The sequence below is a fragment of the Paraburkholderia sp. BL21I4N1 genome, assembly GCF_002973525.1.
GTDB lineage: Bacteria > Pseudomonadota > Gammaproteobacteria > Burkholderiales > Burkholderiaceae > Paraburkholderia.
Genome location: NZ_PVEN01000019.1, coordinates 1 through 115,343 on the forward strand (window position 1 = coordinate 1; position 115,343 = coordinate 115,343).

At 62.9% G+C, this 115,343-nt stretch carries 93 protein-coding genes and 1 riboswitch (1 of these 94 running past the window's edge); of the genes, 66 read left to right on the forward strand and 27 right to left on the reverse strand.

The features are described from left to right. Positions 1-561 precede the first annotated feature (561 nt). From B0G83_RS32010 to cqsA, 5 genes are all read left to right on the forward strand, one after another. Entirely contained in the window at positions 562-2,628 is a 2,067-nt protein-coding gene (locus B0G83_RS32010) for an AAA family ATPase (RefSeq protein WP_105511345.1), read from the forward strand. Then, positions 2,625-3,920: an McrC family protein gene (locus tag B0G83_RS32015; RefSeq protein ID WP_105511346.1), complete on the forward strand. Its 1,296-nt coding sequence runs from the start codon at positions 2,625-2,627 to the stop codon at positions 3,918-3,920. The genes B0G83_RS32010 and B0G83_RS32015 overlap by 4 nt, the downstream gene beginning before the upstream one ends. Positions 3,921-4,267: 347 nt before the next feature. Next, the gene (locus B0G83_RS38330) at positions 4,268-4,615 is read left to right on the forward strand and encodes a hypothetical protein (RefSeq protein ID WP_146120326.1); all 348 of its coding nucleotides are present in this window, start codon (positions 4,268-4,270) and stop codon (positions 4,613-4,615) included. A 13-nt stretch (positions 4,616-4,628) separates the two neighbouring features. Then, positions 4,629-4,892, forward strand: coding sequence for a PAAR domain-containing protein (locus B0G83_RS32020; protein ID WP_105511347.1), 264 nt, complete (start codon positions 4,629-4,631; stop codon positions 4,890-4,892). 274 nt (positions 4,893-5,166) lie between these two features. After that, a complete protein-coding gene (cqsA, locus tag B0G83_RS32025) occupies positions 5,167-6,462 on the forward strand; it encodes an alpha-hydroxyketone-type quorum-sensing autoinducer synthase (RefSeq protein WP_105511348.1) in 1,296 nt (431 codons plus the stop codon). Between the two features lie 19 nt (positions 6,463-6,481). Here cqsA and B0G83_RS32030 read toward each other — a convergent pair whose 3' ends face one another. The 3 genes from B0G83_RS32030 to B0G83_RS32040 form a co-directional block, all read right to left on the reverse strand. Further along, on the reverse strand, positions 6,482-7,507 hold the full coding sequence (locus B0G83_RS32030; RefSeq protein ID WP_105511349.1) for a response regulator: 1,026 nt from the start codon (positions 7,505-7,507) through the stop codon (positions 6,482-6,484). Beyond that, entirely contained in the window at positions 7,504-8,859 is a 1,356-nt protein-coding gene (locus B0G83_RS32035) for a HAMP domain-containing sensor histidine kinase (RefSeq protein WP_258168409.1), read from the reverse strand. The genes B0G83_RS32030 and B0G83_RS32035 overlap by 4 nt, the downstream gene beginning before the upstream one ends. Before the next feature lie 293 nt (positions 8,860-9,152). Next, positions 9,153-9,956, reverse strand: coding sequence for a LuxR C-terminal-related transcriptional regulator (locus B0G83_RS32040; RefSeq protein WP_105511350.1), 804 nt, complete (start codon positions 9,954-9,956; stop codon positions 9,153-9,155). Positions 9,957-10,079: 123 nt separating this feature from the next. Between B0G83_RS32040 and B0G83_RS32045 the strand changes: the two genes are divergently transcribed. The 6 genes from B0G83_RS32045 (at position 10,080) to B0G83_RS32070 (ending at position 17,843) form a co-directional block, all read left to right on the forward strand. Beyond that, complete coding sequence (locus tag B0G83_RS32045; RefSeq protein WP_105511351.1) at positions 10,080-11,492, forward strand: APC family permease; 1,413 nt, start codon at positions 10,080-10,082, stop codon at positions 11,490-11,492. An 18-nt stretch (positions 11,493-11,510) separates the two neighbouring features. Further along, positions 11,511-12,635: a P1 family peptidase gene (locus B0G83_RS32050; protein WP_105511352.1), complete on the forward strand. Its 1,125-nt coding sequence runs from the start codon at positions 11,511-11,513 to the stop codon at positions 12,633-12,635. Between the two features lie 149 nt (positions 12,636-12,784). Continuing rightward, positions 12,785-14,038: an MFS transporter gene (locus B0G83_RS32055; protein WP_105511353.1), complete on the forward strand. Its 1,254-nt coding sequence runs from the start codon at positions 12,785-12,787 to the stop codon at positions 14,036-14,038. Positions 14,039-14,095: 57 nt separating this feature from the next. Continuing rightward, positions 14,096-15,013 (forward strand): LysR substrate-binding domain-containing protein, encoded by a 918-nt coding sequence (locus B0G83_RS32060; RefSeq protein WP_105511354.1) that lies wholly within the window; start codon positions 14,096-14,098, stop codon positions 15,011-15,013. Between the two features lie 194 nt (positions 15,014-15,207). Further along, positions 15,208-16,515 carry an MFS transporter gene (locus B0G83_RS32065; RefSeq protein WP_105511355.1) on the forward strand — a complete coding sequence of 436 codons (1,308 nt, stop codon included), beginning with the start codon at positions 15,208-15,210 and terminating at the stop codon, positions 16,513-16,515. An 80-nt stretch (positions 16,516-16,595) separates the two neighbouring features. Beyond that, positions 16,596-17,843, forward strand: coding sequence for an amidohydrolase family protein (locus B0G83_RS32070; protein ID WP_105511356.1), 1,248 nt, complete (start codon positions 16,596-16,598; stop codon positions 17,841-17,843). A 54-nt stretch (positions 17,844-17,897) separates the two neighbouring features. Here the strand turns inward: B0G83_RS32070 and B0G83_RS32075 are convergent, their stop codons facing one another. After that, positions 17,898-18,836 carry a DMT family transporter gene (locus B0G83_RS32075; protein ID WP_105511357.1) on the reverse strand — a complete coding sequence of 313 codons (939 nt, stop codon included), beginning with the start codon at positions 18,834-18,836 and terminating at the stop codon, positions 17,898-17,900. A gap of 124 nt (positions 18,837-18,960) precedes the next feature. Between B0G83_RS32075 and B0G83_RS32080 the strand changes: the two genes are divergently transcribed. Continuing rightward, positions 18,961-19,881 (forward strand): LysR family transcriptional regulator, encoded by a 921-nt coding sequence (locus B0G83_RS32080; RefSeq protein ID WP_105511358.1) that lies wholly within the window; start codon positions 18,961-18,963, stop codon positions 19,879-19,881. Positions 19,882-20,566: 685 nt separating this feature from the next. Here the strand turns inward: B0G83_RS32080 and B0G83_RS32085 are convergent. Then, positions 20,567-21,547, reverse strand: coding sequence for a chemotaxis protein CheV (locus tag B0G83_RS32085; protein ID WP_105511359.1), 981 nt, complete (start codon positions 21,545-21,547; stop codon positions 20,567-20,569). A 418-nt stretch (positions 21,548-21,965) separates the two neighbouring features. Here B0G83_RS32085 and B0G83_RS32090 point away from each other — a divergent pair, with 418 nt between their 5' ends. The 3 genes from B0G83_RS32090 to B0G83_RS32100 all read left to right on the forward strand — a co-directional run bounded on the left by B0G83_RS32090 (position 21,966) and on the right by B0G83_RS32100 (position 25,515). Beyond that, positions 21,966-22,526 carry a DUF4142 domain-containing protein gene (locus tag B0G83_RS32090; RefSeq protein WP_105511360.1) on the forward strand — a complete coding sequence of 187 codons (561 nt, stop codon included), beginning with the start codon at positions 21,966-21,968 and terminating at the stop codon, positions 22,524-22,526. Positions 22,527-22,689: 163 nt separating this feature from the next. Further along, positions 22,690-24,399: a tetratricopeptide repeat protein gene (locus B0G83_RS32095; protein WP_105511361.1), complete on the forward strand. Its 1,710-nt coding sequence runs from the start codon at positions 22,690-22,692 to the stop codon at positions 24,397-24,399. Between the two features lie 90 nt (positions 24,400-24,489). Further along, on the forward strand, positions 24,490-25,515 hold the full coding sequence (locus tag B0G83_RS32100) for an aldo/keto reductase (RefSeq protein WP_105511362.1): 1,026 nt from the start codon (positions 24,490-24,492) through the stop codon (positions 25,513-25,515). Positions 25,516-25,649: 134 nt separating this feature from the next. Here B0G83_RS32100 and B0G83_RS32105 read toward each other — a convergent pair whose 3' ends face one another. Next, positions 25,650-26,393 carry an SDR family oxidoreductase gene (locus B0G83_RS32105; RefSeq protein ID WP_105511363.1) on the reverse strand — a complete coding sequence of 248 codons (744 nt, stop codon included), beginning with the start codon at positions 26,391-26,393 and terminating at the stop codon, positions 25,650-25,652. A gap of 138 nt (positions 26,394-26,531) precedes the next feature. On the opposite strand from B0G83_RS32105, the gene B0G83_RS32110 reads away from it, so the two are divergent. Together B0G83_RS32110 and B0G83_RS32115 are read left to right on the forward strand one after the other, a co-directional pair. Beyond that, entirely contained in the window at positions 26,532-27,431 is a 900-nt protein-coding gene (locus B0G83_RS32110) for a LysR family transcriptional regulator (RefSeq protein WP_105511364.1), read from the forward strand. 180 nt (positions 27,432-27,611) lie between these two features. Then, positions 27,612-27,929, forward strand: a complete 318-nt coding sequence (locus B0G83_RS32115; RefSeq protein WP_105511365.1) for a single-stranded DNA-binding protein — start codon at positions 27,612-27,614, stop codon at positions 27,927-27,929. Here the strand turns inward: B0G83_RS32115 and B0G83_RS32120 are convergent. Next, entirely contained in the window at positions 27,899-28,825 is a 927-nt protein-coding gene (locus tag B0G83_RS32120; RefSeq protein ID WP_105511366.1) for a LysR family transcriptional regulator, read from the reverse strand. The two genes, B0G83_RS32115 and B0G83_RS32120, sit on opposite strands and share 31 nt — an antisense overlap. 133 nt (positions 28,826-28,958) lie before the next feature. On the opposite strand from B0G83_RS32120, the gene B0G83_RS32125 reads away from it, so the two are divergent. The 5 genes from B0G83_RS32125 to uvrA all read left to right on the forward strand — a co-directional run bounded on the left by B0G83_RS32125 (position 28,959) and on the right by uvrA (position 41,273). Further along, positions 28,959-30,722, forward strand: coding sequence for an acyl-CoA dehydrogenase family protein (locus tag B0G83_RS32125; protein WP_105511367.1), 1,764 nt, complete (start codon positions 28,959-28,961; stop codon positions 30,720-30,722). Continuing rightward, complete coding sequence (locus tag B0G83_RS32130; protein ID WP_258168411.1) at positions 30,722-32,068, forward strand: CaiB/BaiF CoA-transferase family protein; 1,347 nt, start codon at positions 30,722-30,724, stop codon at positions 32,066-32,068. The genes B0G83_RS32125 and B0G83_RS32130 overlap by 1 nt, the downstream gene beginning before the upstream one ends. 70 nt (positions 32,069-32,138) lie before the next feature. Continuing rightward, complete coding sequence (locus B0G83_RS32135; RefSeq protein WP_105511368.1) at positions 32,139-33,452, forward strand: MFS transporter; 1,314 nt, start codon at positions 32,139-32,141, stop codon at positions 33,450-33,452. A gap of 161 nt (positions 33,453-33,613) precedes the next feature. Then, positions 33,614-35,101 (forward strand): amino acid racemase, encoded by a 1,488-nt coding sequence (locus B0G83_RS32140; protein WP_105511369.1) that lies wholly within the window; start codon positions 33,614-33,616, stop codon positions 35,099-35,101. Between the two features lie 280 nt (positions 35,102-35,381). Beyond that, complete coding sequence (uvrA, locus tag B0G83_RS32145; RefSeq protein WP_105511370.1) at positions 35,382-41,273, forward strand: excinuclease ABC subunit UvrA; 5,892 nt, start codon at positions 35,382-35,384, stop codon at positions 41,271-41,273. Between the two features lie 213 nt (positions 41,274-41,486). Here uvrA and B0G83_RS38335 read toward each other — a convergent pair whose 3' ends face one another. Next, positions 41,487-41,828 carry a hypothetical protein gene (locus tag B0G83_RS38335; protein WP_146120327.1) on the reverse strand — a complete coding sequence of 114 codons (342 nt, stop codon included), beginning with the start codon at positions 41,826-41,828 and terminating at the stop codon, positions 41,487-41,489. 540 nt (positions 41,829-42,368) lie between these two features. Here B0G83_RS38335 and B0G83_RS32150 point away from each other — a divergent pair. The 16 genes from B0G83_RS32150 to B0G83_RS32225 all read left to right on the forward strand — a co-directional run bounded on the left by B0G83_RS32150 (position 42,369) and on the right by B0G83_RS32225 (position 63,450). Beyond that, positions 42,369-43,031, forward strand: a complete 663-nt coding sequence (locus tag B0G83_RS32150; protein WP_105511371.1) for an energy transducer TonB — start codon at positions 42,369-42,371, stop codon at positions 43,029-43,031. A gap of 76 nt (positions 43,032-43,107) precedes the next feature. Further along, a complete protein-coding gene (locus B0G83_RS32155) occupies positions 43,108-44,025 on the forward strand; it encodes a MotA/TolQ/ExbB proton channel family protein (protein ID WP_105511372.1) in 918 nt (305 codons plus the stop codon). 12 nt (positions 44,026-44,037) lie between these two features. Continuing rightward, a complete protein-coding gene (locus B0G83_RS32160) occupies positions 44,038-44,460 on the forward strand; it encodes a biopolymer transporter ExbD (protein WP_105511373.1) in 423 nt (140 codons plus the stop codon). A gap of 162 nt (positions 44,461-44,622) precedes the next feature. Then, the gene (locus tag B0G83_RS32165) at positions 44,623-45,051 is read left to right on the forward strand and encodes a biopolymer transporter ExbD (RefSeq protein ID WP_035551441.1); all 429 of its coding nucleotides are present in this window, start codon (positions 44,623-44,625) and stop codon (positions 45,049-45,051) included. Positions 45,052-45,060: 9 nt separating this feature from the next. Next, a complete protein-coding gene (locus tag B0G83_RS32170) occupies positions 45,061-46,266 on the forward strand; it encodes a lipopolysaccharide assembly protein LapB (RefSeq protein WP_105511374.1) in 1,206 nt (401 codons plus the stop codon). Positions 46,267-46,567: 301 nt separating this feature from the next. Further along, on the forward strand, positions 46,568-47,143 hold the full coding sequence (locus B0G83_RS32175; protein WP_105511375.1) for a helix-turn-helix domain-containing protein: 576 nt from the start codon (positions 46,568-46,570) through the stop codon (positions 47,141-47,143). A 378-nt stretch (positions 47,144-47,521) separates the two neighbouring features. Beyond that, the gene (locus B0G83_RS32180) at positions 47,522-50,254 is read left to right on the forward strand and encodes a TonB-dependent receptor (RefSeq protein ID WP_105511376.1); all 2,733 of its coding nucleotides are present in this window, start codon (positions 47,522-47,524) and stop codon (positions 50,252-50,254) included. Between the two features lie 237 nt (positions 50,255-50,491). Then, on the forward strand, positions 50,492-52,450 hold the full coding sequence (locus B0G83_RS32185; RefSeq protein ID WP_374954960.1) for an extracellular solute-binding protein: 1,959 nt from the start codon (positions 50,492-50,494) through the stop codon (positions 52,448-52,450). 8 nt (positions 52,451-52,458) lie between these two features. Then, entirely contained in the window at positions 52,459-53,511 is a 1,053-nt protein-coding gene (locus B0G83_RS32190) for a microcin C ABC transporter permease YejB (RefSeq protein WP_105511377.1), read from the forward strand. Then, complete coding sequence (locus tag B0G83_RS32195; protein WP_105511378.1) at positions 53,465-54,580, forward strand: ABC transporter permease; 1,116 nt, start codon at positions 53,465-53,467, stop codon at positions 54,578-54,580. The genes B0G83_RS32190 and B0G83_RS32195 overlap by 47 nt, the downstream gene beginning before the upstream one ends. After that, a complete protein-coding gene (locus B0G83_RS32200; protein ID WP_258168412.1) occupies positions 54,577-56,226 on the forward strand; it encodes an ABC transporter ATP-binding protein in 1,650 nt (549 codons plus the stop codon). The genes B0G83_RS32195 and B0G83_RS32200 overlap by 4 nt, the downstream gene beginning before the upstream one ends. A gap of 22 nt (positions 56,227-56,248) precedes the next feature. After that, positions 56,249-57,685, forward strand: coding sequence for a TldD/PmbA family protein (locus tag B0G83_RS32205; RefSeq protein ID WP_105511379.1), 1,437 nt, complete (start codon positions 56,249-56,251; stop codon positions 57,683-57,685). Further along, a complete protein-coding gene (locus B0G83_RS32210) occupies positions 57,685-59,046 on the forward strand; it encodes a TldD/PmbA family protein (protein ID WP_105511380.1) in 1,362 nt (453 codons plus the stop codon). The genes B0G83_RS32205 and B0G83_RS32210 overlap by 1 nt, the downstream gene beginning before the upstream one ends. A 4-nt stretch (positions 59,047-59,050) precedes the next feature. After that, positions 59,051-59,659, forward strand: a complete 609-nt coding sequence (locus tag B0G83_RS32215; protein WP_105511381.1) for a GNAT family N-acetyltransferase — start codon at positions 59,051-59,053, stop codon at positions 59,657-59,659. Next, positions 59,656-60,219, forward strand: a complete 564-nt coding sequence (locus B0G83_RS32220; protein ID WP_105511382.1) for a GNAT family N-acetyltransferase — start codon at positions 59,656-59,658, stop codon at positions 60,217-60,219. The genes B0G83_RS32215 and B0G83_RS32220 overlap by 4 nt, the downstream gene beginning before the upstream one ends. 12 nt (positions 60,220-60,231) lie before the next feature. Beyond that, the gene (locus B0G83_RS32225; RefSeq protein WP_105511383.1) at positions 60,232-63,450 is read left to right on the forward strand and encodes a multidrug efflux RND transporter permease subunit; all 3,219 of its coding nucleotides are present in this window, start codon (positions 60,232-60,234) and stop codon (positions 63,448-63,450) included. A 105-nt stretch (positions 63,451-63,555) separates the two neighbouring features. Here B0G83_RS32225 and B0G83_RS32230 read toward each other — a convergent pair whose 3' ends face one another. Then, positions 63,556-63,921, reverse strand: coding sequence for a DUF4148 domain-containing protein (locus tag B0G83_RS32230; protein ID WP_105511384.1), 366 nt, complete (start codon positions 63,919-63,921; stop codon positions 63,556-63,558). Between the two features lie 382 nt (positions 63,922-64,303). On the opposite strand from B0G83_RS32230, the gene B0G83_RS32235 reads away from it, so the two are divergent. From B0G83_RS32235 to B0G83_RS32250, 4 genes are all read left to right on the forward strand, one after another. After that, positions 64,304-64,981, forward strand: coding sequence for a response regulator transcription factor (locus B0G83_RS32235; RefSeq protein ID WP_035551424.1), 678 nt, complete (start codon positions 64,304-64,306; stop codon positions 64,979-64,981). A 13-nt stretch (positions 64,982-64,994) separates the two neighbouring features. After that, complete coding sequence (locus B0G83_RS32240) at positions 64,995-66,392, forward strand: HAMP domain-containing sensor histidine kinase (protein ID WP_105511385.1); 1,398 nt, start codon at positions 64,995-64,997, stop codon at positions 66,390-66,392. Between the two features lie 35 nt (positions 66,393-66,427). Then, positions 66,428-67,147 carry a response regulator transcription factor gene (locus B0G83_RS32245; RefSeq protein ID WP_105511386.1) on the forward strand — a complete coding sequence of 240 codons (720 nt, stop codon included), beginning with the start codon at positions 66,428-66,430 and terminating at the stop codon, positions 67,145-67,147. A gap of 796 nt (positions 67,148-67,943) precedes the next feature. Continuing rightward, the gene (locus B0G83_RS32250; protein WP_181157148.1) at positions 67,944-69,041 is read left to right on the forward strand and encodes a porin; all 1,098 of its coding nucleotides are present in this window, start codon (positions 67,944-67,946) and stop codon (positions 69,039-69,041) included. Between the two features lie 327 nt (positions 69,042-69,368). Here B0G83_RS32250 and B0G83_RS32255 read toward each other — a convergent pair whose 3' ends face one another. After that, complete coding sequence (locus B0G83_RS32255; RefSeq protein WP_051980545.1) at positions 69,369-69,647, reverse strand: DUF4148 domain-containing protein; 279 nt, start codon at positions 69,645-69,647, stop codon at positions 69,369-69,371. A 326-nt stretch (positions 69,648-69,973) separates the two neighbouring features. Here B0G83_RS32255 and B0G83_RS32260 point away from each other — a divergent pair, with 326 nt between their 5' ends. After that, on the forward strand, positions 69,974-71,152 hold the full coding sequence (locus B0G83_RS32260) for a porin (RefSeq protein ID WP_105511388.1): 1,179 nt from the start codon (positions 69,974-69,976) through the stop codon (positions 71,150-71,152). A gap of 133 nt (positions 71,153-71,285) precedes the next feature. On the opposite strand, the gene B0G83_RS32265 is transcribed toward B0G83_RS32260, so the two are convergent. From B0G83_RS32265 to B0G83_RS32290, 6 genes are all read right to left on the reverse strand, one after another. Continuing rightward, on the reverse strand, positions 71,286-72,857 hold the full coding sequence (locus B0G83_RS32265; RefSeq protein ID WP_105511389.1) for an efflux transporter outer membrane subunit: 1,572 nt from the start codon (positions 72,855-72,857) through the stop codon (positions 71,286-71,288). After that, positions 72,850-74,061: an efflux RND transporter periplasmic adaptor subunit gene (locus tag B0G83_RS32270; RefSeq protein ID WP_105511390.1), complete on the reverse strand. Its 1,212-nt coding sequence runs from the start codon at positions 74,059-74,061 to the stop codon at positions 72,850-72,852. The genes B0G83_RS32265 and B0G83_RS32270 overlap by 8 nt, the downstream gene beginning before the upstream one ends. Then, the gene (locus B0G83_RS32275; RefSeq protein WP_105511391.1) at positions 74,051-77,308 is read right to left on the reverse strand and encodes an efflux RND transporter permease subunit; all 3,258 of its coding nucleotides are present in this window, start codon (positions 77,306-77,308) and stop codon (positions 74,051-74,053) included. Before B0G83_RS32275 ends, B0G83_RS32270 begins: the two co-directional genes overlap by 11 nt. A 243-nt stretch (positions 77,309-77,551) precedes the next feature. Beyond that, positions 77,552-78,226 carry a response regulator transcription factor gene (locus tag B0G83_RS32280; protein WP_105511392.1) on the reverse strand — a complete coding sequence of 225 codons (675 nt, stop codon included), beginning with the start codon at positions 78,224-78,226 and terminating at the stop codon, positions 77,552-77,554. 16 nt (positions 78,227-78,242) lie between these two features. After that, positions 78,243-79,166: a LysR family transcriptional regulator gene (locus tag B0G83_RS32285; RefSeq protein ID WP_105511393.1), complete on the reverse strand. Its 924-nt coding sequence runs from the start codon at positions 79,164-79,166 to the stop codon at positions 78,243-78,245. Between the two features lie 351 nt (positions 79,167-79,517). Beyond that, complete coding sequence (locus B0G83_RS32290; RefSeq protein WP_105511394.1) at positions 79,518-79,892, reverse strand: hypothetical protein; 375 nt, start codon at positions 79,890-79,892, stop codon at positions 79,518-79,520. 760 nt (positions 79,893-80,652) lie between these two features. On the opposite strand from B0G83_RS32290, the gene B0G83_RS32295 reads away from it, so the two are divergent. Continuing rightward, a complete protein-coding gene (locus B0G83_RS32295) occupies positions 80,653-81,648 on the forward strand; it encodes a GlxA family transcriptional regulator (RefSeq protein ID WP_105511395.1) in 996 nt (331 codons plus the stop codon). A gap of 121 nt (positions 81,649-81,769) precedes the next feature. Further along, positions 81,770-82,321 carry a dTDP-4-dehydrorhamnose 3,5-epimerase gene (gene rfbC, locus B0G83_RS32300; RefSeq protein ID WP_105511396.1) on the forward strand — a complete coding sequence of 184 codons (552 nt, stop codon included), beginning with the start codon at positions 81,770-81,772 and terminating at the stop codon, positions 82,319-82,321. 51 nt (positions 82,322-82,372) lie between these two features. Here rfbC and B0G83_RS32305 read toward each other — a convergent pair whose 3' ends face one another. Continuing rightward, positions 82,373-83,260 carry a DMT family transporter gene (locus B0G83_RS32305; RefSeq protein WP_105511397.1) on the reverse strand — a complete coding sequence of 296 codons (888 nt, stop codon included), beginning with the start codon at positions 83,258-83,260 and terminating at the stop codon, positions 82,373-82,375. 101 nt (positions 83,261-83,361) lie between these two features. Between B0G83_RS32305 and B0G83_RS32310 the strand changes: the two genes are divergently transcribed. After that, positions 83,362-84,234, forward strand: a complete 873-nt coding sequence (locus B0G83_RS32310; protein WP_105511398.1) for a LysR substrate-binding domain-containing protein — start codon at positions 83,362-83,364, stop codon at positions 84,232-84,234. A gap of 80 nt (positions 84,235-84,314) precedes the next feature. After that, positions 84,315-84,944, forward strand: coding sequence for a GNAT family N-acetyltransferase (locus B0G83_RS32315; RefSeq protein ID WP_105511436.1), 630 nt, complete (start codon positions 84,315-84,317; stop codon positions 84,942-84,944). 153 nt (positions 84,945-85,097) lie between these two features. Here the strand turns inward: B0G83_RS32315 and B0G83_RS32320 are convergent, their stop codons facing one another. Then, the gene (locus tag B0G83_RS32320; RefSeq protein ID WP_035551387.1) at positions 85,098-85,259 is read right to left on the reverse strand and encodes a DUF1328 domain-containing protein; all 162 of its coding nucleotides are present in this window, start codon (positions 85,257-85,259) and stop codon (positions 85,098-85,100) included. A gap of 204 nt (positions 85,260-85,463) precedes the next feature. Here B0G83_RS32320 and B0G83_RS32325 point away from each other — a divergent pair, with 204 nt between their 5' ends. The 11 genes from B0G83_RS32325 (at position 85,464) to B0G83_RS32375 (ending at position 96,617) form a co-directional block, all read left to right on the forward strand. Next, entirely contained in the window at positions 85,464-86,441 is a 978-nt protein-coding gene (locus B0G83_RS32325) for a LysR substrate-binding domain-containing protein (RefSeq protein WP_105511399.1), read from the forward strand. Positions 86,442-86,564: 123 nt separating this feature from the next. Then, positions 86,565-88,064, forward strand: a complete 1,500-nt coding sequence (locus B0G83_RS32330) for a 2-hydroxymuconic semialdehyde dehydrogenase (protein WP_105511400.1) — start codon at positions 86,565-86,567, stop codon at positions 88,062-88,064. After that, the gene (gene mhpD, locus B0G83_RS32335) at positions 88,061-88,882 is read left to right on the forward strand and encodes a 2-keto-4-pentenoate hydratase (protein ID WP_105511401.1); all 822 of its coding nucleotides are present in this window, start codon (positions 88,061-88,063) and stop codon (positions 88,880-88,882) included. The genes B0G83_RS32330 and mhpD overlap by 4 nt, the downstream gene beginning before the upstream one ends. A gap of 11 nt (positions 88,883-88,893) precedes the next feature. After that, positions 88,894-89,844, forward strand: a complete 951-nt coding sequence (locus B0G83_RS32340) for an acetaldehyde dehydrogenase (acetylating) (protein WP_105511437.1) — start codon at positions 88,894-88,896, stop codon at positions 89,842-89,844. A 30-nt stretch (positions 89,845-89,874) separates the two neighbouring features. Continuing rightward, a complete protein-coding gene (gene dmpG / locus B0G83_RS32345; RefSeq protein WP_105511402.1) occupies positions 89,875-90,912 on the forward strand; it encodes a 4-hydroxy-2-oxovalerate aldolase in 1,038 nt (345 codons plus the stop codon). Further along, entirely contained in the window at positions 90,909-91,685 is a 777-nt protein-coding gene (locus tag B0G83_RS32350) for a 2-keto-4-pentenoate hydratase (protein WP_105511403.1), read from the forward strand. The genes dmpG and B0G83_RS32350 overlap by 4 nt, the downstream gene beginning before the upstream one ends. Beyond that, on the forward strand, positions 91,682-92,110 hold the full coding sequence (locus B0G83_RS32355) for a RidA family protein (protein WP_035551368.1): 429 nt from the start codon (positions 91,682-91,684) through the stop codon (positions 92,108-92,110). Before B0G83_RS32350 ends, B0G83_RS32355 begins: the two co-directional genes overlap by 4 nt. A 58-nt stretch (positions 92,111-92,168) precedes the next feature. Next, positions 92,169-92,693 carry a 3-hydroxyanthranilate 3,4-dioxygenase gene (locus tag B0G83_RS32360; RefSeq protein WP_105511404.1) on the forward strand — a complete coding sequence of 175 codons (525 nt, stop codon included), beginning with the start codon at positions 92,169-92,171 and terminating at the stop codon, positions 92,691-92,693. 26 nt (positions 92,694-92,719) lie between these two features. Beyond that, on the forward strand, positions 92,720-93,742 hold the full coding sequence (locus tag B0G83_RS32365) for an amidohydrolase family protein (RefSeq protein ID WP_105511405.1): 1,023 nt from the start codon (positions 92,720-92,722) through the stop codon (positions 93,740-93,742). A gap of 77 nt (positions 93,743-93,819) precedes the next feature. Beyond that, complete coding sequence (kynU, locus tag B0G83_RS32370) at positions 93,820-95,049, forward strand: kynureninase (RefSeq protein ID WP_105511406.1); 1,230 nt, start codon at positions 93,820-93,822, stop codon at positions 95,047-95,049. A gap of 167 nt (positions 95,050-95,216) precedes the next feature. Next, positions 95,217-96,617, forward strand: coding sequence for an amino acid permease (locus tag B0G83_RS32375; protein ID WP_105511407.1), 1,401 nt, complete (start codon positions 95,217-95,219; stop codon positions 96,615-96,617). Between the two features lie 339 nt (positions 96,618-96,956). Here B0G83_RS32375 and B0G83_RS32380 read toward each other — a convergent pair whose 3' ends face one another. The 7 genes from B0G83_RS32380 to B0G83_RS32410 form a co-directional block, all read right to left on the reverse strand. Next, positions 96,957-97,634 (reverse strand): response regulator transcription factor, encoded by a 678-nt coding sequence (locus B0G83_RS32380; RefSeq protein ID WP_105511408.1) that lies wholly within the window; start codon positions 97,632-97,634, stop codon positions 96,957-96,959. A 325-nt stretch (positions 97,635-97,959) separates the two neighbouring features. Then, positions 97,960-98,310, reverse strand: coding sequence for a c-type cytochrome (locus B0G83_RS39625; protein WP_374954961.1), 351 nt, complete (start codon positions 98,308-98,310; stop codon positions 97,960-97,962). Positions 98,311-98,429: 119 nt separating this feature from the next. Beyond that, complete coding sequence (locus tag B0G83_RS32390) at positions 98,430-100,223, reverse strand: hypothetical protein (protein WP_105511409.1); 1,794 nt, start codon at positions 100,221-100,223, stop codon at positions 98,430-98,432. Positions 100,224-100,242: 19 nt separating this feature from the next. Next, complete coding sequence (locus B0G83_RS32395) at positions 100,243-101,283, reverse strand: porin (protein WP_105511410.1); 1,041 nt, start codon at positions 101,281-101,283, stop codon at positions 100,243-100,245. Positions 101,284-101,484: 201 nt separating this feature from the next. Beyond that, positions 101,485-102,510, reverse strand: a complete 1,026-nt coding sequence (locus tag B0G83_RS32400) for a porin (protein WP_105511411.1) — start codon at positions 102,508-102,510, stop codon at positions 101,485-101,487. An 88-nt stretch (positions 102,511-102,598) separates the two neighbouring features. Then, positions 102,599-103,564: a 2-hydroxyacid dehydrogenase gene (locus B0G83_RS32405; protein WP_258168416.1), complete on the reverse strand. Its 966-nt coding sequence runs from the start codon at positions 103,562-103,564 to the stop codon at positions 102,599-102,601. After that, positions 103,561-104,001: a VOC family protein gene (locus B0G83_RS32410; RefSeq protein ID WP_105511412.1), complete on the reverse strand. Its 441-nt coding sequence runs from the start codon at positions 103,999-104,001 to the stop codon at positions 103,561-103,563. The genes B0G83_RS32405 and B0G83_RS32410 overlap by 4 nt, the downstream gene beginning before the upstream one ends. Before the next feature lie 247 nt (positions 104,002-104,248). Between B0G83_RS32410 and B0G83_RS32415 the strand changes: the two genes are divergently transcribed. Then, entirely contained in the window at positions 104,249-105,211 is a 963-nt protein-coding gene (locus B0G83_RS32415) for an alpha/beta hydrolase (protein ID WP_105511413.1), read from the forward strand. A gap of 149 nt (positions 105,212-105,360) precedes the next feature. Next, positions 105,361-106,320: a dihydrodipicolinate synthase family protein gene (locus B0G83_RS32420; RefSeq protein WP_105511414.1), complete on the forward strand. Its 960-nt coding sequence runs from the start codon at positions 105,361-105,363 to the stop codon at positions 106,318-106,320. Between the two features lie 122 nt (positions 106,321-106,442). On the opposite strand, the gene B0G83_RS32425 is transcribed toward B0G83_RS32420, so the two are convergent. Beyond that, positions 106,443-107,102, reverse strand: coding sequence for a GntR family transcriptional regulator (locus B0G83_RS32425; protein WP_105511415.1), 660 nt, complete (start codon positions 107,100-107,102; stop codon positions 106,443-106,445). A gap of 265 nt (positions 107,103-107,367) precedes the next feature. On the opposite strand from B0G83_RS32425, the gene B0G83_RS32430 reads away from it, so the two are divergent. The 5 genes from B0G83_RS32430 to B0G83_RS32450 all read left to right on the forward strand — a co-directional run bounded on the left by B0G83_RS32430 (position 107,368) and on the right by B0G83_RS32450 (position 111,773). Beyond that, complete coding sequence (locus tag B0G83_RS32430) at positions 107,368-108,297, forward strand: fumarylacetoacetate hydrolase family protein (RefSeq protein ID WP_105511416.1); 930 nt, start codon at positions 107,368-107,370, stop codon at positions 108,295-108,297. Between the two features lie 95 nt (positions 108,298-108,392). After that, on the forward strand, positions 108,393-109,451 hold the full coding sequence (locus B0G83_RS32435; RefSeq protein WP_258168418.1) for an ABC transporter substrate-binding protein: 1,059 nt from the start codon (positions 108,393-108,395) through the stop codon (positions 109,449-109,451). An 87-nt stretch (positions 109,452-109,538) separates the two neighbouring features. Beyond that, a complete protein-coding gene (locus B0G83_RS32440; RefSeq protein WP_258168419.1) occupies positions 109,539-110,156 on the forward strand; it encodes a VOC family protein in 618 nt (205 codons plus the stop codon). Between the two features lie 22 nt (positions 110,157-110,178). Continuing rightward, entirely contained in the window at positions 110,179-110,922 is a 744-nt protein-coding gene (locus B0G83_RS32445) for an ABC transporter permease (protein ID WP_105511417.1), read from the forward strand. Further along, positions 110,922-111,773 (forward strand): ABC transporter ATP-binding protein, encoded by an 852-nt coding sequence (locus B0G83_RS32450; protein WP_105511418.1) that lies wholly within the window; start codon positions 110,922-110,924, stop codon positions 111,771-111,773. Before B0G83_RS32445 ends, B0G83_RS32450 begins: the two co-directional genes overlap by 1 nt. Positions 111,774-111,900: 127 nt before the next feature. Here B0G83_RS32450 and B0G83_RS32455 read toward each other — a convergent pair whose 3' ends face one another. Then, positions 111,901-112,761, reverse strand: a complete 861-nt coding sequence (locus B0G83_RS32455) for a spherulation-specific family 4 protein (protein WP_105511419.1) — start codon at positions 112,759-112,761, stop codon at positions 111,901-111,903. Positions 112,762-112,818: 57 nt separating this feature from the next. Continuing rightward, positions 112,819-112,897, reverse strand: a riboswitch (cyclic di-GMP riboswitch). An 891-nt stretch (positions 112,898-113,788) separates the two neighbouring features. Here B0G83_RS32455 and B0G83_RS32460 point away from each other — a divergent pair. Beyond that, positions 113,789-115,343, forward strand: the 5' portion of a protein-coding gene (locus B0G83_RS32460; RefSeq protein WP_258168420.1) for a sugar ABC transporter. 1,043 nt of this gene lie beyond the right edge of the window; only the first 1,555 of its 2,598 coding nucleotides appear in the window; the start codon lies at positions 113,789-113,791; its stop codon lies beyond the right edge, outside the window.

The following is a 115,343-nucleotide window of genomic DNA, read 5'->3' on the forward strand; positions in this document are numbered from 1 at the left end:
ATCTCGTCTTCCATCGCATTGCCCTCGTTCTCACGAAAGCACCACCTTCACATTCGGAATGCCGCGATTCAAGACGGGATCCGCTGACGCTTACGGTTATCAACTGGTCAACGATGGCGCGGTAGCCAGTAAAGGTGCATGTCGCCACCCTCATTCAGTGCCATCTATTTCTTGGGAATCGCCAGACATAACTCCCCGCTTTTGGGCGCGTCAGCTAACCGGCGATGGCGCCACATCAGTCTAAACGCCTTGATTATCATCAATCGTATCACTTGCCGAATGGTAACCCCGACGCTCTGATCGACCCAGAGCAGCCGTACGCAGTTCCGTCAGATCAAGGGCCGTTTACGAGGTGCACCGGCCATTGGCGCTTTCATGTCGGCTACCTCGTACTCGGCCGAAGTAGCCATCTAGCTCGCTGAGTTTTTGTTGTATTAGAACGGCCGCTTGAATCCGCAGCCGAAACCAGACCATCCTCCAACGTGCGTGATGCAAACACCGAGCCAGGCGGTATGATCTGCGACGGAGAGAGGGCATCAGTTTTGATTCTGGAGGCGAGCATTGATTGACAACTACCTGAACAAGGACGGCGAGCACCTGTTCGGTTCATTCAGATCGGATGCAGATCGCGAGTGGGCCTGGCAGGTCATTGAATGCATACGCGAGCGCTATCCCGAGATGGATCAGTGGACCGCTGGAGGCCCAAACTACAATTTTACGGACTTGCGTTTCGGGCGGCGCAAGCTCGGTCACACCGCATGGCGAGTGGGCTTTCGGATCCATCTGGCAGGAGGTCGTCCTGCCTGTGGGATGGCCGAGTGGCTTTGTCAAGGTTCGCAGGACCGTCCAGTCATGTCGCCCATGACGCATCCTGAGTTGAGCGCCATCACTGGCTGGCTGGATGGCTGCAAGTCGCGGATAGCGACCCATGCGAGCGACCTGAGTGGGCAGAGCTACAGGCCTTCGGACTATGGCCCTTCAGCGCCTCCCATCGATGACTCGGGCAATCTAGGCAGGCCGACGTTGCCATCTGGTGCCCGTCCAGGAACCGGCGCGCTAAACCTCATCCTTTACGGCCCGCCAGGGACTGGGAAGACTTACTCCACCATCGACGAAGCGTTACACATTCTCGACCCTGATCTGCTGGCGCGATACCCAGAGTTGGCCGGTGCCTCTGCGGCGGATCGTCTGGATAGGCGTTCGATATTGAAAACGAGGTTCGACGAACTGGCTCAGGCCGGGCGCGTGCGCTTTGTTACGTTCCACCAGAGCTTCAGTTACGAGGACTTCGTGGAGGGGATCCGTGCGAACACTCTTGGCAATGGGCAACTCAGCTATCAAGTGATCGATGGCGTGTTCAAGGAATTGTGCAATCGTGCTTCGGTGCCCGTCGCGACCAGCCTATCAACCGGGGCGGAAGCGTCCATCAAGCTCTCAGGTCGGCGCATCTGGAAGATGTCACTCGGTGCGGCCGAGGGCGTTGACTCCTACGTCTACGATGACTGCATCAAGCAAGGGGTGGCGCTGTTGGGCTACGGATACGCGCTCGACTATACCGGCTGTGCTTCGCGTGCTGAAGTGTCTGCCAGGATGCGCGAGCATGGGCGTCAATCCGACGGCAATGACTACGCTGCAACGGCGGTGAATAACTTCATCAACGCCATGAGTACCGGTGACCTGATAGTTGTGACCGACGGGAATCTGAAGTTCCGGGCGATTGGTGAGATTACGGGACCCTATCAGCACATTGAACGCGAGGTGGGCGACGACTACAGGCAGAGCCGTCCCGTGCGTTGGCTCCGCTCCTACGAACCGTCTCTGGGTTTCGGCGAACTGATGGACAACCGGTTCAGTCAGATGACGCTCTATCAGCTACGCGACGGCTCGATCAACATGACGAAGCTTGACGCCTTGCTGGCGCCGGAGTCGCCACTTCCAGAAGCGAAAGCAATGCCCTACGTCTTAATCATCGATGAGATCAACCGGGGCAACGTCTCGCGCATCTTCGGCGAGCTGATCACACTTATCGAAGCGAGTAAGCGCGTCGGCAATCCGGAAGCATTGTCGGTCACGTTGCCGTATTCGCAGAAGCCGTTCGCGGTACCGGACAATGTGTATCTGGTTGGCACGATGAATACGGCCGACCGCTCGCTGGCAGGCCTGGATATCGCATTGCGCAGGCGTTTCCTTTTCAGGGAGATGCCGCCTCGGGCAGCGCTGCTCAACGACGTGGACGTGGAGGGAGTCAACATTGGGCAGATGCTGGCGGTGATGAACGAGCGCATTGAATTGTTGCTTGACCGCGACCACCTGCTAGGCCACGCGTACTTCATGCCGCTGACAGCGGAAGGAGGAAATAAGCTCGAGACGCTGGCTGGCATCTTCAGGAGTCAGGTGTTGCCGCTCCTGCAGGAGTATTTCTTCGAGGACTGGGAGCGCATCGTCTGGGTACTGAACGATCATCGAAAAGCCGACGGCCAGCGGTTCATCCGACAGCGGGGCGCGCCGTTGGCGCAACTGTTTGGCGTGGAACAGGCCGCTATGCTGCGCGACAAACGTTGGGAAGTGAATGACGAAGCCTTCTCCAACATTGCGACCTACGCGGGTATCCTGATCGCCGACGCATGAGCTATCGCACGCTGACCGTCCGTGAATTCGCTCGCTTGACGACTAGCGCGGTGCCGACGACGCTAGACCAAGCGCAGGTGACGGACGCTGACTTCGAATGGCTGTGCGAGATTTCGGCACGTATGCGTACGCAAAGCGGCGCGCACATTCTGCATATTGATGGCCGGCGGTGGCTGCGTCTGGACAACTACGTGGGCGTGCTGGAATCACCCGGTGGGCTGCGCGTTGAGATCTTGCCCAAGCATGTGGAGCGCATCGATAGCCAGACCGTGCGGTGTGCCCGGGTTCTGCTGCGCCGCATGCTCGAAGCCTCCATGAACCTGACGCCGCGCGAAGGTGGGGAGGCCGCGCTCGACCAGTTCGATCATCCGCTAACCGAGTGGGTGATGCGACAGTTTCTGCTCGCACTGGAGTATGTGGTCAAGCGCGGCATGAGAAGCGACTATCTTCGTGTCGAAGAAGAACAGCGGTATTTGCGCGGCCAACTGGATATGGCGAAACAGGCGCGCGCATCGCCTGCGCGCGCAGACATTTTCAATATCCGGCATGACGTGTTCTCGATCGATCGTGCCGAGAACCGTTTGCTCAAGTCCGCATTGCAACGCGTGAGCAAAAGCAGCCGCGATGCCGACAACTGGCGCCTTGCCAACGAACTACTGCACATCCTTAAAGAGGTGCCAACCAGCCAGAACGTACAGGCCGACTTCCGCTCATGGAGCACGGACCGTCTGATTACACATTATCTGCGGGTCAGGCCTTGGTGTCAGATCGTGCTGGGCGACCAGATGCCACTTGCTCTGGCGGGGGAGGCGCAGGGCATCAGCCTGCTGTTTCCGATGGAGAAACTCTTTGAACGCTATGTAGGCCGTGCGTTGCGTGTGAGTCTGCCAGTAGGCTACCGGTTGACCGAGCAGGCATCGCGCCATTGGCTCTGCGACCATGAAAATGCTGGCATTTTCAGGCTCGAACCGGACTTTCTGATCGAGGGCCCGGATTTTGCCACGGTCGTGGATGCAAAGTGGAAGCTGCTTGACGGAGCGGACCGCACCAACAATTACGGACTCAGACAGGCTGATTTCTATCAACTTTATGCCTACGGCCAAAAATATATCGGCGAGAGCGGCGAACTGACTTTGATCTATCCGCGTACTGGGCGGTTCGAGACAGCACTCGAGCCCTTCTATTTCGCTCCCGGACTGCGCTTGCACGTGTTGCCGTTTGATCTGAACGCCGAAAACCTGCATGGTCCGAATCATCTTGCGCCGGGAGTTGGATTACCCTCGAGTTTTTAGGCTTGTAAGTCGACTCGTCGAGCTTCGGCAGAAGGTCCGTGACCTGAGCAGAGCCGACGTTCGAATGTTTCCCTGAAAGCGCCTTCGAACGCCCCTTAATGGCGAACAGGGCCCGGTGACTACGCACGGTGATCGGCACGCGGTGCGTGCGATGCATAGGGCATAATCCGACCCGGATCGGCCGTTCGACACTTGTCTGGCTCGGAACTTGACCGACAAGTTGCTCCGAAAGCAACCTCAATACAACGTGAATACTACATGGCAACTCGTTGGTTTCGATCAGACCGACGACGCCGGAGTTGGTTTGCGCAGTCCGGATAACTCCAACTGATCGCAAAACACGAAAAATGAAATTAAAAAGAAGCCATATTGTTTTTTTTGTTGCTTTTTCTATTTTTGGTATTCTGCCTGCATGCTGCCTGACAGGCGGTTTCCCCACTGCCACATCTTCAATGAAGTGGGTGAAAACCAAGCCATTTTCAGAGGACTATGAGGCGGCAGAGGCGATCTGCAAAAGTGACAAGAATTTGATTGTTGAGAAGTGCGAGAATCCAGTTTTTTATAAGCGAAACGGGGAAGTTTCGCCAGATACAGTGCCATGCTACGTCTCTAATTTTGGTCAATGTATGAGCGACCACGGTTGGGAAGAGCGAGATGTTTCTGGTTTTCAATGTCCGGCTATGAAATTCTTTTGACGCATGATTAACCATGAAGAACGTTATTCGCGTTGGTGACCCGACCAGCCACGGCGGCGTTGTTCAAACGGGCGATTCGGAGTTCGTTGTGGATGGGCGCGCCGTTGCACGCGTTGGCGATACTTGCATCTGCCCGATTGCCGGACATCAAGCATGCGTCATTGTTGAGGGTGATTCGAATTTCGTGATCGGAGGTCGGGCCGTAGCGTTCGATGGTCACCACACGAGTTGCGGTGCAACACTGCAATCGACACTGGAAACTTTCGGTGGCGCCTGACGGTTCCGACCCTGCGTCCATTCCTGATCACCGCTCAGCGCGCCGTGATAACACATCACTACAGACTTCTTCGCACATCGAAAAATGCGACTTTATGCTTTAAGCATGGAATCACACAAGCCACGCCTTATCGATGGGACGATCTCATCAAATGCCACGTAAAAAAGCCCCCTTTCTAGCAGGATTGCTCGTCCGGTTTTCCTGACACGTCATAAATGACGGGCTCACTATGGACCCGCTGACCGCTATTGGCAGCCAACCATAAGGAGCTTGTATGAAAAACGTTCTCGATCCCTTGAAGCAAGGACAAGGGTATCCGCACGCCGCGTTGCCGGACTTCGTGACATCGCGCGTCGAGCGTTATTTCCATGATCGTGTGCAGCAAACGTGGGGAGGCGGCCACATCATGCGGGGTCGTCTGCCGGGTGCCGATGCCCTGCATCTATCGAGTAACGACTATCTGGCGATCGCGCGGCATCCGGACATCATCAACCGGACCGCCGACACCTTATACGCGGACGGCAATGGCCTGCTCATGTCGGCGGTATTCCTGCGCGGCGACTGTCCGCTGTCGCTGTTCGAAAACCGGCTCGCGAGATTCATGCATGCGGAAGCCGGCGTGCTGTGTCAGTCCGGCTACGCTGCGAATATCGGCCTGATTCCGGCGATCGCCACCGCGCAGACCCCGGTCTATCTCGACATGATGGCGCACATGTCGCTGTGGGAAGGTGTGCGCATTGCCGGCGCGACGGCCATCGCGTTCCGCCACAACGACGCGAGCCATCTGGAGCAGCAGATCGCGCGGCACGGGCAGGGCGTCGTGCTGGTCGATTCGATCTACAGCACGAACGGCAGCGTCTGCCCGCTGGTCGAATTCGCGGACGTGTGCGAACGGCATGCGTGCGTGTTCGTCGTCGATGAATCGCATTCGCTGGGCACGCACGGTCCGCACGGTGCGGGGCTCGTCGTGGAACTCGGACTGGAGTCGCGCGTTGCGTTTCGCACCGCCAGTCTCGCGAAAGCGTTTGCCGGCCGGGCCGGCTTTATCACCGCGGCGGCCGACTTCCAGGAGTATTTCAAGTACAGCGCGAATCCGTCGATCTTTAGCTCCACGCTGCTGCCGCACGAATTCAGCGGACTGGACGCGACCTTGTCGGTGATCGAAGAGTCGGACGAGCGGCGCGCGAGACTGGCGTCGAGCGCCGCGTGGCTACGCGAGCGTCTCACGGAGCTCGGGTACAACCTGAACGGCAGCGAGAGTCAGATCATCGCGCTCGAAGCGGGTACCGAGCAGCGCACGATCGTATTGCGCGACGCACTGGAGGCGCGCGGCATTTTCGGCTCGGTGTTCTGCGCACCCGCCACGCCGCGCAACCGCGCGCTGATTCGCCTGTCGGCGCACGCGGCGTTGACGGATGCGGAACTCGAGCGGGTGGTGAGCGTTTGCCGCGACATTCGCAGCGAGGTCGAACTCGACACCTGGCCGTCCACGCGTCGCCTCGGTGACGAATTGTCGCCGCGCCGACGCAGCCGCGAACGCACGGGAGCGGACAGCGCCGTAGCGGCTTGATAGGCGCCGGACATGGCGCTCAGTTTCTTGAGCTCCATGTCCTTTCCATCTCGCGGTCGAGCTTCTCCAGATAGCTGTCGTAGCTGATCACCCGTTCCAGATCGAGTCCCGGCGGGTTTGGAATGACCGCATACACATACTCCTCGCGGCCGCTCAACGACGTCGCGGGGTACATGTAGTCTTCCCATGCCGCACATTGCGCGGGGTAGTCGCCGTCGGTTTGCCAGAAGTAGGGCAGACGGCGGTGGCTATCGAGCTCGGCCAGAAAAGCCGCGGGCGCCTCCTGCTCGACGGCGATCTCGCGCACGCCGCGCAGCGTTTCCGGCGTATGAACGATCAGCAGATAGGTGCTGCCTTTACTGTCGAGCATCAATAGACCGCAAGGACTGTACGAGAGGTAGTGTTCGACGATCCCGAGCGCGCTGGAGAGCTCGGCTACTCGCGTGGCCAACACGTCGTCGCGCAGAAAGGCGTACTCGGACAGGGCCAGCGTATCGAGTATCGAGTGGCATATGTTGTCGAAATAGGCATTCTGCATGTCACGCACCGCGCGATTCAGCGCCGAAATTGCCGTCACGTCCTGCTTGCGGATGAAGCGGTCGATGATGCCCTCGTTGAAACTCTGCACCGCGATATGTTCGTCCGCCTTGCCGGTCAGCATGATCTTGCGCACGGCCGGGTCGGTCATGCGGCGGCAGAATTCGAGGCCGTTCATGCCGGGCATGTCGTAGTCGACCACCACCACCGAGGTCGCGCCGAAACGCTGCGCGTTGTGAACCTGGTTGCGCACGGTGTTGACGCTCAGCGAAATGACCTGCTGCGTGACGTCTTCGTCGGTACGGTCGCGGAACGGCGCGAAGATGGGCGTGCTCGGCGAACTCGGCCGTGGGCTGCTGTTGACGAACTGGAGTGCCTCGACCGGCGAACTGAAGAGTTGAAACGCGAGCTGCGAGTCGAGTTGCAGACAAAGATTCGACAGGAAGGTCGGGCTGTCGTCGACGAAGGTGACGGTCGTCGGAAAATAGAATGGCTTGATCGTGCTCATGTTCCTGTTCCAGCTCGGGGGAAGGTCAAGGTGAATTCGGTAAACATGCCCTCGACAGATTGACAGTCAATAGCGCCGCCCATGTCGCGCATCACGTCGCGGCAGAAAGCCAGGCCGATGCCGGTGCCGATCGACGCGTCGTCGACACCGGCCGGCGACGTATAGAAGCGGGTGAAAATGTGCGGCACGACATCGGGCGCAATGCCCACACCGGTATCGCGGAACAGCAACTGGTTCGACCGCGGCCCGGTGACGAGCCGGATCGAGATCAGCGCGCTGTCGACGCTCGCCATGCCGCGCAGCGCGTTCTTCAGCAGGTTGAACAGCACGTGCGTCATCAGCATGTCCGCGCCGTGAAACGTGAAGTCTGTCGCGAGGTCGGTGAGCACCCGGTCGCGTTCTCCGTCACGAAACGGATAGCGTTCGAGCGCGGCTCTGACGCACTCGCCGATCGAACAATGCACGGTGCCGTGCGAAAAGCCGCCGGTGAAGCGCGCATTCGCGAGCAGCATGTCGATGATGGCGTTCGAATGCAGCGCCTCCTGTTCGATCCGGGAGATGACGCCGTCCATCGACTGAAGATGAGCCCGGCGGATCTTCGGCACGGGCAGTTCGCCCTGTTGCGCGATCGAATAGGTTTCCAGCAGCGACGGCAGGTAGCGGCTCAGACCCGAGGCCCCCGCGCGAATCGCAAGCAGCGGCGTGCGCAATTCATGCGCGATGCTGCCGGCGGTAGCGAGCATGGCCCGCTCCTGCTCGATCCGGATGCGCTCCATGTCGTAGTTCGCCAGCACGCCGATCGCAACGGCGAACGAGAAAATAGCGAGGTGGGTGGGATAGGCCGAGTTGTAGACGGCGGGATGAGTGGTCAGCCAGTAGGCGAGGCACGCCACGCCGATGCCGATCACGAAATTGAGCAGCAGCATCAGCCAGTCGAGCAGCAGCACCAGCACGAAGGCGGCGATCAACGCGCTCTGGATCCACACGTCGGAGCCGTTGTTCTTCAACAGCATGAACGTGAAGAAAAACGGCAGCGAATAGAATACCGCCGCGTACCAGTAGTACGGCATGAAGCGCTTGAGCGACGCCGGCCAGTGCTCGGCGAACAGCATGGGCATGAACAGCAGCGAGCCGACGATCCGCAGCGGCAGATTCTCGTAAGGCTGCGGAAACAGATCGTGCCAGACATAGAAATAAAGCGGAAAGCCAATGACCGCGATGATCGCGAGAGGACGCATCCGGTTGTGCATGTACTGCAGATTGCGGCCGGCGGGGACGAATGCCTGCGCGAGCAGCGCACGCAGTGACGTGAGCTTGCGAATGCCCCACGGCGATACTCGGGTTGTACTCATCGGTGTCGAATAGGAATCTGCCAAATATCCGGATGGGCACTCAGCCTGACAATCGTCTCCTCCGTGCCTCGTCGCCTGAACGGTGAGGCAGGCGGCTTTAGCGCCCGATCCGGCCATTACATCATATTTATCGACGTTGTTTGATCGCGAATTGAGCGGATTGTCGACTCGCCCATTCAGCCAGGCGTCGTTTATGCCGCATGCATTAAGCCGCCTGCGTGGGCGATCCCGATTCCCCGGCGCGTCATGGAAGGTGGCGAGAGAAAGCGGCCGTGAGCGCGACGCGGAGACGTTTACTGTTCCTCGTGCCCCAGCGCCTGAATGAACAACGAAAACAGCTCCGGCTGCGTCGAGATGCCGAGCTTGTTGTAGAGGTTGCGCCGATGGACCTTGACCGTCTCCGGCGAAATGGCGAGGCGCTCGGCAATCGCTTTCGACGAATTGCCGCGCAGCACCAGCCGCGCGATCGACATTTCCCGTTCCGACAGCAATTCCGCGCCGAAGCCGGCGAGCGCCCGCTCGACCCGGCCGGACAGATCGCCGCTGTCGGCGCGTTTGCCCGGTTCAGTGGCGAGACGCGTCTGGTGCTGACGGATCGTCGCGATCAGCCAGGGCGCGCAGACCGCCAGACGGCCGAGCGCCTCGACATCGAAGCGGGTTTTCGCACCGAGCGATAACGACACCACCTCGTGCGTCGGCGCGAGCTTCACGATCAGTTGCAATTCGTCTTCGCCGACGGCGTCGCGGAAATAACTCAGGAAGTATTCGCTCTGCCGGAACAGATCGGGTGCGACCTCTTCGAGCCGGTAGAGGCCGTCGGCGAGACCGTCGTGCGCGGCCTGCAAAAACGGATCGAGCAGGTACAACCCATTCAGATAAAGCGGCACCGGCGACGGTGCGTCCGTGCCGCCGGTATCGAACTCGTCGAGCACGCGCGGCACGCCGTCGGCTCCGATCAGGACCGCCAACGCGTTATCGAACGACATCACTTCGTCGAGCAGAAGAATCAGATTGCGCCAGAACCTGGGGCCGCCCAGATGATCGATCACGCGCGCCAGCGCCTGATGCATCGCTACTTCCGTGAACAGTCGATCCATGCGTCTCCACCTAATTGGCGTAACCCCAAGCGGTAATAGCGGCGCGCAAATTGGCTTCCTACACTCCGCCCAACAGTGCTCAAGTATGGGCGCTGACAAAATCATTGCAAAGGAGAGAGGACGATGGCGATCACCGAAACATCGGGCGCGGCGCAAGCCGTCTCCGTCGAGCTGGACACGCCGCGCGCGCTGAAGCAGTCGCTCAGTGTGCGCGACGTGGTGATGATTACGGTGTCGGGCGTGACGCCCGCCAGTTCGATCTTCGTGATCGCGCCGTTCGCGATCCAGCAGGCCGGCAGCGGTGCGGTGCTGTCGTTCCTGCTGGGCGGCGTGCTCGCGCTGGCCTTCGCGCTGTGCTACGCGGAATTGAGCGCGGCGCACCGCAGCGCGGGCGGCGAGTATGTGATGGCCAAGCGGGTGTTCGGCGCGTTGCCGGGCTATCTGACCTTTATCGCGGTGCTGGCGGTCAGCGTGTTCATTCCCGCGGTGCTGGCGAGCGGCGCGGCGCCGTATCTGAACAACGCATTCGGCACGCGATTCAGCAACCAGTCGGTGGCGCTTGCAATCGTGGTGCTCAGCTACGTGCTCGGCATTCTGAACATCAAGACCAACGCGTGGATTACCGGCGCGTTTCTGACGGTCGAAGTCCTGGTGTTATTGCTGATTGCCTACCTCGGTTTCTCCGAACCGCATCGCGCGTTCAGTGCGCTGGTTCATCCGGAAGTAGCGAGCAAAGGGACGCTGATTTCGGCGACCGCCGCCGCGATCATTCCCGCCGTGGGCACGGCGATTTTTTGCTACAACGGTTTCGGGGCCGCGGTGTTTCTCGCGGAAGATCTCGAAGGCGGCAATCGCAACGTGGCGAAGGCGGTGATCTGCTCGCTGCTGGTGATCCTGGTTGTCGAACTCGTGCCGTTGACGGCGATCGTGCTCGGCGCGCCGTCGTTGATCGATATGTCGGAGAGCGCCGATCCGATCGGCTACGTGGTGCGCGAGCTGAGCAATCCGACGGTGATGCGGGTGGTGAGCGCGGGGATTTTCCTGTCGGTGTTCAACGCCATCATCGCGATCGTGATTCAGGTGGGACGTCTGCTCTATAGCAGTGGACGGCACGCGTTGTGGGTGCGGAGCTGCAATCGCGCGTTCACGCATATCCATGCGCGTTTCGACTCGCCGTGGCTCGCCACGTTGACGCTCGCCGTTCCGTCGACGCTGCTGCTGTTCGTCTCCAGCCTCGACGACCTCACGGCGTTCACGGTCGATCTGCTGCTGGTGATCTACATGGTGATCGCACTGGCGGCGCTTGCGAGCCGCATCGTGCGACGCGACGTCGAGCATCATTACCGTATGCCGTTGTGGCCGCTGCCGCCGCTGCCGCCGCTGGTTGCGCTCGGCGGCGCGGGCTACGTGTTGTACACGACGATGCAGAGCGCGGCCAAGCCGACTGATCTGTACATCATCGGCGGATTGTTGGTGCTGGCGCTCGCAATGTACGCGGCGTGGGCACGTCATAGCGCGACGTTTCGCGCACTTTGAATTGAAGGAAGACAGGCAATGCGCACCAGAGAACTTGGCATCCGTATCGGGCGTGGCACACCGGGCCGTTTCAATGCAATTACCGACGTCGCGGGCGTGCGGGTGGGGCATCACACGCTGAACGTCGAAGCAGGGGACGCGTCGGTGCATACCGGCGTGACGATCATCGAACCGCGCGCGGGCAGTGCGCGTTTGCAGCCGTGTTTCGCGGGTTGCCACGTGCTGAACGGCAACGGCGACGCGACCGGCCTTGAATGGATCCGCGAAGCGGGGCTGCTGACCACGCCGATCGCGTACACCAACACGCACAGCGTGGGCGTGGTGCGCGACGCGCTGATCGCCGCCGAGCGCGACGCGGTGGCGAGCGACGTCTACTGGTGCATGCCGGTCGTGCTCGAAACCTTCGACGGGCTGCTCAACGACATCTGGGGGCAGCACGTCAGCGCGGATCACGTGCGGCGGGCGCGCGCGGAAGCGCGTCCGGGCGACGTGCGGGAAGGCAATGTCGGCGGCGGCACGGGGATGATTTGCCACGAGTTCAAAGGCGGCATCGGCACGGCATCGCGAGTATTGAAAGCGGGCGAGGGCGGCTGGACGGTCGGCGCGCTCGTGCAGGCGAACTATGGGCGGCGCGACGCGCTGCGGGTGGCCGGCTATCCGGTGGGCGAAGTACTGGAGCAGGTGCATTCGCCGTTTCGTCAGACCGCCGACGGACGCACCGGCGAAGCGGGCATGGGCTCGATCGTCGTGACCCTCGCCACGGATGCGCCGCTGTTGCCGCATCAATGCACACGGCTCGCACAGCGTGGCAGTGTGGGTATCGCGCGCATGGGCGGCGGCACGGAAGACCCGAGCGGCGATATCTTCCTCGCGTTTTCGGTGGGCAATTCGGAGCTGCCGGTGGCGAACTATGGACGCGTCGGCGCGCCGACCACCGCTGTCGAGATGGTCAATAACGACCACATGTCGGCGCTGTTCTCGGCCGCGGCCGAGGCGGTCGAAGAAGCGATCGTCAATGCGCTGCTGGCCGCGAAAGATCTGAACGCACGCGGCGCCCGCGCGGAAGCGATCGGCGCGGAGCGCCTGCTCGCCGCACTTCGCGAAGTGGGCTGGCGGCCCGATGGCGAAAGCCGCCGAGCCTGATTCACCGCGCGGCGCGCTCGCTATGTGGGATGCCTCGATGCGCGGCAGGCCACCGGCGAATCGCGCCGCGCGATGCGACGACGCATGACCGCCGATCTTGCTCTACACTAGCTGCCGCCCCAGCCAGCCTAGTCAAGAGCAAGACATCGATGCCTCCCGCGCCCGCCGAGCCCTCACCCGTCAGTTTGCCGAAACATCCCGCGTTTCAACGTTTCTGGTGTACCCGCATCCTCTCCTCGCTGTCATTCCAGATGCTCGCCGTGGCGATGGGCTGGCATATCTACGCGCTCACGCATAGCGCGTTCGCACTTGGCCTCGTCGGCCTCGCGCAGTTTCTGCCGATGTTCGTGCTCACGCTCGTGGTCGGGCAGGTCGCCGACCGCTACGACCGTCGCCGCATCGCCGCGATCTGCCAGGGACTCGAAGGCGTCGCGGCCTTGCTGTTTGCTTGCGGCACGTTCGGCGGCTGGATCAGCGCGCCGGTCATCTATGCGCTGGCGGCCTGCGTCGGCGCGGCGCGCGCGTTCGAATCGCCGGCCGTCGCGTCGCTGTTGCCCGCGGTCGTGCCGCGTGGCCAGTTGCCGAAAGCGACGGCGTGGGCCACGTCCGCGAATCAGACCGCGCAGATCGCCGGTCCCGCGTTGGGCGGTTTGCTGTACGGCATCGGTCCCGGCGCGGCGTATCTCGCGTGCATGCTGTCGTTCGCCGCGGCGGCGGCCGCCGTCTGGGGGATTCCGCTCCAGGCGCGGCCCGCCAATCGCGCACCGGTCACGCTCGAATCGGTGTTCTCGGGCATCGCGTTCATTCGCAAGCAGCCGGTGATTCTCGGCGCGCTGTCGCTCGATCTGTTCGCGGTGCTGTTTGGCGGCGCGACCGCGTTGCTGCCGGTGTTCGCGCGCGACATCCTGCATACGGGGCCACTCGGTCTCGGCCTGTTGCGCTCCGGCACCGCGATCGGTGCGCTCGCGGGCACCGTGTGGCTTGCGCATTTTCCATTACGCAAACGACCCGGCGCGGCGATGTTCGGCGGCGTGATCGCGTTCGGCGCGGCGACGGTGGTGTTCGGGCTGTCGCATGATTTCTTCGTGTCGCTGTTTGCGCTGATGGTGCTGGGCGCGTCCGATACGATCAGCGTGGTGGTGCGTCTGTCGCTCGTGCAATTGCGCACGCCGGAGGAGATGCTCGGACGCGTCAGCGCGGTCAATTCGCTGTTTATCGGCACGTCGAATCAGCTGGGTGAATTCGAGTCCGGTATTACCGCAGGATGGTGGGGCGCCCAACCCGCCGTGCTGGTGGGCGGCATCGCGACGATCATGGTCGCGCTGCTGTGGATGCGCTTCTTCCCGGAACTCAAGCGGACCCGCACGCTAGAACCGGAAGACGGGCTCGCGCCGAGCCGTTGATCGAAGCGGCCTGCGCGGCCGCTATGATGGCGTCATCGTCATCCGGTTTCCGTCATCATGCGTATCGCTCCGTTGCCCCCGCTGCAGTGCCTCGTCGCATTCGAATCGGCCGTGCGGCACGCCAGCTTCACCAAGGCCGCCGCCGAACTGCATCTCACGCAGAGCGCGATCAGCCGGCAGATCGCTCAACTGGAAGACTTTCTCGGCCGCTCGCTGTTCGTGCGAGAGCACCGCGCGTTACGTCTGACAATCGCCGGCGAAGGCTACGCGAAGCAGGTGCAGTGGCTGCTCGCCAGTTGCTCCGAAGCGACCCTCGATGTGATGAAGCATTACGGCGATCAGGAATTGACGATTGCGTGCTCATCCGGCGTCGCGGTGTTGTGGCTCACGCCGCGGCTGGGCGCGTTTCGCGCCGCGCATCCGAGCGTCAAGATCAGAATGATCGTGCGCGATGGACTCGCGTCACTGTCGCCCGCGGAATTCGACGTGGGGCTGTACTACATACGCCAGCGGGCCGAACCGCATTTCACTGCGCGTCGACTGTTCGACGAAGAGGTGTACCCGGTGTGTTCGCCCGGCTATCTCGCGGGTCGCGTGCTGGACCCGGCGGCGCTCGCGCACGAAACCCTGCTCGTGCAGGAAGACGGTCAGCGGCAATGGATGTCGTGGTCCGAATGGTTCGGCATGAACGGCGTGCAGCTACCGGCCGTGCCGCGCTCGGTCGTCGTCAATCATTATCCGCAACTCGTGCAGATGGCGATTCTCGGCCAGGGCGTTGTACTCGGCTGGCGCAATATGATCGACGCGTGTCTGAACGAAGGCCTGCTGGTGCGTGCCACGCAAGCTTCCGCGAGCCACGGCGGTGGCTACTACGTGGTGTCGCCGAACGACCGCTCGCAGAACCAGGCCGCCCGCACTTTCACGCGATGGCTGTTCGAGCAGGCCGAAGAACAGCGCGGCGGCGCGCCGACCTGAACACGGTGAAAACAGTTTCGCATGCGCTGGACGCATGCATGCATGCGAATCTATCGTTTCGAAAACAATTCGGGTCTCACTAGGATCGGCGTTATGCATGCGAAGGCGCCGTCGGAGGTTCGAGCACGGCGCGGCGAGTTGCCGATACTTCCGCCTGCCTCCCGCGAGACACGCGGCCGATGAGGAAAGAGACCATGCAAGGAACGCTTGTATCCAACGCCACCATGTCCGTCGATACGCTCGCGCGGCAACGGCGCCGCGCCATTGTCGCCACCGTGCTCGGCAACGGGCTCGAATGGTTCGACTTCACCGTCTACAGTTTCTTCGCCGTCATCATCGCCAAGCTGTTCTTTCCGACCGGCAATGAGCTGAGTTCGCTGCTGCTCGCCGTGGCCACTTTCGGCGTGGGATTTTTCATGCGTCCTGTGGGCGGTATCGTGCTGGGCGTGTACGCCGATAAAGTCGGCAGAAAGGCGGCGCTGTCGCTGACCATTCTGCTGATGGCGCTCGGCACCGCACTGATCGGCCTCGCGCCGACCTACGACCAGATCGGTCTGTGGGCGCCGGTGCTGATCGTGGTCGCGCGTTTGTTGCAAGGCTTCTCGGCGGGTGGCGAGATGGGCAGCGCCACGGCCTTTCTCACCGAATATGCGCCGGTGGAAAAGCGCGCGTTCTATTCGAGCTGGATTCAATCGAGCATCGGCTTTGCGGTGTTGCTGGGCGCGGCGGTCGGCACGTTCGTGACCGCGAGCCTGAGCGCCGACGCGCTGCATTCATGGGGCTGGAGAATGCCGTTCCTGATCGGCATTCTGATCGGGCCGGTCGGCTATTTCATTCGCAGCCGCATGGATGAAACGCCCGCTTTCAGCGCGGTCGCCGACGAAGCCAAAAACGATTCGCCGCTCGCCGAAGTGCTGCAACGCTTTCCGCGCGAGACCTTCGCGAGTTTTTCGATGGTGATTCTGTGGACGGTTTGCACCTACGTGCTGCTGTTCTACATGCCGACGTATTCGGTGCGGACTTTGCACCTGCCGCAATCCACCGGTTTCTCGGCGGGCATGTTCGGCGGTTTCATGATTATGTGTTTCGCGCCGGTGGTCGGCAAGCTGGCGGACCGCTTCGGCCGCCGCCGCTTCCTGTCCGGCGCCGCCGCCGCAATCCTGTTGCTCGCGTGGCCGATGTTCGCCTATATCAATCGCGCGCCGGGACTGGCTTCGCTGATGGTATTTCAGGGCGTGTTCGGTCTGCTGATCGCGACGTACACCGGGCCGATTCTCGCCGCGTTCTCCGAGCTGTTTCCGACCAAGGTGCTGTCGACCGGACTCTCCGTTGCGTACAACTTCGCGGTGACGATTTTCGGCGGCTTCGCGCCGTTCTTCATTACGTGGCTGATCGCGTCGACCGGCAGCAATATGGCGCCCGCGATCTACGTGATGATTGCTGCGGCCATCAGCCTCACCGGCACGTTCTTCGTGCGCGAGCCGCGTCGTCGCGACGCCTGACACAGCCTGCGCGCGGCCGCTCCGCGCCGCGCGATTTCCTTCATCCAGTCAAGTCGGTCAAGTCAGTCAGGAAGACAGCAATGAGCATTACGGTAATCAGCGGCGGCAACGTACTCGATCTGACGCAGGGCGCGTTGCTCGAGCATCATCATGTCGTGATCGAAAACGGTCATGTCGTCGAAGTCACCGATCGTCCGGTGGATCTGCCCAACGCGCGCGTGATCGATGCGCGCGGCAAGACGGTGATGCCTGGGTTGATCGATTGTCACGTGCATGTGCTCGCTTCGCGCGCGAACCTCGGCGCGAACGCCGCGCAGCCGAATATTCTCACCGCGATTCGAGCGTTGCCGATTCTGAAGGCGATGCTCGGCCGTGGCTTTACCAGCGTGCGCGATGCGGGCGGCGCGGATTGGGGTTTGACGCAAGCCCTGGAAGCCGGCCTGATTCCCGGGCCGCGCATTTTCCCGTCGGGCAAGGCGCTGTCGCAGACTGGCGGTCACGGCGATTTCCGGCCGCGTGGCGACACGCTCGAACCGTGTTCGTGCGCGTTCCGCGCGGGTGCGATCGCGCGCGTGGTCGACGGTGTGGATGCCGTGCGGCTCGCCGTGCGCGAAGAGATCCAGAAGGGCGCGACGCAGATCAAGATCATGGCGTCCGGCGGCGTTGCGTCGCCGACCGACCCGATCGGCAACACGCAGTATTCCGAGGATGAGATCCGCGCGATCGTCGCCGAAGCGCAAGCGGCCAATACGTACGTCATGGCGCACGCTTACACCGGTCGGGCGATTTCGCGTGCGATCCGCTGCGGCGTGCGCACGATCGAGCACGGCAATCTCGTCGACGAAGCCGCCGCGAATTTGATGCGCGAACACGGCGCGTTCGTCGTGCCGACGCTGGTGACTTACGATGCGCTCGCCAAACACGGTGCGGATTACGGCTTGCCGGCCGATTCGATTGCAAAGGTCGAGACCGTGCGCCAGGCGGGTCGCGACTCGTTGCAGATTTATGCGAAGGCCGGTGTACCGATGGGTTTCGGCTCCGACCTGCTGGGCGAGATGCACACGTTCCAGAGCGACGAGTTGCGGATTCGCGCGGACGTGCTCGGCAATCTGGAGGCGTTGCGTTCGGCGACATCGATCGCCGCGGAGATCGTCGATTTGAGCGGCAAGCTCGGCGCGGTGAAGGCCGGTGCGATTGCCGATCTGCTGGTGGTGGACGGCGACCCGCTCAAGGATATCGGCCTGTTGACCGGACAGGGCGAGCGGATCGCGTATGTGTTGCAGCGTGGCGAGGTGGTCAGCGAACGCGGTGCGGTTGCATCGCGCTGATCGGTAAGAGGGAAGTCTCGACTGCGGTCGAGGCCCCTGCTCGCGAGCGTTGTTTCAGGCGTTCGCGGTGCGTACTCGCCATGCGGTCCAGCGCACCGTCGCCAGGACGGATGCCGCGACGATCAGCGCACCGCCGACCCACGCGGTCGCGGTAATCCTTTCCCCCAGCCACAGGCAGGCGAACACTGCGCCGAAGGCCGGTTCGCTACCCATCAGCAATGACACGCGGGTCGGACTGCTGCGTTTGATCGCGAAGTTCTGCGCGAAGAACGCGAACAGCGTGCAGGCCAGCACCAGATAGGCGATGTAACCCCAGAACGCCGGATGTCCCGCCAGCGAAGGCGCCGCCTGCCACTGTTGCGGCGCGAACAGCCAGGCCGCCGCGGCGCTGCCGAACGCCACCACGCCCGACTGCACGGCGGTCACCGTCAACGGCGGCAACGCCGAATCGCGCATGACCCGCTTCGTCACGCAGACCGTCAACGCACGCAGCAGGGCGGCGAGCAGAATCAGCGCATCGCCGGGATTGAAGCTGAGTGCGCCGTCGCCCGCCAGCAGCCATGCGCCCAGCAGCGACAGCGCCACCGCGATCCATTCGACGCGGCTTGGCCGGCGCTTGAGCATCATCCATTCGACGAGCGGCGTCAGTACCACGCACAGGCTGATCAGAAACGCGGCGTTGGCGGCGCGCGTCAGCAGAATGCCGAAGGTTTCACACAGAAAGATGCCGAGCAGCAGCAGGCCCGCGATGGAGACGCCGCGCAATGTGCGGGCGTCGGCGGCGCGCAGATGCCGCAGCGCCGGCGACAGGATCACGAAGGTGATCCCGAAGCGCAGTGCGAGCAAACCTAGTACCGGGTAGAACACCAGCGCGCTTTTGACCACGCCGTAGCTGGTGCCCCATACCACCGCGACGGCGAGCAGCATGAGATCGGAGATCAGGAGCAGGCGTTCCTGTTTATTTTGGTGAGCTTGTTCGGCTTGTTGAGACATGACGGACCTCCGGCGGATAAGGGCGTATTGTCTGGTTTTGCATCGGAGGTGATAATCGGGTCGCCGTGCACAGCGTTTATGTCGCCAATGCATTAATCGATGAATCACTGACGAGTCCGCCACGATGACGCCTACCGAACTTTTCGCCTTGCTGCCGGATATGGCGGTGTTCGCACGTGTGGTCGACGCGGGCAATTTTTCGGTGGCGGCGCGGCAGTTGGGGAGCACGCCGTCGACGGTCAGCCGGCAGATCAAGCGCCTCGAGGACGCGCTGGCGACGCGTTTGCTGGAACGATCGACGCGTACCGTGCGGGTCACGGAATCGGGCGCTCAGGTGGCGCGTTATTGCCGCGACATGCTGAGCGCGGCCTCGGGCGCGGTCGATGCGGCCGGGCAACTGGCCGGCAGACCGCAGGGGAAGGTGAGCTTGAGCGCGCCGACGCAGTTTGCGAGGAGCGTGATTCATCCGCTGATGGCGGGGTTTTTGCGGGCTTATGCCGAGGTGGATTTACAACTGTTGTTCACCGATCACGACGTGGACCCGCTTGTGGAGGATGTCGATCTGGTGATCCGCTTGACCGGGCATCCGCCGGAGAGTCTTGCGGGACGGCGGCTGGGGACGGTGCGGTGGTTGCTGGTGGCGTCGCCGGGTTATTTGCTGGAGCGTGGCACGCCGGCGATGCCGCGAGATCTGCTCAAGCATGCCTGCATCTATCTTGGCGAGACTGCCGATGACAATCGTTGGCGGTTTCGGCGCGGGGCCGAGACGCAGAGTGTCGATGTCAAGGGGCGGTATGTGGCCAATCACGCTGGCGCGCGGATTGAGGCGGCGTTGCAGGGGTTTGGGATTGCTAGCGTGCCGGAGTTCGCGGCGGGGGATTCGTTGCGGAGTGGTGAGCTTGTGCAGGTTTTAGCGGATTGGCGGGTTGAGGCGCGCGCTTACGCGGGGGAGGTTTGGGTGTTGTATCCGCCTAATCGGTTTTTGCCGCCTAAGGTTAGGGTGTTGATTGATTATCTGGTTGAACATGTTGGTGGGGTGGGGTGAAAGGGAGGGTTTTGGCCTGCTCGGCGGGTTTGGGTGTGATTGCTGCTGGGTTGGCCTTTCCTTGATTTGTTAGTGGTCTATTAGCGTTGCCCCTGTGCGGGGCGGCACCTACTTTTCTTTGCCTGCCGCAAAGAAAAGTAGGCAAAAGAAAGCGGCTCAAACCGCTAACCATGAAGCGGGTCCCCCGCACAGTCACGGTAGTGGCTCATCTGGAATCCGTGCCCTCGCACATTCCGCGTTGGTGGCACAGCCGTCATTCTTCCGGCGGCGCTGCGCGCGCCCCCGTGGTCGATCATCAAACCGTGTGTGCGCTGGGCATTTTGGTGCCTCGCCGAGGCGAAGCCGACGGCTTCCGCCGAGCGCGGAAAAACGACTGGTTTGGGATGGACCGCCCCGGCGAGCGCGCAGCGCGAGGCGGGATGAATGACGCCTTTGTCACCGGCGCGAAATGTGCGAGAGCACGGATTCCAGATGCACCACTACCGTGGCTGTGCGGGGGATCCGCTTATGAGCTGGCGGTGTGAGCCGCTTTCTTTTGCCTACTTTTCTTTGCGGCAGGCAAAGAAAAGTAGGTGCCCCCCCGCACAGGGGGAACGCTAATAAACCACCGTGAATTCAAGGAAAGGCCAACCCAGCAGCAATCACACCCAAAGCGCCGCGCAGGCCAACAAAAAAACCCCGCCCCTCAGGCCCCAACCTCCACAGGCGCCTTCCCCAACGCACTCCGAATAGCATCCGCCAACTCAGCAGCGGCAAACTTCGCCACATACCCATTAGCCCCGGCATTCTTCACATGCGCCTCATTAGCCGCCCCGGTAAGAGAGGAATGAATAATGACGGGAATATCCCGAGTCCGCTCATCGGCCTTGATCTGACGGGTCAACATAAACCCATCCATCTCCGGCATCTCAAGATCGGTCAGCACCAGAGCAATACTGTCTTTCGCCCGCCCACCATTCGACTGCGCTTCCCGCGCCACCTGCTGCAACGTATTCCAGGCCTCTTCGCCAGTCTTCGTCATCACATAGTCCGCGCCGATCGCGCTCAAAGCCTGCTCGATCAACTTACGAGCAAACCCCGAATCGTCAGCGGCGAGAATCTTGGCCCCGCGCCGAATCCCCAGCGCCTCGCCCATGACCGACGCCGGATCGACCGCCGGATGCTGCGAAGGAAACACATCCCGCAACACCTGCTCCACGTCGATCACCTGCGCAAGCCGCGAATCGCCCGTATTACCGTCGATCCGCGCAATGCTCGTCACCAGGTTGCCACCCGCCGCACCCTCCGCGGACAACACCTGATTCCACTCCAGCCGCACGATATCGTCGACTTCCTCGACCGCGAACGCTTGCGTCGAGCGCGCGAACTCGGTGACCAGCAAAATGTTCAAACCGCGCGTCGGCTCGCAACCCATCAATCGCGGCAAATCGATCACCGGAATGATCTGCCCGCGAATATCCACCGCGCCCATCACATACGGCGACGATCCGGCAATCGGCGTCACCTGCGGCATCGTCGAAATTTCTCGGACCTTGAATACGTTGATGCCGTAAAGCTCATGCTGATCGCTGCCGGGAACCGAACCCAACCGGTACAGCAACAGCTCGAACTTGTTGGAACTCGTCAGGTTGCTACGCTCGTCATTCGCGCGGTGATCTACGGCCATCGGCTTTCTCCAGAATTGCGGTGCGTGTGGTGACGCCATGCATCGCTACGTTCGACGCTGGCGCGCGCCCTACCATCCTGTTATCGGCGCGAGCGCCGGAAAATTCAGCGTTTCCGCGCGGTTTCAGCAGCATTCTTGACCTATGTTCTGGTTAACACCCACGCACTATCAGGGGCACGAAGCATTCGCCGCAATACAGGCCTGTCAAGGCATTCATATGAAGGTTACCTAAGGTTACAGAAGGCACAGCGTCGTATCACATGGGGTACGGCGCGACTCCTAGAATTCATAGCGATAAAAGCGTGGCGCCGTCAGCGGCTCGCAAGCTGGCTGCAAGGTCGGCGCGCGGTCGCGCGCTGCAGATCGGCGCGGGCGCACACGCATTGCCGTCGTTTCGCTTCCACCTCCAGGAGAACATATGATCCGCTTGCCTCTCGCCACATTCACCGGTGCCTGCATGGCCAGCCTGCTGCTCGTCGCCAACGTCGCCCACGCGCAAACAGCCGCACCCGCGGCGGCGGATGCCAACCGTCTGCATGCCGCCGACCAGGCGTTCATCGCCGACGGCACCCAGGTCGTCGCGACGCAACGCGACGCCGCACGCATCGCGACATCCCGCTCCACCGATCGCGACGTCAAGGCTTTCGCCGAACGCGTCTCGACCGACAACGCCAAAATCTCCGACGCGCTGCGCGCAGCCAGCCCGCGCGGCGTCGACGTGCCGAAGAACGATCCGGATGCGGCGGTGCTTGCCAGCATCAACACGCTGCGCGGCGCCGACTTCGATAAGACGTATATCGAACAGGTCGCGCTCGTCGGCGAGCAGAAAGCGCTGTCGGCGTTCCAGGCGGAAATCGCGTCGGGCCGCGACGACCAGTTGAAGGCGGTCGCAAAACAGGCGCTGCCGACTATCCAGGCGCACTACGCCATGGCGCAGGATCTCGCCAAGCGCAAGCATCTGGCCACCAGCACGCAATAACGCGCGTCGCGCCTCACGGGGCATGCAGTCGCCCATTCGAATGCGGTCTTTTCGGCGATAATCGGCTTCGTTCTTTCGAACGCGATGCGTGCGCGATCCACGCGCCGCATCGTCTTCACAAGCGCTTTCACGATTCCACCCGCATTCAATTCAAGCTCACCGTATGGGCAAGCCTGCCACTCTGCCGCAACAGTTGGACTCGATGCTTCGGCAAGCCGTCGCGCTTCAACAGAACGGCGCCTTCGCCGAAGCCGAAGAACTCTATCGCGAGATTCTCGACATCAAGCCACGCCACTTCGACGCGCTGCAATTGCTGGGCGCACTCGCGCTGCAAGCGGGCCGTCTGGAAGAGGGCGTCGATCTGCTGAAGAAGGCGCTGGCGGTCAACGCCAAACAGGCGCCGATTCATTCGAACCTCGCCTATGCGTTGAACGCCTTGCAGCGTTTCGACGAAGGCCTCGCGAGCGCGGATCGCGCGCTGGCCTTGCAAGCCAGATTTCCCGATGCGCTGAACAATCGCGGCAACGCCCAGGCCGGTCTGAACCAGCCGCTCGATGCGCTCGGCAGTTTCGACCGCGCCATCGCGCTGACGCCGGCTTTCGCACAGGCCTGGAACAATCGCGCGTGCGTGCTGCGCGATCTGGGCCGTCCCGCGGATGCGCTCGCCAGTTGCGATCACGCACTCGAGTTACAGCCGAACTATCCCGATGCATGGAGCAATCGCGGCAATGCGCTCAGCGATCTGAACCAGCCGCACGACGCGGAGCTTAGCTACCGGCGCGCGCTCGAACTCGCGCCGGCCTTCGCCGATGCATGGAATAACCTCGGCCTCACGCAGATCGATCTCGATCGGCACTCGGAAGCCTTGGCGAGTTACGAGCATGCGCTGGCCGTGAATCCCGCGTCGGCGGAAACGCATTGGAACGAATCGCTGTGTCTGCTGCAAATGGGGCAGCTCGAAGCCGGCTTTCGTCAGTACGAATGGCGCTGGGAACGCAACCGCATCAAGGCCGGCAAGCGCAGCTTCGCGCAGCCGCTGTGGCTCGGCGATTTTTCGATCGAAGGAAAAACGATTCTGCTGCATGCCGAACAAGGCCTCGGCGACACGCTGCAGTTTTGCCGCTATGCGGCGCTGGTGTCGGCACTCGGTGCGAAGGTCGTGCTCGAAGTGCCCGCCGAGTTGATGCGACTCATGACCACGCTCGACGGTGTGGATCAGTTGATCGAAGCCGGGCAGCCGTTGCCGCACTTCGATTGCCACTGTCCACTGCTCAGTTTGCCGCTCGCGTTCAGGACCGGTCTCGCGAGCATTCCATCGGCGACGCCTTATCTGTTCGCCGACCACGTAGCCGTCGCGCAATGGCGCACGCGTCTTGACGAGGACGCAAACGGCCGGCTCAAAGTGGGCCTCGTCTGGGCGGGCGGCAACCGGCCGCACGTCGCGGAACTGCGCAAGAACGACGCGCGCCGTTCAATCACGTTCGAGCGCCTCGCGCCGCTTCTCGACCTGCCGAACGTGCAGTTTTTCAGCCTGCAAAAAGGCACGGCCGCGCTGCAACTGTCGGACAGCGACATGGGTCGCCGCGCGGTGATCGACCACACCGAAGCACTCAACGATTTCGCCGACACGGCGGCACTCGTCGCCAATCTCGATCTGGTGATTTCCGTCGATACGTCCACCGCGCATCTGGCCGGTGCGCTAGACAGGCCGGTGTGGATTCTGAACCGCTTCGACACATGCTGGCGCTGGCTGCTGGAGCGCACCGACACGCCCTGGTATCCGCGCGCGCGTCTGTTCCGGCAACCCGCACTGGGCGACTGGGACAGCGTGATCCACGCCGCGCGCGACGCGCTCGCCAGGCTGACAAGCTAGCCGGAATCCGTCGCGCTAGCCGACGCGTTTCTGCCGACGCGCGTAGACTGAACGTCCGTTTATCGACGGCTAGGCCACGGAGATTCATCAATGGAATACAGACATCTGGGTGCATCCGGCTTCAAGGTGCCGGTCCTGAGTTTCGGCACGGGTACATTCGGCGGCAAGGGCGAGTTCTTCGAAGCGTGGGGCACCAGCGACGTCGCGGAAGCGCGTCGTCTGATCGACATCTGTTTCGACGCGGGCGTCACCATGTTCGACAGCGCCGACATCTATTCGAACGGCGCGTCGGAGTCGGTGCTCGGCGAGGCGCTCAAGGGCAAGCGCGACAAGGCCATCATCTCGACCAAGGCGACCTTCCGTTTCGACGACAGTCCGAACAACGTCGGCTCGTCGCGCTTTCATCTGATCCAGGCGGTCGACGCCGCGCTCAAGCGTCTGCAAACCGACTACATCGACCTGTTCCAGTTGCATGGTTTCGACGCGAAAACGCCGATCGCCGAAGTGCTGTCCACGCTCGACGATCTGGTGCGCGCCGGCAAGATCCGTTATACCGGCGTGTCGAATTTTTCAGGCTGGCATCTGATGAAATCGCAGGATGTCGCGGACCGTTACGGCTATCCGCGCTATGTCGCGAATCAGGCGTATTACTCGCTAGTGGGCCGCGATTACGAATGGGAGTTGATGCCGCTCGGCATCGATCAGGGGGTGGGCGCGGTGGTATGGAGTCCGCTCGGCTGGGGGCGTCTCACCGGCAAGATCAAGCGTGGCCAGGCGCTGCCCGAAACGAGCCGCCTCCATAAAACCGCCGACATGGGGCCGCCGGTGCCGCAGGAGTATCTGTTCCGCGTGCTCGACGCGATCGACGAAGTCGCCGCCGAAACCGGCAAGACGGTGCCGCAGATTGCGCTGAACTGGCTGTTGCAGCGGCCGACGGTGTCCACGGTGCTGATCGGCGCGCGCAACGAGGAACAATTGCGGCAGAACCTCGGCGCGGTGGGCTGGAATCTGACGCCGGAACAGATGGCCAGGCTCGACGCGGCGAGCGCCGTGCGTCCCGCTTATCCGTACTGGCATCAGGAAGGATTCACGGAGCGCAATCCGAAGGCGGTTTAAGCGGGTTTTCTTCCAAACGTCGATGCGTCGCCACGCGCTGCGGTCAAACGTGTCGTCACACGTTCAGCCGTAGCGCGTGGCGATTTCATTTCCGCGCCGTATCCACGCTGCGCGACGCGTCATTGCCGCGTCGATCAGGCCAGCCCGCCGTTCGCGCGCAACGTCTGGCCATTGACCCAACCTGCGTCTGGACCCGCCAGGAACGACACCACCGCGGCAATGTCTTCCGGCTCGCCGAGGCGTTCCAGCGGCGGCATTTTCGCGTAGGTCTGGATCTGCTCGTCGCTTTTGCCTTCGAAGAACAGCGCCGTCGCGACCGGCCCCGGCGCCACAGCGTTGACGGTGATGTGACGGCCGCGCAATTCCTTCGCGAAGATCTGCGTGAACGCTTCGACCGCCGCTTTCGTCGCGGTGTAGATCGCGTAGCCCGGCAGATTCAACGCGAGCACCGTGCTCGAAAAATTGACGATACGGCCGCCGTCGTTCATTCGTTTGGCGGCTTCGCGCAGGGTGTTGAAGGTGCCGCGCACGTTGATGTCGAAGGTCTGGTCGTACACGGCGTCGCTGGTGTCGGCGAGCGGCATGGGCTTGAAGACGCCGGCATTGTTGACCAGAAGATCCACTTTGCCCAATTGCTGTTCGGTGGTCTCGAACAGGCGGCGTACGTCGTCGGGATTCGACACGTCGGCCCTGACCGCGATGGCTTTAACGCCTTTCGCCGTGAGCTGGGTGACGAGCGCGTCGGCTTCGGTCGAACTCGACGCGTAATTGACGACGATCGCGAAACCGTCGTTGGCGAGGCGTTGCGCGACCGCTGCGCCAATGCCGCGCGAGGCGCCGGTGACGATGGCGACGCGAGCGTTTTGAGTGCTGTTCATGATTCGTTCCCTTTGGATGGAGAGTGGATGAGAGGCATCATGAATGCTTTTCTCGCCGAGATAATCAGGCTAGACTCGGCATCATCATTCCATTTTCTTTAATAATGGGCGGAAACCCGCCTGTAAAGGGCGTCCAGCATGGATCGTTTCGAGGAAATGCGCGTGTTCGTGCGGATCGCCGAGCGGCAAAGCTTCACGCGCGCGGCGGACGACCTGCAGATTCCGCGCGCCACCGTGACCACGCTGATGAAGCGCATGGAGCAGCGGCTCGGCGCGCGGTTGCTGGAGCGCACCACGCGCACGGTGCGGCTCACGCCCGACGGCGAAGCGTATTACGGCCGCTGCGTGCGGCTGATCGCCGATATGGAGGAGGCGGAGGGCTCGTTTTCGAACCTCGCGCCGAAAGGGCTGCTACGCGTGAATCTGCAAGGCACGCTGGCGCGCTATTTCATCGTGCCGGCGCTGTCGGCGTTTCTGGCACGGTTTCCCGACATCGAACTGATGATTGGCGAGGACGACCGCTACGTCGATCTGGTGCGCGAAGGGATCGATTGCGTGCTGCGGGCCGGCAATCTGCAGGATTCGTCGATGGTTGGGCGGCGTGTCGCGTTGCTGCCTCAGGTGACGGTGGCGAGTCCCGCGTATCTGGCGGCTTATGGCGAGCCCGCCGATCCGGCCGCGTTGGCCACGCACCGGGCGGTTAATTATGTGTCGAGCGCGACCGGCAAGCCGGTGCCGCTGGAATTCAGCGTCGACGGCCGCGAGGTGGCGATGGTCTTGCCGTCCGCGGTCTCGGTAAGCGGCGTGGAGCTCTACACGGGGTCGGCGCTTGCCGGGCTCGGCATCGTGCAGGTGCCGCAATACCGCGTGGCGGATGAACTCGCGGCGGGGCGCCTGCGGATCATTCTCGCGGACTTCCCGCCGCCGCCGATGACGGTGTCCGTGCTGTATCCGCAGAACCGGCAACTGTCGTCGCGGGTGCGGGTGTTTGCGCAGTGGCTACGCGAGATTTTCGAAGCGTCGAACGTCGGCGTGTGAATGCGCGAGCAGTGTTCGTGCCGCGAGCGGTTCGCTTGTCACGCGTTTGCCCGCGCGTTCTTTTATGCGAGCGTTGCGGCGTCTCGTGGGATCATACGCACCGTGCCGGGCAAGCCGGCTTTTCGCACGGCACGCCGCGAAGTCAGTCGCGGTGGGGCACGCAATAACAGGAGCAGGGCAATGATCGATGGACTGGTGGGCGGGCGCCTCTATGGTGAAGCGCAGATTCGCACGGGGCAGAACGGCCGACGTTTCGTGACGTGCAAGGTACGGGCGACCACCAACGACGGCGACACGATTTTCGTCAACGTGATCGCGTTCGACGACGACGTGCAAACCGCGCTACTCGCGCTGAGCGATGCGGACAGCGTCGCGCTGAGCGGCACCTTGACGCCGAAGGTGTGGACCGACAAGAACGGGCTCGTCAAGCCGGCCGTGGACATGATCGCCCACCGTCTTCTAACCGCCTACGAAGGACGCCGCGAAGAGGACGCCTGAGCCGTTTTGCGCGGCTCGCCGCCGCTGTCGCGCAGATAGTCGACGAAGCGTTCGGCGACCGGCTCCGCGTCGCCGCTTCTGCGCAAAAGCAGCACTTGCGATAACAGCGTCTCGCCCTTCAACGGCAAAAAACACACCCGCGGATCTTCGATCTGCCGCAACGTGTACGGCACCAGCGCGACGCCCATGCCGAAGCCGACCATCGTGACGACGGTCTGCCACAAACGCGCTTCATGGCGAATCAACGGACTGAACCCGGCGCTTACGCACTGCGCGATGATCAGATCGTGATAATGCGGCGACACGGTGCGCGGAAACAGAATGAACGGTTCCTGCGCCAACGCCTGCAAGTCCACTTTGCGCCGCCTCGCCAACGGATGAGCGGCGGGCAGGCAAATCAGAAACGGCTCGGAAAATACCGGCGTGGACGTCACGTCTGACGGGAAATTGCCCCAATGCGCGCAGCCCATGTCGATCTGCATCCGCTGGATCGCGTGGACCTGTTCGCTCGTGTTCATCTCTTTCAGCACGATTTCGACGCCGGGATAATCGGCCTCGAACCGATGCACGGCCTGCGGCATGCCGCGATACAACATCGAATTCACGAAACCGATTCTGAGGCGGCCCGCGAGCCCATGCGCCGAGCGAACCGTGATGCGTTCCGCCTCGCTCGCCTGCAATAACAGCCGCCGCGCTTCGCCGAGCAGCACCTGACCGGCATTGGTCAGCGCCACCGTCTTGTTGGTGCGCGCAAGCAGTTGCACGCCGAGCTGCTCTTCAAACTTGCGGATGTCGAAACTCAGCGCGGGCTGCGAAATGAACAGATGCTTGGCCGCGCGGCCGAAATGCAGTTCTTCGGCGACCGCCACGAAATAGCGCAATTGCTTCAGGTCCATGACGGTCTCCGGTGTTCCGATCGATAAGCTACGTCTATCGTACCGGAACTAAGTTGTATTAGACGATTATCGAAGCCGCTTCTATGCTGTTTCCACAAGGCGCCAACCAGGGCCGACTTGAGACGAGACAATCATGAGCGACATCACTCCGCAGCCGGCACACGGCGCGTCCAATATTCCCGATAGCCGCGGCATCAATTTCTTCACCAGCGACCCCGATTTCGCGGGCCTGCTCAAACTGCATCTCGGCGACGCGCTGTATCGGGAGCTCGACAGCCAGTTCGTCGAACTCGGCCAACGCGCCTCCGGCGAACTCGACATCTGGGCGTTGTCCGCCGACAAGAATCCGCCGCAATTGCGGCATCGCACGCGGCGCGGCGAAGCGCTGCAGCGTATCGACAAGCATCCGGATTACGTCGCGCTGGAACGCGTGGCATACGCCGAGTTGGGACTCGCGTCGCTGAGCCACGCGACCCGAGACGGCCAGAAAACGCCGCCGCCGCTCGTGAAATACGCGCTGACCTTCCTGTTCGTGCAGGCGGAATTCGGTCTGTGCTGTCCGGTGAGCATGACCGATTCGCTCACGCGCACGCTGCGCAAATTCGGTGCGCCCGAACTGGTCGCGCGGTTCTTGCCGCGGCTGGCATCGCGCGATTTCGACTCGCTGTTTCAAGGCGCGATGTTCATGACGGAGCAGGCCGCAGGCTCCGACGTCGCGCGGATCGCCACGCGCGCCACGCTGGAAACGGATGCGCAGGGCGCGCAAACATGGCGCCTGTACGGTGACAAATGGTTCTGCTCGAACGCCGACGCCGATCTCGCCATGGTGCTCGCGCGTCCCGATACCGCGCCGGCGGGTATCAACGGTCTTGCGCTGTTCCTGCTGCCGAAGACACTGCCGGATGGCTCGCGCAACGCTTACCGGATCGTGCGGTTGAAAGACAAGCTCGGCAGCCGCTCGATGGCGAGCGGCGAGATCGTGCTGGAAGGCGCTACCGCCTATCTGATCGGTGAAGTGGGGCGCGGCTTCCATCAGATGGCCGACATGATCAACATGTCGCGTCTGTCGAATGGCGTGCGCGCGGCCGGTTTGATGCGGCGTGCCGTGACGGAAGCGCTGCATATCGCACGTCATCGCGAGGCGTTCGGCCGCAAGCTGATCGATATGCCGCTGATGCAACGGCAATTGCTCAAGATGATGCTGCCCGCCGAACAGGCGCGCTCGATGTTCATGCAGATCGCGCTGCTGCTCGACAAAGCCGACGCAGGCGACCTTCAAGCGGCGAAATGCGTGCGTATCCTGACGCCGTTGATCAAGTTCCGCGCCTGCCGCGACGCGCGCCGCGTGACCGGCGACGCCATGGAAGTGCGCGGCGGCACTGGCTACATCGAGGAGTGGAGCGACGCGCGGCTGGTGCGCGACGCGCATCTCGGCTCGATCTGGGAAGGCACCAGCAATATCGTCGCGCTCGATATCGCGCGCGCGGCGAAACGCGACGGCGCGCTGGAACCATTGCGCGCGTATTTGCTGGATCGGCTCGGCGCGGCGGGTTTACCGGCGGCGAGTCTCGCTTTACTGCGCGCCACGCTGACGCGCGCTTGCGATGCGCTGGCGAGCGTCGCGGAAGCCGGCCGCGACGAATGGGTCCGGCAGGCGGGCACGGCGTTGTATCACGCGAGCACGGCGGTGCTGATGGCGTGCGAAGGCGCACGGCTCGCACCGGATTACCGGCGTCTTGCGCTGGCTCATCTGGTGGTGCGGCATAAGTTGTTGCCTGTCGATCCGCTGGACCCACGGAGTGCGTCGGACGAGCCCGGTGTGATCGACGCGTTGGTGAATGGGCGTGGCGTGACGCTCGAACAGGCGCTGCAGGTGTTGCCGGAAGGGAGTGTGTGATGACGGCGTTCGCGAACCGTGGCGCACCAAACACGCAAGGCACGCAAAGCCCCCAGGGCGCGCTGCAAGGCATCAAGGTCATCGATTTGAGCCGCGTGCTCGGCGGCCCATACTGCACGCAGGCGCTGGCCGATCACGGCGCCCAGGTGATCAAGCTCGAACCCCCCGGCGGAGACGAAACACGCGGCTGGGGGCCGCCGTTTTACGGCGACACCGCGTGGTATTTCGCCGGCGTCAACCGCAACAAGCAGGGCATCGCCGTCGACCTGTCATGCGACGAAGGCCGCGCGATTCTGTGGAAGCTGCTTGAAGACGCCGACGTGCTGGTCGAGAACTTCAAACCCGGCACGCTCGCGCGCTGGGGCATGGACTACGAGCGCGACCTGCGCGAGCGTTTCCCGAAACTAATTCACTGCGCGGTCTCGGGCTTCGGCCCCGACGGCCCGCTCGGCGGCTTACCCGGCTACGACGCCGCCATCCAGGCAATGACCGGCCTGATGAGCGTGAACGGCGAGCACGACGGACCGGCCACGCGTGTCGGCCTGCCGGTCGTCGACATGGTGACGGGCCTGAACGCGCTCGCCGGCATTCTGCTTGCGCTCGCCGAGCGAACGACCAGCGGACGCGGCCAGTCGATCGATATCGCGTTGTACGACTGTGGTGTGTCGCTGCTCCATCCGCATCTGCCGAATTATTTCGGCTCCGGCCGCACGCCGCAACGCAGCGGCAACGCGCATCCCAACATCACGCCGTACGACAGCTATCGCACGGCGAGCGCGCCGATCTTTCTCGCGGTCGGCAACGACCGGCAGTTCGCGCGGCTGTGCGCGCATCTCGGCGCGCCCGAACTCGCCGACGATCCGCGCTATGTCGACAACCGCAGCCGCTGCGCGCATCGCGAGCCCTTGAAGGCAGCGCTCGAAAACCTGCTCGCCGCCCACGACTGCGAGCCGCTCGCGCAGGCGCTGATCAACGCGGGCGTGCCCTGCGGTCCGGTGCAAACCGTCGACGTGGTCGCGCGTCATCCGCATACGGTGCATCGCGGGATGGTGGTGGAGTTGGGCGCGTATCGCGGCACGGCGTCGCCGATCAAGCTGTCGCGCACGCCGGCCACGTATCGCAGCGCGCCACCGGCGCTCGGCGGCGACACGCGCGCGGTGCTGGATGGCTTGGGAATCGATGCGGCCACGCAGCAGAGATTGTTCGAGGCGGGCGTGTTGCGCGGCGCGATGCCGAAGGGCCGCGAGCCCGATGGCGTGGTGCCCGAGGCCCGCAAACACGAAAGCGGCGCGCCCAACGCTGATGTCCCCGAACCCGCCACGTTCGCCGCCAAGCCACGCAACTAGCCACCCGCAGTTCCCCGACGACGGCTCACAGAAGCCGCGCCATCCAGAAGAACGACCTTGGAGACAAACCATGAATCGCGAGCCAGACGACCATGCCGCAACCCGGCAACCCACCCGCGCCGCAGCGGCGGCTTTCGTGGGCACCACCATCGAGTGGTACGACTTTTACATCTACGCCACGGCCTCGGCGCTGATTTTCGGCAAGCTGTTCTTTCCCGGCAGCGATCCGTTCTTCGCGACGCTGGCGTCGTTCGGTACCTTCGCGGTCGGCTTTTTCGCGCGACCGTTCGGCGGCCTGGTGTTCGGCCACCTGGGCGATCGCATCGGCCGCAAAAAGGCGCTGGTGGCGACGCTCGCGATCATGGGCGTCGGCACGGTCGGCATCGGCTTCCTGCCGACTTACGCGAGCGCCGGCGTGTGGGCGCCGGTGTTGCTGGTGCTGTTGCGCGTCGCGCAGGGCATCGCAATCGGCGGCGAATGGGGCGGCGCGGTGCTGATGGCGAGCGAACATGCGCCGCAAGGTAAACGGACTTTCTTCGCGTCGTTCGCGCAACTCGGCAGTCCGGCGGGTTTGATCCTGTCGCTGATCGCGTTCCGCGCGGTGGCGTCGATGGATAAGGGCGCGTTTCTTAGTTGGGGCTGGCGCCTGCCGTTTCTCGCCAGCGCAGTGCTGCTGGTGGTCGGCCTGCTGATCCGCGCGGGCGTCGACGAATCGCCGGAATTCAAGGCGCTCAAGGCACAACGCCGGGTCGCCGCGCTGCCGGTCGCCGAAGTGGTGCGTGACGCGTGGCGCACGCTATTGCTGTGTCTCGGCGCGAACGTGATCGGCGTGGCCGGCGCGTGGTTCGTCAACACCTTCATGCTCAATTACACGACGCAGACACTCGGCCTCGATCGCTCGTTGATTCTCGATTGTCTGTTCGTGGTGGCGTTCATTCAGTTGTTCACGCAACTGGGTTCGGGCTGGTTCGCGCAACGCATCGGCACCGGACGTTTCCTGAAAGGCGCGGCGGCGCTGGCCATGCTGTCGCCGTACCCGATGTTCGCGCTGGTCTCGACCGGCCGGCCGCTGGCGATCGTGACCGGCATCGCGCTGGCGGTGATGTGCATGTCGAGTTCGTATGCGGTGATGGCCGGCTTCATGTCGACCGCGTTCCCCGTGCGCGTCAGGTATTCGGCGATCTCGCTGTCGTACCAGGTGTGCGCGGCGTTGGCGGGTGGCTTGACTCCGTTGATCGGCACCGTGCTCGCGCATCGCTATCCTGGCGCCTGGTGGCCGCTGGCCGTGTTTTATAGCGTGCTGGCCGGGATTTCGCTGGTGTGCATCGGCACGCTGGAGCGCCGCAAGCAGGGCACGGCGCGGACCGTCGTCGAAGCGGCCTAGACGACGCGCCGGTGTGTCGTTGCACCCGCTGGATAACGTGCCGAAATTGTTTTTCGTGGTTAACCCCACGTCATACTCGCGCGACATAATGTCATCCTCAAGCGCGCAGAACTCGCTCGCCATTCAGGCGGGCGATATAAAAATGACAGGGGAAGGTCATCATGAATCGCTATCGTTCGCTGGGCGTTGTGACCGGCGCGGCGCAACTCGCCAGCGCCGACGTCTTGTGCCGGATGAGCGCGGCCTGGCAACGGCCCGGCGCGGTGAAGCCGTTCGATCTCGTGCTCGAGGAGCGGAGCTGGCAAGGTCCGGCTTCGCAGAGCGCGGCGAACGCCGGCTTCAAGATTCACGTATTCGACACGCTGCGCGCATTCGAAAAACGCGGCGTCGATGCGATCGTTCTGCCGTGCTTCCTCAGCCACACCTTTATCGACGAACTGTCGGCGAACGTTGCGCTGCCTGTCGCGAACATCATGAGCGCGCTGTCGGCGCATGTTCGCCAGGCGTTTCCCTCGGTGCGCCGGATCGGCGTGCTGACGTCCGACGCGATCCGCGACAACGGTCTCTTTGAGCGCTATTTCGACGCCGCGCGCTTCGACGTGCTGCATCCGCTCAATGCAGCGGGCGTCGATTGCGTGACGAGCGCGGTGTTTGGCGACGCGGGCATCCGCAGCGGTCATTGCTACGGCAAGCCGATCGAGTTGCTGCGCGCGGCTTGCGCCGATCTCGTCGCGCAAGGCGCCGAGATTATCGTGCCGGGTCTCGCGGAAATCGCGCTGGTGGCGCGCGCGCTCGACACGCAACCGGTGCCGCTCGTCGACGCCAATCTGGTCTACGCGCGTTACGTTGCCGCGGCGCAATTTACGCAGCCGGAGCGGCGCTTCAAGGTGGGCGTGCTGGGCGGCGTCGGCCCGGCGGCCACCGTCGATTTCATGAGCAAGCTGGTGCGCAACACGCCCGCCGCGCGCGACCAGGATCACATCAAGATCATGGTCGAGCAGAATCCGCAGATTCCGGACCGTACCGACGCGCTGCTCGGCCGCGGCGCCGATCCGACGCTCGCGCTCTACGCCGCCTGCAAGACGCTCGAAGACGGCGGCGCGGATCTGATCGCGATTCCGTGCAATACGGCGCATGCGTTCGTCGAACAGATCCAGCCGTCGCTGACCATTCCGATCGTGAATATGCTGACCTGTACCGCCGATTATCTGCGCGACGCTTTTCCCGACGTGCGTGAGATCGGCGTGCTTGCCACCACGGGCACGCTCGCCAGCGGCGTCTACGAAACCGCGCTCGAAGCGAGCGGCTTCGTGCAGATCGCGCCGCGCGCGCCCGCGCAGGCGCGGCTGATGAACGCGATTTACGGACCGAACGGCGCGAAGGCGGGGCTGAGGTCTGGCGAGTGTTGCGAGGATCTGGCGGCGGCGATCGACGATCTGGTCGCGCAAGGCGTGCAGGTCATCGTGCTGGGCTGCACGGAGTTGCCGCTGTTGATGCGTGACGGTGCGCCGGGCGGTGAGGGCGTTGGCCCAGACGGGCAGACGGTGCGCTTCGTCGATCCGACCGACGTGCTCGCGCGCCGCTGCGTGGCTTACGCGCGGGGTGCGGGCACGCGGGTTAGTACTTGCGTGGAAGGCGTGTTCGGCTAGGCCAGCCGCACCGGCGCCTTATTGCGCGCCGGCCCGATTCGGTTTCCGTTGCGCCCGACGCCGGTTCCGGCGCATCCCACTCTCTGTTCTCACAACGGCACGACGCTTGCTGACCGACTGGTCGGCTCGCTCGTGTCATGGAAAACTGTATAAATATACAGTATAGTATCCCGTTGCAACCCGGGCTTTGGCGTGTGTCCCCGCCGGCTCAACTGCACCGAACTTGCGCGGTCGCGAGGCGTCCGTGAGAGGTGGCCCACTCCTTCAAACGGTCGAAAAATTGGCATCTAACGGCATCATTCAGATTCGCGGCGCGCGCCAGCACAACCTCAAGAACGTCGATCTCGACGTACGAACCGGCGAAATGACGGTTGTCACCGGCCCGTCCGGGTCCGGCAAGTCGAGCCTCGTGTTCGACACGCTGTACGCGGAAGGGCAGCGGCGCTACGTCGAAACCTTCAGCGCCTACGCGCGGCAGTTCCTCGACCGCATGGACCGGCCGCAGGTCGACCGGGTGGACGGCGTGCCGCCCGCCATCGCGATCGACCAGACCAATCCGGTGCGCAGCTCGCGCTCCACGGTCGGCACCATGACGGAGCTCAACGACCACCTGAAGCTGCTGTACGCGCGCGCGGCCGAACTGTTCGACCGTCAGACGTCGCTGCTGGTGCGACACGACACGCCGGAAACCATCTACGCCGAACTGGTCGAACGCACCGCGCAGCAGGGCGCCGAACCGCGTCTCGTCGTCACGTTCCCGGTGGAGTTGCCGGAATCCGCTTCTGAACAGGAAGTCGAGCAATGGCTGTCGGCGAGCGGATATACGCGCGTCCAGGCGCAGCGCGAGGTGGATTCGCCCACCGGCCGGCGCAAGCTGCTCGACGTGGTGGCCGACCGTTTCCGTCTGAGTTCGGTCGACAAACAGCGAGTGGTCGAGGCGATCGAGGCATCGCTCAAGCGCGGCGGCGGGCGTGCGAATATTTACGTGCTGCCGGCGTCGTCGGAAGGACCGGCGAGCGAGGCGGCCGAGCCGGTGATCTGGCGTTTCTCCACCGGTTTGCATAGCCCGGAAAGCGATCTGCGCTACGCCGATCCGCAGCCGGCGCTGTTCTCGTTCAACTCGGCTTACGGCGCATGCGAAGTCTGCCGCGGTTTCGGCCGTGTGATCGGCGTCGACCTCGGACTGGTGATTCCCGACGCCCGCAAGACGTTGAGCGAAGGCGCGATCAAGCCGATGCAAACGCCGGCGTGGAAGGAGTGCCAGGACGATCTGATGCGTTACGCGACGAAAGCCGGCATCCGTCGTGGCACGCCGTGGGGCGAGCTGACGGACGCCGAGCGCGACTGGGTCATCAACGGCTCGCCGGACTGGAACGGCAAGTGGCAAACGCATTGGTACGGCGTCAAACGCTTCTTCGAGTACCTCGAATCGAAGGCGTACAAGATGCATATCCGCGTGCTGCTGTCGAAGTACCGCAGCTACACGCCGTGCGAAACCTGCGGCGGCGCGCGGCTGAAAACCGAATCGCTGCTGTGGCGTCTCGGCAGCAAGGCGAATGCGGACCAGGTGCTGCCGGAAGGCAAGCGCTTCATGCCGCGCGGCGTCGAGTGGAGCCGTCCGCAACTTGAAGCGTTGCCGGGTCTGACCGTGCACGATCTGATGCTGATGCCGATCGAGCGTATCAGGCGTTTCTTCGACGAAATCAGCCTGCCGAGCGCGTTGCTCGACGATGCGCTCAAACTGCTGCTCGCCGAGGTGCGCACGCGCCTCAAGTATCTGTGCGACGTCGGCCTCGGTTATCTGACGCTCGACCGGCAAAGCCGCACGCTGTCCGGCGGCGAGGTGCAGCGGATCAACCTGACCACGGCACTCGGCACGTCGCTGACCAAGACGCTGTTCGTGCTCGACGAGCCGAGCATCGGCCTGCACCCGCGCGACCTGAACCGTATCGTCGAGGCCATGCATCGGCTGCGCGACGCGGGCAATACGCTGGTGGTGGTCGAACACGATCCGTCGGTGATGCTCGCGGCGGACCGGCTGATCGACATGGGTCCGGGCCCGGGCGAACGCGGCGGCTCGATCATTTACGACGGCGCGCCCGAGGCGATCCGGTCGTCCGGCACGCTGACCGGCGAATACCTCGGCGGTCGCCGGCATGTGGCGGACGCGGCGCACTGGTCACAGCGGCCAGTGGATGCAAAAACGCCGCGCATCGTGCTCGAGGGCGCGACCGAACACAATCTGCGCGACGTCACGGTAGAGATTCCGTTGCAGCGGCTCGTCTGCGTGACGGGCGTGTCGGGGTCCGGCAAATCCACCTTGCTACAGGACGTGCTGTATCCCGCCATGGCGCGGCACTTCGGTATCGCCACGGAATCGCCCGGCGCATTCCGCAGCCTGACGGGCGCCGAACAGGTCACGGACGTCGTGTTCGTCGACCAGTCGCCGATCGGCAAGACGGCGCGCTCGAATCCGGCCAGCTACGTCGGCGCGTTCGACGAAATCCGCAAGCTGTTCGCGAAGGCGCCGCTCGCGCAGCAGCGCGGCTACGGTCCGGGCATGTTCAGCTTCAACTCGGGCGACGGGCGTTGCCCGACCTGCGGCGGCTCGGGTTTCGAGCACATCGAGATGCAGTTCCTGAGCGATGTGTACCTGCGTTGTCCGGATTGCGATGGCCGCCGTTATCGCGCCGAATTGCTCGAAGTGAAGATCGAGCGCGGTGAACTGGCGCGCGCGTTGAGCATTGCCGATGTACTCGAATTGACCGTCAGCGAAGCCACCGCCTACTTCGCGAAAGACGCCGAAGTGTTGCGTGTGCTGCAGCCTATCGTCGACGTCGGCCTCGAATACGTGAAGCTCGGTCAGCCGGTCCCCACGCTGTCCGGCGGCGAAGCGCAGCGTCTCAAACTGGCCGGCTTCCTCGCGGAATCGGCGCAGGCGAGCACCGCGCGCAGCGCGAACAAGCCGATCGCGAAACGTCTGTTCATGTTCGACGAACCGACCACCGGCCTGCATTTCGACGACATCGCCAAGCTGATGCAGGCGTTTGGCAAGCTGCTCGCGAGCGGCCATTCGCTGATCGTCATCGAACACAATCTCGACGTGATTCGCGCGGCCGACTGGCTGATCGATCTCGGCCCCGAAGGCGGCGACGGCGGTGGCCGCGTGCTGTGCGCGGGCACGCCGGAAGAGGTTAAGCAGTGCGCCGAATCGCATACGGGCGAAGCACTGTTGCAATACGACCGTGCCATGGACGCGGCGGCCGAACCGGCATCGCAAGGCATTCCGTTGCAAAAGGCGCTGAGCGCGGCGCGTGCGCGCCGGGCGATCGAAGGCGAAGACGTGGTGCGAATCGTCAATGCGCGCGAGCACAACCTGAAAGCGCTGGACGTGGACATTCCGCACGGCAAATTCAACGTGATTACCGGCGTGTCCGGTTCGGGCAAGTCCACGCTCGCGTTCGACATTCTGTTCCACGAAGGGCAGCGCCGTTATCTCGAGTCGCTGAATGCCTATGCGCGCTCCATCGTGCAACCGGCCGGGCGGCCCGAGGTCGACGCGGTGTACGGCATTCCGCCGACCGTCGCGATCGAACAGCGGCTCTCGCGCGGCGGCCGCAAGAGTACCGTCGCGACCACCTCCGAGGTGTGGCACTTCCTGCGTCTGCTGTACGTGAAGCTCGGTTTGCAGCATTGCATTCACGACGGCACGCCGGTGACGTCGCAGAGCGTCGAGTCGATCGCGGCGCAGTTGCTGCGCGATCACAAGGGGCAGCATGTCGGCTTCCTCGCCCCTCTGGTGGTGAACCGCAAGGGCGTCTATACGGATCTCGCGAAATGGGCGAAGGCGCGCGGCAATACGCATCTGCGGGTGGACGGCGAATTCGTGCCGGTGGACCCGTGGCCGAAGCTCGACCGTTTCCGCGAACACACCATCGAATTGCCGGTGACCGACCTAATCGTGTCGCCGGATCATGAAGCCGAGCTGCGTCAGGCGCTCGACCAGACGCTGGAAATCGGCAAGGGCGTAATGCACTTGCTGGCGCCGCTCGACGGTCTGCATGCCGCGATCAGCGGCGGCAAGCCGACCGCGAAGCTGGGCGCGGTGAAGGTGCTGTCGACCAAACGCGCGTGTCCGACGTGCGGCACCAGTTATCCGGAACTCGATCCGCGCATGTTCTCGTACAACAGCAAGCATGGCTGGTGTACCACCTGCGTCGGCACGGGTCTCGAACTCACGCGCGAGCAGCGCGCCGCGTACGACGACACGATCGTCGTCGACGATAATCGCGGCCGCGAGCAGAGCTTGCCGTCGGAAGAGCAGGAACCGGAAGGCCTCGTCGACGAACCTTGTCACGATTGCCACGGCACGCGGCTGAACCCGACCGCGCGCGCAGTGACGTTCAACGCGCAGGCGATTGTCGACGTCGCGCAATGGACCGTGTCTGATACACGCGCGTGGATCGATACGCTGGAAATGACGGGGCGCGACGCGGAAATCGCTCGCGACGTGATTAGCGAAATCGGCAGCCGTCTGCAGTTTCTCGAAGAAGTCGGGCTCGGCTATCTGAGTTTGGATCGCGCCGCGCCTAGCCTGTCGGGCGGTGAGGCGCAACGTATCCGGCTGGCCGCGCAATTGGGCAGCAATCTGCAGGGCGTGTGTTATGTGCTGGATGAGCCGACCATCGGTTTACATCCGCGCGACAACCAGATTTTGCTGAACGCGCTGCGTAAGCTCGGCGATAAAGGCAACACGCTGGTGGTCGTCGAGCATGACGAAGATACGATTCGGCGTGCCGATCACATCATCGATATCGGGCCGGGCGCCGGTAAGCGCGGCGGCACGCTGATCGCGCAGGGCAGTGTGAGCGATCTGTCCGCGCAGCCGGATTCGCTGACCGGACAGTTTCTCGCCAATCCGATCGTGCATCCGTTGCAGCCGCGTCGCGAAGTGAAGGCGGCGAGTAAGCGCGCGCCCGCGGTGCCGGAGAACTGGCTGACCGTGCACGGTGCGAAGCTGCACAACTTGCGCGATGTCACGGTGGGCATTCCCCTGTCGCGATTGGTCGCGGTAACCGGCGTCAGTGGTTCGGGCAAGTCCACGCTCGCGCGCGACGTGCTGATGACCAATCTGCTGGATGCGGTCGGGCGTTCGGTGCTGTCGTCGCCAGCTACGCGGCGGGCACGCGCGGCGGCGGAAGAGAAGCCGGCGGCGAATCGTCGTTCGAGCGTGCTGGCACGTTCGGCGCCACGCGTGCCGTTGGACGTGACGCATGCATGGCAAGGCTGCGATTCGATCACCGGGTGGGAAACGATCGACCGTGTGCTCGAGGTCGATCAAACGCCGATCGGCAAGACGCCGCGTTCGTGTCCGGCTACCTACATCGGCGTGTGGGATGCGATCCGCAAGCTGTTCGCGGGCACGCTCGAAGCGCGTGCGCGTGGCTACACGGCGTCGCGCTTCTCGTTCAATACCGGCGAGGGGCGCTGCCCTGCTTGCGAGGGGCAGGGCGTGCGGACCATCGGCATGAGCTTTCTGCCGGACGTGAAGGTAGGTTGCGACGTGTGCCATGGACAGCGCTTCAATCCCGAAACGCTCGCGGTCACATGGCGCGGCAAGAATATCGGTGACGTACTGACCATGGAAATCGACGAGGCCGTCGAGTTCTTCGCGCCGATCTCGAACATCGCGCATCCGTTGCAATTGATGAAAGACGTGGGGCTGGGGTATCTGACGCTCGGTCAGCCGTCGCCCACGTTGTCGGGCGGCGAAGCGCAGCGGATCAAGCTGGTGACCGAGTTGAGCAAGGTGCGCGACGACATCACACGCCGCGGTCAGAAGCCGCCGCATACGCTGTATGTGCTGGACGAACCGACAGTCGGCCTGCATATGGCGGACGTCGCGAAGCTGATCCGCGTGCTGCATCGTCTCGCGGACGGCGGGCACAGCGTGGTGGTCATCGAGCACGATCTGGACGTGATCGCCGAGGCGGACTGGATCATCGACCTGGGTCCGGAAGGCGGCGTGGGCGGCGGCAGCATTGTCGCTGCCACGGATCCCGAGGGGCTCGTACAGGTCACAGCCAGTCACACCGGCGTGGCCTTGCGGCCTGTGCTGGCCCGGACACAGCGCGACACGGCGGTGGCGGCGGGCGAAGGTACGAACGGTTGAGGCCGAGGCGGTAAGGCGGCGTAATGAGTCGTTGCGCCGCGCTGATTCGATGGGTAGACCCGTGGGTCTGATATCGCGGGCTCTACCGGTCTGAAATGCCGTGCGCGGTTTCGGTAGCAATAGTTGCAACCTGCTAAAAATTAATAGTCGCAACCCAGCGGGTATTAATAGTCGCAACCCGGCAGGATTAACGGCAAGTCATTATTTGGGTTGTTAGTAAAATGTAATTAAATAAAGCTTATTTGTAATGAAACAAAAGACGTAACCAGGAGGCGCATTTAGAGTGTCGTAAATACCGCTAAAAAGTTTTTTCAAACGCGCTTTTCCTTCTGCTATCTTCTCGCCTTCGGCCGCGGCCTCGTTCCGCCGCCGATCATCAGGTCGGCCCTGTGTTCCCGATCCGCTTCGGCTGTCCCGCAGCCACCGCGGAAAGCCTGTCTGGAAGGCGATTCGCCTTGCCAGGAACTCGCTGCGTGAACTGTTCCAGTGTCCGTTGATGCGCCCCGCATGCGCGGCGGCATTCCCATTATCGAGTCGCGAAAGGCGATTCGGCATCTGTTCGAGGCGCGCTTATTCCTTTGAAGCGTCGCGAATACGGCATTAGTTAGAGTGTTCTCTCTAAACTTAGTATGCTCCCATCAAAAAAAGTTTGACCGCGCATTTTTTGTCCTGCTATCGTTGCCTCCCATGAAACGCATGTGACGTTTGCGCAAAAAGTTCCAGGCACTATCGCGGACCCTGCCCAATTCGTCACCAGCGTTGGATGCGAAAGAGAAATCCGCGAGACGAAATTAATCTATTGGTAGTTCTACTTAGAATAAGCGATCAGTGTCGCGGGACTCGTTGCGGCTGTTTCTCGCAGCTGCACGTGTCGTCGAATCGGAGCTGGAAAGCACGGCGGTCGTTTTGCACTGCAAATCAAACCACTGCCCGATCAACGGGCTCGGCTGAAGTGGAAGTTGTTTGCAGTTCCCGAAGGGCAATCCTCTTCGGGGCGTCATAAGCGCACTGCAGTTACAGAAATGGACGGTTCACGCCGGAGGAGTAAAGGTGGGTACGAAAGTGGAAGGACAATTTCCGGCAGCAGCGGCCCGGATGCAGAGGCCAGGACGACCCCGCGAGTTCGGGCGCAAGCAGCAAACCCCAGTACGCCGCTACGGCGGTATCGCAGCCGTTCTGCTCCTGCACATCGTGCTGATTTATGCACTCGTCAATGGCCTTGCCACCAAGGTCGTGCAGGTCATCCAGCATCCCATTGAAACGAAGATCATCGAGCCGGTGAAGCCACCGCCGCCGCCGCCGTTGCCGACCGTGCAGTTGCCGCCGCCGAAATTCGCGCCGCCGCCGCCGCCGTTCGTGCCGCCGCCGGAAGTGCAGGTGCAAACGCCGCCGCAGCAGACCATCACGCACCAGTCCGCACCGGTCGTGTCGGCGCCGGCTGTGGCAGCACCGGTGGTTGCGCCGCCCGCGCCAACCAAACCGGTCAGCACGGAAGTTGGCGTGGTGTGCCCGAATTCGGATCAGATTCGCTCGTCGATTCATTACCCGAAAGAGGCGCAGGAAAACAACGTCACGGGTGATGTGCTGATCGAGTTCGTGGTCGACCCGCAAGGCCACATCACGAATGAGCGTGTTGCCAAGTCGTCGGAAGATTCTTCACTGGATCGCGCTGCGTTCAACGCGGTCAAGCAGTTCACGTGCGTTTCCCAAGGCCAGGCTGTCCGTGTGCAAGTTCCGTTCTCGTTTAACCTGAACTGAGTGCACAGGCTGTTCGGTACCGGTAGCGATTTGTCAGTCTTGGTTTAGAAGTTGTACTAATGAACATGGAGCAGGCATGAAGAAGCGTACTCTCGCCGCATTGGCGGCAACCCTGTTGTTCGCCGTAACCACGGTGGATACCTTTGTAGCACCGCATATGGCGAATGCACAGGCTAGCGACGCTACCGCGTCGGCTGCCGCCGCACCGGCTTCGGCCGCTGCCACCGCTACGCCGCAGACGGCCTCGGCCGCCGACGACGCCGTGCCGCCGCCGCAGCCCGCTGCGTCCGAAACCGTCAACAACCCGTACGGCCTCGGCGCATTGTGGAAGAACGGCGACTTCGTCGCCCGCTTCGTGCTGATCCTGCTGGTGCTGATGTCGATGGGCAGCTGGTACATCATGATCACCAAGTTTTTCGAGCAGTTCCGTGCGAACCGCCGTGCGAAGAGCGCCGACGAACAACTGTGGACCGCACCGTCGCTGGCTGAAGGCGCGAAGCTGCTCGACGAGGCATCGCCGTTCCGTTTCATCGCCGAAACCGCGATCGAAGCAGGCGAGCATCACGACGAAGCGCTGCTCGAAGCAGTGGACCGCAATACGTGGATCGATACGTCGGTCGAGCGTGCGATCACCAACGTGTCGAATCGTCTGCAAGACGGCCTGGCGTTCCTCGGTACGGTCGGCTCGACGGCGCCGTTCGTCGGTCTGTTCGGTACGGTGTGGGGGATTTATCACGCGCTGACGGCAATCGGTATTGCCGGCCAGGCATCGATCGACAAGGTCGCGGGCCCGGTGGGTGAAGCGCTGATCATGACCGCAATCGGTCTGGCGGTCGCCGTGCCGGCCGTGCTCGGCTACAACTTCCTGGTTCGCCGCAACAAGTCGGTGATGGAGCGTGTGCGTGGCTTCGGCGCACAACTGCACACCGTCCTGCTGGCCGGCAGCCGCCGCTCGGCGCGCGCCACGGCGCGTGAAGCCTCGCTGGCCCAATAAGCGGAGTCCGTCATGGCAATGAGCGTCGGGCAGGACGACAACGACGAGGTCATCTCCAGTATCAACACGACGCCGCTCGTCGACGTGATGCTGGTTCTGCTGATCATCTTTCTGATCACGATTCCGGTGGTTACGCACACGGTGCCGGTGCAGTTGCCGAAGGAGACGATCCAGCCGCTGCAGACCACGCCGAAGAGCATCGTCATCGCGGTCAACAAGGATGGCGATTTCTTCTGGAACGAGAAGCAGGTCGATGGGCCGACGCTGCTGGCGCGATTGAAGACCGTTTCGGTGCAAACACCGCAGCCGGAAGTGCATGTTCGTGGCGATCAGTTGACGCGCTACGAATTCATCGGCCGCGTGATCACCGAGTGCGAACGTGCCGGTATCGCCAAGGTTTCGTTTATCACGGAGCCGCCGGCGCGCGGCGGTTAGGTTGGTATGGGACCGGACCAGGCGCTAAAGCGCCAGGTCCGGTCGACAGCTTCGCATGGGACTGGACTAAGCGCTAAAGCGCCAAGTCCGGTCGACAGCTTTGCATGGGACCGGACTAAGCGCTAAAGCGCCAAGTCCGGTCGACAGAAGTAGGAGTCGACAATGGGAATGAACGTATCGTCGGGCGGCGGCAGCGAGCCGGATGTGATGGTCGATATCAACACCACGCCGCTGATCGACGTGATGCTGGTGCTGCTGATCATGCTGATCATCACGATCCCGATCCAGACGCACGCGATCAAGATGAATCTGCCGGTCGGCAATCCGCCGCCGCCGATCACGCAGCCGGAAGTGGTGCAGATCGACATCGATTTCGACGGCACCACGACCTGGAACGGTCAGCCGGTGCCGGACCGCGCCGCGCTCGAATCGCGACTCGCTCAGGTAGCGGCGGAACCGGTGCAGGCGGAAATACATCTTCGGCCTAACAAGCTGGTGCCGTACAAGGATGTTGCGGCCGTGATGGCGTCCGCGCAGCGACTGGGCGCGACGAAAATCGGCCTGATCGGCAATGAGCAGTACATGCAATAGGAAAGGGCAATGCTAACGATCCATCAACGCTTCAAGCGCGCTGTGATTGCGGCCGCTGTCGGCGGACTGTCCGCGCTCGCGATACTGCCGCTCGCCGCTCATGCGGCGGACACCTTGCGGCCGGATGTGGCGAAGCCGCTGAACGCCGCGCAGGATCTGTATCGCGCGCACAAGTACAAGGACGCGTTGGCGAAGATCGATCAGGCGGCTGCGGTGCCTGGCAAGACGCCGTATGAAAGCACCATGATCGAAGAGATGCGTGGCGCGGCCGCTGCGGCTGCCGGCGAAAACGGTATCGCCGCGCAATCGTACGAAACCTTGCTGAGCTCCGGCAAATTGAGCGGTGCGGACGAGCAGCGTACCAGTGCCGCGCTCGCGGGTATCTACTTCCAGCAAAAGAACTACGCGCAAGCGGCGAAAGTCGCGCAGCGTTATCTGAAAGCGGGTGGCGGCGATCCCGACATGCGCACGCTGCTGGTTCAGTCCTACTACCTGTCGAACGATTGCACGAACGTGGTCAGTTTGCTGAAGCCGGGCATCGACGCGCAGGCGCGTGCCGGTCATGCACCGGACGAATCGCAACTGCAATTGCTGGGCACCTGTGCGCAGCGCGTGAAGGACGACACGACCTACCGCGGCGCGCTTGAAAAGCTGGTCGCCTATCATCCGAAGCAGTCGTATTGGGACGATATGTTCTCGGCGATTCGCAATAAGCCGGGCTATTCGTCGGCGCTTGACATCGATACGTATCGTCTGCGTCGTGCCACCGGTTCGTTGTCTACCGCCGACGACTACATGGAGATGACGCAACTCGCGATCGTTGCGGGCACAACCGCCGAAGGCAAACAGGTGATCGACCAGGGCTTTTCGTCCGGCGTACTGGGACATGACGCGCAGGCCGATCGCGAGAAGCGCCTGCAGGCACTCGCGGCGAAACGCGCGCAAGCGCCGGCCGATCCGGCCAACCCGGTCTCGCCGGTGAATGCCGGCTTCAATCAGGTGTTTGCCGGGCAAGCCAAACAAGGTCTCGCCGCGATGGAAGCAGCAATCGCGAAGGGCGGTCTCGACCACCCGGATCAGGCGCAGCTGCATCTCGGCGTGGCGTACTACGTCGCGGGCGACAAGGCGCGGGCGTTGCAAACTTTCCGTACGGTGAAGGGCACGGACGGTTCTGCCGATCTCGCCCGTTTGTGGGTACTAGTGGCGTCGAAGTAGACGCTGTTTGGCCATCGTGTTTGATCTGGCGACGCGCGCTCGAAGCAATCCTCGATGATCTCCGGGGAGGCGCGCTCGCCGAATAGTGTCCACGCACTCGCCGCTGCCTGGACAAGGTTGAACGCGCAACCAGCGCGGGGCTTACGGAGAGCATGGGCGTCTCAGGTCAACCAACCTGATAGAACGTTTCGTGGCGGCATCTCATCACGCTTATCCAGCGTGCTTCACGGAGAGTGTTGCAAATCATGGAACTTAATTAGCTTCTATCAAACTATTTTTGACTACGGGATTCTGTCTTGCTATGGTTTTGCCACTCGATAACAAGGCACAGGTAGCAGTCTCAATAGGAAGCAAAATCCGCGCGCTTCGCCAACGGCTCAAGCGCACGCTGGATGAAGTGGCAAAGACTGCGGGTATTTCCAAACCCTTTCTGTCGCAGGTGGAGCGTGGTCATGCAACGCCGTCGATCACGTCGCTGGTAGGTATTGCACGAGCATTAGGTGTCACGGTGCAGTACTTCGTCGACACGCCGACCGAAGACCGGTCGGTGCGCAGGGGCAATGAATTGAAGTACTTCGGCTTCGACGGAAGCGCGAATCTCTTTGGACGGCTGACGAACCTGTCGGTCGGCAGCAAGCTGGAAGTCATTCTCGTCAGAATGCCGGTGGGTCAGCACCCGTCGGAGGTCACGACGCACGCAGGGGAAGAGTTTCTGTATGTGATGAGCGGCCAGATATCGCTCACATTGGAAGGTACGACGTTCGTGTTGCAGGCGGGTGACACCGCGCATTACGAGTCCACGGTGCCGCATGCCTGGGCCAATACCGCCGGCGAAGAAGCGGTACTCGTGTGGGTGGGCACACCGCGGTTGTTCTAGTGCCGCACCCGGAATTTCTCGCGAAATCAGTCGATTCATATCTGTAAGCATGACTTAAGGTTCAAAGGGTTGTTAAGGCGGTTGAATAGCCGGTCATCCCCGCAATACGTTGCATGACATAAGAAGTGAAATAAATTAGAAAGCGCTGCGCATTTCGTTTGTAATAATTTGGTAGTCCAAAATTGACTTATTTGAAGTACTCCGCCTGTCTGGCTGAACTTGCGGTGCCGGCATGTTTTCGCCGGTTAGAGAAGCCTTAAAGAGAGTGGAGTGGCTTTAACGGAGCGCGGCGCAAGATCGCCGTATATCGAGTAGAGAGATTCACAAGATCTCTCTCACATACAGCTGTGGCCTTACTGACGAGCGAGAAGGGGAAAAATGAAACAAAGGGCATTGGCGCTGGCCATCAAAAGAATAATCTGGGCTGAACTGGCATTGTCGGCCGCAATCGCCGTACCGGCGTTCGCACAAAGCCAGCCGGCCCCGACGGGCGCGGCAGGCGCAACGACCACGGAAAGCACGCCGGCTACGCCCGCGGCTGCCGCGTCGGGCGCTGCCGCGACGCCGTCGGCGGATAACGCCGCGCCGGCCGCGGGTAAAGGCAACGTCCAGCAACTGAAGCGGTTCGAAGTCACCGGTTCGCTGATCCGGAGTTCCGACAAGGTCGGCTTCAATCAGGTGCAGACGGTTACGCAAAAGGACATTCTGAATAGCGGCGCGACGACGGTCGCCGACTTTCTGCGCGACACTTCGGCCAACTCGGCGAATAGCTGGAGCGAAGGTCAGTCCGGCAACTTTGCCGCAGGCGCTGCAGGTATCGCACTGCGCGGTCTGAGCGAAAAATACACGCTGGTGCTGGTGGATGGGCAACGTGTCGCGCCGTTCGCGTTCTTCTCGAATAGCGTCGACTCGTTCTTCGACTTGAACACGCTGCCGCTGAACGATATCGACCGGATCGAAATCGTGAAAACCGGCGCCGTGTCGCAATACGGCTCGGACGCTGTCGCGGGCGTGGTCAACATCATCACGAAGCATGACTTTCAGGGCCTGCAACTCGACGGTAGCTACGGCAGCGCGATCAATGGCGGCGGCGGCGCCGGCACGACCAAGTTCGGCGTGCTGGGCGGCTTCGGCGACCTGAATTCCGATCGTTTCAACGTGACGGCCGCGGCGAGCTACTACAAGTCGAACGGCTTCACGCTGGCGGACCGCGACTCGACGCGCAACCAGGACTTCACGAATCAGCCGGGTGGCTTCTCGCTGCTCGCACCGTCGTACTGGAATACGCCCGGCGGCCCGCAGGCGCTGAGCGGTTGCGGCTTCGGCGGCTCGGTGCACCCCTCGGCCACCAACTCCCTGACGGCGGGACAGCCGGGCACGGTGTGCGGCTATAACACGGCGGAAGGCACGTCGATCGCGCCGATGATGGAGCGCTTCAACGCCAAGGTTCACGCCGACTTCAAGATCAACGATCAGACGACCGCATTCGGCGACTTCCTGATCAGCAGCAACACGACCACCACGAACGACGGTCTGTGGGGCAACGTGGTCGGCAATCCGCAGAATCCGACGCTGGTCATGAATCCGGCGACGAAGCTGCTCACGCCGTTCAACATCAACGTGCCGGCAGGCAGCCCGTACAACCCGTACGGCGTGGATACGCCGCTCACGTACGCGTTCCCGAACACGGTGTCGGAAAAGACGTATGCCACTTACTGGCGCGCGTCGACCGGTCTCAAGGGCTCGTTCGGCCTGCCGAACGGCGATTGGGATTGGGCAACGTCGGTCAGCCACTCGCAAAGCACGGTTTCGAATACGTACACGAACCAGCTGAACGCGAATGCACTGACCAACATTTACCAGAACGGTACGTTCGATTTCGCGAATCCGTCGGCGACGCCGAATGGCTTGAACGGTCTGTATCAGGACGCGAACAACCTGGCGATCTCGAAGCTCGACACGGTCGACGCGACGCTGTCCACGCCGACGCTGTTCCACCTGCCGTCCGGCGACGTGGGCTTCGGTATGGGCGCGCAGTTCACGCACCAGAGCGAAGTGATGAACCCGGGCGCCGCGTTTGCAACGGGTCAGGTCATCAACCCGAATCTGCAGACGGTGAACGGTCAGCGTAACGTGGCGGCCGTGTACTACCAGGTCGACATTCCGATCATCCACAACCTGACGTTCAGCCAGTCGGGCCGTTACGACCACTACAGCGATGTGGGCGGTGCGTTCTCGCCGCGCTTCGCGTTGCGCTACCAGCCGGTGCAGGCCTTGACGATGTACACGTCGTACAGCCGCGGTTTCCGTGCGCCGACGTTTGTGGAAAACAGCAAGTCGCAAACGCTGGGCATCCAGGTGGACCAGGCGTCGGGCCAGAACTACACGTCGATCACCGAGGGCAATCCGAATCTCGCCCCGGAACGTACGCGTAACCTGAACATCGGCTTCCAGCTGGCGCCGACCCGCACGACCGACATCGGCTTCGACTGGTACAAGATTCGCGTGGATAACGTGATCGGCCAGGGCTCGCCGTCGCAGACCGTGCTCGATGCGAACGGCAACCTGCTGTACAAGGTCATTCCGTACGCAAACCTGGGCTACCTCGACACCAACGGGTTCGAAGGCACGTTCCGTCAGGCACTGCCGACCACGACCGCCGGTACGTTCACCCTGTCGGGCGACTGGGCTTACGTGAACAGCTTCAAGATCGGCAGCCCGGGTAAGGCGCCGGTGAATGGCGCGGGTAACAACTACACCCTCACGCAACCGTTCGGCGGCAGCTTCCCGCGCTGGAAGGGCAACACCACCGTGGACTGGTCGTACCACAAGTTCGACGCGGCGCTCACGTGGCAGTTCACGGGTCCGTACGCACAGAACCTGTCGCCGGCCACGAGCAAGGTCGGTTCGTACAGCCAGTTCAATTTGATGGTGACGTACACGGGCTTCAAGCACTGGACGATCTTCGGCGGCATCGACAACATCTTCAATCGCACGCCTCCGTATGATCCGATCTTCGCGAACGGCACGCTGGATCAGAATGGTTACGACCAATCGATCTATTCGTACATCGGCCGTTTTGCACAGGTTGGTGCGACGTACAAGTTCTGATGTCTGAGCGATCAGGCTGACGAATCGTGAAGGATCTGCCGCTCCGGTTTCTTGCAGTCAGGAAACCGGAGCGGGTTGTTCTGGTCGAGTACTTTTCCTGCGACGATGGGGCATACGGGCTGTCGTTGCAATGGATCGACTCGCACCGGCAATGGCGACCGGCTGTTGCCGGGTCGCGGGTTGAATCGCGTTCGGGCCACAAGCCGGTGCGCACTGTATGGGCTGACGAAAAGAATGATGAAATCCGGACTGCTGCGCCTGCACGACGCACTGGGCTGTTCACTCGTCGCGATGCGCCGCGCCGCGCGCGTCTCGATGACGATCGCGCTAGTCAATGGCACATTCGGCGCTCTGGCCGTGCTCGCTACGATCCCGCACGTGGCGCAGGCGAAACCGTCGATCGCGCAATACGATCAACCGAAATATCCCGATAATTTCACCCACTTCGACTATGCGAATCCTGACGCGCCGACCCAAGGCTCGCTCAGTTTCGAGAACTACAACGAACTGCAAAGCTACGATTCGCTGAATCCGTTTCTGTTACGCGGCGCTCCTGCGCCCGACATTCAGAACCTGATGTTCGACACGCTGATGCAGCGCAGCTGGGACGAACTCGCGTCCGAATACCCACTGATCGCGGACAACGTAGACGTTGCCGCCGACCTCAGTTCCGCGATCTTCCATATCAATCCCGCTGCGCGCTTCTCCAACGGCGATCCGATCACGGCGGCCGACGTCAAATATTCGTTCGATACGTTGACCAGCTCGCACGCTTCACCGGTGTTCAATGCGCAGTTCTCGGTGATCAAGAGCGCGACGGTGATCGATAAAAACACGATCCGTTTCGACTTCAAACACGCCGAGCGCGATGCGCCGCTGATTGCCGGCGATCTGCCAATCTTCTCGCCGAAGTGGGGCATGCAGGCCGACGGCAAACGCCCGCCTTTCGACCAGATCGCGACCCAGCCGCCGATCAGCAGCGGCCCTTATCTGATCGAATACCGCAAGAACGACAAGCAGATTTCGTATCGCCGCAATCCTGACTACTGGGCGGCGAATCTGCCGTCGCGGCGCGGCATGTTCCGCTTCGAGCGCATCACGTTCAAGCTGTATCGCGACCATTACACGCAACTCGAGGCCTTCAAGGCCGGCGACGCCGACGCGATCGTCGAGTACAGCGCCACCCAATGGGCACGCAAATATGTCGGCAAGAACTTTGACAACGGCTTGTTGAAGAAGGGCGAATTCAGCGACGGTCCCGCGCAGATGCAGGGCATGCTGATGAATCTGCGCAAGCCGATGTTCAAGGATCCGCGCGTGCGCCAGGCACTGACCATGGCGCTGGACTACGACTGGATGAACCGGATGATGTTCTACGGTCAGTATCGCCGCACCAATAGCTATTTCGAAGCGAGCCCGTTCGGCGCGACCGGCATGCCGGGTCCGAAGGAACTGGCGTTGCTCGAACCGCTGAAGGGCGAAGTACCGCCGGAAGTATTCGGCCCGATGCTCAGGCAGCCGAACACGATTCCGCCGAACTCGCTGCGCGGCAATCTGCGCGCCGCGCGCGATCTGCTCGCGCAAGCCGGTTGGCACTATCGCGACGGCGCGTTGCGCGACGCGAACGGCACGCCGATGACGATCGAGGTAATGGACGACCAGCCCGGCATGGACCGCTTGATCCTGCCGTATATGCAGGCGCTCAGCACGCTCGGCATTCAGGCCCATATGCGCGAGATCGACAGCGCGTTGTACGAGAAGCGTCTCAACAACTTCGAGTACGACATGACCACGTTCATCTACCCGCCGGTGACGATTCCGGGCGCGGAACTGACGCGCCGTTTCGGTAGCGCGGCCGCGTCGGAAGTCGGCTCCGAGAACTATCCGGGCATTCGCTCGAAAGCGGTCGATTCGCTGATTCACGCGGCGCTCTCCGCCGACAATCTCGAGGATCTGGAAGCCGCGACCAAGGCACTGGATCGCGTCCTGATCTATTCGTTCTATCTGGTGCCCGAGTACTACTCGCCGGGCGCGCGCATCGGTTACAAGACCACGCTCGGCTTTCCGAAAACCGTGCCGATGTCGTACCAGTATGAAGACTGGGTGATCAACTACTGGTACGTCAAAGCGCCGGCCACCCAGTCCGCCACAAACACTACCGCTGCCACCGCCGCATCAACGGCCACGGCCCACTGAGGACCCGCATGCTCGCCTACATTCTCAGACGATTGCTTTTGATGGTGCCGACGCTGCTCGGCGTCGTCACGCTGACCTTTGTCGTCACGCAGTTCGTGCCGGGTGGGCCGGTCGAACAGGTGATGACGCAACTCCGCCACGGCGCTGGCCGTGGCGGAGAGGCGGGGGCAGGGGGCGGCGGTTATCACGGCAGCCAGGGCGTGGACCCGCAACAGATCGAGCAGATCAAGAAGCAGTTCGGCTTTGATAAACCGCCGCTCGAACGCTATCTGCTGATGCTCAAGCACTATGCGACGTTCGATCTCGGCCAGTCCTACTACGAGCACGAAAGCGTGTGGGGCGTGATCCGCTCGAAGCTGCCCGTGTCGATCACGCTCGGACTGTGGACCGTGATGCTCACTTATCTGATATCGGTGCCGTTGGGAATCTCGAAAGCGATTCGCAACGGCTCGCGCTTCGACACGGTGACGAGCGTGCTGGTGCTCGCCGGTTACGCCATTCCCGGTTTCGTGCTCGGCGTGTTGCTGCTGATGCTGTTCGGCGGCGGCACCTTCTGGCAGGTGTTTCCGATGCGCGGCCTCACGTCGGATAACTTCAGCGACCTCAGCACGTTCGGCAAGGTACTCGACTATCTGTGGCACATCGTGCTGCCGGTCACGGCGTCGGTGGTCGGTAACTTCGCGATCGTCACGATCCTGACCAAGAACACTTTTCTCGAAGAGATCGGCCGTCAATATGTACTCACCGCGCGCGCGAAGGGCGCGCCGGAGCGTGACGTGTTGTGGAAACACGTGCTGCGCAACGCCGCGATTCCGTTGCTGACCGGTTTGCCGGCGGCCTTCGTCGGTGCGTTTCTGAACGGCAATCTGCTGATCGAAACGTTGTTCTCGCTCGATGGCATGGGCCAACTGTCGTACGACTCGGTGATCCGCCGTGATTACCCGGTCGTACTCGGTTCGCTGTTCCTGTTCACGCTGATCGCCCTCGTAACCAAACTTATCGCAGACGTCTGCTATGTCCTCGTCGACCCCCGCATCCAATTCAACCGCCTGGACCGCTGACCTGTCCGGTGCGGCGCACGCGGCGTCGCCGTCTCCGTGGCGGCGTACGTGGCAGCGCTTCAAGCGGCAGCGTCTCGGCTACTGGAGCCTCGTGATCTTCGTGACGCTGTTCGTCATCAGTCTGTTCGGCGAGGTGCTGTCCAACGACCGGCCGCTGATGGTGCGTTACGACGGCCACTATTACTTTCCGATCGTGAAGGATTATTCGGAAACGCTGTTCGGCGGCGATTTCCCGGCCAAGGCGAACTACCTCGATCCGTATATTCGCTCGCGGCTGGAATCGAACGGCAACTTCGCGATCTATCCGCCGAATCACTTCAACTACGACACGATCGACTACTTCGCGGCCAACCCGTATCCTGCGCCGCCAACGTCGTCGAACTGGCTTGGCACGGATCAGTTTGGCCGCGACGTGCTGGCGCGACTGCTGTACGGTTTCCGGCTGTCGGTGTTAATGGCGCTGGCGCTGACGGTGTCCGGTGTGATGATCGGCGTGTTGACGGGCGCGGTGCAGGGCTTCTACGGCGGGCGCACCGATCTGATCGGTCAACGCCTGATCGAAATCTGGAGTTCGATGCCCGACCTGTATCTGCTCATCATCTTCGCGTCGATTTTCGAACCGACGCTGTGGCTGCTGTTCATCCTGTTGTCCATGTTTGGCTGGCTCGTGCTGTCCGACTACGTGCGCGCGGAGTTTCTGCGCAACCGTTCGCTCGATTACGTGAAGGCGGCGCGCACCATGGGGCTGTCGAACTGGCAGATCATGTGGCGCCACGTGTTGCCGAACAGCTTGACGCCGGTCATCACGTTCCTGCCGTTCCGCATGAGCGCGGCGATTCTGTCGCTGACCAGTCTGGACTTTCTGGGCTTGGGTGTGCCGCCGCCGACGCCGAGCCTCGGCGAGTTGCTGCAGGAAGGCAAGAACAATCTCGACGCGTGGTGGATCTCGGTGTCGGCGTTCGCCGCGCTGGTGATCACGCTGCTGCTGCTGACCTTCATGGGCGACGCGTTGCGCAACGCGCTCGATACCCGTTCGCGTGGTTCCGCATTCGGCGGAGGTCCGCGATGAGCGCCAAACCCATGCCGAGCAAAATGCCCAACGGTCGGCCGTTGCTGGAAATCGACCGCTTTTCCGTCAGGTTCGGCGAGAAGGTCGCGGTGCATGAACTGAGCCTGTCGATCGCGCGCGGCGAGCGTGTCGCGCTGGTCGGCGAATCGGGTTCGGGCAAGAGTGTGACCGCGTTGTCGATTTTGCGTCTGGTCGAACATGCGGAACTGAGCGGCCGCATGCTGCTCGATGGTGAAGACCTCTTGCAGAAAACCGAACAGCAGATGCGCGGTCTGCGCGGCGCCGACGTGGCGATGGTGTTTCAGGAGCCGATGACGGCGCTCAATCCGCTCTTCACGATCGGCAAGCAGATCGCCGAGAGCCTGCGTTTGCACGAAGGCTTGCGGCCCAATGCGGCGCGTCAGCGCGGCATCGAACTGCTTCGGCGCACGGGCATTCCCGAGCCGGAGCGGCGGATCGACAGCTTTCCGCACCAACTGTCCGGCGGCCAGCGTCAGCGCGCGATGATCGCCATGGCGCTCGCGTGCCGTCCGCGTTTGCTGCTGGCCGACGAACCGACCACCGCGCTCGACGTCACCGTGCGTCAGCAGATCGTCGATCTGTTGATCTCGTTGCAGGAGCAGGAAGCGGCGGAACGCGGCATGGCCGTGCTGCTGATTACGCACGACCTGAATCTCGTGAAGCGTTTCGCGCAGCGTGTGGCGGTGATGGAAAAGGGTGTGCTGGTCGAAACCAATACGACGGAAGCGCTGTTCTCCAATCCGCAGCATCCATACACGCGTCGCCTGCTGGACAGCGAACCGCAGCGCGCGGTCGAACCGGTCGAGCCGAACGCACCCCGCCTGCTCGAAGTGCAGGGACTCGCGGTCGACTACAGCACGTCCGCGAAAGGCTGGCGTTCGCTGTTCGGCCGCTCGACGTTCCGTGCGGTGCAGGACGTCGATCTGAGCGTGCGGCGCGGCGAAACGCTTGGCATCGTGGGTGAATCCGGTTCCGGCAAATCGACGCTCGCGGCGACCGTGCTCGGTCTGCAGCGACCGGCGGCCGGCGCGATTCATATCGACGGTTTGCCGCTCGCCGCGCTGAAAACGGCGAAGTCGCGCCGTGCGCTCTATTCGTGCATGCAGGTCGTCTTTCAGGACCCGTTCGGTTCGCTATCGCCGCGCATGACGGTCGAGCAGATCATCGGCGAAGGTCTGATCATGCATAGTCCGGAGCTCGACGCGAAAACACGGCGCGCGCGTATTGGCGGCCTGCTCGAGGAAGTCGGCATGCCCGCGGACACGATGCTGCGCTATCCGCACGAGTTTTCCGGCGGCCAGCGTCAGCGCATTGCGATCGCTCGTGCGCTCGCCGTCGAGCCGGAACTGCTTGTGCTCGACGAGCCGACCAGCGCGCTCGACGTGTCGATCCAGAAACAGGTGCTGAATCTACTGACAAATCTGCAGAAAAAGTACAAGCTTAGCTACTTGTTCATTACGCACGATCTGGCGGTGATGCGCGCCATGGCGCACCGCGTGATCGTGATGAAGTCGGGGCGCATTGTCGAGGCGGGCGATACGCTCGACGTGCTGCATGCACCGTCGCATCCCTACACGCAGTCGCTGCTGGCCTCTTCGATGATCGTGCCGGAGCCGACCGCCTGATCGTTTTCTACGAGACACGTGAATGATTGACGAACGTTGGGCGCAAGCCGCCCGCACGCTGACGAGCCGCGCGGCGTTCTGGTCGCTGCGCATTGTGGACGAACAGATCGACGATCACGAGATCCGCAACGACATCGCGCAGCCGTTGCGTACCGTGCGCGATCGCGGCGCCATGTTGATCGCCTGGGTCGGCGCGGGTTCGGGCTATGCGGCCACCGCGAATCTCACGGCGGCGGGCCTGCAGGCGGCGCTCGATATCGCCACCGCGCGTGCGCAAGCGAGCGCGGCATTGTCGCTGATCGATCATCGCGAGGTGGCGCGTCCCACCGCCAGCGGCCACTACGTGTCGCCCAATGCGCAACGCGCGTTGCCGGGCCGCGCCGAATGGCTGGACCTGCTGGCCGCCGAATGCGCGAGTGCCAACCTCGACGCGAAGATTGTCGAGCGCGTGGCGGGTGTGCAGATCACGCATACCGACCAGCTCTATATAACCGGCGACGGCGTGCGGATCGACCAGCAATTCCGCTTCGTGATGCCGCAGCTGAGCGTGGCCGCGCATGCGAACGGTGACACCCAGGTGCGCACGCTCGGCGGCAACTACGGCACGCTCGGGCAGGGCGGTATCGAAGTGCTGGCGCGTTTCGGCTTCGCCGGGTCCGGCGTGCGCGTCGCCAATGAAGCGCTGCAATTGCTGGCCGCGCCGAATTGCCCGTCCGGCAAACGCGACCTGCTGCTGATGCCCGATCAGATGATGCTGCAGATTCACGAGTCGATCGGTCATCCGCTCGAACTCGACCGCATTCTCGGCGACGAACGCAATTTCGCGGGCTGGAGCTTCGTCAAGCAGGACATGTTCGGCTCGTACCGCTATGGCTCGGAATTGCTGAACGTCACCTTCGACCCCGAATTGCGCGAGGAAGCCGCTTCGTACGCGTTCGACGACGACGGCACCGTTGCCGACAAGCAGTTCCTGATTCGCAACGGCGTGCTCGAACGGCCGCTGGGCGGCGCGCTGTCGCAGCAACGCGCGCGCATGCCGGGCGTGGCGAACTCGCGGGCGTCGAACTGGAACCGTCCGCCGATCGACCGTATGGCGAACCTGAACATCGAACCCGGCGACCGTTCGCTGGAGCAGATGATAGGCAATATCGAACACGGCATTCTGATGCGCACCAATACGTCCTGGTCGATCGACGACCATCGCAACAAATTCCAGTTCGGCTGCGAATACGGCCAGTTGATCGAGAACGGCAAGCTCACCCAGGTGGTCAAGCAGCCGAACTATCGCGGCATCTCGGCGAACTTCTGGCGTAGCCTGAGCGCGGTGGGCAATGCCGGCACGCGCGAGGTGTATGGCACGTCGATGTGCGGTAAAGGCGAACCGGCGCAGATCATTCGCGTGGGGCATGCGTCGCCGGCTTGCGTGTTTAGCGATATCGACGTGTTCGGAGGCGCCTGATGAGCCCGTTCATTGCTTCGCGCGCCACGACGTCGGTCGACTGGCAGCAGCATTTCACGTCGCTGGCCGACGCGATCGAGCGTTTGCAGCAAGACGGCGAAACCACGCTCAGTTCGTTTGCCGGAGAACAGTCCGACTTTATCCGCTTCAACACGGGCAAAGTGCGGCAAACCGGCAGCGTGTCGCAAGGCAAGCTGACCTTGCGTTTGATCGACGGCGCGCGTCAGGCGTATTCCACGCTGACTGTGTGCGGCGATCTGCGGCAGGACCTCGACGAAGTGAGCGCCGCGCTCGTCACGTTGCGCGAAGGCTTGCGCGATGCCGCGGACGATCCGCATCTGCTGTTCGATACGTCGACATGGTCGCGCGCCACGCAGCGCTCCGGCAAATTGCCGGAGCCGGACGGCTTGTTGCGCACCGTCGCGCAAGCGGCGCAAGGGCTCGATTTCGTGGGCTTCTACGCGGGTGGCACGATCGTGCGCGGCTTCGCATCGACGAGCGGCAGCCGCGGCTGGTACGAAGTCGACAACTTTAACTTCAGCTGGTCGCTGTACGACCCGAGCGGCCGCGCGATCAAAACGACCTACGCCGGCGACGACTGGAGCGACGCGGTATTCACGCGCAAGGTCGAGCAGGCGGCCGCGCGTATCGAGGTGCTTGCGCGCACACCGCGCGCTTTGGCGCCGGGCCGCTACCGCGCGTGGATCGCTCCCGCCGCGCTCGCCGAATTGCTCGGCGTCGCATCGTGGAGCGGTTTTTCCGCACGCGCGCAGGCCAGCTCGCGCAGCGAGCTGTACAAACTGCATGTGGGAGAAATCGTAGTCGACCCGCGCGTTTCGATCAGCGAAGATCTGAGTCTCGGCATTACACCCAGCTTCAACGACGACGGCTATCTGCGCGACAGCGTCCCGCTGATCGAAGCCGGCCGTAGCGCCGAACGTCTGACCAACGCACGCAGCGCGCGCGAATACGGTTTGACGCCGAACGGTGCGTTGGCGAGCGAGTCGCCAGTGGCGCTGTCCATGAAAGCCGGCGACCTGCCGGAAGAAGACGTACTGGCGAAAATCGGCACCGGCCTTTATATCGGCAATCTCTGGTACGTGAACTTCTCGGACCGGATGAATTGCCGCCTGACCGGCATGACGCGTTTCGCGACCTTCTGGGTGGAAAACGGCGAGATCGTCGCACCGCTCGAAGCCATGCGTTTCGACGACAGTCTGTACCGGCTGCTCGGCAGCGAACTCGAACAACTCGGCGCGCAGGCCGAACTGCTACTCAGCGACTCGACGTGGGGCGAGCGCGCGACGGGCGGCATGCAACTGCCCGGCATTCTGGTGAGGTCCTTCGAATTAACGTTATAGGCCTATGGATCAACACTCGAAAACAAAATCAGATTCTGAGAGCCTGCCCGCGGGACTGACGCTGCGCGCGTTGCGTCCCACCGACTCGGAGCAATACCACGCCTTGCTGCAGTTGCCGGCGGTGGTCCACGGCAACCCGCACGTACCGTTCGAGACGCTCGCGCAAACGCGCGAGTCGATGGCGAAAATCGATCCCACTGCGATCGCCATGGTGGCCACGGTCGGCGACACGCTGGTCGGGATCGCGCAACTGTCGCCCATGAAAGGGCGCCGCTCGCATGTCGGCTCGTTCAGCATCAGCGTGCACGACGCGTGGCATGGGCGCGGCATCGGCCGCCGCCTGATGGTCGAACTACTCGATCTCGCCGACAACTGGCTCGGCCTGCGTCGTCTCGAACTGAACGTATTTGCCGATAATCATGCGGCGCTGGCGCCGTATCACAAGTTCGGCTTCGAGATCGAAGTGCGTCAGCGTGGTGCGGTTTTGCGACGCGGCGTGCTGATCGACAGTTTCATGATGGCGCGTTTTCACGAACCCGCGCCGCTGATGTCCGGCCCGCTTGCGTCTCCTTTGAACGCGAACGGCGCGCCACGCAACGGAACGAAGCCATGAAGAACGACACGTTGCATGGCAGCGAGGCCACACCGCTCATGAATGGCATCACGATCAAGGCCTGCGAGCCCGCCGACATGGAAGCGTTCACCGCGATCATGAGCCTGCCCGGTGTCCGGCGCGGCACATTGCAGCTCGGCTATCGCAGCGTCGAGCAGATCACCGCGTGGCACGAGCGGCGCCTCGGCAACGGCGTGACGGTCTGCGCATGGCTCGACGGTCAACTGGTCGGCCATGCCGGGCTGAGTGTCTACCCGCGTGCGCGCTCGCACGGCGCGGAGCTCGGGATCTGCGTGCACGACGCGTATCATGGGCAGGGCGTCGGCACGGCGCTGGTGAGGGCGCTAGTCGACAGCGCCGACGGTGCGCTCGGTTTGCGCCGCATCGAACTGACGGTGTACGCGGACAACGCGCCGGCCATCGCGCTGTATCGCAAGTTCGGCTTTGTCGAAGAAGGCTGTTCGCGTGGCTATGCGCTGCGCGACGGCGTGCTGGCCGACGTGCTGCATATGGCGCGGCTCGCCGAGGCGCCCGCTTTCGCGCCTGTCGCGCCGCTCTGAAAGGACTCACGCGTGCCTTTCTTCTTTATCGACCGTCCGGTCTTTGCGTGGATCGTTGCGCTGGCCATCGTCGTGGCAGGCGCGCTCGCGATTCCGCTCCTGCCGGTGGCGCAGTATCCGCGTCTGGCGCCGCCGCGCATCGTTATCTCCGCGACCTATCCGGGCGCGTCGACCGAGGTCGTGGACGGCAACGTCGGCAGCATCATCGAGGAGAGTCTCGATGGCGCGGACAACATGCTGTACTACGAGACCACCAGCGACAATCTCGGCAACCTCGAAATCGACGCGACCTTCGCACCCGGCACCAATCCGGACATGGCGCTGGTCGACATCCAGAACCGTCTCAAGCAGGTCGAGCCGCGTCTGCCGCAGCAGGTCGTGCAGCAGGGCATCAGCGTCTTCAAGGCGGCCAATACCTTCCTGATGCTGGTCGCGCTCACTTCCACGGACGGCACGCGCGACTCGGTGCAATTGAGCGACTATCTGAGCCGCTATGTATTGCGCGAACTGAAGCGCGCGCCGGGCGTGGGCGCCGCCGAACTGTGGGACGCCGACGAAGCGCTGCGCATCTGGGTCGATCCCATGAAGCTGCGCGAGTACGGCATCGGCCCGACCGAGGTGAATGCCGCGATCAGTGCGCAGAACGCCACTGTCACCGCAGGGGCGATCGGCGACGCGCCGTTCGTGCCGGGGCAGCAACTCACGGCATCGGTCAGCGTGAAAGGGCAGCTGGTCTCGCCGGAGGAATTCGGCCAGATCGTCATCAAGGCGCGGCCCGACGGCTCGGCGGTGCGTCTGCGCGACGTCGCGCGGGTCGAACTCGGGCGCGACAACTACACGTTCTATTCGCGTCTGAACGGCAGGGCGTCGGCCACCGTCGGCATTCAACTGGGACCGCGCGGCAACGCGCTCGAAACCTCGAATGCAATTCGCGCGCGGCTCGCGGAATTGTCGAAGGGCTTGCCGAGCGGCGTCGCCGTCGAAATTCCGTTCGACAACGCGCACTTCGTGCAGATCGCCATTCATGAGGTGCTCGTCACGCTCGCGGAAGCCGTGGTGCTGGTGTTCTTCGTGATGTGGCTGTTTCTGCGCGATCTGCGCTACACGCTGGTGCCGACCGTGGTGATTCCGGTCACGCTGATGGGCGCGTTTCTCGCCATGTACGCGTGCGGTCTGTCGATCAACGTCTTCACGATGTTCGGCCTCGTGCTCGCGATCGGCATTCTCGTCGACGACGCGATCGTCGTGGTGGAGAGCGTGCATCGCGTGATGGAAGAAGAGGGTCTGCCGCCGCGCGAGGCGACTCGCAAGGCGATGTCGCAGATCGGCGGCGCGATTATCGGCGTGACCGCGGTGCTGACCGCGGTATTCGTGCCGATGGCGTTTTTTCCGGGCGGCGTCGGCGGCATTTACCGGCAATTCGCGGTGGCGATGATCGCGTCGATGCTGGTGTCGTCGTTCATGGCGTTGTCGTTGACGCCCGCGTTGTGCGCGAATCTGCTGAAGCCGCACACGAAATCGGTGCACCAGCGCGAAGCGCGGCGTGGTCTGCCCGGTTTCGCGGCACGCGCGGCAAGCCGTTTCACCGCCGGTTTCGATCGCGCCGCGAGCGGCTATCGCGGGCTGACCGCACGCACGTTGCGCCGGGTCGGGCCGATGCTGGCCGTGTATGTCGTGCTGGTCGGCGTGTGCGGCGCGCTGTATTGGCACATGCCAGGCGGCTTTCTGCCGAGCGAGGACGAAGGCCAGTTGCAGGTCATGGTGCAGTTGCCCGCGGGCGCGACGCAGGAGCGGACATTGGCCGTGGTGAAGCGCATGGAAGCGATTCTCCACGCCGAGCCGGCGATTGCGAACGTGACCAGTGTGATCGGCTGGAGCTTTGCTGGCAGTGGGCAGAACGTGGCGATGGGCTTCGTCGAACTCAAGGACTGGGACAAACGCGATACCGACGCGCTGGTGTTGCGCGACCGTCTCAACGAGAAGTTCGACAAGATTCTAGAGGGCGACGTCGAAGCGCAATTGCCGCCCGCGGTGCCGGGCGTGGGCCATTCGGACGGCTTCGTGTTCCGCCTGGAGGATCGCGGCGGGGTGGGACTCGACGCGCTGAAGGCCGCGCGCGAGCAACTGTTCGCGCAGGCCAAGGCGAGTCCGGTGCTGGCCTCGGTGCATTCGGAAGATCTGCCCGACGCGCCGCGCGTGGAGCTCATCATCGACCGGGCCAAAGCATATGCGCTCGGCGTGCAGTTCGAACGCCTCACCGACGTGCTGGGCAGTACTTTCGGTTCGACCTATATCGACGACTTTCCGGCCGGCGGCCGGATGCGCCGTGTCGTGATTTCCGCCGACGCCGCCACCCGCATGACCGAAGACGATCTGCTCGCGCTCTCCGTGCCGAACGCGACGGGCGGCATGGTGCCGCTGTCGGCCATCGCAACCCGCCACTGGACCATCGGCCCGGTGATGCTGACGCGCTACAACGGCTACCCGTCGCTCGACGTGAGCGGCCATGCGGCGCCCGGCTATAGCTCCGGCGCGGCGATGGCGGAGATGGAACGGCTGGCCGCTTCGTTGCCGGTCGGCGTCAGCTACGACTGGGTCGACGCGGCGCGCGAGGAAACCGCAGCCGCGAAGCTCACGCCGATGCTGATCGGCCTGTCGCTGCTAGCGGTGTTCATGGCGCTCGCCGCGCTGTACGAGAGCTGGACGATTCCGCTGGCGGTGCTGATGGTCGTGCCGCTCGGCGTGATCGGCGCGGTCAGCGCGGTGCTGCTGCGCGGCATGCCCAACGACGTGTACTTCAAGGTCGGCATGATTACCGTGATCGGCCTGGCGGCGAAGAACGCGATTCTGATCGTGCAGTTCGCGCGCGATCTGTATCAGCGTGGCATGCCGTTGTCGCGCGCCGTGACCGAAGCCGCGGGCGCACGCTTCCGGCCGATCGTGATGACATCGGCGGCGTTTCTGCTTGGCGTCGTGCCGCTGGTCGTGTCGAGCGGCGCGGGGGCGGAGAGCCGCCGGTCGATCGGCACCGGTGTGTTCGGCGGCGTGCTGGCGGCCACGTTGTTCGGCCTGGTGTTCGCGCCGGTTGCGTTCCATGCGATCGCGTCGCTGACGCACGGCAAAAAGCGGCTGGCTGCCTTGCATCGCAAGCGCGACGAAAGGCGTGCGGAGCGTACGCAGCGCGCGCGTTCGGGGGAGGACGAACGCGCGCAACTGACGAACGGGCGCTGACGGAGACGTTGCGGTTTCAACCAACCGCAACGTCTCGCGAAGCTTTCACCCTGTACGCTGTGCGGGGTAATGCGTTGAACCACACAGGGCTGCGTCGCGCGACGCTCAGCCTGCCGGTTGATTCGGCACCGCTTGCGCCGCTGCGGGCGCTCCCGCACCAGCCGGCGACTGCGTCGCACTGGCCGACACATGCGGCGCCGCTGGCATGCAGTCCGCGCGATATTCGGCTTGCAGCTTCTGCTGGGCCGCTTCGAGGTCGCTCGGATAGTCGTCGTCGTCGTTGCTGGGGCTGTAGCCTACGGCTTCGAGTTCGCCCAGTTCGTTCATCAATTGCTTGTGCGTCACTTCGCTCTTTAGCGGCGTGAACGGATAATCGTTGCATTGCTGCTGCGTAAGGCCGGGCGCGGCCATGGCCGATGCGCTACCGATCAGGAGCAGGGAGGCGAGCAGGGTCTTGGTTGCGAGTTTCATTTTTTACCATCCACGAGAAGGATCGAGTCGGGCCGCCAGTACGATCGGCGGGATGGCTGTAGGCTAGTGGAGGCGGTATACCGAAGCGGCGTCGGCAAAATGAAATATGTTTTATCGAGGCAAGTGGCGGGTTTCAACCACCTTGAAGCGTGCTCGACGCCCTTGCGGCGAACTTAAATATTTCTTCATGAAGCGGATATTCATCCGCCATGCGACCCCGCGTAGCCTGCGGGGATGCACTCGCGTCGAGCGCCGGCAATCGCCCTGGCGCGCGCCCGTGCACTGAACACGCAAGCCGAATATGGCATCATGTCCTTCTACTGATAACCGGTCGCGTCCGTCGCTTGCATCGGTAGAGCTGGCTGCGGCGCATGCATTGATCATGTCGCGAGTACTCACGATCGAAGATGATGAAATTACCGCGAATGAAATTGTCGGTGAGTTGAAAAGCCGCGGCTTCACCGTGGACTGGGTGGCCAACGGCCGCGACGGCATGGCGCGCGCGATCAGCGAAGACTACGACGTGATTACGCTCGACCGCATGCTGCCGGGTGTGGATGGTCTGACGATTCTCACCACCATGCGCAGCATCGGCATTCAAACGCCGGTGCTGATGCTGAGCGCTTTGGGCGACGTCGACGAACGGGTGCGCGGTCTGCGTGCCGGCGGCGACGATTATCTGACCAAGCCCTTCGATCCCGAAGAAATGACTGCGCGCCTCGAAGTGTTGCTGCGCCGCAGTCAAACGCCGGCTGCGCAACTCGAAACCCATCTGCGGGTCGGGCCGCTCGAACTCGATCTGATTTCACGCAAGGTGCAGCGCGACGGCGAGGAGATCGTGTTGCTGCCCACCGAGTACCGCGTGCTCGAATTCATGATGCGTCATGCCGGCCAGACCATTACGCGCACCATGCTGTTCGAGGCGGTGTGGGGCTATCACTTCGATCCCGGCACCAATCTGATCGACGTACACATGGGGCGCCTGCGCAAAAAAATCGATCCGCCCGGCGTGACGCAAATGATCCAGACCGTGCGCGGCTCGGGCTACATCCTCGCATGAACCAATCTTCCTGATGGACACAACCTTCCCCGCTCAATCTGCGCTCGGGCGGCGCTGGCATTCCACCACCTTTCGCCTGCTTTCCATTTACGCGGTCATTTTTTCGTTTTCGGTGATGCTGTTGCTGGGCTTCATCGGCTGGGCCGTGACCGGCGATATGGAACGCGAAACCGATGTGGTGATGGACTGGCAACTGATCTACTTCGACTCGCTGCCGGACACCGGTATCGCCGATGCGATCCACCGGCGCATCGAGCGCGAGCGCATGCATACGAATTACTACGGCCTGTTCGCGCCGGACGGCCGCCTGATCGCCGGCGACGTGCTGGTCTATCCGCCGCAGTTGCCCACCACGCGTAAAGGCAAGACGCTCGATCTCGCGCTTTTGATGGGGCGTAACGATCAGGCGCCGGTGGTTCGCGCGATGGCCGAGCGACGCAAGGACGGCTCGACGCTCGTGATCGCGCGCGATCTCACGCACATTCTGCGGATTCGCGAGGCGGTGATCGATGCGCTGGTGAGCGGCGGGATTGTCTGCCTGCTCGCGGGGGTGGCTGGCGGCCTGGCGTTGAGCGTGCGGCAAATGCGCCGCCTCAAGGCGATTCGCCGCGTCACGCAGCGCATTGCACAGGGCGATCTCGCGCAGCGTCTGCCGATTGGCGGACGTGACGAAGTAGATATGCTCGCGCATCTGGTGAACCATATGCTCGCCGAAGTCGAGCGCCTGATGAACGAAGTGAAGGGCGCTTGCGACGGCATCGCGCACGATCTGCGCACGCCGTTGGCGCATGTGCGGACTTTGCTCGCGCATGCGGCGGAGCACACTGGAACGCTCGACGACGCCGAATTGTCGACGCTGGTGGAGCGCGCCCGCACCGAGACGGATGCATTGCTCGACCGCTTCCGCGCGATGTTGCGGATCTCCGAGATCGGCACCTTGCAGCGGCGCGGCGGGTTTGGCGAAGTGCAACTGGAGACCTTGATTCAGGAGGTCGGCGAGCTTTACGAGCCGCTCGCGGAGAGTCGCGGGATTCAACTTTCGGTGCATGCGCAACCGGTTGAGGCGATTCATGGCGATCGCGCGTTGCTGTTCGAGGCGTTGAGCAATCTGGTGGACAACGCAATCAAGTTCACGCCCGAAGGGGGCGCGGTACGAATGGAACTTCGCCAGACTTCCGCGGGGCCGCAGATGGATATCGTCGATAACGGACCCGGCATTGCCGCTGATGAACGCGATGCCGTGTTGCAGCGGTTTTATCGTGGCGAGAGCACCCGGCACCTGTCCGGATCGGGTCTTGGCCTGAGCATTGTTTCAGCGGTGATGCGAGTGCACGACTTCACGATGAAGATCGGCAGTGCGCAGCCGGGCGCGAAGATTTCCATCGAATGCTGGTCGAGGACGTTGGCATGAGCTTGCGTTCCTTTCTTGTCATGACGGGGGGATGAATGCGCGTCCTGTTCGTGGGGCCGTCGCATCCGGAAGCGGCGTGGCTTTTCAAGGCGCTGCAGGAGAGTGCGCATAGTTTGCAGCGTGCCGACGATCTGCGCGATGGGGTTTTTCTTGCGGGGCAGGAGCCCTTCGATGCGATTGTTTTGATGGTGCTGGAGGGAAGCGCTTATTCCGCGCTGCTGGAGTTTGTGGCGGAGTTTGCCGTTGCCGGGAGTGGGGCGGCGATTGTGGCTGTGTTGGGAGTGGCTTCCGCGCAGGATCGCACTCGGGTTTTGCGGGCTGGCGCGGATGCCTGTTTTTGTCAGCCTTATTCGTTTATTGAAATGCATGAGCGGATGCAGGCTTTGCAGAGGGTTGGGCGCGGTGGTGGGTTAGGTGCGGGCTCCGCTTCTGGGGGTTCTGTGTCTGTCGCCGGGGTTTCCTTCGTTGAAGTGCCTTCGCTCGATGCCGCGACTCGGGAACTGGTTTTTCAGGGGCGTAGGGTTGCCGTTACGCGGCGGGAGTTTCTTTTGCTTGAGTGTCTGTTGCGGCAGGTGAATGCGCCGGTTGCAAGGGATCAGCTTATTCGCTACGCGTGGCCGGAGAAGGATGATGTGGATCCTTCTAGCGTTAATCTTGTTGTTTCTCGGCTTCGGAGGAAGATTTTTGGGGTTGTGCCTGAGGTTAGGATTGAGACTGTTAGTCGGTTTGGGTATCAGGTTTCTGTTGGGGTTTGAGTGGTTATTTTTTTGGCCTTTCCTTGAATTCACGGTGGTCTATTAGCGTTCCCCCTGTGCGGGGGGGCACCTACTTTTCTTTGCCTGCCGCAAAGAAAAGTAGGCAAAAGAAAGCGGCTCACACCGCTAACTCTTAAGCGGGTCCCCCGCGCAGTCACGGTAGTGGCTCATCTGGAATCCGTCTTCTCGCGCACTCCGCGCCAGTGGCACAGCCGTCATTCTTCCGGCGGCGCTGCGCGCGCCCCGCGGTCGCTCACTAGAACCGACCTCCGAAATCTTGAGTGTGTCGGCGCCTCGCCGAGGCGAAGCCGACGGCTCCCACAATCCAAAAGCGAAGCCACTGGTGTCCACGCCGACCCCTCCGGCGAGCGCATCGCGCGAGACGGGATGAATGATGCCTTTGTCACTAAAGCGGAATGTGCGAGGGCACGGATTCCAGATGCACCACTACCGTGGCTGCGCGGGGGACCGCTTCATGGTTAGCGGTTTGAGCCGCTTTCTTTTGCCTACTTTTCTTTGCGGCAGGCAAAGAAAAGTAGGTGCCCCCCCCGCACAGGGGGAACGCTAATAGACCACCGTGAATTCAAGGAAAGGCCAAAAAAACCAGACCCAAACCCAGCAAAAACCCCCAGGTCAATGATCAATTAATGAAAAACCCAACGCACAAACTGAAACACTGCCTTGCAGTCGCACCACTTTCCAGCCTAGCTATATTGACCCCCGCGGCAAAAAAAACCCCCATAGCCATCAGGCATCCTATTTAAACGAAAGGTGATTCATGAATCAAAAGATGAAGCTGGCACACTTGCTCGGAGCCCTGCTATGCGCCGGCGTAGCAACCACCGCGCATGCGCAAAGCAGCGTCACGCTCTACGGCATTCTCGATACCGGTCTCGACTTCGCCAGCAACGTCAACGGCAACCACCTCTACCAGATGGCCAGCGGTGTCAGCGCCGGCAGCCGCTGGGGTGTAAGAGGTAAAGAAGATCTGGGCGGCGGCCTCGCAGCAATCTTCGATCTGGAAAGCGGCTTCAATTCGACCAACGGCAGCCTCGGCAGCGGCCTCGCATTCTCCCGCAATGCCTACGTTGGCCTCGACAGCAAAACGCTCGGCACGGTCACCCTCGGTCGTCAATGGGATCCGCTCGTCGACCTGATCGAGCCGTTCTCGCTCAACGACAGCTACGGCGGCTGGTACTTCTCCCACCCGAACGATATGGATAACCTCGATAACGGTTTCGCCATCAGCAATGCCGTGAAGTACACGAGTCCCACCATCGGCGGCTTCACCGGCGAGGCACTCTATTCGTTCGGCGGCCAGGCCGGCCAGTTCTCGAATAACTCCGCCTATAGCGCGGCCGCCTCGTACACGAACGGTCCGTTCTCGATCGGCGCCGGCTACCTGCGTGTCAACGACCCGGAACAGGCAGTCCAGAGCTATCAGAACGGCTCTGGCTTCACCAACGCGGTGTACGGCAATTACCTCGCGAACGCGCGCAGCCAGGGCATCTTCGCGGCCGGCGCGTCGTATCAGCTCGGCAAGTTCAAACTGATGGGCAACTTCACCAACGTCGACTTCCAGCAAGGCGATGCGGGTCAGGACGTCAAGTTCCAGAACTATGAATTCGCGGGTACGTTTGCCGCCACCAGCCAGCTCAATCTCGCGGCCGGCTACACATACACGGATGGCCGCGATCATGCGACCAACCAGGAACCGAAGTATCAGCAGCTCAACCTGAGCGCGGAATACGAACTGTCGAAGCGCACCGCCGTTTACGCACTGGCTGCATTGCAGAAAGCTAGCGGCGGCGCGGTCGCGCAAATCGCCGGCTTCGATCCGTCGTCGAACGGTAAGCAGGTGGTGGGACGCGTCGGTCTGCGTCACTCGTTCTAAAACACCCGTACCAAGTCAAAGAGCGCGCTGCCCGAAAGGGTAGCGCGCTCTTTTTTCATGAACCAAAGTAAATGTTGCAGTAACTGGGCGGGCCGACACAATTGTCGGCGGAGGTCGGTGTGGTGCTCGTCGCGCAACCGGATAACAGCAGTCCGGCAGCCACGGCGGCGACGGCGAACGAAGCGGTTCGTTTGATCGCGGTGCGAAGGGTCATTGATAGGGGGATGTCAATACAGAGCGTTGCGATGGGCGGCCAGGCAGGTCCAGACGACAGGGCCACGTGGTGTCCACACGGCGCGCCGTCGGCTGGGGTTCGGCAGAAGCATTTCAGTGCGCGTAAATCGTCGAATTCAGATACGCCAGTTGACCGTCCTTCTCCGCGTGCACCAGTTCCCGATAAACCTGAGCGCGCGTCTTGCCGGGGGTGGCCTGGCCGTACGGCGCGACCCACGAGCCCGTCACGTTGCCGGTGGTGCTGGTCGTGTTCGCCGCCACTTGCATGGCCGGCGCGGCGTTTTGCTGCGTCGGCGCGGTGGTCGATTGAGCGAAGGCGGAAGCCGTTGCGGTTGCACCGATAAAAGCGATGGCGAGCGTCAGAGATTTCATGTTCGTAATCCTCATAAATCAGTTTGGGTGGCACCGATGCGCGAACCTCAATGGTTTCGTGGATCGGTTGATGAGAAGGATAGTCAAGCGGCGTTAGCGGATCGGCCGTGTGTGCATGAAAAGAAATTTATCTGCTGGAGCGTCGGCGAAGCGCTGCTTCGTCGGCCCGTCGCGGACATGTCATGAACATAAAAAACGTTTCATGAAACGACCGGTTTTGATCACGGGTGTGTCACCGCCGCTATTTACATTGCGGCTACCCGTACGGTGTGCGGGACCGGTCCGTTCTTGCGCGGACTGGTGCCTTCTCTTACCCGGAATCAAACATGAATAAAGCATTCGCAACCACACTCGTCGCGCTGGCCAGCACCCTCGGCGCGGCGGCGCACGCGCAAAGCAGCGTGACGCTCTATGGGACGCTCGACACCGGCCTCGACTACATCAGCAATCAGAAATCGGCGAGTGGCGGTAAAAGCAACTGGATGATGGAAAGCGGTAACGTCAGCACGGACCGCTGGGGCCTGCGCGGCAATGAAGATCTGGGCGGCGGCTTGAGCGCGGTCTTCGATCTCGAGAACGGGTTCAATATCGACAGCGGCAAGTTCTCCAACGGTGGCGATGAGTTCGGCCGCCAGGCGTGGGTCGGGATCGCGAGCAAGCAGTGGGGTACGGTGACGCTGGGCCGTCAATACGATTTCCTGGTCGACTTCGTGGCGCCGTTGTCGGCGACCGGCTCGGGCTTCGGCGGCAATATCGCCGATCACCCGTTCGACAACGACAACCTGAACAACGACCTGCGCATGAACAACGCGCTGAAGTATCGCAGCGTGACCTACTACGGCGTCACCGTCGGCGGCGCGTACGCGTTCAGCAACGCGGCGGGCGGCTTCAGCAATAACAACGCGTACAGCCTCGGCGCGCAGTGGGCAGGCGGTCCGTTCAACCTGGCGGTCGCGTACCTGCAGATCAACCAGCCGGGCGGCGTCAACCAGCCGGCCAACACCGGCGGCGCGGTAAGTAGCAGCGACGGCGACGCGGTCTTCACCGGCGCGCGTCAACGCGTGCTCGGCGCGGCGGGACGCTATACGTTCGGCGCGGCGACGCTCGGCCTCGTCTTCACGCGGACCATGCTCAACGACCCGCATCAGATCACGCAGGGCGGTGCGTATTCGACGCTCAACGGCGATCTGCTGACCTTCAACAACTACGAGCTGAACGCCCGCTACGCGATCACACCGGCGTTCACGCTGGGCGGCTCGTATACGTTCACTGACGGCCACTTCAGCACCGGCGGCCAGAGCTACTCGCCGAAGTGGAACCAGTTCATGCTGCAGGCGGATTACGCGCTGTCGCGCCGCACCGATCTGTATCTGGAAGGCACATATCAGCACGTGACGGGCGCGGATGGGATCGCGGTGCTGGGCAACGCGTCGATCTATTCGCTGGCGGCGTCGTCGAGCGACCGGCAGGCGGTGGTGGCGGTGGGCGTGCGGCATCGGTTCTAAGGGAGCTCACGGGAGCGGCTCTGAACGGGGGCGCCTTAAAAGCAAAAACGTCGCGAGTTCAAAGAACCCGCGACGTTTTTTTGTTGGCGGCCGCAACGTTTGCGGCGAAGCGTTGATTGCGGCAGCCGCTCGTTTAGCCGGCGGATGCAAGTGCGGCAGAGCCGCCGGACGTACCGGAAGCACCAGAAGCACCCGCCGCACCCACGGCAACCGGCACCGCCTGCCGTTGCGTCGCCTGAACCTCAGGCGCGGCCCTGGCGCCGTCCGTCGACCAGCCGCCGCCCAATGCCTCGATCAAGCCCACGGAAGCCAGCAAACGCCTCGTTTCGAGGTTCAACGCATCGGTCTGCGTGGTGAGCTCGGTGGTTTGCGAGGTCACCACGTCCAGATAGCTGACCACGCCGTCGCGATAGCGCGACATCGACAGCGTCAACGTGCGTTGCGCGGCGATCAGCGCGGCGTTCTGCTGGGTGGCTTCATCGCCGAGATGGTGCAGTTGCGCGAGGTTGTCCTCGACCTGCTGGAACGCGAGTAACACGGCCGCCTTGTACTTCGCGCCGTTCTCGGCGAGCCTGGCGCGTGCCTGATCGGTCATGGCTTCACGGCGACCGCCGTCGAACAGCGTGAAGACGAGGCTCGGACCCACCGACCAGATTTCGTTTGGCGCCATCAACCATGGCGAAAGCGTGTCGCTTTGATAGCCGCCATCGAGACCCAGCGAAATATCCGGGAAGAAGGCCGCCTTGGCCACGCCGATCTGCGCGTTCGCCTGCGCGACGCGGCGCTCGGCCGCCGCGATATCGGGCCGCCGCTGCAACAACGCGGCCGGTACGCCGGTAGGAATGGACGGCAGATACGTCGTCGTGGTCACGGGCGCCAGCGCGAAAATCGACGCGGGCTTGCCGGTCAGGCTGGCGATCGCATGTTCGTAAAGCGCGCGGCGCGCGGCGATATCGTCGGCGGAGGCGCGCGCGGTATCCAGCTGCGTTTGCGCCCGCGATACATCGAGGTCCGACGCGATCCCGCCTGCATGGCGGCTCATGGTGAGGGTGAGCGCGCGCCGGTAGGTGGCGATCGTGTCGTCAAGCAACTGCTGCCGCGCGTCGAGCCCACGCAGATTGAAATACGCATTGGCCAGATCCGCCTGCAAGCTCAACCGCACCGATTCGAGATCGGCCTCGCTGGCCTGCGCCGCCGCGTTGCCGGCAGCAACCTCGTTGTGGATCTTGCCCCACAGATCGAGGTCGTAGCTGATGCCGAGGTCGACATTATTGGTGCCGTACACCGAAGGCTGTCCCGCACCCCGCAGCGGCCGGTTGTCCGACTGCCGCTGACGTTCGACCGATGCTTCCGCGCCGATAGTCGGAAACAGTCCCGAGCGCGCCTGCGCGAGATACGCGGTGGCTTCGTCGTGACGCGCCATCGCCGCGGCCACGTTTGGATTGGCCGCCGCCACCTGTTGCTCCAGACGATCGAGCACGGGATCGCGATACACGGTCCACCACGCCTCGCGCGGCACCCGATCGGCGGGCCGTGCCAGTTGCCAGGCGCCGCCTTCCTTGAAGGTGGTGGGAATACTGGTGGCCGGTGCATGGTAGACCGGCGCGAACGAACAGCCGCTCACCAGCAACGCGGCAGCTAAGGCAACGCTTGCAACGTTCGCGAGCTTCGCCACGGCTGCAACGCGCGAGCGGCGTTTATCCATGAGTGCTCTCCGCAGCGCGACGCTCCGCCAGCGCCGTACCCGGCGTGCCCGGTGTGCCTTGCAGCCGCACTTCATCGCCCGAGGCGAGCGAGTCGGGTGGGTTGTCGATTACGCGGTCGCTCGCGCTCAGACCCGAAGCGATCTCGACATGCGTGCCGAGATCGGTTGCGATGGAGACGGGTTTCAGCACCGCGCGGTTGTCGCTGCCCACCACGGCGACCTGCAAGCCGTGTTGCCGGAAGATCAGCGAACTCGCGGGAATCGACAGCGCGTGCGCATTGGTCGGCAAGTCGAAATGCACCTCGGTGTATTCGCCGGGGATCAACACGCCGTCCTGGTTGTCGACCGATAGTTGCACCAGCAACGTACCGGACGACGGCGTGATCGCGTCGTCGGTATCGACCAGTTTCGCGTTGAACTTGACGCCCGGGCGTTCCGGCACGGTCAGCGTGGCGCTCATGCCGGGTTGAATCGCGGCCGCTTCGTCCTGCGGCACGCTGACATAGACGCGCAACTGGCGCGCGTCCGACACGGAGAACAACTCCGGCCCATTGCCGCCGCCGGCGTTGATCAGCGCGCCGATATCGGTGGTACGCGCGGTGACGACGCCGTCGAACGGCGCCGTAATGCGTTTGAACGATTCGAGCGCTTCGAGGCGCCCAACGTTCGCCTGAGCTGCGGCGACCGTGGCCTGTTTCGCGACGAGGTCGCTGGTTTTCTCGTCGGCATCCTGCTGCGAAACCGAGTCCTGTTTCAGCATCTCCGTCCAGCGGTGCGCGGTGGACGCCGCGAGTTTTTCGTTGGCCACCGAATTCTGCAGATCGGCGCGCGCCTGTTGCAACTGCTGATCGAGGTCTGGCGTATCGATCACCCCGAGCAATTGGCCGGCTTTGACGTGCGTGCCGATATCCGCATACCAGGCGTGCAGATAGCCGGACACGCGCGCGTAGATCGGCGCGTTGACGAAGGCGGACAGACGTCCCGGCAGCACCAGCGCCTGCGCGTCGGCGTCGTGTTCCGGTGTGTACGCAACCACCGTCGGCACGGCCTGCTGCGCGGACCAGGTGGTCAGCTCCTGCTTCGCGTGGACGCGGCTCGCGATACCGCTCGCCACGATGCCCGCCGCGACCAGCAGCGCGACGATGCCGACGAGCCTCAGGTGACGCAGCCGTTTGGGCGAATTGATCTCGATCTCAGTGGACATGATGGACTCCGGGTTCGGATGAAGAGTGGTCGTGAGAAGGGGCGGGTGAATGGCCATGGCCGGCTGCATCGCGCCGATGCACGAGGCTGAAGACGACGGGGACGAACAGCAGCGTGGCGAAGGTCGCGCAGATCAGGCCGCCGATCACGGCGCGGCCGAGCGGCGCGTTCTGTTCGCCGCCGTCGCCGAGACCGAGCGCCATCGGCGCCATGCCGATAATCATGGCGAGCGCCGTCATCAGCACCGGGCGAAAGCGCGTGAAGCCGGCTTCCATCGCGGCCACCAGGGCATTGCCGGTCACCGCGAGCCGTTCGCGCGCAAAGCTCACCACCAGAATGCTGTTGGCGGTCGCCACGCCCATGCAGAGAATCGCGCCGGTCAGCGCCGGCACCGAAAGCGGCGTGTGCGTGGTGAACAGCATCCAGACAATGCCGGCCAGTGCCGCGGGCAACGCGGTGACGATCACGAAGGCGTCGCTCCACGAATGGAAATTCACGACGATCAGCAGGAAGATCAGCAGGATCGCACCGAGCAGACCGAGCGACAAACCGAGGAACGCGCTGTTCATGGTCTGCACCTGGCCGCGCAGCGTCACGATCGAGCCCTTCGGCACGTCTTTCGCGGTGGCATGCACGATGTTCTGGATTTTCGCGGCGACCGCGCCGAGGTCCTGACCTTGCGTCGTCGCAAAGACGTCGTAGAGTGGTTCGATGTTGTAGTGCGAGACCACCGCATCGCCGACACCGCGGGTGATCGTCGCAATGCCGCCGAGAATCTGCGCCTGGCCGGCCTTGCCGGTCACCGGCAGATTGCTGAGGTTCGACAGCGAAGTCATCCGGTATTGCGGCGTTTGCGCCACGATCGGATACGACACGCCGTTCTTCGGATTGAGCCAGTAAGTCGGCGACACCTGGCTCGTACCGGACAGGCTCGCCACCACGGAGTTGGTGACGTCCTGTTCGGTAATGCCGAGTTGATCGGCGCGCGACCGGTCCACGGAGACGGTGAATTGCGGATAAGTGGAAGCCTGCTGAATACGCGTGTCGGCAATGCCGGGAATCAGCCGCATCCGGCGCATCACTTCGTTGGCGTAGCGGTGATTGGCCGCCTGGTTCGGCCCGGCGATCTGCAGATCGATCGGTGCGGGCGCACCGAAATTCAGAATCTGACTGACAATGTCGGCCGGCAGGAACGCGAACGTCGTACCCGGAAACTGGCGCGGCAGCGTTTCGCGCAACCTGCGCACGTAGTCCGCGGTCGGCTGATGGTTCTCGTCCAGCGAAACGAGAATGTCGCCGTCTTGCGGGCCGGTCGTGCCGCTATTGTTATAGGTCAGGTTGATGCCGCTGTTCGGCAAGCCGATGTTGTCGACGATACTGCGCAGCTGATCCGGCGGAATCGCGCGGCGTACCGCGTTTTCGATCAGATCGAATTGCGCGGCGGTATCTTCGATCCGCGTGCCGATCGGCGCACGCACGTGAATTGCAATTTCGCCCGAGTCAATATTGGGAAAGAAATTGCGGCCGAGCCACGGCGCGAGCAGGAACGACGCGCCGACCACGATCAGAAACCCTGTCACGAAGCGCTTGCGGTGCGTGAGCGCGAGACCCAGCACGATCCGGTACACGCCGCGCACGCGCTCGAAGCGATGTTCGAAGCCGCGCTGGAACCGCACCAGCGGGTTGCGCGACGGCGGCGCGTGGAAGTGACCGCCGTGCGGGTCCATCGTGGCGGCCAGTTCGCCGGACGCGTGGCCGCCCGATGCATGCGGGCGCAACAGGTATTGCGCCATCATCGGCACGAAGGTGCGCGACAGGATGAAAGACGCAACCATCGCGAAGATCACCGCTTCGGCCATCGGCACGAACAGAAAACGCGCGATGCCATTGAGCAGCAGCATCGGCACGAACACGATACAGATACACAACAGCGAGACGAACGCGGGCGCGACGATCTGCGCGGCACCGTCCAGAATCGCGCTTCTTACGTCCTTGCCTTGCTCCAGATGCCAGTTGATGTTCTCGATCGTGACGGTGGCGTCGTCGACCAGTATCCCGACAGCCAGCGCGAGGCCGCCGAGCGTCATGACGTTGAGCGTTTCGCCCATCGCTGCAAGACCGGCAATCGCGGCCAGCACTGCCAGCGGAATCGATGCCGCGATAATCACCGTGGAGCGCCAGCTACCGAGAAACAGCAGAATCATCAGCGAAGTCAGCGCGGCGGCGATTACGCCTTCGCGTGCCACGCCACTGACCGCGCCTTTCACGAAGGTGGACTGATCGCCCATCGTGACGAGCTTCAGGCCGGGCGGCAGCGTTGCTTCGATACGCGGCAGTTGCGCCTTGACGCCCGCGATGATGTCGAGCGTCGACGCCGAGCCGTTCTTCAGAATGCTCATGAGCACCGCGCGATGCCCATCCACGCGCACCACGTTGCTTTGAGGCGGATAGCCGTCGCGCACGTGCGCCACGTCGCGGATATAAATGGTTGCGCCGTCCACGGTCTTGATGGGCAGCGCATTCAGCTCGTCGAGCGCGAGCGGACTGTTGTTCAGCTTGATGTTGTATTCGAAGCGGCCGATCTTCTCGGTGCCGGCGGGAATGATCTGGTTCTGCTGTGCGAGCGCCGTGGCGACGTCGTTCGCCGAGAGCTTTTTCGCCTGCAAGGCCTGCGGATCCAGGTCGATCTGTACTTCACGGGTCTTGCCGCCGTATGGCGTCGGAATCGCCACGCCCGGCACGCTGAGCAATTGCGGACGAATGAAGTTGGTCGCGTAATCCGCGAGTTTCTGCTCGTCGAGCGTATTGCTGGTGAGCGCCAGTTGCAGCACCGGCACCGTGGACGCGTTGTAGTTGAGAATCTGCGGTGGCGTGGTGCCGGGCGGCATCTGCTTGAGCACCGTCTGCGACACGGAGGTGACCTGCGCGGTGGCGGTGCGGATATCCACGGTCGGCTGAAAGAAGATCTTGACGATGCCGTAGCCGCGAAACGATTGCGACTCGATATGCGCGACGTCGTTGACGGTGGTGCCGAGCGTGCGCTCGTAGTAACTGACAATGCGCCCGGACATGTCGTCCGGTTGCAGGCCGGCGTAGTTCCACACCACGCTGATCACGGGAATGCGGATGTCGGGAAAGATATCCGTCGGCGTGCGCAACGCGGCAAGCGGGCCGATCAGCAGGATCAGCAGCGCCAGCACGATAAACGTGTAGGGCCGGGTTAAAGCCAACCGGACTATTTTTAACATCGAAGGCTGCTCCGTTCAGAGGCGCGATTGAATCTGCGCGGGCGTGTGTCAAGTGGGACTCGCCCTGATGGCGCGACCCGGTATCGGCATTCTGGAGAGCGGGGCCTAACAGGCGTGGACTAATCAAATGAAACTAGTTTTAGGAAGGGCCGCGCGGTTCGTCGTCGCATCGATACGCGTGCCGCAACGGCTTTAGCGCTGCATGCAGCGCTAAAGTTCGTTGAACGCAGCGGTTGAAATGCGTCAGCCGAACAGATAGCCGGACCCGCGAATAGTGCGGATTAACGGGCGCTCGCCGGGCGCGTCGACTTTCTTGCGTAAGCGGCCTACGTGAACGTCGATCAGGTTGGTGCCGGGATCGAAACGGCAGCCCCAGACGGCTTCGAAAATCATCGTGCGCGTGAGCACCTGGCCGGTGTGACGCATCATGAATTCGAGCACGCGGAATTCGGTGGGTTGCAGATCGAGTTCGCGTTGCCGGTGCATGACTTTGCGGCGCACCAGATCGAGTTCCAGCGCGCCGCTGCGCAGCAGCGTCTCGGCTTTCGCATGACGTGGACGGCGCCGCAGCAACACTTCGACTCGTGCGAACATCTCCTCGGGCGAGAACGGCTTGGTCAGATAATCGTCGCCGCCGGCACGCAGGCCCTGAATGCGCTGATCGACGTCGGACATGGCGCTCATTACCAGCACGGGCGTTTCCATGCCGACGCCGCGCATGGTCGCGACGATCGTCAAGCCGTCGAGATCGGGCAGCATACGGTCGAGCGTGACGACGTCATAGTCGCCCGCCATGACTTTCGCCATGCCTTCGCGGCCGGTACGGGCCACTTCGACGGAAAAGCCGCTGGCGGTGAGCGTGCGCACGATGTCGTGAGCGATCAGCTCGTCGTCTTCTATCGTCAATATTTTGGGCATGATGCGCGAGCCCGGTTCAGGCGACCGCGCGCAAGGCGACCGGGCGGTCCGGCGCGCGATACTGGCCAACCGCGAAGTCGATGAAGCTACGCACGCGCATCGACAGATAGTTGCGGCCGGAATAGAGAATCGACACCTGGCGAGGCCCGCCGTTGATCTCGAACTGTTCGAGCACGGGCACGAGCGTGCCGCGCGCGAGATCGTCGGCGATCACCGGCAGCGGCAGTAGCGCAATACCCATATGGTTCAGCGCGGCCACGCGCACCATCGCGCTGCTCGTCGCGGTGAGCGCGCTGCCGGTGTTGACGCGGTAGAGGCCGTCGGCGTCGGTGAATTCCCAGGTGCGCGAGGTGCCGTCGGACACCGTCAGCAGACCGTGCCGGTTCAGCGCGGCCGGATCGCGCGGCGTGCCGTTGCGCGCGAGATAAGTGGGGGAGGCTACCGTGATTTCGTCGACACTGGTCAGCAGGCGACTCACCAGCGTGGAGTTGGCGAGACGGCGGTCGTCGGAGAAGCAGACGTCGAAACCGCCTTCCACCAGATCGATGTGCGTGTCGAACGTGGTGACGTCGAAGTCCACTCGCGGATGCAGCGTGCGATACGCGGCCAGCAGCGCGCCGAGGCCCGCGCTGGCGAACGTCATGGGCGTTGCGATGCGCAGCGTGCCTTGCGGGTCGCGGGTGGTTTCCAGCAGAGTCGATTCCATCTCGTCGAGCTTTTCGATGATGGCGCGGCAACCGTCGAGGTACTCGCGGCCCACGTCGGTCAGCGACAGACTGCGCGTGGTGCGATTCAGAAGACGCATGTTCAGGTGCGCCTCCAGTGTGCCGACACTGCGTGTGACCGCGGCTGCGGACATGCCTAACTGTCTTGCCGCGAGATTGAAACTGGCGAGATCGACTACTCGTGTGAAGACACGCATCGCTTGTAGCTGGTTCATAGTGGAACAGTAGAGAAGGGCGATGGGATGCATCATCGGCGATCGCGAGTAAAACCGGACAGCTAGGTGGATTAAGTCTTTTTTAATTTTATGAAATGTTCATGAACAACGCGGATGACGCTCTACCGTCATGCGTGGAGTGTGAAAATCTGCAAACCTAACTAATGGGAAGGCGCGGACAAAAAGAGCGCAGGCAAAAAAAGAGCGCGGACGGAGCCGCGCTTCGAAAAAAGACTTGAATGAAAGTAGCCGCTGCCACGCGGCTGGGCACAGTATAGGCGGGATGGGTGGCGCGTTGCGCGCGCATTCTGAAATGCTGTTGTGCGCGCAACGCAATAAGCGGGATTCTATTCAGTTGAGCATGCCGTGTACTTCGAGCGAGGCTTCCAGATGCTGCGTCAGCGCGTGATGCAATTTGGCGAGGCTTTCCGTCGGCAGCGCGAAGCCGGCCCAGCCGAGTCCTGAATGACGCATGAACACGACGGCGCCGTCGTGCAGCGGATGCTTCTCGGTGTGCCAGCTCGGATCGACTTCGACGACATATTGATGTGTGCGCACCGGCTCCTTCGGCACCTCCGGGCGCATCATCGCGCGCAATGCGCCGAGATGCTCGATCATCGCGTCCAGGTCGGGCGCGTCGAGCAATACCGCGCGGCCTTCAATGTCGATGCGGATTGCCTGCTGTCCATACTCGTTGACTCTTTCGATGCTCATGGGGCGCGTCATGGCTCTGCTCCTTGCGGCTATCACTGTGCCCAAATTATGGCGCCGCGATTCTTAGACGATCCTTAAAGTGCACGATCAGGGAATGAAACTTTGTTTAAGAACGCCGCACGACCCGCCCGCGACCGCGGGGTTCAATCGTCTGACGTTTTTTCTCACTCGCGCGGATTGAAGTCCACTTAAGTCAGACGTAAAGACCTCGAATGTTTCAATATAGAAACGTTTTTTACCGGTAAAAAATGGCATCGAAAATGCTTAAAGAGCGGATTCATAGGATATCGGGGTAGGTATCAATGGAAATGCAGATAAATTCCCGGTTTGCGAATAAAAAAGCGATTGAATTGTCATTGCCAGAGAAGTTTCGAGTTCAGGTTTGAAACACTTTTCAGCGCATCGTCAATTGCCTGGGACGGTGAATCAAACTCGCGCCGGCGTGCCGAAGAGGGACGGCCGATCGGCTGGAGCGCGAGTCTGCATGCGGCATAACGGGCAAGAGGCGAAATCGCGTGGGGCTGTCGTCGCGCCGTGGCGTCGCGACAGGCCGTCTGCGTGATGAAACGCCAGGATAATGTTTTTCTTCATACCTTGCGTTTCTCGAAGCCGATTTGTTTTTCAAATTTACTATAGCGAAGCATTCCGCTAACATCACGCTTAATCCGTTAAGCGGCGTTATCGGCGGTTTCAATCTTAATAACGCATTTTGCTGATAGGGGCGCTAACGGGGCATCGGGGTCCACAACGTAGGCTAGTTTGGGGAAAGATCATGCCGCAGATGCACCTGGATACCGCGAGGATCACCTGGCTTCATACGCCGACATTGAACGTGCGTAGTGCGGCGCGGCGGATTGGCGTGGTGTTGTTCAACGGCTTCTGGCTGCTCGGGCCGGGCACGGTGATCGAAATGTTCCAGACCGCCAATGAACTCGCGGGTTCGCGCGCCGGCGAGGAACCGCCTTACGAGGTGCAGTTTCTGTCGATGGACGGCGGCAGCGTCGCCAGTTCTTCTTCGGTGCGGATCTGGACCGACCGCATCGACACGCGTTACGGCAGTGGTTTCGACGTGCTGTATATCGCCGGCGGTCAGGGCGCGCAGACGGCGGCGCATGACGAGCGCCTGCTCAACTGGCTGCGTTCAGTGCAAGCGCGCACCCGCACCATCGAAGCGATCGGTGAAGGGCGTCTCGTGCTGGACGCCGCCGGGCCGACCGAGTCCACCGGGCCGCAACTCAATCGCTTCCCTGCCGGTGCGTCGGCGGACAGCGCTTTCGGTGCTTCCAGCGATCGTAACGACTGTGCCCGCAGCGCGCTGATGTTCATCAAGCGCGACCTCGGTGCGGAACTGGCGCGCAGCGTTGCCGACCGGGTCATGCCCGGCATGGCCGCAACATGGGTGCCGTTGCCGGCGGAAGGCGGCACGCTCAGCGTGGCCGAGAAGATTCGCGCGGCGGCGCGCTGGATGGAAGCGAATTGCGACCGTCCGGTCTCCGTTGCGGATGCCGCGCAGGTGGCCGCCATGAGCGAGCGCAATTTTCTGCGGCGCTTCAAGCACGAAATGCAGCTCACGCCGTCTGACTACCTGTTGCAGGTGCGCCTGCGGATCGCTTGCAATTTCCTGACCGAAACCGAACTGCCGGTCGACAAGATCGCGCGCCGCAGCGGCACCGGCAACGGCGATCGTCTCGCCAAAATATTCCGCAAACGGATGGCATTGTCGCCGACCGAATATCGCGCGCGCAGCCGGGTGGCGTCGGAGGTCTAGCGTTCTTTCAACTCGCGCGAGCGAGGGCAGGCGTGCCGGCGGCGCGCCGCATGACCGGTGGACGCGGCCGCAACGGCGGCCGGGAATCGCGCCGGGCAGGCTTTTTACGAGTACAGCGGCAATGGGCAACAAGGTCATCGCGACGGCATTGCCGGAGGTGAAGCTCATCGAGCCCGAAGTGTTCTGCGACGAGTTCGGTTTCTGCTTCGAGAGCTTCAGCGCGGACGAGTTTACCGACGACGTCGCGCCCGGCTTCACGTTCGTGCAAGACCGGCATTCGCGCGCGGTGCGCGGCGTGTTGCGCGGACTGCATTACCAGGTGCAGCGTCCGCAAGGTCGGCTGATGCGCGTGGCGCTCGGTGAAGTGTTCGACGTTGCGGTCGACGTGCGGCTCAATTCGCCGAACTTCGGCAAATGGACCGGCGCATATCTGAGCGCGGCGAATCATCGGCAGATGTGGGTGCCGCCGGGCTTCGCGCATGGTTTCGTGGTGCTGTCGCAGGCGGCGGAGTGCTTGTGGAAGACCACGGAGTACTGGTTTCCCGAACTCGAGCGCTGCATCGTGTGGAACGATCCGGATATCGGCATCGACTGGCCGATCGATTTCGAGCCGACGCTCGGCACGAAAGACGCCGCGGGCCGGCGGCTTTACGAAGCGGAAAACATCGCCTGAACGTCCACGCGATTGTCACCACTATCGCGCCCCCGGTGGCGGCTTATCCCTTCAACGCGTGGCCACCACCGCGCCGACACTCGCGGTGACGACCAGTAGCGTGCCCGCGATCTGCAACACCCCCATTGGCTGATGCAGCACGACGAAGCCGGCCACCGCGCCGATCGCCGGCTCGACGCTCATCAGGATGCCGAATGACGCGGCGGGCATGTGCCGCAACGCCACCATTTCCAGCGCGTACGGCAGTAACGGCACTAGCAGCGCGAGCCCCGCCGTCGCCGCGATCTGCCCGACGGCGACATGGGCGCCGCTTTGCGCTAGGCCGAACGGCGTAGCAACCAGCGCCGCGGCGAGCAGCGACACCGACAATCCCTCCAGGCCGGCGAATAACGCGCCGGTCTTCTTCATCAACACGATGTAGCTGCCCCAGCCGAGCGCTGCGCCGAAGGCGAGCAGCACGCCGAGCGGTTCGCCGATCCAGCCGCCGCGATCGCGCGACAGCAGGACCACGCCGGCAATCGCCAGCAACGGCCACAGCAGTGCGCGAAGGCGACGCACCGCGAACGTGGCGACGGCGAGCGGCCCGAGAAAGTCGATTGCGACGGCCAGTCCCAACGGAATACGCTGCAACGCCGCGAAGAAACACAAGGTCATGCCGGCCATCGCCGCGCCGAGCGCGCCGGCCGCGATCCAGTGCGCGCGCGAGTAGCTCAGCAGGCGCGGGCGCACCAGCAAGGCCAGCACCAGGGCGGCCCAGCTCAGGCGCAGCCAGGTCGTGCTGAGCGATCCATAGGCGGCCATGGTCGGCGCGGACAGCGCGGCGCCGAATTGCACGCTTGCCATCGATAGCACGCACAGCAAAGCCGCCCAAGGGGAGCCGGCAGGTTTCAGCGCGGGCTGCGCGGGGCTTAGCGTCGATTGGAGGGTGGTGTCCTGCATGGTCGTAGGCGGCCGTACGTTCGGGTTCGTGGCCGCTATCTTAGCGGTGCGGGGCATATTAAGATAACTTGATATTTCTTATACCCACTTCAGGAAAACTGATGACCCGTGATCTCGACAGCAGTCTGCTGCGCGCGTTCGTTACCGTGGCGGAGACCGGCGCGGTGGGTGTGGCGGCGGCGCGTCTCGCGCGCACTCAGGCGGCGGTCAGCATGCAGTTGAGGCGGCTGGAGGAGGAGCTTGGGCAACGCTTGCTCGACCGTTCGCCGCGCGGCGTGCAATTGACCGAGGCCGGGCATGTGCTGTTGCCGTACGCGCATACCATCCTCGGTGCGGGCGCGGACGCACGGCGCGCGTTGAGCGCGGGGCAGGTCTCCGGCACCGTGCGGCTCGGCATGCTCGAAGACATCGCGGTGGGACGGTTGCCGCGCGCGTTGCGGCGCTTTTCGGCCGCTTATCCGCAGGTGGCGCTGGAGATCGTCGTCGACAGCAGCGAGGCGTTGTCGAACCGCCTCGGCGAGGGCGGTCTCGACGTGGTGGTCGGCGATCCCGCGCTGATCGATGCGACGCCGTTGCTCACGTGGACCCAGCCGCTCTTCTGGGTCGGCGCGCGCGGCTTCAGTCGCGAGGCGGACGCGCTGTTGCCGGTGGTGGCGTTCGGCGGCGCGTGTCTGTGGCAGCAACTCGTGTTGACCGCGTTGCGTCGCGCGGGAATCGCGTGGCGCATTGTGTGCACGAGCACCAGTTTGCCCGCGGTGCAGTCGGCGGTGGAGGCGGGGCTGGGCGTGTCGGTGCTGCTCGACGGCAATATCCGCCCGGAGTCGATGCGCGTGCTCGGTCAGGCCGATGGTTTGCCCGACGCACCCACCGCTGACTTTGGTCTCTTCATGCGCCAGGTGCCGGGCACGCATGCGGCCGCGATTCGAACCTTGCACACGTTTCTGTGCGAGGAGTTGCATCTCGGTTCTCAGTGAGTTTTTACGACATTTTTTCTTGAGGCACCGCTACCCCAAATCTACACTTCGAGCATCCTGACAGCACCGAGGTGCTCACCGTGAAGCGACGTGCAACGCAGCAGCAATCCGTTCGTATCGACTACGTGTATCACGGCGTCGGCCGTGTCGAATTGCGCCGCTTCGATCCCTCGCGCGATTCGTTCGTCGCGTTGACGGCGCTGCTGCATCGAGCCTTTGCACCGCTGGGCGAGGCCGGCCTCAATTGCACCTGCGTGAACCAAACGGTCGACACCACGCGCTCGCGCGCAACGCGCGGCGATTGCTACGTGGCGGTGTGCGAGGGGCGCCTGGTCGGCACCATGACGCTGTACGCGCCGGACCGCGATTCCGCGTGCGAACTCTACCGGCGCGACGATATCGCCAGCTTGCGGCAGTTCGCCGTGGAACCCCTATGGCAGGCGCGTGGTATCGGCACCTTGCTGATTGCGTTCGCCGATCATTGGGCGGCGACACGCGGTTACGCGGAGCTCGCGCTCGATACGCCGCAACCGGCCGCGCATCTGATCGCGTTCTACCGTGGGCAGGGGTTTCGTATCGTCGATTTCGTGCGTTTCGACGGCAAGCAGTACGACAGCGCGATCCTGAGCAAGCCGCCGGTGGCGACACGGACGCTGGCCAACTGGTCGCATCGATTGAGTGTGGCGGCGCAGGTTGCGCGCGCGGCCTGAACGATGGCCTGAAAAGAATGAGCCCCGGTGCGCGCGGCAACTATTGCAATACCGTGTGGCATTTATTGCAATGAAGCCGCAACGAGCGCTGACGCGCGCACCGGGGCGGTGGCATCCGAACCGAGGCCTCGGACACCGATGGGGCGAGGGCGCTCAGCGCCGCATCACGCCCATCAACAAGGTGACGAGGAAGATCACCACGAAGATGAAGAACAGCACCTTGGCAATTTCCGTCGCGCCGGCGGCAATGCCGCCGAAACCGAACACTGCGGCGATGATGGCGATGATGAAGAAGATAACAGCGTATCGAAGCATGGGGCCTCCCACCGATGGATTGCTGGATTGAACTCGAAAACGGCCACGCGTTGTGGGCACGACGTGCTTTGACGGGGTGTGTGCCGGCGAGCGGATTAAAGCAATAGGTGTGCCCAGCGTTGCGCGACCAAGGGCTGCCCCGGATCGGCCGCGTGGTTTTGTGCTGTTACCATCGCGGATCGTCGATTTTCGCGCTCCTTCGCCATGCAATCCAATCCGCTCAGCGAGATTTCCCTGATCCGCAAGCTGAAGCTCAATCAGCTCATGATCTTCGAACGTGTGCTGGAAACGCGTTCCGTCGTGCGCGCGGCCAATGAAATGCGGTTGACGCAGCCGGCCGTCACCAAGGTGATTCACGAACTCGAATCCTGTTTCGACGGCGCGTTGTTCGCGCGCTCGAATCGCGGCGTGGTGCCCACCGATCTGGGGCTGCTGCTCGGGCGGCGCGTCAAATCGCTGATGGCGGAGCTGCGCTATATGACCGACGAGCTCAACGATTTCCGCCTCGGCACCAGCGGCCATGTGATCGTCGGCACGTTGATTTCAGCGTCGGCGCGGCTCTTGCCCACCGCGATCGCGATGCTGAAGGCGCGTACGCCGAACGTGCTGGTGACGGTGCGCGAAGGCACCACCGCGCATCTATTCCCGGCATTGGCCACCGGCGACCTCGATATCGTGGTCGGCCGCCTGCCCGAGCGTGAATTGCCGATTGCCAGCGCGTTTCCGCTGACGCACGAGGCGCTGTTCGACGAATCCCTGTGCGTGGTGGTCGGCAAGGGCTATGGCCCGGCGCCGGCCGGCGTCACGCATCTGGCGGAGCTGGTGGGTTCGCCGTGGATCCTGCCCACGCCCGATTCGCCCGCGCGGCTGTCGGCGGAACATCTGTTTCGCGCGGCGGGCTTGCCGCTGCCCACCGATATCGTCGAGTCGCTGTCGCTATTGACGAACATCGGCCTGCTGCTCGACACGCCACGCGTCGCGCTGATGCCGCGCGCTGCGGCGCAGCAGTTCGAAGACGCCGGTTTGCTGCGGATTCTCGATCTGCCGGAGAGCGGCGCGTTCGGCACGGTCGGCTTCTCGGTGCGCTCGCACAAGGAGCAGAGCGCCGCGTGCCAGGCCTTCGTGGCATGCCTGCGCGAGGCGGTCAGCGTGGCCGCGCCCGTGGCTGATGGGGTGGTTTAGCCGGTTTGAGCAGGCCCTTTCTGGTATTCCCCTTTAGCATACCCACCACCCAATCTTTGATTATCGCCGCGTGAGGCCTCGACCTTAGACTCCTGCCCATACTTCAATCGAGCAGGAGACGTTGTGACCTTCACCCCGGCCGCCGCGCAGCGCGCTCAATCTTCAGGTGCGTTACTTCGCCATTACGTGAATGGCGAATTCGTTGCCACCGCCACCACTTTTCCTAACTTCAGTCCGGTCGACGGCCGCGAACTCGCGCAGGTCTGCGAGGCCGACGCCGCCACGGTCGACGCCGCCGTGCGCGCGGCCGCCGCCGCGCAACGCGCCGGCTGGCGCAACACCACGCCGGCGCAGCGCGCCGACTGGCTGCACAAGATCGCGGACGGCATTCAGGCGCGTTTCGACGACTTCGTCGCCGCCGAAGTCGCCGATACCGGCCGCCCGCTCGAACAGGCCCGCAAGCTCGACATCGCGCGCGGCATTGCGAACTTCCGCACGTTTGCCGATCTGATCCGCACCGCCAATAGCGAGTTCTTCGAAACCCACGCGGCCGACGGCAGCGAACTGATCAACTACGTAACGCGCAAACCGCTCGGCGTGGTCGGCATTATTTCGCCGTGGAATCTGCCGCTGCTGCTGTTCACGTGGAAAGTCGCACCGGCGCTCGCCATGGGCAATTGCGTCGTCGCCAAGCCTTCGGAGGAAACGCCGACCTCGGCCACGCTGCTGGCCGAAGTGATGCACGACATCGGTCTGCCGCGCGGCGTGTTCAATCTGATTCACGGTCACGGGCCGAATGCGGCGGGGGAATTCCTGACGCGTCATCCGCAGATCAGCGCGATCACCTTCACCGGCGAATCGCGCACCGGCAGCACGATCATGAAAACGGTCGCCGACGGCGTGAAGGAAATCTCGTTCGAACTCGGCGGTAAAAATGCGGCCGTGGTGTTCGCCGATGCCGACTTCGACGAGGCGGTGGCCGGCGTGCTGAAGTCGAGTTTCACGAATGCGGGGCAGGTGTGTCTGTGCAGCGAGCGCGTGTATGTCGAGCGGCCGATTTTCGAGCGTTTCGTCGCGGCGCTGAAGGAAAAGACCGAAGCGCTGCGCATCGGTGCACCGGACGATCCTTCGACCACCATGGGCCCGCTGATTTCGCGCGGGCATCGCGAGAAAGTGCTGTCGTATTTCCGGCTGGCGGTCGAAGAGGGCGCCACGGTCGTGACGGGCGGCGACGTACCGCAATTCGGCGATTCGCGCGATCAGGGCGCGTTCGTGATGCCGACCATCTGGACCGGCCTCGCCGATAACGCCCGCTGCGTCAAAGAGGAAATCTTCGGCCCCGTGTGCCACGTTGCGCCGTTCGACAGCGAAGACGAAGTGATCGGCCGCGTGAACGACAGCGCGTACGGTCTTGCCGCCAGCATCTGGACCACGCACCTGGCGCGCGGTCATCGCGTCGCACGGCAGATCGAAACCGGCATCGTGTGGGTCAACGCGTGGTTCGTGCGCGATCTGCGTACGCCGTTCGGCGGCACGAAGCTGTCGGGCATCGGCCGCGAAGGGGGCCGCCATTCGCTCGATTTCTATTCGGAACTGACCAACGTTTGCGTGAGGATCGCATGAGCGCCATCGACCTGAACGCCGCACAACGGATTGCCGATGCGCTGTGGCAAGCGCAGCAGAACGGCGCCCCGATCGCTCCGCAGCGCGACGCCATCGCCGCGCTCGGCGGCGATGTGCTCGAAGCCGCGTACGCGGTGCAGCGTCTGAATACCGAGCGCAAGCTCGCGAGCGGCGGCCGACTGGTGGGGCGAAAAATCGGCCTGACGTCGAAAGCCGTGCAGACGCAACTCGGCGTCGATCAACCGGACTTCGGCATGCTGTTCGACGATATGTCGATTGCCGATGGCGAGGAGATCGCCCTGTCGCGCACGCAGCAGCCGAAAGTGGAAGCGGAAATCGCGCTGGTGCTCGCTCGCGATCTGCCGCACGAACGCCACACGATCGCCGATCTGATCGGCGCGACGGCGTATGCGTTGCCCGCGATCGAAATCGTCGGCAGCCGGATTGCCAACTGGGATATCCGCCTCACCGATACGGTGGCCGACAACGCCTCCAGCGGGCTGTTCGTGCTGGGCAACCGTCCGGTCAAACTCGACGCGTTCGACGCGATCCAGTGCGGCATGGTGATGGAGCGGCGCGGCGATCAGGTGAGCGTGGGCGTCGGCGCGGCCTGCCTCGGCAATCCGCTCTACGCGGCCGTGTGGCTCGCCAATACGATGACGCGCGTCGGCGCGCCGCTGCGGGCCGGCGACATCGTGCTGACCGGTGCGCTCGGTCCGATGGTCGCCGTCAATGCCGGCGACGTTTTCACCGCCCATATCGAAGGACTCGGCTCGGTTAGCGCGAGCTTTGCCCACCACCCTGACTCCACGTCGTGACCGGGAACGCCATGCACGATCAACTTCAGCAGGACAAGCAGGCCGTCGCCATTATCGGCTCCGGCAACATCGGCACCGATCTGATGATCAAGGTGCTGCGTAACGCGAAGCACCTGAAAATGGGCGCGATGGTCGGTATCGATCCGGCGTCGGACGGCCTTGCACGCGCCGAGCGGCTCGGTGTGCCGACCACGGCGAAGGGCATCGACGGTCTCGTCGCGCTGCCGGATTTCGGCGACATCCGCATCGCGTTCGACGCGACTTCGGCCGGCGCGCATCATCGCCACGCGGCCGTGCTGCGCGAGCACGGCGTGACGGTGATCGATCTGACGCCGGCCGCAATTGGACCGTTCGTCGTGCCGGTCGTCAATCTGTTTGCGCATCTCGACGCGCCGAACCTGAACATGGTCACCTGCGGGGGCCAGGCGACGATTCCGATCGTGCACGCGGTGTCGCGCGTGGCGCCGGTACGGTATGCGGAAATCGTTGCGTCGATTGCGAGCCGCTCGGCCGGGCCGGGCACGCGCGCCAATATCGACGAGTTCACCGAAACCACCTCGAAAGCGATCGAGACGGTGGGCGGCGCGACGCGCGGCAAGGCCATCATCGTGATGAATCCGGCCGAGCCGCCGCTGATGATGCGCGACACCGTCTACTGCCTGACCGGAGAAGACGCGGACACGGACGAAATAGAAAGCTCGATTCACGCGATGGTCGCGGCGGTGGCGAGCTACGTGCCCGGCTACCGGCTGAAGCAGGCCGTGCAGTTCGACCGTTATACCGCGGCGAATCCGCTGGCGCTGCATGCGAACGAGCGCCGCGCAGGCCTGAAAGTGAGCGTGTTCCTCGAAGTGGAGGGCGCCGCGCACTATCTGCCTTCGTATGCGGGGAATCTGGACATCATGACCTCGGCGGCGCTGGCCGCGGCCGAGCAGATCGCGGCCAGCCGCGTGGCGGCGTGACGTGACGGCGAAGACACGAGGACAAACGCAATGACCGATAGCAACAAGATTTACGTTTCGGATGTAACGCTGCGCGACGGCATGCACGCGATCCGCCATCAGTATTCGCTCGACCATGCGGTCGCGATTGCGCGTGCGCTGGATGACGCCGGTGTCGACAGTATCGAGGTCGCGCATGGCGACGGCCTGTCCGGTTCCAGTTTTAACTACGGCTTCGGCGCGCATACCGATCTCGAATGGATCGAAGCCGTGGCCGCGACCGTGAAGCGCGCGAAAGTGGCCACGCTGCTGCTGCCCGGCATCGGCACCGTCCACGATCTGCGTGCCGCGTATGACGCTGGCGCCCGCGTGGTGCGGATTGCCACGCACTGCACCGAAGCCGATATTTCGAAGCAGCATATCGAGTACGCGCGCTCGCTCGGCATGGACACGGTCGGCTTCCTGATGATGTCGCACATGACCTCGCCGGATGCGCTGGCGAAGCAGGCGAAGCTGATGGAAAGCTACGGCGCGCAGTGCGTCTACGTGGTCGATTCGGGCGGCGCGCTGAATATGCGCGACGTCGGCGAGCGTTTCGATGCGTTCAAGGCCGTGCTCGATCCGGCGACCCAAACCGGCATGCACGCGCATCACAATCTGTCGCTGGGCGTGGCGAATTCGATCGTCGCGCTCGAACATGGTTGCGACCGCATCGATGCGTCGCTGACCGGCATGGGCGCCGGCGCCGGCAATGCGCCGCTCGAAGTGTTTGTCGCGGCGGTGGATCGCATGAAGCTGAACCACGGTTGCGACGTGAAGAAGCTGATCGACGCCGCGGAAGATATCGTGCGTCCGTTGCAGGAGCGGCCGGTGCGCGTGGACCGGGAAACGCTCGCGCTCGGTTATGCCGGGGTGTATTCGAGCTTTCTGCGTCACACGGAAGCGGCGGCGGCGAAATACGGCCTGTCCGCCTTCGAGATCATGGTCGAACTCGGCAAGCGCCGTATGGTCGGCGGCCAGGAAGACATGATCGTCGACGTCGCGCTCGACATGCTCAAGGCGCGCGAGCTGGCGAAGGAGGCCGCATGATCTCGCTGGATGCGATGGCCGAGCGCATCGACAACGCCGCACGCCACGCGGACGCGATTGCGCAACTCACCACGGCCTCGCCGTTCTCGCTCGACGAGGCGTACGGCATTCAACGCGCCTCCATTGAACGGCGTATTCACCGCGGCGAAAGCATGGTCGGTGTGAAGCTCGGCTTTACGAGCCGCGCGAAAATGATCCAGATGGGCGTGGACAGCCTGATCTGGGGCTGGCTGACCGATGCCATGCTTGATGAAGACGGCGGCCGCGTCGCGCTCGATCGTTTCATTCACCCGCGCGTGGAGCCTGAAGTCTGCTTTCTGACAAGCCGCGAAATCGACCGGCCGCTGACGTTGCTCGAAGCCTCGCGTTACCTCGAGGCCGTGGCCCCGGCCATGGAGATCATCGATTCCCGCTACCGCGATTTCAAGTTCACGCTCGAGGACGTGGTGGCGGACAACTGTTCGTCCGCGGGCCTGGTGGTCGGCCCGTGGACTCGCAGCTTCGACGGTTTGCGCAATGCGGGCGTGACGATGCGTATCGACGGCCGTGTCGTGCAGGCCGGCTCCACGGCCGCGATTCTCGGCGATCCGTTGCGCTCCGTCGTGCAGGCTTCGCGGTTGATCTCGCAAAGCGGCCTTGTGTTGCCCGCCGGTTCGCTGATCATGGCGGGCGCCGCGACTGCCGCTCATCCGCTGCCGGTCGACGCGCATGTGCATTGCGTCGTCAATGGCCTCGGCAGCACCGAATTCACTACCTATCGACTCTCACAATGACCGAACCGACCATTCAAGGGCGCGTGGTGCCCGGCAAAGCGAAACCGCGTGGCCGTTTCCCGCACGTGACGCGGGCCGGCGATTTCCTGTTCGTCTCCGGCACCAGTTCACGCCGCCCGGACAACACGATTGCGGGCGCCAGTGCCGACGAACTCGGCACCGTGCAACTCGACATTCGCGAGCAAACGCGCGTGGTGATCGAGAACATTCGCGATATTCTTCAGAGCGAAGGCGCGGATCTGTCGAATCTCGTCGAGATCTCGTCGTTTCTCGTCAACATGAATGACTTCGGCGGCTACAACGCCGTGTATGGCGAGTACTTCGACGAAACTGGCCCGACCCGCACCACGGTCGCCGTGCATCAATTGCCTCATCCGCATTTGCTGATCGAGATGAAGGCGGTGGCGTACGCGCCGAAACGCTAGACACACGATAAGCGCGATCTCAGCGAAGCGCGCGATAAAACCAAACCAAGAGACAGCCATGCTCACGTACGGCAAACCGTTCAATTTCCAGCGCTGGATCGACGATCACGCGCATTTGCTGCAGCCGCCGGTCGGTAACCAGCAGGTGTGGCAGGACAGCGATTTCATCGTCACGGTGGTGGGTGGACCGAATCACCGCACCGATTATCACGACGATCCGCTCGAGGAATTCTTCTATCAGATGCGCGGCAATGCGTACCTGTATCTGTGGATAGAGGGAAAACGCGAACGCGTCGACCTGAACGAAGGCGATGTGTTTCTGCTGCCGCCGCATGTGCGTCATTCGCCGCAGCGTCCGGAGGCGGGCAGTGTCTGCCTGGTGATCGAACGGCAGCGGCCACAGGGCGTGGTGGATGGCTTCGAATGGTATTGCGACGACTGCGGACAGCTCGTCTATCGCGTCGAGGTGCAGCTCAGGAGCATCGTCAACGATCTGCCGCCGCTGTTCAATGCGTTCTACGCGTCGGAAGAGAAACGCCGCTGCGCGCATTGCGGCCACGTGCATCCCGGCAAGGCCGTCTGACTCAAACGATACCCGACAGAATCACGATGACACTTCGAATCGACATGCATTCCCACTTCTTTCCGCCGATTACGCGGGGAGAGGCCGCGCGCCTCGACGCGGATAACGCGCCGTGGCTGAAGATCGACGCGGACGGCGAACGCGGCATGATCATGACCGGCGACAGAAGCTTTCGCCCGGTGTATCGCGCGCTGTGGGATCCGGCCGTGCGCATTGCGGAGATGGACGCGCTCGGTGTGGATATTCAACTGATGTGCGCGACGCCCGTGATGTTCGGCTATCGCTACGACGCCGGCGCCGCGCACGCGTGGGCCGCGCGCATGAACGACCAGGCGCTCGAACTCTGCGCGTACGCGCCGCAACGCTTGATGGCGCTTGCGCAAGTGCCCTTGCAGGATATCGATCTGGCGTGCCGCGAGGCGACGCGCGCGCATCGCGCGGGGCATCGCGGCGTGCAGATCGGCAATCACCTCGGCCCGCGCGATCTCGACGACGAACATCTCGTCACGTTCCTCACGCATTGCGCGAACGACGGCATTCCGGTGCTGGTGCATCCGTGGGACATGATGACGGACGGCCGCATGAAGAAGTGGATGCTGCCTTGGCTCGTGGCGATGCCGGCGGAAACTCAACTGAGTATGGTCTCGCTGATTCTGTCCGGAGCATTCGAGCGGATTCCGAAGTCGCTCAAGCTGTGTTTTGCGCACGGCGGCGGCAGCTTCGCGTTCCTGCTCGGCCGTGTGCAGAACGCGTGGGAACAGCGCGATATCGTGCGCGAGGATTGCCCGAATCCGCCGGTGTCGTATCTCGATCGTTTTCACGTGGATAGCGCGGTCTTCGACCAGGGCGCGTTGCGACTGCTCGTCGACACGATGGGCGAGGATCACGTGCTGCTCGGTTCCGACTATCCGTTTCCGCTCGGCGAACAGAAGATCGGCGATCTCGTCGCGCATCACCCGCAGTTGAGCGATACGGTCAAGGCAAAGATTCTCGGCGCCAACGCGCAGCGTTTCTTCGGCTTGCCGGTGGACGTCGCGCACGCCGTTTAAACCGACTCGGCAACGCAGCCCTCATTGCGTTTCGTCAGTTCAGTCATTGTAATAAGCCATCACAGGAAACAAGCCAGATGATCACCCGGGAACACTGCGCCGCGCTCGATGCGGCCGATACCTTGGCGCACTGCCGCGCGCGCTTCGATCTGCCCGCCGACACGATTTACCTCGACGGCAATTCGCTCGGCGCGATGCCGTCCAATGTGCCCGCACGGATCGAGCAGGCGTTGAAACAGGAATGGGCGCACGGCCTGATCCGTTCGTGGAACGACGCCGACTGGTATCCGGCGCCGCAGCGCACCGGCAACAAGATCGCGAAGCTGATCGGCGCGGGGCAGGACGAAGTGATCGTGGCCGATTCGACCTCGGTGAATCTGTTCAAGGTGCTGGTGGCGGCCACGCGCATGCGGCCCGGCCGCAACGTGATTCTGGCCGAGCGCACCAATTTTCCGACCGACGTGTATATCGCGTCGAGCGTCGCGGAGATGACCGGTTGTGAATTGCGCTGTGTCGATCCCGACGAGATCGTCGCGGCGATCGACGGCAGCGTGGCGATCGTCTCGCTCACGCAGGTCAACTACAAGACCGGCAAGCGCTACGACATGGAAGCCGTGACGCGTCAGGCGCACGAGGCCGGCGCGCTGATCGTGTGGGATCTGTGCCACTCGGCGGGTGCGATGCCGGTCGGTTTGAACCGTTGCGACGTCGATTTCGCGGTGGGTTGCGGCTACAAGTATCTGAACGGCGGCCCGGGCGCACCGGCGTTCGTGTTCGTCGCGTCGCGCCATCTCGAGGCGATGCGTCAGCCGCTGACCGGCTGGCACGGCCATTCGAAACCGTTTGAATTCACGCACGATTACGCACCGCATCCGGGCATTGACCGCATGCTGACCGGGACCGCGCCGCAACTCGGCGTGATTGCGCTGGAGAGCGCGCTCGAAGCATTCGACGGCGTCGATCTCGAGGTGCTGCGCGACAAGAGCGTGGCGCTTGGCAATCTGTTTATCGAACTGACCGATCAGGAATTGAACGGACTGGGTTGCACGCTGGCATCGCCGCGCGATGCGGAGCAGCGGGGCAGCCAGGTGTCGCTTGGACATGCCGAGGGCTACGCGATCATGCAGGCGCTGATCGCACGCAATGTGATCGGCGATTTCCGTGCGCCGGATATCTTGCGCTTCGGTTTCGCGCCGCTGTATGTGCGCTATGTGGACATCTGGGACACGATTGCGCAACTCAAGGACATTATCTCGACCGATGCATGGAATACCGACGAGTTCAAGGCGCGTAAATCGGTGACCTGAGCGCGGTTGATTGCGGTTGAGCGCGGTCGCGCAATGAGCAGGTTAGCGCCGCGATGCGAGCCATAAAGAGTCGGGCAAGAGCGTACGAGCGTAAGAGAGTAAGACGACACAGCGGCACCGGCGGTTGCGTGCGACGCACGCGGCCGCATTCAGGAGGAGACACCAAGATGACGCAAGAGCAGCGAGGCTTCGACACGATTGTCGAACGCGAAAAGGGATTGCACCGCGGATTGTCGACAGGGCAATTGTCGATGATAGCGATTGGTGGGGCGATCGGCACGGGGCTGTTTCTCGGCAGTGGATTTGCGATCGGGTTTGCCGGACCCAGCGTGCTGGTGAGTTATGCGATCGGTGCGCTGATCGCGCTGCTGCTGATGGGGTGTCTGGCCGAGATGACGGTCGCGCATCCTACTTCGGGGTCGTTCGGGGCTTATGCCGAGCACTATATTGCGCCGTGGGCCGGATTTCTGGTGCGGTACGCGTACTGGTCGTCGATTGTTTTTGCTGTCGGTACCGAGGTGACGGCGATTGCCGTTTATATGAAGTACTGGTTTCCTGCCGTGCCGGGCTGGTATTGGATCGTGGGTTTTTCCGCTGCGCTGATCGGGATCAATTCGGTGAGCGTCAAGGTCTTCGGTGCGGTCGAGTACATTTTCTCGATGCTGAAGATCGTGGCGATTGTCGGCTTTATTCTGCTTGGGGCTTACGTGGTGTTTGCGGCGCCGGCTCAGTCTTCTATCGGGTTTGCCAATTACACGTCGCATGGTGGGTTCTTTCCCAAGGGCGTGTGGGGGATGTGGGTGGCGGTGATCGTTTCGATCTTCAGTTATCTGAGCATCGAGATGATTGCTGTTGCCGCCGGGGAGGCGAAGGATCCGCAGAAGGCGATTACCCGGGCGTTTCGGGCGACGATGTTCCGCTTGGTGTTCTTCTATCTGCTGACGCTGGCTTTGATGCTGGCTATCGTTCCGTGGAATGCGGCGGGGACCGACGAGAGCCCGTTCGTTCGCGTGATGGCCGCGACGCATGTGCCGGGGGCGGCTGGGGTGATTAATTTCGTGATTCTTGTGGCTGCGCTGTCGGCGATGAATAGTCAGCTGTATATCACTACGCGAATGATGTTTAGTCTTTCGCGGGCGGGGTATGCGCCTGCGCGGTTGGGGGTTCTGAGTTCCAATGGTGTGCCGGTGGCGGCGTTGTGGCTTTCCACTATCGGCATTGCCTTGGCTGCCGTGCTGAATGTGGTTTATCCGGATGCTTCGTTTGTTTTGATGATGTCGGTTTCCATGTTCGGCGCCATGTTTACCTGGTTCATGATTTTCGTTACGCATCTGTTCTTTCGGCGTGTGCATGCGCGGGCGTCGCTGTCGTTCAGGATGTGGGGGTTTCCTTTTACGTCCCTTCTAGGGGCTGGGCTTATGCTTGCGGCGCTTGTTACTACCTGGCTCACTCGGGAGTTTCGGTTGACGCTTGTGATTGGGGTGCCGTTTGTTGTTGGGCTGCTTTTTGTTTATCTGGTCTGGTATCGGAAGAGGGTCGGGCAGGCTGCGCGTGCTGGGTTGGTTTGAGGGGTTGCGGGTTTGGGATTTTCTTGTTGTTAGTGGTCTATTGGCGTTGCCCCTGTGCGGGGCGGCACCTACTTTTCTTTGCCGGCCGCAAAGAAAAGTAGGCAAAAGAAAGCGGCTCACACTGCTAGCTCAAAAGCGGGTCCCCCGCACAGCCACGGTAGTGGCGCATCTGGAATCCGGGCTCTCGCACATTCCGCGCTCGTGGCACAGCAGTCATTCTTCCGGCGGCGCTGCGCGCGCCGCAGCGGTCGTTCATGTATCGCCCGTCTATTCGCGTCGTGCTCGTTTCGTTGCGTTGCTGTATTGCTGTTTTTTTGGCCTGTTTTTTCTTCGCGCGGTTTAGCCAAATCGGTAGCCGGAGCCGCGTATTGTCCGGATCATTTGTTGTGCGCCGAGTTCGCCGACTTTTTTTCGCAGGCGTGCAACGTGGACGTCGATCAGGTTCGTGTCGGGATCGAAATGACGGTCCCATACGGCTTCGAAAATCATGCTGCGTGTCAGTACCTGGCCCGCGTGTCGCATCATGAATTCGAGTAGGCGGAACTCGGTCGGTTGCAGGCACAGTTTGCCTTGTTGGAACATGAGTGTTCGCTTTACCAGGTCGAGGCGCAATGAGTCGACACGCAACATCGGTTGCGCCTCTTTCTTGAGCGTCGGCCTCGTCCGTAGCAGCACTTCGATGCGGGCAAGCATTTCATCGAACGAGAACGGCATGGACATGTAGTCGTCCGCGCCGGCGCGTAGGCCCTCAATGCGTTCATGCACATCGGCCACGGGACTCACCATCAGAATCGGCGATTGCGCACCGATGCCGCGCAGCGTCGCCAGCACACTCAAGCCATCGAGATCCGGCGGTGTCCGGCTAAGAATCACGGCGTCGTAGCTCGTGCTCATCAAACGCCTGATGCCCTTGCGGCCGCTGTCCGTCACGTCGACGGAAAAGCCGCCCGCATTGAGCGTGCAGGCGATTTTCTGCGCAATACGCTGGTCGTCTTCAATGATCAGGATGTTCCACATGTCGTGACCGGCATCGATTTCACATTATCTGGGCACAAGATCCATCCCTACGTCCGCCGGCACGTGTTCATCGACCGCTCAGCGCCGCAGGATGGGCTACACGTGGTTAAACACATCCCCCCGCCGTTTTATTCCCGCCAGCAACCGAAACCGCCAGAAACCGCACAAAACCGAGCACTGCCGCGAGCAACCGTGGGCGCGCGCAGCGCCGCCGGAAGACGACTGCTGTGTCACGACCGTGGAATGTGCAGGGGGAACGCCAATAAACCACCGTGACAATAAGGCGCGGCCGACACCCAGGAGCACGACAAGCGGAAAAACCCACCTACTTAACCCCAAGAATCCACCGGGCAAACCTCTCGGCATCAGCGTGAGAAATCGCATTAGGTGGCATCACCGCCCCGGTATTCCACTTCCCCGAGCTCCCCTCAAGCATGCTTTTCTCAAGCTTCGCAACCGCATCGGGATCTCCGCGATAGCGTTCGGAGATCGCCCGAAAGGGCGGCCCGACTTTAGTGGTATCGATGGAATGACAAGCCCGGCAGGTTTGTTCGCTGGCCGAGGTCGAGTGTGCGGCATTCGCGGCATCCCCGGCGGTGGCCGTAACCCCAGCAGCAAAAGCAGCCGCAGAAGCACTGCCCGCAACTACACCCACAACAATCCCCACAACCCCCATTCGTTTCACAATCCCACTCCAGAAAAAGGAAAAGAAAAAGCCCCGCCAAACGAAACCGCCGGCGGGGCAAAAGCAAAGCGCTCAATCCAACAACGTGGAACAACAAAAAGCCAAACCGATCACCGCGGCGGCCAGGGCTTGGCCGGCGCCCCAATCACAGGCTTGCCCAACAACGGCGTCGACAACGCATACGCACCGTTCTCGGTAAAAGCCCAAATGATGTTGCGGTCGTACTCGGTATAGATCGCCAGCACACCCTTCCCAAGCGTATAACTCGGCAACTCACTTTCATCCGCCAACGCCGGCACGAAATATCCGGCAATCGTCGGCTTCTCCGGATTCCGCACATCGAAGATCTGCACACCGGCGTTATAGAAAGAGTAAGGAATGACCCCTTGCCGCGATCCGCCAGGCTGTCCAATCGCATTGGACCGCTTCGGCCCAAAGTTCCCGCCGCGCTGGCAGAAGCTGGTAAAAGGCGCACCTTCGGGCGGCGTAGGCTGCGGCAACTTGGCGGCGACCTTCAGATGTGAAGGATCGCGCGCATCGACGACAAAGATGTCCTTATACGGCTCATAGCAATCGCGATTCATCGGATAACCGCTCGTCAGCACGAAGCCTGTGCGTTCGTACTGACTGACATCGGCGTTGTCGTACTCGGTACCCGCGAAACTCGGCGCCGTATTCACATTGCCGAGCACCTTCGGCTTCGCCGGATTCGACAGATCGAACGAGTACAAACCCAGCCCGCCCATCGCGCCAAAACCGATCTTGCCGCCTTGCTCCAAAGGCTTCGGCAAGAAGATGGGAATCCGCGACCCCATCCACGACGTCCGATTCCCCGCACGCGGATTCTGCAGATAGGCCTGCTCATGCGCCTCATTACCGAGAATCTGCCCCGGCACGGCGATCTGCGAAACGAACTTCGGATCGGCCGGATCCGACATATCCCACACCTGATAACCCGGCGAATACAGATAGTTCGGGTACTCGGTCAACCCATAGGAGTCATCCGGCGCGGCGGACAGAATCATGTACTTGCCGCCGTAGTACTCCGGCGCATCGAGCGAACCCGAACCCTGTTGCTGGCCGACCGGTGCATCGGGATGCTTGTAATCGGTGGTGCGCGTCGCGATCAGCTTCCATTGGCTCGGCAGCGGGCCGTCCATCTCGAAGACCTTGAAGCCCTTCAGCGAGTTGTAGTGACGCTGTGCTTCGACCTTGTCCGGCTGCTCGCTCTTGTCCGTCATCAGCCCATAACGGCCAATTTCGAACGACGCCACCATGACCGGCTTGCCAAGCTTCTTGCTCCACACGATGGTGGCGCCGCCCAGGTAGTTGTGCACGTTGTTCGGATCGAAGTGCTCGGTCGGTCCTTTCGGGCCCCATGTACCGCCTTGCGAAAACACCACCTTGCCGTTGGCGGGATCGGTCACGTCCATGATCCGCAGATAGTCGCGGTCGTGAATGTAGAGATAACGCTTGCCGTCGAAGTCGGCGATATTGTTCCAGGCGTGAAAGGGCGAATCGACGAGGGGATAGAAGGCCAGCACCTTCACGTCCTTCGCGTAGCTCTTCTTATCCCACGTGGTCATTTCGCCGGGGAAGCGCTGCCCTTGGTGGACTTCAGGCGTTGCCTTCGGCCACACGAACTGGCCGGTCGCCGGATCCATGCCGTAGTCGACGCCCGGTTTCAGCGGCAGGGGCGGACGATTCGGCGTCAGGCGCAGCCACGCGGCGAGATACGGGTCTTTGACCGCCGGCGTGCCGGGTGTCGCCGCGGTAGCGGTTGCCGCGTCCGAGGCCGCCACCACGGGTGGCGCCGCGTCGCCGCTCGCATACGCGGCGGCCGACATGAACGCCAGCAGCGCGCCGGTTGCGAGAGTCGATTTCAGATGGCTTGTACGAAGCATGGGCTTCCTCCTTGTTATATTAAAACGCGTGACGAATACCGAACTGGAAGCCGCTCGGATTCTGTCCGCCGTTCGGATAGACCTGGAACGTCACCGGATACGCAACCGGCACGTTGTTCTGGCTCTTCACGTGAGCGAACGTGGCATACAGATCGGTGCGTTTCGACAGACCGTAGAGGTAGCCGATCACACCGCCGGTCGCGCTGGAAATGCTCTTGTTGTTGTCGTCGTGACGATGCACCACGCTGACATACACACGGCTGCGCCCGTCGATATTCCAGCGCGCGCCGACCTGTGCGTCCCAGCCCTGCGAATTGAACGCGACATACGGCGGATAAGCGTAATAGCCGTTGTACGTGTGATAGATCAGGGTCGGCTCGAAGCCGCCGAACTTGTAGACGGCGGCAAAGTAGTTATCGCGCGACGAATGAATCTGCGACGACTTGAAGATGTCCCGCGTGTACTGCAACTCGCTCACCGCACCGAGGAAGATCGGTCCGTGGCGATAGTCGAGGCTGGTGCTCAGGAAACGTCCCGCGCGAGTGCTGTCGCCCACACCGGTCGTCGCCATGATGCGGCCGGTGAAACCGTAGAAGCTCGGCGTCTTGTACTGGATCGCGTTGTCCACGCGGTACGACGCGTAGAAGAACTCCATGTTGTTGACCATACTGAAGTCGGCCGCCCAGCTCGGATCGGCGTAGCCCGCAATCCAGTACGACGGCGTGAACTGACGTCCCATCGTCACTTCACCCCAATTGCCCTTGAGACCCACGAACGATTGACGGAACTGCGTCGACTGCACGCCGGTGTTCGCGGAGAACATCGGCTCGACGGTGAACACGGCCTTGTTGCCGCCGCCCAGATCCTCGACGCCGCTCAGGTTGAAGCGCGAGTTGTTCAACCCGCCGCTCGACATGCGCGTGACGTTGCCGCCCGAGCCGGAAGAGATCAGATGTTCGATGTTCAGGTCGACATAACCGGACAGCCAGACGCTCGACTGAGCATGTGCCCCGGCGCATGCAAGCATCATGGCGCCTGACACGAGAGTCTTCTTTTTCATTCCATCTCCAAACAAATCGTCGTTCTTTTCGTTGTTGAGAGTGCTGTCGTCGCGCGCGACAGCCGCGGTGCCTTCCTTTTTTGTCGTGTATACACAAACTGGAAAAAATTATACCCACGGCAAAATTTGGATTCCGAGCTTTATTTTTTTATACAAAACAGCGGTTTGGTTATAGCGGGTTGACCCGAATGGCATAGCGCGTCAAAACAGATGCCGGATTCCGGTCGCATAAGTCATCGCCGTGCCGTAGCCGGAAAGCCGGTCGTAGACCGTCAGCAGGTACAGATCGGTGCGTTTGGAGAGGAAGTAGTCGAGCCCGGCGGAGCCCGTATTGCGCCCGCTGACGGCGTTTTTCGGCGCGCTGCGGCGCGTGTAGGCCCATTCGGCGAGCGCGCTGAGCTGCGCGGTGAGCGGCACGAACAGGCCCGCTTCGAAGGTGTGGGCGCCGACGCCGGTCGAAGCGGTGCGTAGTCCTTGCAACGCGCCGTACAGTTTGAACAGCGAAAAATCGTACGCACCGCCGACGAGGTACGCGTTCTGTGTCGGCGATGCGACACCGGCCACCACGCGCGTGCGTTGCACGGTCGCGACAGCGGTGAGCGAACCGTCGGCGTAGGTGGTCGATAACGCGGCGTTGTAGACGCCATTCGCGCCCGCGAAGCCGCCGGGCGAATACACCGCCGTGCTGGTGAGGCCGTGCAGATTCGGGCTGGTGTACTGGATGCCGTTGTTCCACACCGTATCGCCCGCGATGCTGCCGCCGTACGGCGCGGTGAACGTCTGCATCACTAGCGGCGAAAACAGGATCGACGCCTGAAACGGATTGACAGCCTGTTCGGCGAGGTAGAGCAGGTTGGTATGTCGCCCGAGCGTGACGCGGCCGAACGGGCCGGCAATGCCGACGTACGCGTTGCGCCCCCAGAACGGATCGGCGGAAGTGCGGCCGAGGCCGCCGTTGGTCGGCTGGAAGAAGCTTTCGAGCACGGCGATCGCGCGATAGCCGGCGCCGAGTTCGTCGTTGACGCGGATGCCCCAGTACGGCGCCGTGAGACCCGGGCTCTGTTCGGCGATCGCGGCGGGCGGGCCGTTGCTGCGTTTGGTGTCGGCGATATCGAGGCCGACGAGTCCGTACAGCGTGACAGACGTCTGCGCATGGACCACGCGGGACGCGAGTCCCCATGCAGTGACGCAACTGAGCGCGAGCGCGCCCAACGATCGAACGTTCATGGCGGATCCTCTGGTGCGGTTGGGAACAACGGGAACGGCGGGAACAGCGGACGACGGAAAGGGCGGCGCGATACCGCGCCGCCCCGTTTCAGGCAGTGCGCACCGCGAATTCGATCGGTGCCTGGGCGAAGTGCTGCGACAGACTGGCAAGCAACGCGTCGCGCTGCGCGATCCATGAAGCGGGCGAGCGTCCCGCGATATGCGGCGTCAGCAGCACGCCGGGATGATCGAGCAGCGCGCGCGGCACGTCGGGTTCGCTATCGATCACGTCGAGGCCCGCGCCCGCGAGCGAGCCGTCGGCGAGCGCGTCGATCAGCGCCTGCGTGTCCAGCACCGAGCCGCGCGACACGTTCACCACGTAGCCGCGCGGCCCGAGCGCCCGCAGTACGTCGCGGTCGATCAGATGTTTCGTCGCCGGGCCGCCGTTGCAGGCGATCACCAGAAACTCGCTGTCTCGCGCGAGTTCGACGAGGTTGGCGTAGTAGCGGCCGGGTGCGTCGGCATGCGCCCGGCGTGCGTGATAACCGAGCGTCACGTCGAAGCCCCGTGCCCGCGCGGCGATCAATCGCCCGATCCGGCCCATGCCGACGAGACCCAGGCGCGCGCCTGTCAGCGTCGGTCGCTCGGCGCGCGAGGTGTGCCAATGGCCGGTGCGCACCGCGTCGGTAAGCGGCGCGTAGCCGCGCGCAAGCGCGAGCAGAAAACCGATTGCATGATCGGCGACAGTCGCCGCATTCGCGCCCGGCGCATGCGTGACGACCATGCCGCGTCGGGTGGCGGCGGCGACATCGACGTTCTCGTAACCCGCGCCGAATGCGCTGACGATTTCGAGCGCGGGCAGCGCGGCCATCTGCCTGTCGGACAAACCGGTCGAGCCGTTGGTCACTACCGCGCGCGCGTTCGCCAGTTCAACGCACGACGCCAGCACCTCGGCGCTCAGACCCTCCGGGTGGTAGTGCAGCGTGTAGTCGCGCCGCAGCGCATCGAGCGTCGTGTCGGGCAGCGCGATCAGCGCGAGCACATGCGTGCCGCTCATGCTCGGGCCCGCGTTCATTGCGGATCGGCGGACGGCGCAACAGCCGGACCAACGGCCGGCGTCACTTCCTTGACCGCGCCTTTCCAGCCGTTTTCGGTGATGTCGAACACCGTGCCGTCGGGCATCCGGTACTTCACTTCGTAGAACACGTTCGGATCTTTTTCGTGGCGGCCCGTCAGATACGTGCCGCCGGCCGCGACCACGCGCGCCGCGGTGTCGTCGACGTTGTCCACCCACATGCCGAAGTGGATCACGCCGCGCACGTCCTTCAGGCCCGCATAGCCGGGCACGGTCTCGTCCTTGAAATTGAGCAGCGCCACGTTCATCGTGCCGTCGGTCATATAGATGCCGCGCATCGCGTTGCCCGCGCGGCGCATGCCGAACGCCTGCTCGAAGAATTGCGCGGCGGCTTCGGGATCTTCCACCGAGAGCGCGATATGACGGAGCTTGTCCATGAAATGTCCTTGGGTTGTCCTGACGATGAATCGCCCGCAGGCGAAGGGAGGGTTGTCGTGACTGTGAATCAAGTGTGTCCGCAACTTCACCAGGTATACTACGGATAACAAATGTATACACAAAAACAAATTGATATACCAGAATGGCCTTCATACGCTGATCGGGGCTAGCTGCGCTTCAGCAGTTCGCTTAGGCAGTTAGCCTCAGCAGCCCCGCTGAATCACCGCGATGGATGAAGGACCACCCATGCAGACCTCGCAGGAACCGTTAGGCAGTCTGTCCGCCCCGCTCAGGCAGCGCTTCGCGCAGATCGGGCCGGTATGGGCGAGCGATATCAACGCGCACCGCGATCTGGTGATCGACGTGTACTCGCCGTTGGTGGCCGCGGCGCGCGATGCGGGCGAATCGTTCGAGGCGGCGCGTGACGTTCCATATGGCAGCCACGAACGGCAGCGGCTCGATGTATTCGTTTCAGAGGAGACGCGACGCAAGGGCAATGCCGACGTCGTGCTGTTCGTCCACGGCGGCGCTTTTCTACGCGGCAGCAAGAGTTTCAACGGCCTGATCTACGACAACGTCTCGCGCTGGTTCGCTCGGCAGGGTTGCGTGGCGCTCAATGTCGAATACCGCCTCGCGCCGGAAGCGTCGTATCCCGCCGGCGCCGACGACGTCGCCGCCGCATTGGCGTGGGCGCATGCGCATGCCGGGGAGTTCGGCGGCGATCCACGCAGGATTTTTTTAGTCGGCCATTCGGCGGGCGGCGCGCATGTCGCCAGCTATCTGTGCGATCCGCTGTTTGCCGGACGGCGGAATGATGAAAACGCGCCGGTTGTCGCGGGCGCCGTGCTGATCAGCGCGCGGCTCGCGGCCGACGTTCTCGCGGATAACCCGAATGCCGCTGGTGTGCGCGCCTATTTCGGTGCGGACGAATCGCGCTATGCGGCGCGCTCGCCGTTGACCCACGCCGAACACTTCGACACGCCGCTGATGGTAGTGGTCGCCGAATACGAGAACCCTTATCTGGATGCCTACGGCGCGGCTTTTTTCGAGCGCGTGCTATGGGCGCGTCAGCGCGCCGGTGACGCGCGGGCGAAACGCGCGCCGCGTTTCATACAGATGCCGCGGCACAACCATACGTCGGTGGTCGCGCATTTCGATTCGGGCGAGACGTTGTTGGGGGACGCGATGCTTGATTTTTTTGGCAGCTAGGTGGTGCGTCGATTCAATCGACGACAACCGTTGGCGTAATGACCTCGTGTAATCGCCTCGCGTAATCCAACCCGCGTGATCGACGGTCGCAAACGGCCATCGCAACCGCACCGACCGCCACTGTCCGCGCTACAAACAAGGAGACCCGCATGACCCGCCGCACGTCCCCGAACCACGCATCCCCATTCGCGACACCGCGCGTATTCGCACCGGTCATCACGCCCTTCACCGAGGACTCCGGCGTCGACGCGCCGCGCTTCGTCGCGTTCTGCCGCTGGCTGGTCGGGCAGGGCGCGGGACTCGCGCTATTCGGCACCAACAGCGAAGCCAACTCGCTGAGTCTCGCCGAACGGCACGCATTGCTGGACGACGTGATCGAGGCCGGCATCGACCCCGCGCAGATGTTGCCGGGCACCGGCGCGTGCGCGCTGCCCGACGCGATCGCGTTGACGCGTCACGCGGACAAAGCCGGTTGCGCGGGGGCGTTGATGCTGCCGCCATTTTTCTACCAGGGCGTCAGCGACGACGGTCTGTTCGCGTACTACGCCGACGTGATCGAAGCGGTCGGCTCCGACAGCTTGCGCGTGCTGCTGTATCACATCCCGCAGTTCACCGGCGTGCCGATCACGCACACGCTGATCGAGCGGCTGATCGCCGCGTATCCTCGCACGGTGGTGGGCATCAAGGACAGTTCGGGCGATTGGGCCAACACGGCGGCCATGCTGGAGAAGTTTCCCGGCTTCGCGGTGTTTCCCGCGTCCGAGGCGTTGCTCGGTAAAGCGCTACCGCTCGGCGCGGCCGGCTGCATTTCGGCGACCGCGAATATCCAGCCGCATGCGATTGCGAGTCTGCTGAAGGCGGCGACGCCGGAAGAGAGAGCGCAGTGGGAAGGCAAGGTGGCGACGGTGCGGCTGGCCGTGCAGGCGCAACCGATGATCCCCGCGCTGAAAAGCATTGTCGCGCACTTCGCTAACGATGCTTCGTGGAATCGCGTGCGTCCGCCGCTCACGCCGATGAACCCGGCACAATCCGGCGCGTTGTTGCAGCAGTTGGAAACGTTGGGTTTTTCGATGCCGTCGATGGCCGCGCTCGCGGCGGTGGCCGCGTGAGCATGATGGGGCTATCGCCGGGTGGCCGCGTGGCGTTCAGCGGCTTAATGCCTGACTCCATGCCGAGTGCTCTCGCATGGAGCAAGCCGACGCTTGATCCGGCCTGCGCTTCGAGCCCAACCTCAGGCGTTCTCGCGCTCCGCGCGCTGCCGCTTGAGGCGGCCCAGCACGACGATAGACAGCCGCGCGGTGTGGTCGCGCATCGCGTTGTACGCGCGTTCCGGTTCGGAGTTGAGGATCGCGGAGACGATCTCGCGATGCTCGTCGGTGGCCGCTTCGAAGCGCGACGGCGAGGCCGGTTGCGCAGCGCGAAAGCCTGCCAGCCGCTGCCGCTGCACCGCCATGATCGACGCCAGCGACTTGCTTTGCGCGCCCTTGCAAATCAGTTCGTGAAAATCGCGATTGAGTTCGAAGTACTCCGCTTCATCGCCGCGCGCGATCGCGGCGTTCATTTCGGTTTGCAGTTCCTCGAGCTGCTTCTTCTCGACGAGGCTCATGCGCTGGGCGCTCAGACGGCAGCACAGCGCTTCGAGTTCGCACATGGCTTCGAGCATGTCCGCCAGCTCGTCGATGCTGAACTGCGCGACGACCACGCCTTTGCGCGGCGTCAGCTCGACCATGCCGCGCGCGGCGAGCTCGCGCAGCGCTTCGCGGATCGGTGTGCGCGACGCGTTGAAGCGTTCGGCGAGCGCCGCTTCCTCGAGCTTCTGACCCGGTTCGAGCGTGCCGTCGATGATCTCGTCGCACAGCAGACGGTAAATCTTGGAAGAGAGCGTTGTCATCGTGATGGTGGTGGGTTGAGCGGAACCGTGGGGAGGCGGCCCTCATTATGCGCCAGCGGCCCAACCGCCTCAATCGCCACCGCGCATATCCGGCCTGTGCAAGCCCATGCAGTGTACGCGCGAACGTGTTCACGCCCCGATAAGTGTATACAAGGATTTTAATAAAAATACATGAGTGACTGAATGTATACGAATAGTTCAGTGCGCTGATGACGTCCTCGACAACTGACTGACTCCCTACAAACGCAACAAAGCGAGGCAACACGTGACCTGGTTTGGTATCGCAACTTATGAATCGAATGGCCGCCGCGCTACTGGTCTGGCAGTCGGCGACGCGCTTTACGACGCGCAGGCCGCGTTGCAGCACAGCGCGCTGAACGCGTCCGGCGCAGGGATCGACGACGTCGGCAGCCTGATCGCCGGATGGGAAAGCGATGGCGCGGCGATCGTCGAACGGCTCGGCAACGCGGCCCGCGCGATCGAAGCCGGCACGCTCGGTCTCAAACCGCTCGTTGGCCATACGCTATGCGTGCCGTACCAGCCACGGCGGATTTTCGCGGCGGCGTCCAACTATTACGAGCACGCGCTGGAGATGGGCACGGAGCTGGCGCCGCGCGAGGAAAGCACGCCGTACATGTTCATGAAGGCCGAAACCAGCGTGGTGCCGACGCTCGCCAACGTGGTGATTCCGCCGCACGCGGAGCGGGTCGACTGGGAGGTCGAACTGGCGGTCGTGATCGGCAAAACCGGCCGCCATATCGCGCAGCGGGACGCCTACGACTACATCGCGGGTTACACGATTCTGAACGACGTCAGCGCGCGCGACCTGAATCGCCGCACCGACTATCCGTTCAAACACGACTGGTTTCGCGGCAAGAGTTTCGATACCTTTGGTCCACTCGGCCCGTGGTTCGTACCGCGGGCCTGCATCGCCGAGCCGCAGAATCTGCGCATGCGCCTCGCGGTGAACGGCGAGACGATGCAGGACGGCAATACGTCCGGGATGATTTTCAACATCGCCGAACAGATCGAATATTTATCGACGATCCTCACGCTGCAACCCGGCGATCTGATCGCCACGGGTACGCCGACCGGCGTTGGCATGGGACGCGGCATCTATCTGAAGGCGGGCGACGTGATGGTCGCATCGATCGACGGTATCGGCTCGATTGAAAATCCACTGGTGGCGGGCTGAGCGTCGTTACGCTTGCCGCGCTTCTTTTTTTACTCCAGTCAGGACGGGGACACGACATGTTGCAGCGGATACGGCGCGCGTTTTTGCAGCAATTCATGCAGCACATACCGCGGCAGGAATCGCAGGCGGTAGCGAAGCGCACCTCGGCGCGACCCCTGCCTTATGCCGCGTCACCCGCGTGGTACGCGACAGCGCTCGCCGCCGTCGCGCTATGCGCCAGCGTCCAGGCGCAAGCCGCCGACGCCGTGCGCGTCAACCTCGCGTGGCTGCCGCAGGGCAGCACCGGCGGCATTCTGCTCGCGCAATCGAAGGGCTACTACCGCGAGGCGGGGCTCGACGTCAGCGTGATGCGCGGTTACGGCGGCCAGCGTACCGTCAATGAAGTGGATGGCGGTCTGTTCGAGTTCGGCTACGGCGATCCGGTCAGCGTGATGCTGAACCGCGCGCATGGCGGTCATGCGGTGATGGTCGGCGCGATCAACACGCGCTGGCCGGGCGCCATGTGCTATCTCGAACGCCCCGGCTTCAAGGTGAATTCGCTGAAGGATCTGTCGGGGCTGACGCTCGGCGGCGGCGGGGCGTCACCGGTGCAGAACATCATGCCGGCGTGGCTCAAACAGAACGGCCTCGCGCCCGACGCCATCAAGACCGTGCGCCTCGACCCGGCTGTCATCAACACGGCGCTGCTGCAAAAGCGGATCGATCTGTCCGAGTGCTGGGAGGGCGCGAGCCTGCCGGTTCAGGCGGCCCTCGCGAAGCGCGCCGGCCAGCAACTCGGCCGCGTGTTCTACCGGGATTTCGGGCTGGATATGATGGGCAACGGCCTCGTGACCACCGATACCTTCGTGGCCCAGCATCCCGACGTGGTCAAGCGTTTCGTCGCGGCGACCTATCGCGGTTATGCGCTGATGCGATCGCATCCGCAGGAAGCGGCGGATGCGATCGCCGCGCAGTTTCCGGTGCTCGACAAGACGATCCTGCTGCAACAGATCGTCGAGACCAACGGCCTGATTAGCGACGACCCCACCGACCACAAGACCGGCTGGCTGCGTCCGGCGCGCATGGAGTCGACCGCGGCCTTCGTGTCGCGCGCGTTCGGCACCGGCGCGAAGGTGAAGGCGGCCGATCTTTATACGAACCGATTCGTCGAATGAACCCGATCGGGAGGGCGTGCCTCGTCGAAGTGTGAGGCGCGCTCGCCAACCCGCCTGCGCGAAGCGTCGGCAAAGAGGAGACAGGCAATGAACAGTTTGCGTCCGAAGCGGCTTGGACACATGGTGCTGATGGTGCGCGACATCCAGAAGTCCGCGCGGTTTTATACCGACGTGCTGGGCCTCAAGGTGTCCGACTGGATCGGCGATCAGATGGTGTTTCTGCGCGCCGGCAGCGATCACCACGATCTCGCGCTCGCCCAGCTGCCGAAAGACTCCGCCGACTTCGACGATCTGCCGCGCTACTCGCGGCCGGGTCTGGAGCACTTCTCGTATCTGATCGACAGCTACGAGGAAATGGAGCGCTCGGTGAAGGTGTTGCAGGAGCATGGCGTCGAGATCGTGCGCGGCATCGGCCGGCATGGTCCGGGCAATAACCTGTTTCTCGTGTTCAAGGATCCGGACGGCAATAACGTCGAGGTGTACTGCGAGATGACGCAGATCGGCGAGCGCGACGCGCACGAACCGCAAGTATGGGAGCGCACGATCGAATCGTTCGATCAGTATCGCTTCGAGCGCTTCGTCGTACCGCCGCCGCCGCATCTGGTGGCGCAGAAACAGGCGCAAGCGTCGGCGCAAAAGCCGGAGCAGGCCGCAGCCGCGCCCGACCCCGCCGAGCCCGCCAGCGATCCGTCCGCTCGCCCGTAATTCGACACCCTTCGGAACCCTTATGAAGCGATTGATCGAAACCGTCTCGTTCTGGGTCGTGATCGGCCTGATCTGGGAATTCGGCGTGCGCTGGACCGGCACGCGCGACTACGTGCTGCCGGCACTTTCGCAAGTGTTCGCGGCCGGTTGGGAAATGCGCGGGCAGTTGCTGTCGGACACCCTCGCCACCGCCTGGGAGGTGCTCGCCGGCTTCGCGCTGGCGTTGGTCGGCGGTCTCGCGATCGGTCTGCTCGCCAGCATGTCGAGCATCGCGCGGCGCACCTTGTTTCCGCTCGTCACCGCGTTGCAGAGCATGCCGAAAATCGCGCTCGCGCCGTTGCTGATCGTCTGGTTCGGCTACGGCTTCGCGTCGAAGCTGGCGGCGGCCGTGCTGTTCGCGTTCTTCCCGATCGTGATCGCGACGATGGGCGGACTCGCGGGCGTGCCGCGCAATCTCGACGAGCATTTCCGCGCGCTCGGCGCGTCGCCGGCCAAGACCTTCTGGCACTTGCGCTTGCCGGCCGCGCTGCCGGCGTTGATCGACGGGTTGAAGATCGCGATGCCGCTGGCGGTGATCGGTGCGATCGTCGGCGAATTCATCGGCTCGGAGTCGGGGCTCGGCCACCTGATCGTATTCGCGACGTCGAATGCGCAGACGGCGTTGTCGTTCGCGGCGATCCTGATGGTGACCGGGCTGGCCATGCTGTTTTACTGGGCTGTCGACCTGGTGTCGCGCGGCGTGTGGTGGAGAGGAGTGACAGTCTGATGGCGATGGTCGACAAGTTGCGTATCGTGGAGCGCGCCCCGGCAAGCGGCGCGTCGGTTCAAGCGTTGCCGCGCGACGGCACGGCGCCCGCGCTGATCGCGGTGGAGCAGGTGGGCAAGCGCTTCGCCGCGCGCGGCGGCGCGCAGGCCTTCAGCGCGCTCGACGACGTCTCGATGCAGATTCGCCAGGGCGAGTTCGTCTCGATCCTCGGACCGAGCGGCTGCGGCAAGAGCACGTTACTGCGCATGGTGGCGGGCCTCGTGCCGTGCGACGCCGGCCGGATTCTGCTCGGCGACGAGCCGATTAACCGACCGGTGCCGGATATCGGCGTGGTGTTTCAGACCAGCAATCTGCTGCCGTGGCTGACGGTCGGCGCCAACATCCGGCTCGGCGCGAAGCTGCGCGATCTGCCGCGCGCGCAGGTCGAGGCGCGCTTGCCCGCGCTGCTGGAAACGCTGGGTCTGACGGCCTTCGCCGACCGCTATCCGCACGAGTTGTCGGGCGGTATGCGGCAGCGCGCCGCGATCGGCCAGATTCTGCTGTTGCAGCCGCGCGTGATGCTGATGGACGAACCGTTTGGCGCATTGGACGCGCTGACTCGCGACCGCCTGAACGTCGAGCTGTTGAGAATCTGGCAGCAGAGCACGCTGACCGTGTTGCTGGTCACGCACAGCATCCACGAGGCGGTGTTTCTGTCGGACCGGGTATTGGTGATGTCGGAACGGCCGGGCCGCGTGATCCACGACGTCAGGATCGATTTGCCGCGACCGCGCCAGCCGGAGCAGGTCAAGAGCGATCCGCGCTATGGCGAATACGTCTCGCAGTTGTCCGCGTTGATGGGCGTGTTCTAGATCGCGCGGCGGCGCCACGGAAAAGAGCGGCAGGCACCGTGGATGCAAGCCGCTCGTTCATTCATCCCGCGAATTCGCCGCGACCGGCGTTGCCGGTCCGGTGAGCATCACGCCACCGCTCGTCGCCTCACGGCGCGATTGCGTCCGTGACTTCGGTGCTCCAGTAGGGCGGCAACGCCTTATAAGGATTGGAGCTGCCCAGCGAGGTCACGTACACGCCGCCCGCGCCGTGCGTGCTCGCGTATTTCACGATGCCCGGCATTTGCGCGGCCGTCGCGCTGTACACCATGTGCACGAAGCGGGTCTTCGGATAGGCCGCCTGCCAGCTCAACGGCTCGTATTTCGCATAAGCCTTCGCGGTGCTTTCGAAGACGACGAACGTGTCCGCCGTCGGCAAGCTCGCGTAAAGCTCCGGAATGTTGGTGCCCGGATTGGCGGTCACCGAATACGTCGCGTTCAGGCCTTTGATGTAGTTGTAGAGCGACTGGTAGTACTGGATGTGCGCGATTTTGCTGTCGTTCGACATTTCGTCGATAAAGAAGCCGTCGACCTTGTAGAGCGCGACATAGGCGTTGATTTCGGCCACGACTGTGGAGAGCGAACGCTTGCCATACGACGTGTGCACATAGCCGACCACCTTGCCGCCCGCCGCGCGAACCTTGGCCGTCGCGGCCGCGTAGTTCGGATCCGTGGTGGCGCCGGGGCCGTTGTCCGGATTCAGGATGGCGGTAGTCGATACCTGATGAGCCGAGGTGACCAGGCTGTTCCAGTCGGCCAGGCTTTTTGTCGCATTGAAGTAGGAAGGCACCACCAGACTGAGCGCGGCGGTGGTGCCCGCGAACGCCGTGCCGTGCAGACAACCGGCCAGCAGGCAGGCCATCAGCGTGGCCCGTTTCAGCGCTTTGCCGGCGTATGTCGCGCGGCGATTCGATTCGTTGGATTCCTGAACAGCAACGCCGAGCGTGCCCAACCCCTGGATTTTTTTCATCTGGCCTCCTGACCCGGTCTGTCGATGACCGTTGTCGATTGGCCCGCCGCGGTTACGGCGGGCAACTGGCAAACTCCCCAAGGGAGTCCCTATAGTTTTGCGTCGCCGGATCGCTCCGGGTTTGCCAACTGCGCTAACGGCAATGCCGCCGATTCCTTTAGCGGCTCGACCGATAAATTCTTGCGCCCAGCATGCCGCCGCTTTGCTGACCGCTGCCGACCTGCCGCTGGCTGTGGCGAAGCGGTTGAAGCCAGGGTCTTCCCGATCCAGCCGACATTTTTTCTTCCCACCAGGCGCACGTGATGGTTGAAATCGATTTCCGCACCGGATGACGATTTATTACTGGCCGGGTTCGGCATTTGGGAAAGTTCGCCTTTTGCAAATTGCGGCGAATGGGCTTTTACGAAAGAACGTTAAAAAATCGGTAAAGGTTATTTGAAAAAAGAACGATGGTGCATTTTTTTCCAGGTTATTGGTTAGATGATTTGAGCGTGTTCATGGTGACTCGGGTTTAAGTGCGGCGTATTCCCAACACATCAAGCCAGGCTTTGCCGGACAGTGGCTTAGGCGCGCAATCGTTTGCTTTGAGATTCAAGCAGATGCGTGGCGTTGTATTCAGACGCGGGAATGTCAACAATGGCTGAAGCTAGCTTGAGACGACCGAAGTCATGTGCTATCTTCCACCGCCTTAACAAGAAACAAACACAGGCCGGTTTCGCATCCGGCGCAACGCCGGATTAGGTTGCGTAATTAATGCCAACAGGCCGGCTCAAAAATCAGCAAGCGGAAATTTCTCCCTCTGGAGATAACGCCGCTCGTGTTCAGTCAGCAGAAGAACGGGGAAAAGATTTTGGCTATGAAGAAGCGGACCGGGACACGGGCCGGCGGGAATTCTCGCAAGGTAGCTGAACGAACCGGTGAACGGTTTCTCCGGCGCACCTTGATTGCGGTACTGCTTGGCTCAAGCGCTGTTGCCCCGCTTGGCGTTCACCTTCAGGCCGCGCCGTTGCCGTCGGCCTCGGCTGCCATGGGCGTTGCCGAGGCGCCGCCGAATCTCGCTTTCTTCTACGCGGCCAATCCGCCGGTCGGCGAACTGCAGGCGTTCGACGCCGTCGTGATCGATCCGGCCACGGGTTTCGAGCCGCTGGCGCATCCGCTGCGTCATACCACCTGGATCGCGCGCACTACCGCCGGCGAGCCTGGTGAGACATCCGAAGCTTTCGTGACCCGTCAGGTCGAGCCGCTGTGGCGGCGCGGCTATCGCGGATTCCTGCTCGAGACGCCAGTCGCTATCGCCGCAGCCGCGCGCATTCGCGAGATGCATCCCGATGCACGGCTGGTCGCTGGGGGCGCCGACGTCACGCAGGCCGCGCTGCCTTATGCGAAATCGCTGTATGCCGTGGTGGGAGATTCGCTAGTCCGCGGACTGGACGATAGCGGCCGTCCGCTCGACGTACCCGAAGCGCAGCGCGCGGAGCGCGTCGCGAAGGCCCGCGCGTTCACCCAGCAGACCGGCGTGCCGGTCGTCTCGGTCGAGTTCTGCGCGCGCAACGACCGTCAGTGCGCGCGCGACACGGCGGCCCGCGTGGTGGCGGCCGGCATGCTGCCGTACGTGACCAGCCGGGCGCGCGACGTGGTCGGCATCGGCAGGATCGAAGTGTTGCCGCGCAAGATTCTCGTCGTTCAGGACCGCGACACCAAAGAACCGCTCGACTTGAGCGCCGGTGTGCGCGATCTGGCCACGCCGCTCAATTACATGGGCTACGACGTCGAGTACGCCGATTTCTCGTCGCGTCTGCCGGACAACATTTCGCCGGACCGTTATGCGGGCGTGGTCGCGTGGATCCAGCGCGGCGCGGCGCCCGATCCCGAAGCCTGGCAACGCTGGGTCGCCGCCCGCATCACGGACCATGTGCCGGTTGCGTTTCTCGGCCAGTTCGGTTTCGACGCCGCGGGTTCCGGCGGCGCGGCGCTCGATCTGCAAGACGTGAGCGGCACGCTGGCCGCGCCGGTCTCGGTGGTCAAGAGCGATCCCATGGTCGGCTTCGAAATCAATCCGAAACCCGAGCCGCGCGATCTGCTTGGCGTGCGCGTCGGACCGCACAGCCAGTCGCTGCTGCGCATCTCGGCCAATGGCGTGCTGGTCGATCAGATCGCGCTCACACCGTGGGGCGGCTACGCGCTGAGCCCTTACACCGTGGCCTCGCTCGACAGCATCGAGCAGGAGCGTTGGGCGATTCAGCCGATGGCTTTCATGAAAGCCGCGCTACATCTGCAGGATTTTCCGTCGCCGAGCGTGACGACCGAAAACGGCCGCCGTCTATTCATGTCGCATGTCGACGGCGACGGCTTTGCGTCGCGAGCCGAATTCCCCGGCCCTGATTATTCGGGCGAGGCGCTGTACCAGCAGATTTTCACCCGCTACAAGGTGCCGATGACGCTGTCGGTCATTGAAGGCGAGGTCGGCGCGAAGGGCCTGCACGCGGACATCTCGCCGCGTCTCGAAGAGATCGCCCGCAAGATGTTCGCGCTGCCGAACGTGGAGATCGGCACGCATACGTATTCGCATCCTTTCCAATGGG

Coding starts and splice junctions, on each gene's coding strand:
- B0G83_RS32015 (WP_105511346.1), top strand. CDS start 2,625: ATGAGCTATCGCACGCTGACCGTCCGTGAATTCGCTCGCTTGACGACT.
- B0G83_RS38330 (WP_146120326.1), top strand. CDS start 4,268: ATGAAATTAAAAAGAAGCCATATTGTTTTTTTTGTTGCTTTTTCTATT.
- B0G83_RS32020 (WP_105511347.1), top strand. CDS start 4,629: ATGAAGAACGTTATTCGCGTTGGTGACCCGACCAGCCACGGCGGCGTT.
- cqsA (WP_105511348.1), top strand. CDS start 5,167: ATGAAAAACGTTCTCGATCCCTTGAAGCAAGGACAAGGGTATCCGCAC.
- B0G83_RS32030 (WP_105511349.1), bottom strand. CDS start 7,507: ATGAGCACGATCAAGCCATTCTATTTTCCGACGACCGTCACCTTCGTC.
- B0G83_RS32035 (WP_258168409.1), bottom strand. CDS start 8,859: ATGAGTACAACCCGAGTATCGCCGTGGGGCATTCGCAAGCTCACGTCA.
- B0G83_RS32040 (WP_105511350.1), bottom strand. CDS start 9,956: ATGGATCGACTGTTCACGGAAGTAGCGATGCATCAGGCGCTGGCGCGC.
- B0G83_RS32045 (WP_105511351.1), top strand. CDS start 10,080: ATGGCGATCACCGAAACATCGGGCGCGGCGCAAGCCGTCTCCGTCGAG.
- B0G83_RS32050 (WP_105511352.1), top strand. CDS start 11,511: ATGCGCACCAGAGAACTTGGCATCCGTATCGGGCGTGGCACACCGGGC.
- B0G83_RS32055 (WP_105511353.1), top strand. CDS start 12,785: ATGCCTCCCGCGCCCGCCGAGCCCTCACCCGTCAGTTTGCCGAAACAT.
- B0G83_RS32060 (WP_105511354.1), top strand. CDS start 14,096: ATGCGTATCGCTCCGTTGCCCCCGCTGCAGTGCCTCGTCGCATTCGAA.
- B0G83_RS32065 (WP_105511355.1), top strand. CDS start 15,208: ATGCAAGGAACGCTTGTATCCAACGCCACCATGTCCGTCGATACGCTC.
- B0G83_RS32070 (WP_105511356.1), top strand. CDS start 16,596: ATGAGCATTACGGTAATCAGCGGCGGCAACGTACTCGATCTGACGCAG.
- B0G83_RS32075 (WP_105511357.1), bottom strand. CDS start 18,836: ATGTCTCAACAAGCCGAACAAGCTCACCAAAATAAACAGGAACGCCTG.
- B0G83_RS32080 (WP_105511358.1), top strand. CDS start 18,961: ATGACGCCTACCGAACTTTTCGCCTTGCTGCCGGATATGGCGGTGTTC.
- B0G83_RS32085 (WP_105511359.1), bottom strand. CDS start 21,547: ATGGCCGTAGATCACCGCGCGAATGACGAGCGTAGCAACCTGACGAGT.
- B0G83_RS32090 (WP_105511360.1), top strand. CDS start 21,966: ATGATCCGCTTGCCTCTCGCCACATTCACCGGTGCCTGCATGGCCAGC.
- B0G83_RS32095 (WP_105511361.1), top strand. CDS start 22,690: ATGGGCAAGCCTGCCACTCTGCCGCAACAGTTGGACTCGATGCTTCGG.
- B0G83_RS32100 (WP_105511362.1), top strand. CDS start 24,490: ATGGAATACAGACATCTGGGTGCATCCGGCTTCAAGGTGCCGGTCCTG.
- B0G83_RS32105 (WP_105511363.1), bottom strand. CDS start 26,393: ATGAACAGCACTCAAAACGCTCGCGTCGCCATCGTCACCGGCGCCTCG.
- B0G83_RS32110 (WP_105511364.1), top strand. CDS start 26,532: ATGGATCGTTTCGAGGAAATGCGCGTGTTCGTGCGGATCGCCGAGCGG.
- B0G83_RS32115 (WP_105511365.1), top strand. CDS start 27,612: ATGATCGATGGACTGGTGGGCGGGCGCCTCTATGGTGAAGCGCAGATT.
- B0G83_RS32120 (WP_105511366.1), bottom strand. CDS start 28,825: ATGGACCTGAAGCAATTGCGCTATTTCGTGGCGGTCGCCGAAGAACTG.
- B0G83_RS32125 (WP_105511367.1), top strand. CDS start 28,959: ATGAGCGACATCACTCCGCAGCCGGCACACGGCGCGTCCAATATTCCC.
- B0G83_RS32130 (WP_258168411.1), top strand. CDS start 30,722: ATGACGGCGTTCGCGAACCGTGGCGCACCAAACACGCAAGGCACGCAA.
- B0G83_RS32135 (WP_105511368.1), top strand. CDS start 32,139: ATGAATCGCGAGCCAGACGACCATGCCGCAACCCGGCAACCCACCCGC.
- B0G83_RS32140 (WP_105511369.1), top strand. CDS start 33,614: ATGAATCGCTATCGTTCGCTGGGCGTTGTGACCGGCGCGGCGCAACTC.
- B0G83_RS38335 (WP_146120327.1), bottom strand. CDS start 41,828: ATGCCGAATCGCCTTTCGCGACTCGATAATGGGAATGCCGCCGCGCAT.
- B0G83_RS32150 (WP_105511371.1), top strand. CDS start 42,369: ATGCAGAGGCCAGGACGACCCCGCGAGTTCGGGCGCAAGCAGCAAACC.
- B0G83_RS32155 (WP_105511372.1), top strand. CDS start 43,108: ATGAAGAAGCGTACTCTCGCCGCATTGGCGGCAACCCTGTTGTTCGCC.
- B0G83_RS32160 (WP_105511373.1), top strand. CDS start 44,038: ATGGCAATGAGCGTCGGGCAGGACGACAACGACGAGGTCATCTCCAGT.
- B0G83_RS32165 (WP_035551441.1), top strand. CDS start 44,623: ATGGGAATGAACGTATCGTCGGGCGGCGGCAGCGAGCCGGATGTGATG.
- B0G83_RS32170 (WP_105511374.1), top strand. CDS start 45,061: ATGCTAACGATCCATCAACGCTTCAAGCGCGCTGTGATTGCGGCCGCT.
- B0G83_RS32175 (WP_105511375.1), top strand. CDS start 46,568: ATGGTTTTGCCACTCGATAACAAGGCACAGGTAGCAGTCTCAATAGGA.
- B0G83_RS32180 (WP_105511376.1), top strand. CDS start 47,522: ATGAAACAAAGGGCATTGGCGCTGGCCATCAAAAGAATAATCTGGGCT.
- B0G83_RS32185 (WP_374954960.1), top strand. CDS start 50,492: ATGAAATCCGGACTGCTGCGCCTGCACGACGCACTGGGCTGTTCACTC.
- B0G83_RS32190 (WP_105511377.1), top strand. CDS start 52,459: ATGCTCGCCTACATTCTCAGACGATTGCTTTTGATGGTGCCGACGCTG.
- B0G83_RS32195 (WP_105511378.1), top strand. CDS start 53,465: ATGTCCTCGTCGACCCCCGCATCCAATTCAACCGCCTGGACCGCTGAC.
- B0G83_RS32200 (WP_258168412.1), top strand. CDS start 54,577: ATGAGCGCCAAACCCATGCCGAGCAAAATGCCCAACGGTCGGCCGTTG.
- B0G83_RS32205 (WP_105511379.1), top strand. CDS start 56,249: ATGATTGACGAACGTTGGGCGCAAGCCGCCCGCACGCTGACGAGCCGC.
- B0G83_RS32210 (WP_105511380.1), top strand. CDS start 57,685: ATGAGCCCGTTCATTGCTTCGCGCGCCACGACGTCGGTCGACTGGCAG.
- B0G83_RS32215 (WP_105511381.1), top strand. CDS start 59,051: ATGGATCAACACTCGAAAACAAAATCAGATTCTGAGAGCCTGCCCGCG.
- B0G83_RS32220 (WP_105511382.1), top strand. CDS start 59,656: ATGAAGAACGACACGTTGCATGGCAGCGAGGCCACACCGCTCATGAAT.
- B0G83_RS32230 (WP_105511384.1), bottom strand. CDS start 63,921: ATGAAACTCGCAACCAAGACCCTGCTCGCCTCCCTGCTCCTGATCGGT.
- B0G83_RS32235 (WP_035551424.1), top strand. CDS start 64,304: ATGTCGCGAGTACTCACGATCGAAGATGATGAAATTACCGCGAATGAA.
- B0G83_RS32240 (WP_105511385.1), top strand. CDS start 64,995: ATGGACACAACCTTCCCCGCTCAATCTGCGCTCGGGCGGCGCTGGCAT.
- B0G83_RS32245 (WP_105511386.1), top strand. CDS start 66,428: ATGCGCGTCCTGTTCGTGGGGCCGTCGCATCCGGAAGCGGCGTGGCTT.
- B0G83_RS32255 (WP_051980545.1), bottom strand. CDS start 69,647: ATGAAATCTCTGACGCTCGCCATCGCTTTTATCGGTGCAACCGCAACG.
- B0G83_RS32260 (WP_105511388.1), top strand. CDS start 69,974: ATGAATAAAGCATTCGCAACCACACTCGTCGCGCTGGCCAGCACCCTC.
- B0G83_RS32265 (WP_105511389.1), bottom strand. CDS start 72,857: ATGGATAAACGCCGCTCGCGCGTTGCAGCCGTGGCGAAGCTCGCGAAC.
- B0G83_RS32270 (WP_105511390.1), bottom strand. CDS start 74,061: ATGTCCACTGAGATCGAGATCAATTCGCCCAAACGGCTGCGTCACCTG.
- B0G83_RS32275 (WP_105511391.1), bottom strand. CDS start 77,308: ATGTTAAAAATAGTCCGGTTGGCTTTAACCCGGCCCTACACGTTTATC.
- B0G83_RS32280 (WP_105511392.1), bottom strand. CDS start 78,226: ATGCCCAAAATATTGACGATAGAAGACGACGAGCTGATCGCTCACGAC.
- B0G83_RS32285 (WP_105511393.1), bottom strand. CDS start 79,166: ATGAACCAGCTACAAGCGATGCGTGTCTTCACACGAGTAGTCGATCTC.
- B0G83_RS32290 (WP_105511394.1), bottom strand. CDS start 79,892: ATGACGCGCCCCATGAGCATCGAAAGAGTCAACGAGTATGGACAGCAG.
- B0G83_RS32295 (WP_105511395.1), top strand. CDS start 80,653: ATGCCGCAGATGCACCTGGATACCGCGAGGATCACCTGGCTTCATACG.
- rfbC (WP_105511396.1), top strand. CDS start 81,770: ATGGGCAACAAGGTCATCGCGACGGCATTGCCGGAGGTGAAGCTCATC.
- B0G83_RS32305 (WP_105511397.1), bottom strand. CDS start 83,260: ATGCAGGACACCACCCTCCAATCGACGCTAAGCCCCGCGCAGCCCGCG.
- B0G83_RS32310 (WP_105511398.1), top strand. CDS start 83,362: ATGACCCGTGATCTCGACAGCAGTCTGCTGCGCGCGTTCGTTACCGTG.
- B0G83_RS32320 (WP_035551387.1), bottom strand. CDS start 85,259: ATGCTTCGATACGCTGTTATCTTCTTCATCATCGCCATCATCGCCGCA.
- B0G83_RS32325 (WP_105511399.1), top strand. CDS start 85,464: ATGCAATCCAATCCGCTCAGCGAGATTTCCCTGATCCGCAAGCTGAAG.
- mhpD (WP_105511401.1), top strand. CDS start 88,061: ATGAGCGCCATCGACCTGAACGCCGCACAACGGATTGCCGATGCGCTG.
- B0G83_RS32340 (WP_105511437.1), top strand. CDS start 88,894: ATGCACGATCAACTTCAGCAGGACAAGCAGGCCGTCGCCATTATCGGC.
- dmpG (WP_105511402.1), top strand. CDS start 89,875: ATGACCGATAGCAACAAGATTTACGTTTCGGATGTAACGCTGCGCGAC.
- B0G83_RS32350 (WP_105511403.1), top strand. CDS start 90,909: ATGATCTCGCTGGATGCGATGGCCGAGCGCATCGACAACGCCGCACGC.
- B0G83_RS32355 (WP_035551368.1), top strand. CDS start 91,682: ATGACCGAACCGACCATTCAAGGGCGCGTGGTGCCCGGCAAAGCGAAA.
- B0G83_RS32360 (WP_105511404.1), top strand. CDS start 92,169: ATGCTCACGTACGGCAAACCGTTCAATTTCCAGCGCTGGATCGACGAT.
- B0G83_RS32365 (WP_105511405.1), top strand. CDS start 92,720: ATGACACTTCGAATCGACATGCATTCCCACTTCTTTCCGCCGATTACG.
- kynU (WP_105511406.1), top strand. CDS start 93,820: ATGATCACCCGGGAACACTGCGCCGCGCTCGATGCGGCCGATACCTTG.
- B0G83_RS32375 (WP_105511407.1), top strand. CDS start 95,217: ATGACGCAAGAGCAGCGAGGCTTCGACACGATTGTCGAACGCGAAAAG.
- B0G83_RS32380 (WP_105511408.1), bottom strand. CDS start 97,634: ATGTGGAACATCCTGATCATTGAAGACGACCAGCGTATTGCGCAGAAA.
- B0G83_RS39625 (WP_374954961.1), bottom strand. CDS start 98,310: ATGGGGGTTGTGGGGATTGTTGTGGGTGTAGTTGCGGGCAGTGCTTCT.
- B0G83_RS32390 (WP_105511409.1), bottom strand. CDS start 100,223: ATGCTTCGTACAAGCCATCTGAAATCGACTCTCGCAACCGGCGCGCTG.
- B0G83_RS32395 (WP_105511410.1), bottom strand. CDS start 101,283: ATGAAAAAGAAGACTCTCGTGTCAGGCGCCATGATGCTTGCATGCGCC.
- B0G83_RS32400 (WP_105511411.1), bottom strand. CDS start 102,510: ATGAACGTTCGATCGTTGGGCGCGCTCGCGCTCAGTTGCGTCACTGCA.
- B0G83_RS32405 (WP_258168416.1), bottom strand. CDS start 103,564: ATGAACGCGGGCCCGAGCATGAGCGGCACGCATGTGCTCGCGCTGATC.
- B0G83_RS32410 (WP_105511412.1), bottom strand. CDS start 104,001: ATGGACAAGCTCCGTCATATCGCGCTCTCGGTGGAAGATCCCGAAGCC.
- B0G83_RS32415 (WP_105511413.1), top strand. CDS start 104,249: ATGCAGACCTCGCAGGAACCGTTAGGCAGTCTGTCCGCCCCGCTCAGG.
- B0G83_RS32420 (WP_105511414.1), top strand. CDS start 105,361: ATGACCCGCCGCACGTCCCCGAACCACGCATCCCCATTCGCGACACCG.
- B0G83_RS32425 (WP_105511415.1), bottom strand. CDS start 107,102: ATGACAACGCTCTCTTCCAAGATTTACCGTCTGCTGTGCGACGAGATC.
- B0G83_RS32435 (WP_258168418.1), top strand. CDS start 108,393: ATGCAGCACATACCGCGGCAGGAATCGCAGGCGGTAGCGAAGCGCACC.
- B0G83_RS32440 (WP_258168419.1), top strand. CDS start 109,539: ATGAACAGTTTGCGTCCGAAGCGGCTTGGACACATGGTGCTGATGGTG.
- B0G83_RS32445 (WP_105511417.1), top strand. CDS start 110,179: ATGAAGCGATTGATCGAAACCGTCTCGTTCTGGGTCGTGATCGGCCTG.
- B0G83_RS32450 (WP_105511418.1), top strand. CDS start 110,922: ATGGCGATGGTCGACAAGTTGCGTATCGTGGAGCGCGCCCCGGCAAGC.
- B0G83_RS32455 (WP_105511419.1), bottom strand. CDS start 112,761: ATGAAAAAAATCCAGGGGTTGGGCACGCTCGGCGTTGCTGTTCAGGAA.